The 111528-nt window shown below is 66.9% G+C and carries 110 protein-coding genes and 1 tRNA gene (1 of these 111 only partly in view); 54 read left to right on the forward strand and 57 right to left on the reverse strand.

Translation table 11 applies throughout. The annotated features are described in order from the left end of the window. Window positions 1–591 (forward strand): putative PEP-binding protein (locus BIU82_RS03760; RefSeq protein ID WP_363968076.1); only part of this gene is annotated, 591 nt, incomplete at its 5' end. A 61-nt stretch (window positions 592–652) separates the two neighbouring features. Continuing rightward, window positions 653–931 (forward strand): HPr family phosphocarrier protein, encoded by a 279-nt coding sequence (locus tag BIU82_RS03765; protein ID WP_070348139.1) that lies wholly within the window; start codon window positions 653–655, stop codon window positions 929–931. 91 nt (window positions 932–1022) lie between these two features. On the opposite strand, the gene BIU82_RS03770 is transcribed toward BIU82_RS03765, so the two are convergent. After that, the gene (locus BIU82_RS03770) at window positions 1023–1502 is read right to left on the reverse strand and encodes a DNA starvation/stationary phase protection protein (RefSeq protein WP_070348140.1); all 480 of its coding nucleotides are present in this window, start codon (window positions 1500–1502) and stop codon (window positions 1023–1025) included. A gap of 208 nt (window positions 1503–1710) precedes the next feature. Here BIU82_RS03770 and BIU82_RS03775 point away from each other — a divergent pair, with 208 nt between their 5' ends. The 3 genes from BIU82_RS03775 (at window position 1711) to BIU82_RS03790 (ending at window position 3926) form a co-directional block, all read left to right on the forward strand. Continuing rightward, window positions 1711–2151 carry a hypothetical protein gene (locus tag BIU82_RS03775; protein ID WP_070348141.1) on the forward strand — a complete coding sequence of 147 codons (441 nt, stop codon included), beginning with the start codon at window positions 1711–1713 and terminating at the stop codon, window positions 2149–2151. A gap of 596 nt (window positions 2152–2747) precedes the next feature. Further along, window positions 2748–3254, forward strand: a complete 507-nt coding sequence (locus BIU82_RS03785; protein WP_070348143.1) for a DUF6328 family protein — start codon at window positions 2748–2750, stop codon at window positions 3252–3254. 9 nt (window positions 3255–3263) lie between these two features. Further along, complete coding sequence (locus tag BIU82_RS03790; RefSeq protein ID WP_070348144.1) at window positions 3264–3926, forward strand: DUF6766 family protein; 663 nt, start codon at window positions 3264–3266, stop codon at window positions 3924–3926. A 57-nt stretch (window positions 3927–3983) separates the two neighbouring features. On the opposite strand, the gene BIU82_RS03795 is transcribed toward BIU82_RS03790, so the two are convergent. Beyond that, window positions 3984–4928, reverse strand: a complete 945-nt coding sequence (locus tag BIU82_RS03795; protein WP_070348145.1) for a Ku protein — start codon at window positions 4926–4928, stop codon at window positions 3984–3986. Window positions 4929–4966: 38 nt separating this feature from the next. Between BIU82_RS03795 and BIU82_RS03800 the strand changes: the two genes are divergently transcribed. Next, window positions 4967–7537 (forward strand): ATP-dependent DNA ligase, encoded by a 2571-nt coding sequence (locus BIU82_RS03800; protein WP_070348146.1) that lies wholly within the window; start codon window positions 4967–4969, stop codon window positions 7535–7537. A 117-nt stretch (window positions 7538–7654) separates the two neighbouring features. On the opposite strand, the gene BIU82_RS03805 is transcribed toward BIU82_RS03800, so the two are convergent. Continuing rightward, entirely contained in the window at window positions 7655–7918 is a 264-nt protein-coding gene (locus BIU82_RS03805; protein WP_070348147.1) for a hypothetical protein, read from the reverse strand. 431 nt (window positions 7919–8349) lie between these two features. Here BIU82_RS03805 and BIU82_RS03810 point away from each other — a divergent pair, with 431 nt between their 5' ends. The 3 genes from BIU82_RS03810 to BIU82_RS03820 all read left to right on the forward strand — a co-directional run bounded on the left by BIU82_RS03810 (window position 8350) and on the right by BIU82_RS03820 (window position 11410). Continuing rightward, window positions 8350–9159 carry a putative protein N(5)-glutamine methyltransferase gene (locus tag BIU82_RS03810; protein WP_070348148.1) on the forward strand — a complete coding sequence of 270 codons (810 nt, stop codon included), beginning with the start codon at window positions 8350–8352 and terminating at the stop codon, window positions 9157–9159. Between the two features lie 226 nt (window positions 9160–9385). Continuing rightward, window positions 9386–10999 carry an MFS transporter gene (locus BIU82_RS03815; RefSeq protein WP_070348149.1) on the forward strand — a complete coding sequence of 538 codons (1614 nt, stop codon included), beginning with the start codon at window positions 9386–9388 and terminating at the stop codon, window positions 10997–10999. A 9-nt stretch (window positions 11000–11008) separates the two neighbouring features. Continuing rightward, the gene (locus BIU82_RS03820; RefSeq protein WP_070348150.1) at window positions 11009–11410 is read left to right on the forward strand and encodes a VOC family protein; all 402 of its coding nucleotides are present in this window, start codon (window positions 11009–11011) and stop codon (window positions 11408–11410) included. A gap of 103 nt (window positions 11411–11513) precedes the next feature. Here BIU82_RS03820 and BIU82_RS03825 read toward each other — a convergent pair whose 3' ends face one another. The 3 genes from BIU82_RS03825 to BIU82_RS03835 form a co-directional block, all read right to left on the reverse strand. After that, complete coding sequence (locus tag BIU82_RS03825; RefSeq protein WP_070348151.1) at window positions 11514–13325, reverse strand: alpha/beta fold hydrolase; 1812 nt, start codon at window positions 13323–13325, stop codon at window positions 11514–11516. After that, the gene (locus tag BIU82_RS03830; protein ID WP_070348152.1) at window positions 13322–13921 is read right to left on the reverse strand and encodes a TetR/AcrR family transcriptional regulator; all 600 of its coding nucleotides are present in this window, start codon (window positions 13919–13921) and stop codon (window positions 13322–13324) included. The genes BIU82_RS03825 and BIU82_RS03830 overlap by 4 nt, the downstream gene beginning before the upstream one ends. A 130-nt stretch (window positions 13922–14051) precedes the next feature. Next, window positions 14052–14543, reverse strand: a complete 492-nt coding sequence (locus BIU82_RS03835; RefSeq protein WP_070348153.1) for an SRPBCC family protein — start codon at window positions 14541–14543, stop codon at window positions 14052–14054. A gap of 49 nt (window positions 14544–14592) precedes the next feature. On the opposite strand from BIU82_RS03835, the gene BIU82_RS03840 reads away from it, so the two are divergent. Then, window positions 14593–15681, forward strand: a complete 1089-nt coding sequence (locus BIU82_RS03840) for an FUSC family protein (RefSeq protein ID WP_070348241.1) — start codon at window positions 14593–14595, stop codon at window positions 15679–15681. Here BIU82_RS03840 and BIU82_RS03845 read toward each other — a convergent pair. The 4 genes from BIU82_RS03845 to BIU82_RS03860 all read right to left on the reverse strand — a co-directional run bounded on the left by BIU82_RS03845 (window position 15611) and on the right by BIU82_RS03860 (window position 20135). Beyond that, window positions 15611–16423 (reverse strand): SDR family oxidoreductase, encoded by an 813-nt coding sequence (locus tag BIU82_RS03845; RefSeq protein ID WP_070348154.1) that lies wholly within the window; start codon window positions 16421–16423, stop codon window positions 15611–15613. The two genes, BIU82_RS03840 and BIU82_RS03845, sit on opposite strands and share 71 nt — an antisense overlap. Further along, the gene (locus BIU82_RS03850) at window positions 16420–17961 is read right to left on the reverse strand and encodes an APC family permease (protein ID WP_070348155.1); all 1542 of its coding nucleotides are present in this window, start codon (window positions 17959–17961) and stop codon (window positions 16420–16422) included. The genes BIU82_RS03845 and BIU82_RS03850 overlap by 4 nt, the downstream gene beginning before the upstream one ends. 135 nt (window positions 17962–18096) lie before the next feature. Then, entirely contained in the window at window positions 18097–19587 is a 1491-nt protein-coding gene (locus tag BIU82_RS03855; RefSeq protein ID WP_070348156.1) for an aldehyde dehydrogenase family protein, read from the reverse strand. A gap of 41 nt (window positions 19588–19628) precedes the next feature. Further along, window positions 19629–20135, reverse strand: coding sequence for a hypothetical protein (locus tag BIU82_RS03860; RefSeq protein WP_253182676.1), 507 nt, complete (start codon window positions 20133–20135; stop codon window positions 19629–19631). 120 nt (window positions 20136–20255) lie between these two features. On the opposite strand from BIU82_RS03860, the gene BIU82_RS03865 reads away from it, so the two are divergent. Both BIU82_RS03865 and BIU82_RS03870 read left to right on the forward strand, forming a co-directional pair. Continuing rightward, complete coding sequence (locus BIU82_RS03865; protein WP_070348157.1) at window positions 20256–22220, forward strand: primary-amine oxidase; 1965 nt, start codon at window positions 20256–20258, stop codon at window positions 22218–22220. A 12-nt stretch (window positions 22221–22232) separates the two neighbouring features. Further along, window positions 22233–22841 carry a TetR/AcrR family transcriptional regulator gene (locus tag BIU82_RS03870; protein WP_070348158.1) on the forward strand — a complete coding sequence of 203 codons (609 nt, stop codon included), beginning with the start codon at window positions 22233–22235 and terminating at the stop codon, window positions 22839–22841. Here BIU82_RS03870 and BIU82_RS03875 read toward each other — a convergent pair. Continuing rightward, window positions 22838–23752 (reverse strand): LysR substrate-binding domain-containing protein, encoded by a 915-nt coding sequence (locus tag BIU82_RS03875; RefSeq protein WP_070348159.1) that lies wholly within the window; start codon window positions 23750–23752, stop codon window positions 22838–22840. The two genes, BIU82_RS03870 and BIU82_RS03875, sit on opposite strands and share 4 nt — an antisense overlap. Window positions 23753–23884: 132 nt before the next feature. Between BIU82_RS03875 and BIU82_RS03880 the strand changes: the two genes are divergently transcribed. Genes BIU82_RS03880 through BIU82_RS03890 form a run of 3 tightly spaced genes read left to right on the forward strand, consistent with a single transcriptional unit; the run spans window position 23885 to window position 26128 of the window. Continuing rightward, entirely contained in the window at window positions 23885–24322 is a 438-nt protein-coding gene (locus BIU82_RS03880; protein WP_070348160.1) for a RidA family protein, read from the forward strand. Next, window positions 24319–24990 (forward strand): DUF1028 domain-containing protein, encoded by a 672-nt coding sequence (locus tag BIU82_RS03885; protein ID WP_070348161.1) that lies wholly within the window; start codon window positions 24319–24321, stop codon window positions 24988–24990. Before BIU82_RS03880 ends, BIU82_RS03885 begins: the two co-directional genes overlap by 4 nt. Then, window positions 24980–26128, forward strand: coding sequence for a M20 family metallopeptidase (locus tag BIU82_RS03890; protein ID WP_070348162.1), 1149 nt, complete (start codon window positions 24980–24982; stop codon window positions 26126–26128). Before BIU82_RS03885 ends, BIU82_RS03890 begins: the two co-directional genes overlap by 11 nt. A 77-nt stretch (window positions 26129–26205) precedes the next feature. Here the strand turns inward: BIU82_RS03890 and BIU82_RS03895 are convergent, their stop codons facing one another. Beyond that, entirely contained in the window at window positions 26206–27477 is a 1272-nt protein-coding gene (locus BIU82_RS03895) for an NAD(P)/FAD-dependent oxidoreductase (protein WP_070348163.1), read from the reverse strand. Window positions 27478–27629: 152 nt separating this feature from the next. On the opposite strand from BIU82_RS03895, the gene BIU82_RS03900 reads away from it, so the two are divergent. Further along, window positions 27630–28139, forward strand: coding sequence for a tetratricopeptide repeat protein (locus tag BIU82_RS03900; RefSeq protein WP_070348164.1), 510 nt, complete (start codon window positions 27630–27632; stop codon window positions 28137–28139). Between the two features lie 3 nt (window positions 28140–28142). Here BIU82_RS03900 and BIU82_RS03905 read toward each other — a convergent pair whose 3' ends face one another. Together BIU82_RS03905 and BIU82_RS03910 are read right to left on the reverse strand one after the other, a co-directional pair. After that, the gene (locus BIU82_RS03905; RefSeq protein WP_070348165.1) at window positions 28143–28430 is read right to left on the reverse strand and encodes a hypothetical protein; all 288 of its coding nucleotides are present in this window, start codon (window positions 28428–28430) and stop codon (window positions 28143–28145) included. Between the two features lie 76 nt (window positions 28431–28506). Then, window positions 28507–29274 (reverse strand): IclR family transcriptional regulator, encoded by a 768-nt coding sequence (locus BIU82_RS03910; protein WP_070348243.1) that lies wholly within the window; start codon window positions 29272–29274, stop codon window positions 28507–28509. A gap of 137 nt (window positions 29275–29411) precedes the next feature. On the opposite strand from BIU82_RS03910, the gene BIU82_RS03915 reads away from it, so the two are divergent. The 3 genes from BIU82_RS03915 to BIU82_RS03925 are packed head-to-tail and all read left to right on the forward strand — an operon-like array spanning window position 29412 to window position 31956. Further along, a complete protein-coding gene (locus tag BIU82_RS03915) occupies window positions 29412–30119 on the forward strand; it encodes a CoA transferase subunit A (RefSeq protein ID WP_070348166.1) in 708 nt (235 codons plus the stop codon). 2 nt (window positions 30120–30121) lie between these two features. After that, entirely contained in the window at window positions 30122–30790 is a 669-nt protein-coding gene (locus BIU82_RS03920; RefSeq protein ID WP_070348167.1) for a CoA transferase subunit B, read from the forward strand. After that, window positions 30787–31956: an acetyl-CoA C-acyltransferase gene (locus BIU82_RS03925; protein ID WP_070348168.1), complete on the forward strand. Its 1170-nt coding sequence runs from the start codon at window positions 30787–30789 to the stop codon at window positions 31954–31956. Before BIU82_RS03920 ends, BIU82_RS03925 begins: the two co-directional genes overlap by 4 nt. Before the next feature lie 26 nt (window positions 31957–31982). Here the strand turns inward: BIU82_RS03925 and BIU82_RS03930 are convergent, their stop codons facing one another. Next, entirely contained in the window at window positions 31983–32972 is a 990-nt protein-coding gene (locus BIU82_RS03930; RefSeq protein WP_139146498.1) for an alpha/beta fold hydrolase, read from the reverse strand. A 108-nt stretch (window positions 32973–33080) separates the two neighbouring features. Between BIU82_RS03930 and BIU82_RS03935 the strand changes: the two genes are divergently transcribed. The 8 genes from BIU82_RS03935 (at window position 33081) to BIU82_RS03970 (ending at window position 41435) form a co-directional block, all read left to right on the forward strand. Next, window positions 33081–33959 carry a TetR/AcrR family transcriptional regulator gene (locus BIU82_RS03935; protein WP_070348170.1) on the forward strand — a complete coding sequence of 293 codons (879 nt, stop codon included), beginning with the start codon at window positions 33081–33083 and terminating at the stop codon, window positions 33957–33959. Then, the gene (locus tag BIU82_RS03940) at window positions 33956–34843 is read left to right on the forward strand and encodes a 3-keto-5-aminohexanoate cleavage protein (protein ID WP_070348171.1); all 888 of its coding nucleotides are present in this window, start codon (window positions 33956–33958) and stop codon (window positions 34841–34843) included. The genes BIU82_RS03935 and BIU82_RS03940 overlap by 4 nt, the downstream gene beginning before the upstream one ends. Window positions 34844–34846: 3 nt before the next feature. Next, the gene (locus BIU82_RS03945; protein WP_070348172.1) at window positions 34847–35815 is read left to right on the forward strand and encodes a 3-hydroxyacyl-CoA dehydrogenase NAD-binding domain-containing protein; all 969 of its coding nucleotides are present in this window, start codon (window positions 34847–34849) and stop codon (window positions 35813–35815) included. Continuing rightward, complete coding sequence (locus tag BIU82_RS03950) at window positions 35812–36276, forward strand: thioesterase family protein (RefSeq protein ID WP_070348173.1); 465 nt, start codon at window positions 35812–35814, stop codon at window positions 36274–36276. The genes BIU82_RS03945 and BIU82_RS03950 overlap by 4 nt, the downstream gene beginning before the upstream one ends. A gap of 212 nt (window positions 36277–36488) precedes the next feature. Continuing rightward, window positions 36489–37907: an ABC transporter substrate-binding protein gene (locus BIU82_RS03955; protein WP_363968079.1), complete on the forward strand. Its 1419-nt coding sequence runs from the start codon at window positions 36489–36491 to the stop codon at window positions 37905–37907. Further along, window positions 37904–38860 (forward strand): ABC transporter permease, encoded by a 957-nt coding sequence (locus BIU82_RS03960; protein ID WP_070348175.1) that lies wholly within the window; start codon window positions 37904–37906, stop codon window positions 38858–38860. Before BIU82_RS03955 ends, BIU82_RS03960 begins: the two co-directional genes overlap by 4 nt. Beyond that, complete coding sequence (locus BIU82_RS03965) at window positions 38857–39744, forward strand: ABC transporter permease (RefSeq protein WP_070348176.1); 888 nt, start codon at window positions 38857–38859, stop codon at window positions 39742–39744. The genes BIU82_RS03960 and BIU82_RS03965 overlap by 4 nt, the downstream gene beginning before the upstream one ends. Next, window positions 39741–41435: an ABC transporter ATP-binding protein gene (locus BIU82_RS03970; RefSeq protein WP_070348177.1), complete on the forward strand. Its 1695-nt coding sequence runs from the start codon at window positions 39741–39743 to the stop codon at window positions 41433–41435. The genes BIU82_RS03965 and BIU82_RS03970 overlap by 4 nt, the downstream gene beginning before the upstream one ends. 168 nt (window positions 41436–41603) lie before the next feature. On the opposite strand, the gene BIU82_RS03975 is transcribed toward BIU82_RS03970, so the two are convergent. Genes BIU82_RS03975 through BIU82_RS03990 form a run of 4 tightly spaced genes read right to left on the reverse strand, consistent with a single transcriptional unit; the run spans window position 41604 to window position 47003 of the window. Further along, window positions 41604–43478: an IucA/IucC family siderophore biosynthesis protein gene (locus tag BIU82_RS03975; RefSeq protein ID WP_070348178.1), complete on the reverse strand. Its 1875-nt coding sequence runs from the start codon at window positions 43476–43478 to the stop codon at window positions 41604–41606. Further along, a complete protein-coding gene (locus BIU82_RS03980; protein ID WP_070348179.1) occupies window positions 43475–44077 on the reverse strand; it encodes a GNAT family N-acetyltransferase in 603 nt (200 codons plus the stop codon). Before BIU82_RS03980 ends, BIU82_RS03975 begins: the two co-directional genes overlap by 4 nt. Beyond that, a complete protein-coding gene (locus BIU82_RS03985; protein WP_070348180.1) occupies window positions 44074–45468 on the reverse strand; it encodes a lysine N(6)-hydroxylase/L-ornithine N(5)-oxygenase family protein in 1395 nt (464 codons plus the stop codon). The genes BIU82_RS03980 and BIU82_RS03985 overlap by 4 nt, the downstream gene beginning before the upstream one ends. Continuing rightward, complete coding sequence (locus BIU82_RS03990; protein ID WP_253182678.1) at window positions 45465–47003, reverse strand: aspartate aminotransferase family protein; 1539 nt, start codon at window positions 47001–47003, stop codon at window positions 45465–45467. The genes BIU82_RS03985 and BIU82_RS03990 overlap by 4 nt, the downstream gene beginning before the upstream one ends. 773 nt (window positions 47004–47776) lie before the next feature. Between BIU82_RS03990 and BIU82_RS03995 the strand changes: the two genes are divergently transcribed. Together BIU82_RS03995 and BIU82_RS04000 are read left to right on the forward strand one after the other, a co-directional pair. After that, window positions 47777–48124, forward strand: a complete 348-nt coding sequence (locus tag BIU82_RS03995; RefSeq protein ID WP_070348181.1) for a hypothetical protein — start codon at window positions 47777–47779, stop codon at window positions 48122–48124. A gap of 5 nt (window positions 48125–48129) precedes the next feature. Beyond that, complete coding sequence (locus tag BIU82_RS04000; RefSeq protein ID WP_070348245.1) at window positions 48130–48804, forward strand: AAA family ATPase; 675 nt, start codon at window positions 48130–48132, stop codon at window positions 48802–48804. A gap of 18 nt (window positions 48805–48822) precedes the next feature. On the opposite strand, the gene BIU82_RS04005 is transcribed toward BIU82_RS04000, so the two are convergent. From BIU82_RS04005 to BIU82_RS04025, 5 genes are all read right to left on the reverse strand, one after another. Continuing rightward, on the reverse strand, window positions 48823–49179 hold the full coding sequence (locus BIU82_RS04005) for a GNAT family N-acetyltransferase (protein WP_070348182.1): 357 nt from the start codon (window positions 49177–49179) through the stop codon (window positions 48823–48825). Further along, a complete protein-coding gene (locus tag BIU82_RS04010; RefSeq protein ID WP_083292181.1) occupies window positions 49176–50519 on the reverse strand; it encodes an acyltransferase in 1344 nt (447 codons plus the stop codon). Before BIU82_RS04010 ends, BIU82_RS04005 begins: the two co-directional genes overlap by 4 nt. 119 nt (window positions 50520–50638) lie before the next feature. Next, complete coding sequence (locus BIU82_RS04015) at window positions 50639–51031, reverse strand: DUF1304 domain-containing protein (protein ID WP_070348183.1); 393 nt, start codon at window positions 51029–51031, stop codon at window positions 50639–50641. A 52-nt stretch (window positions 51032–51083) separates the two neighbouring features. Further along, window positions 51084–52247 carry an amidohydrolase gene (locus tag BIU82_RS04020; RefSeq protein ID WP_070348184.1) on the reverse strand — a complete coding sequence of 388 codons (1164 nt, stop codon included), beginning with the start codon at window positions 52245–52247 and terminating at the stop codon, window positions 51084–51086. Next, window positions 52244–53692 (reverse strand): MFS transporter, encoded by a 1449-nt coding sequence (locus BIU82_RS04025; protein WP_070348185.1) that lies wholly within the window; start codon window positions 53690–53692, stop codon window positions 52244–52246. Before BIU82_RS04025 ends, BIU82_RS04020 begins: the two co-directional genes overlap by 4 nt. Window positions 53693–53815: 123 nt before the next feature. On the opposite strand from BIU82_RS04025, the gene BIU82_RS04030 reads away from it, so the two are divergent. Together BIU82_RS04030 and BIU82_RS04035 are read left to right on the forward strand one after the other, a co-directional pair. Then, complete coding sequence (locus BIU82_RS04030) at window positions 53816–54820, forward strand: Lrp/AsnC family transcriptional regulator (protein ID WP_070348186.1); 1005 nt, start codon at window positions 53816–53818, stop codon at window positions 54818–54820. A gap of 131 nt (window positions 54821–54951) precedes the next feature. Continuing rightward, complete coding sequence (locus BIU82_RS04035; RefSeq protein ID WP_083292183.1) at window positions 54952–57744, forward strand: beta-eliminating lyase-related protein; 2793 nt, start codon at window positions 54952–54954, stop codon at window positions 57742–57744. Window positions 57745–57772: 28 nt separating this feature from the next. Here BIU82_RS04035 and BIU82_RS04040 read toward each other — a convergent pair whose 3' ends face one another. The 4 genes from BIU82_RS04040 to BIU82_RS04055 all read right to left on the reverse strand — a co-directional run bounded on the left by BIU82_RS04040 (window position 57773) and on the right by BIU82_RS04055 (window position 62769). Beyond that, entirely contained in the window at window positions 57773–58666 is an 894-nt protein-coding gene (locus BIU82_RS04040) for a class II fructose-bisphosphate aldolase (RefSeq protein ID WP_070348187.1), read from the reverse strand. Next, entirely contained in the window at window positions 58666–60168 is a 1503-nt protein-coding gene (locus BIU82_RS04045; protein ID WP_070348188.1) for a GntP family transporter, read from the reverse strand. The genes BIU82_RS04040 and BIU82_RS04045 overlap by 1 nt, the downstream gene beginning before the upstream one ends. Window positions 60169–60212: 44 nt before the next feature. Then, window positions 60213–61112 (reverse strand): NAD(P)-dependent oxidoreductase, encoded by a 900-nt coding sequence (locus BIU82_RS04050; protein WP_070348189.1) that lies wholly within the window; start codon window positions 61110–61112, stop codon window positions 60213–60215. A gap of 169 nt (window positions 61113–61281) precedes the next feature. Continuing rightward, window positions 61282–62769, reverse strand: coding sequence for a four-carbon acid sugar kinase family protein (locus BIU82_RS04055; RefSeq protein WP_070348190.1), 1488 nt, complete (start codon window positions 62767–62769; stop codon window positions 61282–61284). A 143-nt stretch (window positions 62770–62912) separates the two neighbouring features. Here BIU82_RS04055 and BIU82_RS04060 point away from each other — a divergent pair, with 143 nt between their 5' ends. From BIU82_RS04060 to BIU82_RS04070, 3 genes are all read left to right on the forward strand, one after another. After that, window positions 62913–63938 (forward strand): beta-propeller fold lactonase family protein, encoded by a 1026-nt coding sequence (locus BIU82_RS04060; RefSeq protein ID WP_171906489.1) that lies wholly within the window; start codon window positions 62913–62915, stop codon window positions 63936–63938. Window positions 63939–64081: 143 nt separating this feature from the next. Beyond that, window positions 64082–66886 carry an alpha-amylase family glycosyl hydrolase gene (locus BIU82_RS04065; protein WP_070348191.1) on the forward strand — a complete coding sequence of 935 codons (2805 nt, stop codon included), beginning with the start codon at window positions 64082–64084 and terminating at the stop codon, window positions 66884–66886. A gap of 153 nt (window positions 66887–67039) precedes the next feature. After that, complete coding sequence (locus tag BIU82_RS04070) at window positions 67040–67741, forward strand: FadR/GntR family transcriptional regulator (RefSeq protein ID WP_070348192.1); 702 nt, start codon at window positions 67040–67042, stop codon at window positions 67739–67741. Between the two features lie 52 nt (window positions 67742–67793). Here BIU82_RS04070 and BIU82_RS04075 read toward each other — a convergent pair whose 3' ends face one another. Next, window positions 67794–68834, reverse strand: a complete 1041-nt coding sequence (locus BIU82_RS04075) for a DUF4073 domain-containing protein (protein WP_070348193.1) — start codon at window positions 68832–68834, stop codon at window positions 67794–67796. 256 nt (window positions 68835–69090) lie between these two features. Between BIU82_RS04075 and BIU82_RS04080 the strand changes: the two genes are divergently transcribed. Continuing rightward, window positions 69091–69300 carry a dodecin gene (locus BIU82_RS04080; RefSeq protein ID WP_070348194.1) on the forward strand — a complete coding sequence of 70 codons (210 nt, stop codon included), beginning with the start codon at window positions 69091–69093 and terminating at the stop codon, window positions 69298–69300. Between the two features lie 100 nt (window positions 69301–69400). Here the strand turns inward: BIU82_RS04080 and BIU82_RS04085 are convergent, their stop codons facing one another. From BIU82_RS04085 to BIU82_RS04140, 12 genes are all read right to left on the reverse strand, one after another. Continuing rightward, window positions 69401–69628: a hypothetical protein gene (locus tag BIU82_RS04085; protein WP_083292184.1), complete on the reverse strand. Its 228-nt coding sequence runs from the start codon at window positions 69626–69628 to the stop codon at window positions 69401–69403. 8 nt (window positions 69629–69636) lie between these two features. Beyond that, the gene (locus BIU82_RS04090; protein ID WP_070348195.1) at window positions 69637–69834 is read right to left on the reverse strand and encodes a hypothetical protein; all 198 of its coding nucleotides are present in this window, start codon (window positions 69832–69834) and stop codon (window positions 69637–69639) included. Window positions 69835–69944: 110 nt separating this feature from the next. After that, the gene (locus tag BIU82_RS04095) at window positions 69945–70505 is read right to left on the reverse strand and encodes a DUF308 domain-containing protein (RefSeq protein WP_070348196.1); all 561 of its coding nucleotides are present in this window, start codon (window positions 70503–70505) and stop codon (window positions 69945–69947) included. A gap of 63 nt (window positions 70506–70568) precedes the next feature. Then, the gene (locus tag BIU82_RS04100; RefSeq protein WP_070348197.1) at window positions 70569–71162 is read right to left on the reverse strand and encodes an HhH-GPD-type base excision DNA repair protein; all 594 of its coding nucleotides are present in this window, start codon (window positions 71160–71162) and stop codon (window positions 70569–70571) included. A gap of 134 nt (window positions 71163–71296) precedes the next feature. After that, window positions 71297–72331 (reverse strand): nickel transporter, encoded by a 1035-nt coding sequence (locus tag BIU82_RS04105; RefSeq protein ID WP_070348198.1) that lies wholly within the window; start codon window positions 72329–72331, stop codon window positions 71297–71299. Next, window positions 72331–73107, reverse strand: a complete 777-nt coding sequence (locus BIU82_RS04110; RefSeq protein WP_253182679.1) for an urease accessory protein UreD — start codon at window positions 73105–73107, stop codon at window positions 72331–72333. Before BIU82_RS04110 ends, BIU82_RS04105 begins: the two co-directional genes overlap by 1 nt. 155 nt (window positions 73108–73262) lie before the next feature. After that, the gene (gene ureG, locus BIU82_RS04115; protein ID WP_070348199.1) at window positions 73263–73880 is read right to left on the reverse strand and encodes an urease accessory protein UreG; all 618 of its coding nucleotides are present in this window, start codon (window positions 73878–73880) and stop codon (window positions 73263–73265) included. An 11-nt stretch (window positions 73881–73891) separates the two neighbouring features. Continuing rightward, window positions 73892–74611: an urease accessory protein UreF gene (locus BIU82_RS04120; protein WP_253182677.1), complete on the reverse strand. Its 720-nt coding sequence runs from the start codon at window positions 74609–74611 to the stop codon at window positions 73892–73894. Between the two features lie 94 nt (window positions 74612–74705). Beyond that, a complete protein-coding gene (gene ureE / locus BIU82_RS04125) occupies window positions 74706–75185 on the reverse strand; it encodes an urease accessory protein UreE (protein WP_070348200.1) in 480 nt (159 codons plus the stop codon). An 8-nt stretch (window positions 75186–75193) separates the two neighbouring features. Continuing rightward, window positions 75194–76924 carry an urease subunit alpha gene (gene ureC / locus BIU82_RS04130; protein ID WP_070348201.1) on the reverse strand — a complete coding sequence of 577 codons (1731 nt, stop codon included), beginning with the start codon at window positions 76922–76924 and terminating at the stop codon, window positions 75194–75196. Then, window positions 76921–77277 carry an urease subunit beta gene (locus tag BIU82_RS04135; protein ID WP_070348202.1) on the reverse strand — a complete coding sequence of 119 codons (357 nt, stop codon included), beginning with the start codon at window positions 77275–77277 and terminating at the stop codon, window positions 76921–76923. The genes ureC and BIU82_RS04135 overlap by 4 nt, the downstream gene beginning before the upstream one ends. Window positions 77278–77285: 8 nt before the next feature. After that, entirely contained in the window at window positions 77286–77588 is a 303-nt protein-coding gene (locus tag BIU82_RS04140) for an urease subunit gamma (protein ID WP_070348203.1), read from the reverse strand. 190 nt (window positions 77589–77778) lie between these two features. Between BIU82_RS04140 and BIU82_RS04145 the strand changes: the two genes are divergently transcribed. Beyond that, window positions 77779–78153, forward strand: coding sequence for a VOC family protein (locus tag BIU82_RS04145; protein WP_070348204.1), 375 nt, complete (start codon window positions 77779–77781; stop codon window positions 78151–78153). A 43-nt stretch (window positions 78154–78196) separates the two neighbouring features. Here BIU82_RS04145 and BIU82_RS04150 read toward each other — a convergent pair whose 3' ends face one another. Further along, window positions 78197–78637 (reverse strand): SRPBCC family protein, encoded by a 441-nt coding sequence (locus BIU82_RS04150; protein ID WP_070348205.1) that lies wholly within the window; start codon window positions 78635–78637, stop codon window positions 78197–78199. A gap of 140 nt (window positions 78638–78777) precedes the next feature. On the opposite strand from BIU82_RS04150, the gene BIU82_RS04155 reads away from it, so the two are divergent. Next, entirely contained in the window at window positions 78778–79452 is a 675-nt protein-coding gene (locus tag BIU82_RS04155) for a DNA alkylation repair protein (RefSeq protein ID WP_074466406.1), read from the forward strand. A 126-nt stretch (window positions 79453–79578) separates the two neighbouring features. Continuing rightward, window positions 79579–80835, forward strand: a complete 1257-nt coding sequence (locus BIU82_RS04160; protein ID WP_070348206.1) for an MFS transporter — start codon at window positions 79579–79581, stop codon at window positions 80833–80835. A 26-nt stretch (window positions 80836–80861) separates the two neighbouring features. Here BIU82_RS04160 and BIU82_RS04165 read toward each other — a convergent pair whose 3' ends face one another. From BIU82_RS04165 to BIU82_RS04175, 3 genes are all read right to left on the reverse strand, one after another. After that, window positions 80862–81752 (reverse strand): helix-turn-helix transcriptional regulator, encoded by an 891-nt coding sequence (locus tag BIU82_RS04165; RefSeq protein ID WP_070348207.1) that lies wholly within the window; start codon window positions 81750–81752, stop codon window positions 80862–80864. A 171-nt stretch (window positions 81753–81923) separates the two neighbouring features. Then, window positions 81924–84017 carry a carbohydrate binding domain-containing protein gene (locus tag BIU82_RS04170; protein WP_139146500.1) on the reverse strand — a complete coding sequence of 698 codons (2094 nt, stop codon included), beginning with the start codon at window positions 84015–84017 and terminating at the stop codon, window positions 81924–81926. 273 nt (window positions 84018–84290) lie between these two features. Then, window positions 84291–84363: transfer RNA gene (locus BIU82_RS04175), tRNA-Lys, on the reverse strand. A 202-nt stretch (window positions 84364–84565) separates the two neighbouring features. Here BIU82_RS04175 and BIU82_RS04180 point away from each other — a divergent pair. Next, the gene (locus BIU82_RS04180; protein ID WP_070348209.1) at window positions 84566–85225 is read left to right on the forward strand and encodes a hypothetical protein; all 660 of its coding nucleotides are present in this window, start codon (window positions 84566–84568) and stop codon (window positions 85223–85225) included. 205 nt (window positions 85226–85430) lie between these two features. Here the strand turns inward: BIU82_RS04180 and BIU82_RS04185 are convergent, their stop codons facing one another. Continuing rightward, window positions 85431–85652: a hypothetical protein gene (locus tag BIU82_RS04185; protein WP_070348210.1), complete on the reverse strand. Its 222-nt coding sequence runs from the start codon at window positions 85650–85652 to the stop codon at window positions 85431–85433. Between the two features lie 232 nt (window positions 85653–85884). Between BIU82_RS04185 and BIU82_RS19485 the strand changes: the two genes are divergently transcribed. The 3 genes from BIU82_RS19485 to BIU82_RS04200 all read left to right on the forward strand — a co-directional run bounded on the left by BIU82_RS19485 (window position 85885) and on the right by BIU82_RS04200 (window position 89363). Next, window positions 85885–87609 carry a sigma-70 family RNA polymerase sigma factor gene (locus tag BIU82_RS19485; protein ID WP_070348211.1) on the forward strand — a complete coding sequence of 575 codons (1725 nt, stop codon included), beginning with the start codon at window positions 85885–85887 and terminating at the stop codon, window positions 87607–87609. Between the two features lie 118 nt (window positions 87610–87727). Beyond that, window positions 87728–88345, forward strand: coding sequence for a nuclease PIN (locus BIU82_RS04195; protein ID WP_070348212.1), 618 nt, complete (start codon window positions 87728–87730; stop codon window positions 88343–88345). A gap of 1 nt (window position 88346) precedes the next feature. Then, window positions 88347–89363 carry an inorganic phosphate transporter gene (locus BIU82_RS04200; RefSeq protein ID WP_070348213.1) on the forward strand — a complete coding sequence of 339 codons (1017 nt, stop codon included), beginning with the start codon at window positions 88347–88349 and terminating at the stop codon, window positions 89361–89363. Here the strand turns inward: BIU82_RS04200 and BIU82_RS04205 are convergent. The 4 genes from BIU82_RS04205 to BIU82_RS04220 form a co-directional block, all read right to left on the reverse strand. Beyond that, complete coding sequence (locus BIU82_RS04205; RefSeq protein WP_070348253.1) at window positions 89360–90259, reverse strand: RNA polymerase sigma-70 factor; 900 nt, start codon at window positions 90257–90259, stop codon at window positions 89360–89362. The genes BIU82_RS04200 and BIU82_RS04205 overlap by 4 nt on opposite strands. A 10-nt stretch (window positions 90260–90269) precedes the next feature. Then, window positions 90270–90842 carry a carboxymuconolactone decarboxylase family protein gene (locus BIU82_RS04210; protein WP_070348214.1) on the reverse strand — a complete coding sequence of 191 codons (573 nt, stop codon included), beginning with the start codon at window positions 90840–90842 and terminating at the stop codon, window positions 90270–90272. Between the two features lie 106 nt (window positions 90843–90948). Beyond that, complete coding sequence (locus BIU82_RS04215) at window positions 90949–91638, reverse strand: response regulator (protein ID WP_070348215.1); 690 nt, start codon at window positions 91636–91638, stop codon at window positions 90949–90951. Continuing rightward, window positions 91635–93251: a sensor histidine kinase gene (locus BIU82_RS04220; protein WP_070348254.1), complete on the reverse strand. Its 1617-nt coding sequence runs from the start codon at window positions 93249–93251 to the stop codon at window positions 91635–91637. Before BIU82_RS04220 ends, BIU82_RS04215 begins: the two co-directional genes overlap by 4 nt. Before the next feature lie 236 nt (window positions 93252–93487). Between BIU82_RS04220 and BIU82_RS04225 the strand changes: the two genes are divergently transcribed. Genes BIU82_RS04225 through BIU82_RS04235 form a run of 3 tightly spaced genes read left to right on the forward strand, consistent with a single transcriptional unit; the run spans window position 93488 to window position 96544 of the window. Continuing rightward, the gene (locus tag BIU82_RS04225) at window positions 93488–94501 is read left to right on the forward strand and encodes a tripartite tricarboxylate transporter substrate binding protein (RefSeq protein ID WP_070348216.1); all 1014 of its coding nucleotides are present in this window, start codon (window positions 93488–93490) and stop codon (window positions 94499–94501) included. Further along, the gene (locus tag BIU82_RS04230) at window positions 94498–95013 is read left to right on the forward strand and encodes a tripartite tricarboxylate transporter TctB family protein (RefSeq protein WP_070348217.1); all 516 of its coding nucleotides are present in this window, start codon (window positions 94498–94500) and stop codon (window positions 95011–95013) included. The genes BIU82_RS04225 and BIU82_RS04230 overlap by 4 nt, the downstream gene beginning before the upstream one ends. Window position 95014: 1 nt before the next feature. Beyond that, window positions 95015–96544 carry a tripartite tricarboxylate transporter permease gene (locus tag BIU82_RS04235; protein WP_083292187.1) on the forward strand — a complete coding sequence of 510 codons (1530 nt, stop codon included), beginning with the start codon at window positions 95015–95017 and terminating at the stop codon, window positions 96542–96544. 191 nt (window positions 96545–96735) lie between these two features. On the opposite strand, the gene pstB is transcribed toward BIU82_RS04235, so the two are convergent. From pstB to pstS, 4 genes are all read right to left on the reverse strand, one after another. Then, complete coding sequence (gene pstB / locus BIU82_RS04240; protein ID WP_070348218.1) at window positions 96736–97515, reverse strand: phosphate ABC transporter ATP-binding protein PstB; 780 nt, start codon at window positions 97513–97515, stop codon at window positions 96736–96738. A 45-nt stretch (window positions 97516–97560) separates the two neighbouring features. Continuing rightward, on the reverse strand, window positions 97561–98670 hold the full coding sequence (gene pstA / locus BIU82_RS04245; RefSeq protein WP_070348219.1) for a phosphate ABC transporter permease PstA: 1110 nt from the start codon (window positions 98668–98670) through the stop codon (window positions 97561–97563). Further along, a complete protein-coding gene (gene pstC, locus BIU82_RS04250) occupies window positions 98671–99603 on the reverse strand; it encodes a phosphate ABC transporter permease subunit PstC (protein WP_070348255.1) in 933 nt (310 codons plus the stop codon). A gap of 138 nt (window positions 99604–99741) precedes the next feature. Continuing rightward, window positions 99742–100860: a phosphate ABC transporter substrate-binding protein PstS gene (pstS, locus tag BIU82_RS04255; RefSeq protein WP_070348220.1), complete on the reverse strand. Its 1119-nt coding sequence runs from the start codon at window positions 100858–100860 to the stop codon at window positions 99742–99744. A 212-nt stretch (window positions 100861–101072) separates the two neighbouring features. Here pstS and BIU82_RS04260 point away from each other — a divergent pair, with 212 nt between their 5' ends. From BIU82_RS04260 to disA, 4 genes are all read left to right on the forward strand, one after another. Continuing rightward, on the forward strand, window positions 101073–102200 hold the full coding sequence (locus tag BIU82_RS04260) for an FUSC family protein (protein ID WP_070348221.1): 1128 nt from the start codon (window positions 101073–101075) through the stop codon (window positions 102198–102200). Window positions 102201–102238: 38 nt separating this feature from the next. Then, on the forward strand, window positions 102239–103612 hold the full coding sequence (gene radA, locus BIU82_RS04265) for a DNA repair protein RadA (protein WP_070348222.1): 1374 nt from the start codon (window positions 102239–102241) through the stop codon (window positions 103610–103612). 66 nt (window positions 103613–103678) lie between these two features. Next, the gene (locus BIU82_RS04270; RefSeq protein WP_070348223.1) at window positions 103679–104302 is read left to right on the forward strand and encodes a Pr6Pr family membrane protein; all 624 of its coding nucleotides are present in this window, start codon (window positions 103679–103681) and stop codon (window positions 104300–104302) included. 245 nt (window positions 104303–104547) lie between these two features. Beyond that, window positions 104548–105624, forward strand: a complete 1077-nt coding sequence (gene disA / locus BIU82_RS04275; protein WP_070348224.1) for a DNA integrity scanning diadenylate cyclase DisA — start codon at window positions 104548–104550, stop codon at window positions 105622–105624. Window positions 105625–105648: 24 nt separating this feature from the next. On the opposite strand, the gene BIU82_RS04280 is transcribed toward disA, so the two are convergent. Continuing rightward, window positions 105649–106416 (reverse strand): hypothetical protein, encoded by a 768-nt coding sequence (locus BIU82_RS04280; RefSeq protein ID WP_074466407.1) that lies wholly within the window; start codon window positions 106414–106416, stop codon window positions 105649–105651. A 244-nt stretch (window positions 106417–106660) separates the two neighbouring features. Between BIU82_RS04280 and BIU82_RS19490 the strand changes: the two genes are divergently transcribed. The 4 genes from BIU82_RS19490 to BIU82_RS04300 all read left to right on the forward strand — a co-directional run bounded on the left by BIU82_RS19490 (window position 106661) and on the right by BIU82_RS04300 (window position 109889). After that, window positions 106661–107602: a hypothetical protein gene (locus BIU82_RS19490; protein ID WP_070348225.1), complete on the forward strand. Its 942-nt coding sequence runs from the start codon at window positions 106661–106663 to the stop codon at window positions 107600–107602. A gap of 150 nt (window positions 107603–107752) precedes the next feature. Beyond that, on the forward strand, window positions 107753–108796 hold the full coding sequence (locus BIU82_RS04290) for an A/G-specific adenine glycosylase (protein WP_083292188.1): 1044 nt from the start codon (window positions 107753–107755) through the stop codon (window positions 108794–108796). 59 nt (window positions 108797–108855) lie between these two features. Further along, complete coding sequence (locus BIU82_RS04295; RefSeq protein ID WP_070348226.1) at window positions 108856–109284, forward strand: DUF3592 domain-containing protein; 429 nt, start codon at window positions 108856–108858, stop codon at window positions 109282–109284. Between the two features lie 134 nt (window positions 109285–109418). Further along, complete coding sequence (locus BIU82_RS04300) at window positions 109419–109889, forward strand: hypothetical protein (protein WP_363968082.1); 471 nt, start codon at window positions 109419–109421, stop codon at window positions 109887–109889. Window positions 109890–109937: 48 nt separating this feature from the next. On the opposite strand, the gene BIU82_RS04305 is transcribed toward BIU82_RS04300, so the two are convergent. Next, window positions 109938–110720, reverse strand: coding sequence for a helix-turn-helix domain-containing protein (locus BIU82_RS04305; RefSeq protein WP_070348228.1), 783 nt, complete (start codon window positions 110718–110720; stop codon window positions 109938–109940). A gap of 103 nt (window positions 110721–110823) precedes the next feature. Here BIU82_RS04305 and BIU82_RS04310 point away from each other — a divergent pair, with 103 nt between their 5' ends. Next, window positions 110824–111336 carry a VOC family protein gene (locus tag BIU82_RS04310; RefSeq protein ID WP_070348229.1) on the forward strand — a complete coding sequence of 171 codons (513 nt, stop codon included), beginning with the start codon at window positions 110824–110826 and terminating at the stop codon, window positions 111334–111336. A gap of 1 nt (window position 111337) precedes the next feature. On the opposite strand, the gene dhaM is transcribed toward BIU82_RS04310, so the two are convergent. Continuing rightward, on the reverse strand, window positions 111338–111528 hold the 3' portion of the coding sequence (dhaM, locus tag BIU82_RS04315; RefSeq protein ID WP_070348230.1) for a dihydroxyacetone kinase phosphoryl donor subunit DhaM. It continues 508 nt past the right edge of the window; the window shows 191 of its 699 coding nt (coding positions 509–699); its start codon lies beyond the right edge, outside the window; it ends in the stop codon at window positions 111338–111340.

Genomic DNA, 111528 nt, shown 5'->3' on the forward strand with positions numbered 1-111528 from the left:
GCAGCGGCCGAAGCCCAGCATGAGGCCGAGGTATGGGTCATGGCCCCCATGATCTCCACCCCGGACGAAGCGGCCCGCTTCGCCGGACTCGCCACTGCCGCGGGACTGAAGACCCCCGGCGTGATGATCGAGGTGCCCTCCGCCGCGCTTACCGCAGGCACCGTGCTGCAGGAAGTCTCCTTCGCCTCCCTCGGCACGAACGACCTCACCCAGTACGCCATGGCCGCCGACCGGCAGCTCGGGCCCCTGGCCACCCTGAACGACCCTTGGCAGCCGGCCGTGCTGCAGCTCGTGAAACTCACCGCCGACGGCGCCGCCACCGCGGCCGCGGCCAGCGGCTACGCCAAGCCCGTGGGTGTCTGCGGAGAAGCCGCGGCAGATCCCGCCCTGGCAGCCGTGCTCATTGGCCTCGGCGTCACCACCCTGTCCATGAGCCCCCGTGCACTGCCGGCTGTGGCCGCCGTGCTGAAAACCATCACCCTGGCCCAGGCACAGCAGCTCGCAGCCACCGCACTGGCCGCACCCAGCGCCGCAGCCGCACGCGCAGCCACCCGCGAACAACTGCCCATCCTGGACGAACTCGGCCTGTAGTTCCCCAAAGCCACCAAACAACCCACCCCCGAAACCCAAGAACCCACCCAAGGAGAACCCCGTGACTGAACGCACCGCCACCATCGCCAGCCGCGTCGGACTGCACGCCCGCCCCGCCGCGATCTTCGCCGAAGCCGCCGCCGAACTGGACCTCGAGGTTACCATCGCCCGCCAGGGCGAACCCGCCGACGAGGCCATGGACGCAGCCTCCATCCTCTCCCTCATGAGCCTCGGCGCTGCCCAGGGCGACGTCGTGGTCCTCCGCGCCGAAGGCACCGGCGCCGACGAAGCCCTCGACAAGCTCGTCAAGATCCTCGAAACCGACCACGACGCCGAATAAGCGCCGGTCTCCCGGAACAACCGGTCTCCCGGAACAAGAAGAGCGTGCCCTCCCCTCGGGGAAGGCACGCTCTTTCGCTTTAATTGGCGCTTCAGTCCTGCGTCGGCTCCGACACCGAGGCGCCGGCCGTCATCGTCTCCGCATTGATCATCCAGGCCAGTTGCTCAAGCCGCGCGATGAACTCGTGCAGCAGATCCGCCGTCGTCGGATCTTCCTTGTCGACCTCGTCGTGGACATCCCGCATGGTCTGGACGGCCCTTTCCAGGCGCTTGGTGACCAGCTTGACGGCGTCCTTGGTGGAGGTGAGCCCTTCCGGGAATGGTTCCAGCCTGGTGCCGGCGGCAATAGTGGCGCTTCGGCCGTCCGGCAGGGCATGCAGGGCGCGCATCCGCTCCGCCGTTTCATCCGCGAAGGCCCGGGTGGCCGCCACGAGTTCGTCCAATTGCAGGTGCAGGTCCCTGAAATTGGGCCCCACGATATTCCAGTGTGCCTGCTTTCCCTGAAGCTGGAGTTCGATCAGATCCGTCAAGACCATCTGCAGGTTGGTGGCCAAGGTTTGTGATGCCTTCATGTCTTCCTCTCACGATGCCGATCAGGTAACAGGCAGCCCTGAGGACGGGTTCGCCGTCGGGGCTCCATGGATCAGCTTACGTCGAAATCACTGGATTGATAAGCATGCTTACTAGTAAGATGAGGTATCTCAGTCAACGCCTTCGCAGGGGGAGCCCTTCCCTGAGCGGGGGCGTTGAGGGGTTCGGATCACCGAAAGGAACCGGTCAATGTCGACAATTTCCCAGCCTGCGTCATCGAATGAGGCCCCGCACCCACATGCGGAACCCATCTGGTGCGGAAACTGCAACACCACCGATCACCTCATTCTGGACAGCATCGAACCACTCAAGTCCCCCGTCGACGGACTCGTCGATATTTCGTACACCTGCGTCGAGTGCGACACCTTCTACGCCCACACTGCGGTGTTCCTGGATGCAGCCGCCATCCTGAACGACCGCGGCGACACCACAGGGGTGCTGCAGTTCGGTGGCGAGTACGTGCACTGCGGCCAACCCATGGAGCTGGCAGGCTCCGAGCACCGGAGCCTGCACGCACCCATCCTTACCGAGGGCCCCCAAGGGGATCCGCAGGCCGAGCTCCTGGACGTCTACCTGAAGACGAAGGTGCTCCAATGCCGTTGCGGCTTCCGGATGGAGCTGCCGGCATAAGCCGTGGAACCGGCGGGCGCCACCGCCAGGGCGCCCGCCGGTTTCACTCATCCGGACAAACACTGCTAACGGCCAGGCCCGTCCGGCTGCGGTTCCGGTTCCGGCGGCGCGGCGTCCGGATCGCCCGGCACCGGGAAGGTATCCGGCCCGGGAGGTACTGGGAACGGACCGGGATCCGGCGGCAAGGGCGGTTCCGCAGGCGAAGGTTCCGTGGGCGGCGGCAGCGGCGGCTCGAAGGGCGGTGGTTGCTTCCCCGGGTCCGGCGGCAGCGGCTCCGGGGGCAAGGGCGACGGCGGCCCGAACGGCGACGGCGGATCGCCCGGGTCGGGCGGTACCACAGGCTGCGTATCCGCCGCCGGCATGACCGCCTCAGCCAGCCGGCCGTCGTCGGGAGGTGAGTCGGGAGTTGATGTGAAGGTGCTGTTCATCGCTTCCTCCAATTGAGTTGGCGTTCTTCTCCAGCACTCCCGACGCTAACCGCCACCCGGCGCGGAGTCCAGAGCCCGCGCCCAATTGCTCAGCACGCTTGCTTTCCGATTGAATTCCACGCTCCCAGCCCATAGCGTGAGTCCCAAGACACCGCGGAGGTTTGCCACATGGACGAATCAGATCTGCCGGAAGATGACGAACGCGGAGAGTCGCCGAACCAAAAACTCGACCGCAACTGGATGGAACTCCTCCAGGAACTCAGGGTGCTGCAAACGGGCGTCCAGATCCTGGGCGGCTTCCTCCTGACCCTGCCGTTCCAAGCCAAATTCGACTCCCTGGATTCATTCCAAACGGGCCTTTACCTTTTCAACGTCATGACCGCCGCCCTCACCACCACGGTGATCCTGCTTCCGGTCAGCATCCACCGGCGGCTCTTCCGCAAGCAGCTCAAGGCTGTCTTGGTGTCCGCGGCAGACAGCATGACCAAGATGGCCCTGGCCGGCGTCGCGTTGTTGATCGTCGGCACCGCGGTGCTGGTCTACGACGTGGTTGCCGGCCGCAACGCCGCCTTCATTGCCGGCGGAGCGATCGTCCTGGTGCTCCTCTTCCTGCTGTTGGTGGTGCCCTGGCGGCTGAGCTACCGCTCACGCCGGCCGCGCGGCACCGGACTCTAAGGAGAAAAAATGCCCCGATGGGTGAAGAACAATGGACTGCTCATAGCCAACGCCGGGCTGTTCCTGGCATTTCTTATCGGAATGGTTTTTTCCGGTGTGGCCACCTACAACGAGGAACAATCAAGCCACGGCCAGCAGAGCGTGGACCTTCTTGCGTACATCCAAAGCGGGCATTTCATTGAGGCCGTCTTCGAAAACTGGGAATCCGAATTCCTGCAGATGGCCATGTACGTGGTGTTGACCATTTTCCTTTTCCAAAAGGGCTCCTCCGAGTCCAAGCCGATCGGGAAGGAAGCCGCCCAGGACGAAGACCCCCGCAAAGCCAAAATCACCGCGGACACCCCGTGGCCGGTCCGGAAGGGCGGCTGGGTGCTGGTCGTCTACGAACACTCCCTGTCCGGGCTGCTGCTGCTCCTCTTCCTGGGATCCATCCTGCTGCACGCCATCGGCGGCGCCGAGGCCTACAGCGAAGAGCAGATGGCGCACGGCCTGCCCGCCGTCTCCACCTGGGAATTCATGGCCACCAGCCAGTTCTGGTTCGAGTCATTCCAGAACTGGCAAAGCGAGTTCCTGGCGGTTGCCGTGCTGGTGGGTGCGTCCGTTTTCCTCCGCGAGCGCGGCTCACCGGAATCCAAGCCCGTTGCCGAGCCGCACCATGAAACCGGGGCGTGAGGACACCCGCTGATGGCGGATCCGCGGCGTGACATGCCCGACGACGGCGGCCCGGCGTCAGGCCTTCTTCTTCGCCCGGGTGCGGGGCTTGGCCGGAGCTTCCTCGCCTTCCGCGTCATCCTTCGCCTTGGAGCGCGCCTTGCCGCCCTTGGCACCGGACGAACTGCTGCCGGACGAACTGCCACCGCCCTTGGCGCCGTCCGAAGCGCCGGAGCCGCTGCGTTTCTTATCGAGGCTCCGCTTCAGCGCTTCCATGAGGTCGATGACTTCGCCGCCTTCGCCTTCACCGGCCTGCGCTCCGAAGGTCTCTTCGGTGTCCAGCGCGTCCCCGCGTTCAAGCTTCGCCTGGATGAGCTGGCGCAGCTGTACCTGGTAGTCGTCCGTGTAGGCCTCGGGATCGAAGTCCCGGGCCATGGAGTCGACCAGTGCCGAGGACATCTCGAGTTCCTTGTCCGAGATCCTGATGTCCGTGTCCAGCGCAGGGAAATCGGCTTCGCGGACCTCGTCGTCCCACAGCAGCGACTGCAGCATCAGCACGTCGCCACGCACGCGCAGCGCCCCCAGCCGGGTCTTCTGGCGGAGGGCGTACTGGACAATCGCCACGCGCTCGGTGTCCTGCAGGGTGCGCAGGAGGAGCATGTAGGCCTTGGGCGACTTGGAATCAGGCTCCAGGTAATACGGCCGTTCGTACATGATGGGGTCCAGCTGCTCGGCCGGGACGAACTCCACCACCTCGATCTCGCGGCTGTTCTCCTCCGGCAGGGACTTCAGCTCCGCCGTCGTGAGGACCACGGTGCGGCCTTCCTCTTCGTAGGCCTTGTCGATATCCTCGTAAGCCACAACTTCGCCGCAGACTTCGCATTTGCGTTGGTAGCGGATGCGGCCGCCGTCCTTGTTGTGGACCTGGTGGAGACTCACATCGTGGTCTTCCGTGGCGCTGTACAGTTTGACCGGCACGTTGACCAGCCCGAACGCGATAGAACCCTTCCATATGGCCCTCATGCACTAAGTGAACATCACATCAAGGCGGAGGTGAAGAGATGGCTACCCGCCAGAAGGAGCGCGTGAACGTCGAAGGACGGGAACTCACGCTGACCAACCTGGGCAAGATCATCTACCCGGAAACCGGCACAACGAAGGCCGAAGTGCTCGACTACTACGCCGCCGTCGCGCCTTTCCTGATCCCGGCGGCAGCCGACAGGCCGGCCACCCGCAAGCGCTGGGTGAACGGCGTGGGGACCACGGACAACCCGGGCCAGATGTTCTTCCAGAAGAACCTGGACGAGTCCACGCCGTCGTGGGTTCCGCGGGTGACCATCCAGCACAAGGACCATTCCAACGACTACCCGCTGGTGAACAACCTGGCCACGCTCACCTGGCTGGCGCAGATCGCGGCGCTGGAGATCCACGTGCCGCAGTGGCGGGTGGACGCCGAAGGGAACGTCCTGAACCCGGACCGTCTGGTCCTGGATCTCGATCCCGGACCCGGCGCCGGGCTGCCCGAATGCGTGGAGGTGGCCAAGCTGGCGCGGGCCATCCTGAAGGACATGGGCATGGATCCCGTTCCGGTCACCAGCGGCAGCAAGGGCATCCACCTGTACGCCGGGCTGGACGGCTCGCAGAAATGGGAACAGATTTCGGCGTTCGCCCATGAGCTGGCGCGCTCCCTCGAAGCGGACCATCCGGACCTCGTGGTCAGCGACATGAAGAAGTCCCTGCGCGGCGGCAAGGTGCTGGTGGACTGGAGCCAGAACAGCGGAAACAAGACAACGATCGTGCCCTACTCGCTGCGCGGCCGGCCGCATCCCATGGTGGCCGCGCCCCGCACCTGGCGCGAGCTCTCCTCCCCCAAGTTCCAGCACCTCGACTTCACCGCGGTGCTGAAGCGGGTCAAGGAAGGCAAGGACCCCTTTGCGGCGGTGGCGTCCGGACATCCCGGCCATCCGCCCGCGCATGCCGGCGGGGATGAGGACGACGACGGCGGCGCGGCTGCCGGCGACGGTATCCACCCGCGCCTCAAGGACTACGTCCGCAAGCGCGATCCGGGCAAGACGCCCGAGCCGTTTCCCGCCGTCGGGCAGGCCATCGTCGGGCAGGCTACCGGGGGTCATTCGGCGCGCGCGCCGCAGGCGGACGCGGAGGAGAATCCGGCGGGCGGGATCTTCGTGATCCAGGAGCACCACGCACGCGCATTCCACCTCGATTTCCGGCTGGAGCACCACGGCGTGCTGGTGTCCTGGGCGCTGCCGCGCGGCGTGCCGGAGACACCGAAGAAGAACCACCTGGCCGTGCACACGGAGGACCATCCGCTCGAGTACGCGAAGTTCCAGGGCATCATCCCCAAGGGCGAATACGGCGCCGGGACTGTGAGCATCTGGGACAGCGGCACGTACGAATGCGAAAAGTGGCGTGACGGCAAGGAGGTCATCGCCACGCTCATAGGGCAACCCGGCGGCGGCCTGCACGGCACCAAGCGCTTTGCCCTCATCCGCACCGGGGAGTCGGACAAGCAATGGCTCATCCACCTGATGAAGGAGCAGCCCAGCCACCAGCCGGTTCCGCGGGCTGGAGCATCGGGCGCCGGAGCATCGGGCGCCGGAGCATCCACCGGCCCGGAACCCCGCCGCCTCACCACCGTCCCGGACTACTCCCCCATGCTCGCCACCGCGGGCACGGCCGGTGAGCTGGGCGGCAGCCGCTGGCTGTTCGAGCTCAAATGGGACGGCTTCCGGGTGCTTGTCTTCCGGCGGGGCGGGAAGATCCGGCTGGGCAGCCGCACCGGCAAGGACATGACAGCCACATACCCGGAGCTGAGCGATCCCGCCCTCTGGCCGGAGCGGGACTTCGTGGCGGACGGGGAGATCGTGGCCTTCGGCAAGGACGGCCGGCCCAGCTTCGAGCAGATGCAGAAGCGCATGAACCTCACCAAACCGGGCGACGTGCAACGCGCCCGCGCCATCGCCCCGGTGCAGCTGATGCTGTTCGACATGCTGTTCGACGACGGCGCCGAGCTGGTTTCGCTGCCCCTTGAGGAACGCCGCGGGCACCTGGAGCAGTTCATGAAGGACGTGCGCAAGGGCAGCCCGGTGCACCTGTCCGAGATGCTGGACCACGACCACCAGGACATCCTGGCCAGCGCAGCCGAACTGGGGCTCGAGGGCATCATGGCCAAGCGCGCGGACAGCCGCTACCTGCCCGGCCGTCGCAGCCATTCCTGGCTCAAGCTCAAGCTGGAACAAAGCCAGGAAGTGGTGCTGGGCGGCTGGCGTCCAGGTGCCGGGGCGCGGCGCGGAACCATCGGTTCGCTCCTGGTGGGAATTCCCGACGGCGGCACGCTCCGGTTCGCGGGACGGGTGGGCACCGGCTTCAAGGACTGGCAGTTGCGGGACATCCTGAAACGGGTGAAGGAGCTGGAGCAGCCGGAGTCGCCGTTCGCCGAGATTCCGGCCGAAGACGCCAATACGGCGCACTGGGTGTCCCCGGAGCTCGTGGGCGAGGTGACGTTCAGCGACTGGACCCGGGACTGGACGGTGGGCGGCCGGATGCGGCACCCGGTGTGGCGGGGCTGGCGGCCGGACAAGTCGCCGTCGGACGTGCAGCCGCCCGGCTAGGGAGCGTTCCCCGGACGCGCTGATCCGCCTGCGACACGCGTCATGCCCGGCGACCCGGAAATTCCGGTGTCGTCGGGCATGACGCGTAGCGGATATGAAGAAGCGGTTCGGACAGGATCAGGAGGAGTGTGGCATCTGCGGACGGCTGGTCCGGTGTACTGCCGTCACTGCTGCGCCCTGGCCCATCCGGCCGTGGCTGATGTTGCGTTCCTTGGGGTGCCGGCGCTTGCCGTTTCCATCCGGCCAGTGGGCTTTCCCGTTGGCCGAGGCGAGGCCGGAGGTGACTGCGGCCGGTTCCGGCATGGGGGCCTTGCCCATGGCTTCGGCCAGATGGCCGGCGATTTCCGGATCGATCTTTGCTGAGACGTTCTTGGCGGCCATTGTTTCTTCCTTTCGACGGTGAAATGAAAGTCTTCACATGCCTTAAGGGGTGCCGGAAGCGCGGCGTTCCGGAGTGGTGCGATCACCCGCGGAACGGGCTGTTCCGGGCAGGGGAAAAGGGAACGGCGCTGACGGCAGGACCTCATCAGGCATGGATTTTTGTTCGGCTAAGCCGGCCATTACTCAAAAATCAGTGTTCCCATGCCCCATACCCTAAGCTCGCAGCCGCCGCTTGTGAACCCCCATTCTTAGCCGTTGTGTGGCCCGCGGAGCGTGGACTAGCATTGCAGCTCAGACGGCCCGCACGGGCCCCGGACCCAGGAGGTGAGACCCATCAACGCAATGGCAGCACGGGTGCTCCCTCCGCATTCACACACCAGCCTGGTTTAGCGGGCCGGAGAGCACTCCTCGGCATCCCGAAAGGCTCTCCCATGACCACTACCCCCGCCCAGCCCACCCATTCTTCCCTCACCGCACAGCTCCGCTCCGCCGGCTGCGTTTTCGCCGAAGAAGAGGCCTCGCTGCTCCTTGAAGCAGCCGCAAGCCCCGCCGAATTGGAACACATGGCCGCACAACGCATCGCCGGCCTTCCCCTCGAACAGATCCTCGGCTGGGCCGCCTTCCGGGGCCTGCGCATCGCGGTCGATCCCGGCGTCTTCGTCCCGCGGCGCCGCACGGAGTACCTCGTGGAGCTCGGCGCGCGGTACGCCCGGGCGGGGTCCGCCGTCGTCGATCTCTGCTGCGGTTCCGGCGCCGTGGGTTCCGCGCTCGCGGCGGCGGTTCCCGGAATCGAGCTGCATGCGGCGGACGTCGAGCCGGCCGCGGTCCGCTGTGCCCGGCGCAACGTGGAAGCGGCCGGCGGGCAGGTCCACGAAGGCGACCTCTACGCGGCACTGCCGCCAGGACTGCGCGGACGTGTGGAGCTGCTGCTGGTGAATGCGCCGTACGTGCCGTCGGCGGAGATCGGGACCATGCCGCCTGAGGCCCGCCTCCACGAGCCCCTAGTAGCGCTCGACGGCGGCGCGGACGGTTTGGCGGTGCAGCGGCGGACGGTCGCGGAAGCTCCGTTGTGGCTGGCGCCGGGCGGCCGTCTGCTGATCGAAACAAGCGTCCGGCAGGCGCCTTTGACGGCGGCACTTTTCGAGGCGGCCGGGATGGAGGCGAAGGTGCTCCATTCGGAGGAACTGGACGCCACGGTGGTGCTCGGAATGTCCCAGAATCCGGGGCCGAATCGGCCATAAAAGGTCACAATTAGATAACGACCTGCGTGGAGGGCCGTAAATCCGCAGGATCCCGCGGGTATCCGGCCCGTGGGAGCGCCGTCGAAAGGCACAGATTACGGCAGATCCTGGTGCCTCAGCAAGGGATTCACCCCCGCAGGGCCGGCACGCCGCGTAAAATTGATGGCCTGCCCGGAGCGGGGCAGCTGTACGTCGCAAGCAAATGACCTCCTTAGGAGGGGCCCAAATGCCCACAGACCAAAGCATCACCGACTCTCCGGATGGCGCCAGGAACGCCACCGGATCCACATCCGGTACCCCCAAAAAGGGCACCACAAAACTGAAGTTCCCCGGCCGCCGCCGGCTCAAGGTTTCCGACGTCAACGTCGTGGACCAGCCGATGCTGAAGAAGGCCCTCGGCGGGACGATCGTCGGCAACACCATGGAATGGTACGACGTCGGTGTCTTTGGCTACCTGATCACCACCATGGGCCCGGTCTTCCTTCCCGAAGCCGACCCCTCGGTACAGACCCTGTTCCTCCTCGGAACCTTTGCCGCCACCTTCATCGCCCGCCCGCTGGGCGGCGTGGTGTTCGGCTGGCTGGGTGACAAAGTGGGCCGCCAGAAAGTGCTCGCCGCAACGCTGTTGCTGATGGCGGCAAGCACCTTCGCCGTCGGCCTCCTGCCCGGCTACGCGCAGATCGGCATCTGGGCCGCCGCGCTGCTGGTCCTGCTCAAGCTCATCCAGGGTTTCTCCACCGGCGGCGAATACGCCGGCGCCACCACCTTCGTCAGCGAATACGCCCCGGACAAGCGCCGCGGCTACTTCGCGAGCTTCCTGGACATGGGTTCCTACATCGGCTTCGCGCTCGGTGCCGCCCTGGTGTCCCTGCTGCAGCTCACCCTGGGCCAGGCCGCCATGGAGGAATGGGGCTGGCGGCTGCCGTTCCTGATCGCCGGCCCGCTGGGCGCAGTTGCGGTGTACTTCCGGAACAAGATCGAAGAATCCCCCCAGTTCCAGGCCGCACTGGACGCCCAGGAAGCCCACGCCGCCGAGGCCGCTGCCGGCGACGCCGCCGTGGCCAAGGGACCGATCGGTATCGTGAAGGCCTACTGGCGCCAGATCCTGCTCGCCATGATCCTGGCCGCGGCCGCCAACACCGTGGGCTACGCGCTGACCTCCTACATGCCCACCTACCTCACCACGTCCAAGGGCTACGACCCTATCCACGGCACCCTGCTGACCATTCCGGTGCTGGTGGTCATGGCCGTGTGCATCCCGCTCACCGGCAAGCTGTCCGACCGGATCGGCCGCCGCCCCGTGCTGTGGATCGGCGCGCTGAGCACCATCCTGTTCGCCGTTCCGGCCTTCATGCTGATCGGTATCGGTGAGATCTGGTCCACCCTGGCCGGACTCTCCCTGATCGCCTTCCCGGTGACGTTCTACATCGCGAACCTGGCCTCGGCGCTCCCGGCCCTGTTCCCGACGTCGAGCCGTTACGGCGGCATGGGCATCGCCTACAACTTCTCCGTGGCGATCTTCGGCGGCACCACCCCGTTCATCGTGGATGCCCTCATCCAGGGCACCGGGGACGACATGATGCCCGCGTACTACCTCATGGCCACCTCCGTGGTGGGCGCTGTCGCCATCTACTTCCTCAAGGAATCCGCCCGGCGGCCGCTGCCCGGCTCCATGCCGAGCGTGGACACCCCGGCCGAGGCCCGCGAACTGGTGGCTACCCAGGACGAGAACCCGCTGATCGACTTGGATGAGATGCCTTTCGAGGACGTGCCCGCGGCCGGCTCCACCGGCGGCGATGGCCCCAAGGATCCCGGCTCCAAGCTGGTGGGCGCGGCGTAGACTCGATTCATGGCCAACGCTCCGGTGGGATCCCTGCACCATCTGGAAATCTGGGTTCCGCACCTGGAGCGGGCCGTGGCCGAATGGGGCTGGCTCCTGGCCGAACTCGGTTACCTGCCGTTCCAGCGCTGGGCCAAGGGATGCAGCTGGAAGCTCGGGTCCACCTACATCGTGGTGGAGCAGTCCCCGGACCTCACCAGTACCCTGCACCGGCGGACTGATGCCGGCATGAACCATGTAGCCTTCCACGCCGGAAGCCGGGAGAACGTGGACCGCTTACGGGAACTGGCCGTGGAGGCGGATTGGTTCGAACTCTACGCCGACCAGTACCCGCACGCCGGCGGCCCGGAGCACTACGCGGCGTTCCTGATCAACTCGGACGGCTACGAGGTGGAGCTGGTGGCGGAGTAGCGCCAGGCCCGCCCAACTTTCCCCGGCAAACGGACTTTTCACCGTGTAACGCGGTAGGGAAAAGCCCACAAGCCGGGGAAAGTCCCAGACGGTCACACGGACGTCACACGACCGCGCCCTGGAGGAGCCCGGCGAGGGCATCGCCATGGGTCAGCTGCGGATGATGCCCGGCGCCCGGCACCGGGATCAACTCAACGTTCGGAAGCGACTCGAACCGTTCGACCATGCCCGGGGCGAGCGGATCGTCGCTTCCCGTGATGATGCGGACCGGGCCGCTGAACCGGGCCAGCGCTTCCCGCAGTTCGGCACGCCAGCGCTTCGATCCTGCGAGGGCGAGCTGCCCTGCCACGCTCTTGGCGCTGCTTCGCCTGAGGTCGCTGACGCTGGATTTGAGAGCCGCCGCACTTGCTTCCGATCCGGTCAGTTGGCGTGACAGCCGCACCGGGTCCGTGTGCCGCAAGTAGGTGCTGACGAGCGGCTTCAGCGCAGCCGGGAAGCCGCTCGGCGCCTGGAGGAAGAACGGGGCAACCAGCGTCAGGGAGCGGACCCGCTCCGGGAACCGGTCGGCTGCGAGCACTGCCGCAGCCGCGCCAATGGAATGGCCGATGAGGTCGGCGGGTTCCTCACCCAGCACAGCGGGCAGCCATTGCTGCCAATCCTGGACGCCGGTTCCGCCGCTGAGGCCGAGTCCGGGAAGGTCGACGGCGCGCGCACCGATGCCCGAGGCCACGTCGGCCCAGGTGTCCGCGTTGACCGGCAGGCCGGGAAGGATTACCCGGCTGGAGCCCGCGGCACCGAGCTCGAAGGTCCGCACTCCGCCGGCGTCGATGAACCGGCGTCCGCCGGCAGCGGCCGCCGTCGCGCCGGACGCGGCGCCGAAGCGATGCGCGGCCAGATAGTCAACCCACCGGTCGATGGACACCAGCACGTCGGGTGTCCGGATCCCGTGCCGCTCGGCCAGCTCGACGGCGGGCGCCGTCGGATAGCGGTCGGAGGACAGGAAGCCGAGGGTCTCGGGATCCGCCTTGCTGACCCACTGCGGCAGACGCTTGATGACGCCCACCGGAATCTTCAGCCGCGGAACCTTCGCCCCAAGGTGCCGGCCGGCATGCGTGAGCAGATCCGCCAGCGGCGGCGTGGCGTCATCCAGGAGCCAGTACGCCTTGCCCACAGCATCCGGATCGACCGCGGACGCCGCCATGAAGGCCGCCATGTAGTCAACCGTCAACACGGGGACGAACGTGGACTTGTCGGCGGGCAGCGCGGCCGCGGTGCCATCCCAGATCTGTTCGATGGTGCTGGCCAGACCGACGATCTGCTCCGTCTCACCGGTCACGCTGTCACCGATCACGGTGGCCGGATTCACGATCGTCCAAGGGACCCCGCGTTCCAAGGCCCGGGCCTGGAAGATCGCGTCGGATTCAACCTTCGAGGCTTCGTAGCCGCCCAGTTCCTTGTAGACCGCCGCACGGTATTCCTCCGGCCATGGAACCAGGCTCGGGTCCTGTCCCCCGACGCGGTAGCCGGAGATGTGGACCACGCGCTGCAGCTTCGGAAGGTCTGCGGCGAAGTCGATGACCTTTTCGACGATGCCGACGTTCGCGCTGCGCGCTTCCTCGGCGGGCATCCCGAAGCGGAAAGACCCGGCGCAGCTGTGGATCTCGGTCACGTCCGCGAGAGCCGCCGCGCCGCCCTCGACGATTTCCTCGGCGTCGAAGTCGACGATCACCGTGCTGAGCTGCTGCGTCAGGCCATGCTCCCGGAGCCACTGGCGGACCCGCTCTCCCGACGCGGCGTTCCTGACTGCCGCCGTGACGTGCGCGCCGGCTTTCGCGAGGGTGAGGACCAGGTGCCGGCCGATCAGTCCCGAGGCCCCGAACACCAGGGCGTGGCGGGCATCTCCGTGCTGGGTCATCGGGTTCCTCCTGCGGTCTGGCAGCGCTGGTTAATGAGTTCGGCCACGACGTCGGCGGCAGACTCCAGGGGTTGGGTGCTCTTCAGGGCACGGGAGACGATGACCGCCCCCTCGATCGTCGAGACGACCACGGTCGCCAGGGACCGGGCCTCCTCAGCGTCAAGACCGTTGGCCTCGAGGAGCGCGGCCGTCGTGGCGATCCAGGATTCGAAGGCGGCGGCGCATGCCTGCCGCAGTCGTTCGCTCTCCGCCCCCATCTCCAGGGTGACGACGGAGACCGGGCAACCCAGCCGGAAGTCGCTCCCGCCCACGATGCCCGCCAGTGCCTCAATCGCGGCGCGGGCCGCCCCGGCCGCGCCGCCCGCAGAAGCTGCAGCCTCCGCGATCAGCGCCTCGAACTGCTTCGTGGCGAGTTCGACGGCGGCCACGCCCAGGCCTTCCTTCCCGTCAGGGAAGTGGAAATAGACCGAACCCTTGGGCGCCGCGGCGTGTTCAATGACGGCGTTCAGGCCAGTGCCGCTGTAGCCGCTGGTCTGGATGAGTTCGAGCATGGACTCTGCGAGCCGCGCTTTGGTGAGGGTTCCTTTGGATGGCATAAGAAAAAAGTAGACCAGTCTATATATTTTTGCAAACACGGCGCCCGCCCACGTTTCCCCGGCCAACGGACTTTTCCCCATGTAACCCGGCCGGGAAAAGACCGCAAGGCGGGGAAAACCCGCCGCTCCCCTACGCGAGCCCCTGCAGGTACCTGTTCCGTTCCTCGATGAGGTACTGCATGTACCGCCCCAGGAAGGCCTTCTCCACCAAGCGGCCAAGCACGCCGAACGGGGCAGTGAACTCAACGTGGTCGATCATGAGGGTCCCGCCTCCGTCGGGCCCTGAACCGTCTTGCCCTGAACCGTCTTGCCCTGAATCGTCAGGCAGGAACTCATGCACGTGCCGGAAGGCACGGAACGGGCCGCGTTGCTGCTCGTCGGTGAAGGAGTCCGGGTAGCTGAACTGCGTGATGCGGCTGGTCATCAGGATGGGCAGTCCGAAGTGCTTGGCCCGCCAGGTGACGGTTTCGCCCAGGCCGATGAGCCCGGAGGTCACGCCGGCCACGGCGCGTTCCCCGGATTTGGCCATCGAGCCGACATGCGCGTCCACGCTGCGCGAGAGGTCGAAGGCCTGGCCGGGAGGCATCGGCAAGAACGTTCGGCAGGTGAAGGAGACGGTCATGCGAGGATTCTTGCACGGCGCCCGCCGCGGGCCTGCGAAAATTGTGGTGATGCGCAAGATCCTCTCCTACGCCCGGGAACTGCACGCGATGGGCCCCGCCAACAACGACCGGCTCTCCGCGGTCCGCGTGGGGCTCAGTGTCGCGGCGCCCTTGCTGTTCCTGCTGGCCATCGGCCGGCCCGAGCTCAGCCTCTACGCAGTGTTCGGCGGCCTCACCGCGATGTACGGACGGAACGAAAGCCACCAGCTGCGGCTCCGGCACCAGCTCCAGGCCGCGGTGGTGCTGGTGGGCGGAGTGAGCGTGGGGGTCTTCCTTGCCGTGAACCACATCCATTCCTGGGGACTGGTAGCGGTCGAAGCGCTGCTGGCCGGCGTGGGCTCGCTGTACGCGGACCGGGTGCGGCTCAAGCCCAACGGCCCGTTCTTCGGCATCCTCGCACTCGGCGCCTGCGCCTCGGTTCCGGTAACAGCGCCGTTCGCTGTGGCCGTGCTGATCGCCGCGGCCTCGGCGGCGTTCTCACTGTTGGTCGGTTTCGCGGGCTGGCTGCGGGTGCGGGCTTGGAAGTCCGGCGCAATGCGGGAAGCACCGAAGCGCACCCCGGAAACCCGGCAGGCCGCCGTCGTACATGCCGCCCGCTACATCACGGCGGTAGGGGTGGCGGGAAGCATCGGCGTACTGAGCGGCAGCGGCTATCCGCATTGGGCGATGGCCGCCGCGGCGGTCCCGCTCGCGGGCGCGGACATGCCCAGCGCAGTGCACCGCGGCATCCACCGCATTGTGGGGACGTTCCTCGGCCTGGGGATTGTCGCCGTCGTACTGTTTCCGGGGCCGCTGTCCCCGCTGCAGTACTTCCCGGCGACGGTGGTGCTGGTGCTGCTGGTGATCCTCTGCCAGTTCTTCACGGAGTTGTTCATGACCCGGCACTACGGCTGGGCGATGGTGTTCTTCACGCCCGTGATCCTGCTGATGACCGAGCTGGCGGCGGTCACGGATCCTGCGCGGCTCATCACCGAACGCGCCGCCGAAACGCTGATCGGCGCCCTGACCGGCATTGCCGTGGTGGTGCTTATCCGGCGGCGTCCCCGTTCGGCCGGGAGCCCGACGCCGGCAGCGGCTTCTTCGGGGGACCTGCCGTAAGGCTGGCGGGCAGGATGCGCGCGACGGCGGACACCAGCTTGTAGCGCTTGCTCGGGATGGAAACGGCCTTGCCGCGGTTGTTGTCGGCGAGCGCCTCCCTCACCACCCGTCCGGCGTCGAGCCACATCCAGCCCGGGGCAACCCCCTTGTCCATGCCCATGCGGTCGTGGAACTCGGTGTGGGTGAAGCCCGGGCAGAGCGCCGTCACCTTCACCCCGCGCGGCGCGAAGGCGAGATTCGCCCAGCGACTGAAGCTCACCTGCCAGGCCTTGGCCGCCGAGTAGCTGCCGCGGGTGGCAAACGCCGCAACGCTGGCCACATTGATGATCCGGCCCGATCCCCGCCGCAGCATGCCCTGCAGCGCCGCATGGCACAGCTCCATGGGCGTCTGGACGTGCAGCTTCAGGTGGCGTTTTTCATCCTCCACGCCGTTCTTCTCGAAGGAGTGCAGCAGGCCGATTCCTGCGTTGTTGACCAGCACGTCCACCGGCCGTGCCGCGTCCAGCAAGCGTTCGACGACGGCCGCCACCCCGGCGTCGTCGGCCAGGTCCGCGGGAAGCACCTCTGCCGTGATGCTGTAGTCGCGTTCCAGGACGTCCGCCGTGGCACGGAGCCGTCCGGCATCCCGTGCGACGAGGACCAGGTGGTGGCCTTCTTCGGCGAGCTGCCGGGCGAACTCCGCGCCCAATCCGGCGGTGGCCCCGGTGACGAGTGCGGTGAGGGCGTTCGCTATGGCGGTCATACGCCCAGCGTAGTCCTGCCCTCCACGCTCGCCCCGGTGTTCCGGCCGACCTCTTCACGGACCTTCCTGCCGCGGATGTAGCCCACCACGCCCAGTACCAGGATGCAGCCGAGCGTTCCCAGGGCGAAGGCCTCGAAGGTCAGCTGGGAGACGCCCCAGGTTCCTTCGAAGTCATAGGACAGCCCGAAGAGAGCGTCCAGCGTGCCCGGGAAAACCGCCACCCATGAGCCCACCAGGATCCAGAGGAAGCAGAGGGCGCCCATGAGCCGGAAGACGGCGTCGGAGACGGGCACCCTGAAGGGCCGTTCGACGTGCGGATACTTGCTGCGCAGCCGGACCGCGGCGGGAATCGCCAGCAGGTAGCTGAGCAGGAAGGTGGAGATGGCGATGGCCAGGACCACGCCGAACAGCGAGCTGCTGGTGCCGCTGAGCTGCATGGCTGCGAGCATGAACACGGTGGCCACCACTCCGGAGAGTGTGTTGACTCGGATCGGCGTGCCCAGCTTCGGGTGGAAGCGGCCGAAGAATCCGCCGAAGAACGAACCGTCCGCGGCGGCCATGGCCTGCATGCGGTCGCTGATGATCATCCAGGCGGCGCCCTGGGACACCAGGACGAAGCAGAAGATGATGGCAGAGACGGCCAACATGGCTTCCGCAGCCGGGCCGAACACCGTGTAGACCGTGGCCACGGCGCCGAAGAGCCCGCCGATGCCCGTGATCTGGTCCAGCGGCACCACCAGCAGGATGGCCAGGATGGGCAGCAGGTAGCTGGCCGCGGCGATCATGGAGGACCGCGCCACGGAGATCGGTACGTCCTTGGCCGGGTTCTTCATCTCCCCCGCGGCGCTGTTGCCGGACTCGAACCCGAGGAAGGAGAACAGCAGCAGCGGGGTGACGCCCAGGAAGCCGGCGAGCGTGGGCGAGAAGAAGCCGAGGTCCAGGCCATTGAAGCCGTGCTGCAGGCCGTAGACCAAGGTGACGATGATGAAGAAGCTCAGGAAAACCACCTTGAGGATGGCGCCGAGGGAGGGCAGCCACTTGCCGTGCTTCAGGCTGATGATGGCCGAGGTGACCGTGATCCAAATGAACACGAGCTTGAAGAGGTAGTCCCCCGCGCTGCCGGCTTCCACGTGGCCCACGTATTCGGACCAGGTTTCCACGGCCACGAACGCCATGGCGCCGCCCACCCACACCGGCTGGGTGACCCAGGTGAAGAGGGAGGTAATGGCCGCGGCCACGCGGCCGAAGGCCATCTTGGTCCAGACGTACACACCGCCTTCCTCGGTGAACGCACCACCGGTCTCCGCGAAGATCAGCCCGTACGGGACCATGAAGGTCACCGCCAGGATGAGGGTCCAGGTGAAGGTTTCGCCGCCGAAGCCGGACACCTGGCCCAGGACTTCCACGGAGATGACGGCGGCGACCACCAGCAGGAGGATGTCGAAGCGGCCGAGGGATTTCTGCAGGTGCTTGCTTTGCTCCCGGGCGAGGGCGGTTTGCCCGGAGCCGGGGCTTGGTGGGGCTGTTGGCTGGTCCATGGGGGGTCCTTTGCTACTGCTTAAGTGTGCTGCTGCGCAGGCGGTGTGGGGAGGGATGGTGCCAGCGTAGAAGCGTGAGCTGCATCACGTAAACCATTGAAAGTCGATGCCACTCATCGCCAATTCAGATGCAACTCAGCCGAACTGGATCCACGTGGTTTTCGGCGCCGTGTAGTTATCGAAGGCGTGCAGCGACAGGTCCCGGCCAAAGCCCGACTGCTTGAAGCCGCCGAAGGGTGTGGTGTTGCCCAGGGCGTCCACGGTGTTCACGGAGACCGTCCCGGCCAGCAGCTCCCCCGCCACCCGGTGGGCGCGCGACAGATTCGAAGTCCACACCGAGGCGGCCAGGCCGTAGTCGGTGGCGTTGGCCAGCCGCACCGCTTCCTCTTCGGTGTCGAAGGCCTGCAGTACCGCCACGGGCCCGAAGATCTCCTCGCGGTGCACCTCGTGGTCCGCGGCCAGTCCGCCCAGCAGCGTGGGCTCCAGGTACGCATCCGAGCCGCGGACCTCCCGGCGTCCGCCGCCGAAAAGCACCTCGCCTTCGGTGCGGCCGCGCACAATCCAGCGTTCGACGTCGTCGGCGTGCGCGCTGCTGATCAGCGCACCGTTTCCTTCCAGCCCGGCGAGCGGATCCGCCGGCGCGTAGCCGGCCGCGGCGCCGGCCAGCAGGGCGGCGAACTCGCCATGGACCTCGCGCTGCACGAGGATGCGCGAGTTGGCCGAGCACACCTGCCCCTGGTTGTAGAACGCCCCGAAGGCGGCCTTGGCAGCTGCCAGGGAGAGGTCCGCGGTGTCCGCGAAGATGATGTTGGAGCTCTTGCCTCCGGCTTCGAGGCTCAGCCGCTTGAGGTTGCTGCGGCCGGAGGCTTCGAGGAGCGTCCGGGAGACGGCGGTGGAGCCGGTGAAGGCGAGCGCGTCCACGTCCATGTGGTGCGCCAGCGCGACGCCCACCTCCCGCCCGGAGCCGGTGACGACGTTGAGCACGCCGTCCGGCAGCCCGGCTTCCGCAGCGAGTTCCGCCAGCCGCAGGACATTGAGCGAGGTCTGCTCGGCGGGCTTGAGCACCATGGTGTTTCCGGCGGCCAATGCCGGAGCGAGCTTCCAGACCGCGATCTCCAGCGGGAAGTTCCAGGGCACGATCGCGGCCACGACGCCAAGCGGCTCGCGGGTGACCAGCGCCGTGGCACCCGGCGGAACGGCCGGCAGTTCACCACTCTGCTTGTCCGCGGCCTCGGCGTACCAGCGCAGCGTCGAGATAGCACCGGGAACGTCCACGGTGGTGGTCTGCAGGATCGGCTTGCCGCTGTCCAGGGTTTCCAGCAGGGCCAGCTCTTCGGCATGGCGTTCCATGAGGGCGGCAAGCGCCAGCAGCAGGCCCTTCCGCGCCTCCGCGCCCATGCGGGACCACGCAGGGAAGGCGCGGCGTGCGGCCGCGACCGCGCGGTCGACGTCGTCCGCTCCGCAGGCGCCAAGCTCCGCCAGGGTGCGGCCGTCCACGGGGCTGATCGTGGGGCGCGTCCGGGCAGACGCGGTGCGGCGGCCGTCGATGAAGGCGCGTCCGTCGATCGCGAGCGCCTCGGCGCGGGCGTGCCAGTCGAGGGCGAGGTCGGCTGAAGTGCTGGTCATGGGTACTCCTTGTCAGGGTTTGCTTGGGGTCGTTTGGGGTGTCAGGGCCGGGCTTGGAGGACTGCCCGACGGCGGCCGTGCAGCCGGAGCGCGGCGGATGCGGCCATGAGGCACGCGAGTTGGACGGCGATCACGGCGAGCATGGAGTCCGCGTGGGCGCCTGCGTGAGGCAGGGCCGCCATCGCCGCTCCGTGATGGCCCCCTCCGCCGGATGACGTCAGGAGCACAACGTGGATGAGGATCATCGCGGCGCTCATGACGAGAAGGTGGCCAGCGGCGCGGCCCACGCAATGTTTCCGGCGCGGCATGGGAGCGGCACAGGCAAGGCAGGCGGCGCCCATGGCAGCCATCCACCAGGCCATCGCTCCGGCGGTTCCGGACACGAAGGCGGGCACGGCCGCTGCCGCGTGCGCACTCACGCCGGACACCACTGAAAGTCCCACGAGGCCCGCGGGAATCCGGGCACGCATCGCGCGCACAGGGCTCAGCAACGAACCACCGGAGCGCGGCAACGAAGCCGCAGGGCGCGGAATGACGGCGCGGTCCATGGTCCTCCTGCCTGGCCCGGAATCTGCGCGGACCGGGACTTTACGCACGGGCTGTGAGATGAGTAACATCAAGCGTTGGTTGAACAGTTGTACCATCAAAAACAGACTTCAGGAAGTGCCATGACCCTTCAGACAACTCCCTTGGCCACCGTGGCGCAGCACCCGCTGGACCAGCTTTCAGGCGCCGAAATCCAGGAAGCCCGCCGCATCCTCGACGCCGCCGGGCTCCTGGCCGACACCACCCGCTTCGCCTACCTCGGCCTGGTCGAACCGCCGAAAGCGGCCCTGTACGGAGACGGCGCCGACACCGCCGCGCCGGAGCGCCGGGTCCGCGCCATGCTCTGGGATGCCGCGCTGTCCCGCTCACTCGACGTCAGGCTGTCCCTGGCCACCGGAGAAGTCCTCGCACAGCGCGAACTGGACCCCGCCGTCGACGGCCAACTGCCCATCCTGTTCGAAGAATTCGAGATCATCGAGGAAATCCTGGCCGCGGATCCGCAGTGGAACGCCGCCCTTGCCTCCCGCGGGCTGACGCCCGCGCAGGTCCGCGTATCTCCGCTCTCGGCCGGCGTTTTTGAGTACGAGAACGAGGAAGGCAAGCGCCTGCTCCGCGGGCTCGGCTTCCGCCAGGACCACCCGGGCGACCACGCCTGGGCGCACCCGATCGACGGCTTGGTGGCGTTTGTAGACGTGGAGAACCGCCGCGTGAACCACCTGATCGACGACGGCCCGGTTCCGGTCCCCGAGGTCAACGGCAACTACACCGACCCGGCAATCCACGGCGAACTGCGCACGGACCTGAAACTGATCGAGATCACCCAGCCCGAAGGCCCCAGCTTCACGCTGGACGGAAACCACCTGAGCTGGGCCGGCTGGGACCTCCGTGTCGGCTTCGATGCCCGCGAAGGCCTGGTACTGCACCAGATCCACCACACCCAGGAGGGCCGTCGTCGTCCACTGATCCACCGGGCGGCGATCTCCGAAATGGTGGTCCCCTACGGCGACCCCGCGCCGTACCGCAGCTGGCAGAACTACTTCGACTCCGGCGAGTACCTCGTGGGCCGGGACGCGAACTCCCTCAAGCTCGGCTGCGACTGCCTGGGCGAAATCACCTACATGTCCCCCGTGGTGGCGGATGACTTCGGCAACCCGCGCGCCATCGAAAACGGCATCTGCATCCACGAAGAGGACGCAGGCATCCTCTGGAAGCACACGGACGAATGGGCCGGCTCCAACGAGGTGCGCCGCAACCGCCGCCTGGTGGTTTCCTTCTTCACCACGGTGGGCAACTACGACTACGGCTTCTACTGGTACCTCTACCTGGACGGCACCATCGAGTTCGAGGCCAAGGCCACGGGCATCGTGTTCACCGCCGCGCTGCCGGAAAAGGGGTACGCCTACGCCTCCGAAATCGCCCCGGGCCTGGGCGCGCCGTACCACCAGCACCTCTTCAACGCCCGCCTGGACATGATGATCGACGGCGGCACGAACCGTGTGGAGGAACTGGACCTGGTCCGCCTGCCCAAGGGGCCGGGCAACCCGCATGGCAACGCCTTCACCCAGAAGCGCACGGTGCTGGCCCGCGAATCCGAAGCCATCCGCGACGCCGACGGCAGCAAGGGCCGCACCTGGCATATCAGCAACCCGGAATCGCTGAACCAGCTGGGGCACCCCGTGGGCTACACCCTCTACCCCGAGGGCCAGCCCACCCTGGCCATGGCCGACGATTCCTCGATCGCCTCGCGCGCTGCCTTCGCCCGCCACCACCTGTGGGTCACCCGGCACGCCGAGGACGAGCTCTACGCTGCCGGCGACTTCGTCAACCAACATCCCGGCGGCGCGGGACTGCCGGCCTACGTGGCGCAGGACCGGGACATCGACGGCAAGGACATCGTGGTGTGGCATTCCTTCGGGCTGACGCACTTCCCGCGCCCGGAGGACTGGCCCATCATGCCGGTGGACACCACGGGCTTCACCCTGAAGCCGCACGGTTTCTTCGACAGCAACCCGACGCTCGACGTGCCGCCGTCGGCGTCCGGGCACTGTGCGGCACCGGGTGCAAGTACGGCCGCCTCCTGCCACTGATAAGTTGGCAGCATGCCCCGCTTGGTCGACCATCAGGAGCGCCGCCGCGCCATCATCGAGACCACGTGGCGGCTGATCGCCGGCCAGGGCATCGAGAATGCCAGCATGCGGGACATCGCCCGGGAATGCGGATACGCCGCCCCGGGGGTGTTGGCCCACTACTTCCCCAACAAGGATGCCCTGCTGCTGGCGTCCTATGAGCTGATCTGCGAGCGCACCAACGAACGGATCGCGGCCGGCACCAAGGGCCGCCGCGGACTGGCTGCCCTGCGCAGCATGTGCCTGGAGATCATCCCGGCGGACCCGCTGACCGTGGTGGAGGCGCGCGTGGCCGTGTCCTTCTGGCAGCGGGCCCAGACCGAAGACGCGCTGCGGGCGGTGGGCCGGGACGCCCTGCTGCACTGGCGCGGCCTGATGATGGAGTTCCTCACCCAAGCCGAGCACGACGGCGAGTGCGCACCTTTGGGCGATCCGGATGCGGTGGCCGATGAGCTGCTGAACATCATGATGGGCCTGCACGTGACGTCGATGCTGGACCCGGACACCGTCACCGGGTCCAGGCAGCGGCACCTGGTGGAGCGGGCGCTGGGGCGGCTTGCCTTGGAGGCGGCGCAGGCCTAGGCCCGTGCCGCCTTGGCCACGGCGATCTGGTGGCGTACCGCCTGCGCCACCGCGCGCAGGCGGGCCGTAGGCCGCTGCGTCCGCAGGTGGGCGAGCACCGTTTTCAGCTCCGGCACATTGTCCTCGATTTCCACGGTGGCCAGCTTGCCGCCGTCGTACGTTAAACCGTGCTGCGGGCGCTGGTGCAGGATCGAATAGCCAAGCCCCCGGGACACGAAGGTGCGGACCGTCTCATAGCTGGCGGAACGGAACCTGACGTCCGGCTCGCGGCCGCTGCGGCGGGCGATCGACAGCATGAGCTCCCGGCTGTGCGGCAGGTCCAGCAGCACGAACGGCTCGTCCTTCAGTGCCGACATCTTCACGCTCCCGACGCCGGCCAACGCGTGCGCCGGCGGCATGGCCAGGTAGGGCCTGGCGGTGTCGACGACGGAGCTCGCGACGGCGTCCGGAAGGTCCAGGTCGTAGCACAGGGCCAGGTCCGCCTGGCCGCTGAGGAGGGCGGAGACGCAGCCGGACATATCGGCCTCCGTGACGTCCAACTCCAGGGCCGGGTGGTCCTCCCGCAGTTTGCTCAGCACACCGGGAAGCAGAAAGGGCGCCAGGGTGCTGAAACATGCCAGGCGCAGGCGGCCTGCAACGCTTTGGTTCTCCCCGCGGGCGTGGTCCAGGCTCTCCTCCACATGGGCGAGGATCGACTGCGCATCGCGGAGGAAGAGCTCCCCGGCGGGCGTGAGGACCAGGCCCTTGGAGCGCTGGCGGATGAAGAACTGGGTGCCCACGTGGCGCTCCAGCTGGGCGATCGCGGCCGAGACCGCGGACTGCGCCACGTTCAGCCGCACGGAGGCGCCAGTCATGGACAGCTGGGCGGCGGCCTCAACGAAATAGCGGAGCTGGGTCAGCGTGACATCCATGCGATGAGCATAGCCAATTCATCGAAATTTTCGATACAACGCTTCTAAAACGACTGTTGGACAGATTTCAACTCCGGGCGCGAAGCTGATTCCCGACGACACCCTTCCTCCGAGACGAAAAGGCACACGCCCGTGAAGCACCAGCGCATCCGCACCTTCAACACCAAGGACACCTACCCCGAACAGAACCTGGACAACGATCTTTGCCAGGCCGTGGTGGCCAATGGCGTGGTGTACCTGCGGGGGCAGATCGGCCAGGACCTGGAGACCCGCGAGTCGGTGGGCATCGGAGACGTGGAAGCCCAGGCGGAAAAGGCCATGGCCAACATCGACATGCTGCTCAAGGAAGCCGGCAGCAGCCTCGAGGACATCGTGAAGGTGACCGTCTACATCATCGATCCGCGCTACCGCGAACCCGTGTACCGCACCATGGGCCGCTGGCTGAAGGGCGTGTTCCCGGTGTCCACCGGCATCGTGGTCTCCGCGCTGGCCCGCCCCGAGTGGCTCGTGGAAATCGACGCCACCGCCGTGATCTCCACCTCCGGCACTTCCGCGGAGGCAACGGCATGACGTTCAGCATCGCCGCCACCGACGGCAACGGCCGCTTCGGACTGGCTGTGTCTTCGTCCTCCCCCGCGGTCGCCGCGCGCTGCGCACACCTGCGCGACGGCGTCGGGGCCGTCAGCTCGCAGAACATCACCGATCCCCGGCTCGGTGGACTCCTGCTTGACCGGCTCCAGGCCGGCTACTCGGCTCAGGAGGCGGTTGACGCCGTCGTGCAGGAATCCCCCGCGGCCAACTACCGGCAGCTGGTGGTCCTGGACGCGCGCGGCGGTTCCGCCGTATTCAGCGGCGAGCACGCGCTGGGCGTGACCGGCGAGGGCCGCGGCGCCAACTGTGTAAGTGCCGGCAACATGCTGGCCGATGCGCGCGTGCCCCAGGCAATCTGCGACGCCTTCGAGGCCGCCACCGGTGAGCTCGAGGAGCGCCTGATGGCTGCCCTCCGCGCTGCCGAAGCTGCCGGCGGAGAAGCCGGGCCGGTGCGTTCGGCGGGAATGTCCGTGGTGTCCGGGCACGGCTGGCGGGACACCGACCTGCGGGTGGACTGGCACGAGGAGCCTATTGCGGAACTCGGCAGGCTGCTGGAGGTCTGGCTTCCGCAGCGCAATGACTACGTGGTGCGCGGCCTCGACCCCGCTGCATCCGTCGGCTACGGGGTTCCGGGCGATGACCGCTAAGGCGGCCCCTGTGGAAGCCGGGACGCGGGACCGGGTGCTTGCCGCCGTCGGGAGCCTGCAACCGGACCTTGTCCGACTCTCCGAAACCATCCACGCGAACCCCGAGCTCGGCTGGCAGGAACACCAGGCGGCGGCCTGGACCGCCGCATATCTGGAAGGCCACGGCTTCACGGTGGAGCGCGGGTACCTGGGCTTCCCGACGGCGATCCGCGCCGTGTTCGGGAACGGCAGCCGGCGCGTGGGGCTGATGGCGGAGTACGACGCCCTTCCCGGGCTGGGCCACGCCTGCGGCCACAACATCATCACCGCGGTGTCCTGCGGAGCCGCGGCCGTCCTGGCGGAGTTTGCCGCCGAGCGTGACCTCAGCGTGGAGGTCTACGGCACCCCGGCGGAGGAGGGCGGCGGCGGGAAGATTGAGCTCCTTAAGAAGGGCGCGTTCCACGGCCTGGACCTGGCCATGATGGCCCACCCCAGCCCGGTGGATTCCGCGGAAGCCAGGCCCTACGCGGTGGCTCACAACCACATTGAGTACCGGGGCAAGTCGGCCCATGCCGCCGCGTACCCGGACCAGGGCGTCAACGCCAACGATGCGTTCATCGTGGCCCAGGTGGCGCTCGGCCTGCTGCGGCAGCAGCTGCCTCCGGGCACGCGGGTGCACGGCATACAGACCCGCGGCGGCGAGGCCCCCAATGCCATCCCGGAAAAGACCGAGGGGCGCTGGTACGTCCGTGCCGAATCCTTGGCGCAGCTGGGCGAGTTGGAAAAGCGGGTCCACCGCTGCTTCGAGGCCGGGGCCGTGGCATCCGGCTGCGAGCTGTCGGTCACACCGGAATCCGAGCCATACTCCGAGTTCCGCACGGAGCAGCGGGCGCTGGAGCTGTACATCCGGCATGCGGAGTCGCTCGGCCGGAACTTCAACGCGCCGCCCGAACAGGCCACCATGAACCGGGCCTCCACCGACATGGGCAATGTGTCCCAGGTGGTCCCGGCCATCCACCCGTATATTGGCTTGGGCTGTTTCCCGGCGGCCAACCACCAGCCGGAGTTCGCCGCGCATTGCGTGGGCGGGGCGGCAAACCAGGCAATCCACGACGGCGCCGCGGCCCTCGCGCTGACGGCGCTGGACTTCCTGGCCTGAACCCCTGCAACGCGGGGTCACTTACGGCCCATGTTCTGGTAGAACATGGGCCGTAAGTGACCCCGCGTTGCTTGGTGTTAGACGGCTCCCACCAGGGCGTGCTGTTCGTTGTGGGCCAGGTAGCTTCGCTGGATCGCGATCTGGTCGGCCACGTACTTGGCGTCGTGCCACACACCCCAGATGAAGCTCGATCCGCGGCGCGACTGCCAGGGCAGGCCCAGGAAGTAGATCCCGGGCTCGGAGGAAACACCGCGCTGCTGCACGGGCTTGCCCTTCTCGTCGAAGGCATCGACCTGCAGCCAGCTGTAGTCCACCGCGAAGCCGGTGGCCCAGATGATCGAGCGGATGCCGGCACCGGCCAGCTCGAGTTCGAGGATCGGATCGCTGACGCACGCCGGGTCCGGGCGCATCAGGCGCGCTTCCGGTTCCTCGGGCAGGTCCAGGCCGTTGCGTTCAACGTAGGCGTCGGCGGCGTCGAGGAGGCTGAGGTAATGTGCGTCGCCGGCGGCAATGTTGTTGCGCAGGTCCGGGGCGAAGCTCATGGTGCCGTCGGTGTACGCGAGCGTCCTGCCGGTCAGCTGGATGCCGCTTTCGGCGAGGAGGCGGAAATCGACGGTATGGCCGCCGTCGGCTCCGCTCACCGCGATGGTCACGTGCTCCGCGCCGGCGCGCGGCGTGGCGGCGTCCCACATACCCAGCACGCCGAGCCACCAGCAGAAGTCGCGGCCGCGGTAGCTCCGCGGCGGCCGGTCGTGCGGGCCCACCGAAAGGTGCACCTGGCGGCCGGAGCGCTGGATCTCCGCGGCGATCTGGACGCCGGAGGACCCGGCACCGACCACCAGCACGCCGCCGTCGGGAAGCTGTTCAGGGTTGCGGTAATCGCTTGAGTGGAGCTGCACCAGCCCCGCGGATTCGGGCACGACGGCGGGAATCACCGGGGTCTGGAAGGGACCGGTGGCGGCCACGAGGTAGCGGACGTCGAAGTCGCCGTCGGTGGTTTCCACGTGGAAGCCGGGAGCGCCGGTCTTCCGGCGGACGGAGGTGACCTCGACACCGCAACGCACCGGAGCGTCAATCTTCTTCGCGTAGGCCTCGAAGTAGTCGGCCACCTGGTCCTTGGATGGGAAGTCGCCGGGTTCCATCCCGCTGAATTCGAGGCCAGGGAAGCGGTCATGCCAGGCCGGTCCGTTGGCGACCAGCGAATCCCAGCGCATGGTGCGCCAGCGTTCGGCGATGCGGCTGCGTTCGAGCACGAGGTGCTGGATTCCGCGCTCGCCCAGATGCTCGCTCATCGCAATGCCGGCCTGACCTGCGCCTACAACGAGGACTTCAACCTCTTGGCTCGCCATGTAAATCTCCTATGCAACGTGACGGTTTCACCCATCATCACGTGGCCTGCTGCATCTGCATAGTGAATAAATGCGAGCAAGAAAATCGAAAATTATGATGCAGTGGCACTGCGCCCGGCGAGGGCACGCGACCGGCGGATACCCTTGTCAGCATGCAGAGTCCTGAGTGGGAAGAACGGGTGGCGGCGCTGTGGGCCGAACTGGATAACTACGCCCGCGACGATTTCCACGCCGCCATGCAGAAGCTCTGCGCGGAACCGCCCGAGGGGACCGCGGACGCGGACTTCGAACTGGGCGCCGCCTACGATTCCACCGGCTACCCGCAGCGCGCCGTCCCGCTGTACAGCAAGGCACTGGAAACGGGACTGGAAGGCGAGCGCCGCCGTCGGGCAGTCATCCAATTGGCGAGTTCATTGCGAAACCTGGGCCGCCCGGACATCAGCGTCGCCATGCTCACGGACGAGCGCGGACGCGGCGAGGACCACCTGTCTGACGCGGTCGACGCCGTGCTGGCGCTGGCTTTGGCGGACACCGGCCGGGAGCGCGAAGGACTGTCCTTGGTGCTGGCCGCGCTGGCACCGCACCTTCCGCGGTACCAGCGTTCCATGAAGAACTACGCGCGGGCGCTGTTGGAGAAGCCTGCGACAAGCGACGAAGGCTAGCGCTTACTTGCCGGAGCGCCAGTGGTGCCGCCGCGGCGTATGCCGGACGGGCTTGGGCGCATGGTGCATGGCGCTGTGGATCAGCACCACGGCGAGGGCCGTGACCCAGGCCGGGAGCATCAGGAAGCCCAGCACCCCGCCGGCCCCGCTGGCGAATCCGCCGGCGTTGACGTAGCCGGTAATCCCGATCCACCAACTGAGGAGCGCCACGAATGCGGCAGTGCCCGCGAGGGACCCTCGCAACTGCTCACGCCCGATCAGGAGCCAATGGTCATCATCCCGTCCAGCCATGCCAACCTCCGGATGCCGTCCCGATACCACTCAGGAAAGCACTCCGCGGCCCGATTGGCCAGACCCTTGGCCTGGGTCAATTCCTGATTTTCTCGGAGAGGGCATGGGCGTGCTTCAGCAGCAGTTGCCCCAGGGCTGGCCGGCGTTCCGCGCCGAACCGCGACTCGATGCCGGTGATGCTGAGCGCCCAGGCCGGCTGCCCGGCGCCGTCAAATACGGCGGCCCCCATCCCCCAGCTCCCCGGTACGACCAGGCCCGGGTTCGTCGCATAGCCCGCGCTTCGTGTGGCTTCTATGGCCTGCCTGATGCGCTCCGGGCTGTGTTCGGGGCCGTAGTGTTCCTCAAGTTCCGCGTGCAGGAGATAACGGTCGACGGCGTCGGGCGGCATGAAGGAGAGGATGGCAAGGCCGGCAGACGCGATCCCAAGCGGGAAGCGCTTGCCCTCATAAAGGACAAACGAGCGGATCGGGAAGCTGCCCTCCTGGCGCAGCACGCAGACAGTTTCAGCGCCCCGGCGGGCGGAGAGGAACGCACTCTCTCCGGTTTCCTCTGCGATCGCCTGAACATGCTCACGCGCCAGATGGGTGATGTCATACCGTTCGGCGGCCACCGAGCCCATGAGGTAAAGCTCGGGCCCAAGATGCCACCGGCCGGACCTTGGATCATGGTCAAGGAAGCCTTCGGCGGCGAGGGACGAAAGCAAGCGATGGGCGGTGGGGCGCGCCAAACCGGTGGCGCGGGCGACATCACTCGTGCCGATGCCACGGGGCATAGCGCCACTGACGCTCCGGAGGACTTGGCCGATCCGGCCGACGACCTGGGCGCCAGGAAAGGTTCCGCTCATGTCTACATTATGGACGGTTACCTGCCTTCCGACCATATTCCGAGCAATCTTCGCGTCATACTGCCGTTCCATTGACCTTGGTTTTGGGCCGCATCTAGCCTCATGGAGACTCGACCACATAATGGACGGAGAAACCAATGGCATCAAAAATCTGGGATAGTGCCGCGGAAGCACTCGCCGGAACCATCGAGGACGGGATGACTCTGGCAGTCGGCGGCTTCGGCCTGAGTGGAATTCCACGGAACCTCATCGAAGCGGTCCGGGACAGCGGCGCCCGCAACCTGACTGTGGTGTCCAACAATATGGGCGTCGACGGCAAGGGGCTGGGCCTGCTGCTCGAGAACCATCAGGTCAGCAAGGTCCTCGCCTCCTACGTCGGGGAGAACAAGCTCTTCGCCGAGCAGTACTTGGCGGGCACACTCAACGTCGAGTTCGTGCCGCAGGGCACGCTCGCGGAACGGCTCCGGGCCGGGGGTGCCGGAGTCCCCGCGTTCTACACCCCCACGGGAGTGGGAACGCCGATCGCCGAAGGCAAACCGGAGGCTACCTTCGACGGCCGCCGGTGCATCCTGGAGCGCGGCATCGTTGCGGACATCGCCTTGGTGCGCGCCTACCAAGCCGACAGCGAAGGCAACCTGCGGTACCGGATGACCGCACGCAACTTCAATCCCCTCGTCGCATCAGCCGGCCGGCTCACCATTGCCGAAGCGGAGGAGATCGTGGACGGCTACCTCGATCCCGACGACGTAGTGACGCCCGGCGTCTTCGTCCAGCGGGTAGTCCGGACAGCAAACAACAGCAAAGACATCGAACAGCGGACTGTGCGCGTCCGCGTGGAGGCATGAACATGTGGACCCGTGATGAAATGGCCGCAATTGCGGCTGCCGAACTCGAAGACGGACAGTACGTGAACCTCGGCATCGGAATTCCGACCCTGGTGGCGAACCACCTGCCCGACGGCGTCCGGGTCACCCTCCAGAGCGAGAACGGCCTGCTCGGCATGGGCCCCTTCCCTTACGAAGGTGAGGAAGATGCCGACCTCATCAATGCGGGAAAGCAGACGGTGACGGTGCTGCCAGGCGGGAGCTTTTTCGATTCTGCGGTGTCCTTCGGAATGATCCGCGGCGGGCATGTGCAGACCGCGATCCTCGGCGCGCTGCAGGTTTCGGCCGCAGGAGACCTGGCCAACTGGACCATTCCGGGCAAGCTCGTCAAAGGCATGGGCGGCGCGATGGACCTGGTTGCCGGCACCCCGCGCGTCATTGTGATCACCGACCACGTGGCAAAGGACGGCACACCCAAGATCGTCGCGGAATGCGATCTTCCCTTGACCGGAGTCGGCGTGGTGAACCGCATCATCAGCGACCGCGCGGTCTTCGACGTCGTCGACGGCGCGTTGATCCTGCGCCAACTCGCCCCGGGACAGAGCATTGACGAACTCCGCGAACTAACCGGCGCGGCTTTCACTGTGGGCCAGGAACTCCAGGCCCTGGCGACGGCGGGAGCGGGCGCATGAGCGCACTGATCGCGGGGTACGCGCGGACGCCGTTTTCCAGGTTCAACGGACGCTTTGCCTCCATACCGGCCGTGGAGCTTGGTGCGCACGCAATCGCCGCGGCCTTGGACCGCGCCGGCATCAAACCCGGGGATGTCCAACGGGTTGTCGCCGGGCACGTCCTGCAGGGCGGCGCAGGCCAGAACCCCGCACGCCAGGCAGCCGTAGCTGCGGGCATCCCCTTGACGGTTCCCGCACTGACGCTCAACGCCGTCTGCCTGTCCGGCATGGAGGCGGTGGCGGCTGCCGCACGGCTCATCGAGCACGGCGAGGCGGACATCGTGGTGGCCTTGGGCCAGGAGTCGATGTCGCTCGCACCCCACGTCTTCAACGCGCGCACAGGCTGGAAGTACGGCTCCATCCAGGCCGTGGACACCCTTGAAAGCGACGGGTTGACCGACGCCTTCGAACAGCGGTCCATGGGCGCCTCCACCGAAGACGGCAATTCCCACTACAAGCTGGACCGCGCCACCCAGGACGCATGGGCGGCCTCCTCCCACCAGCGCGCTGCTGCACATGCGGCCTTCCACGCAGCCGAAATCGCAGCCTATACGGTCTCATCCCGGGGCGGTGGCACAGTGATTTCTGATGACGACGGCGTCAGGGCCGGAACAAGCCAGGAGCTCCTTGCGGGGCTGCGCCCGGCCTTCAGCAAGGACGGCACCATCACGGCAGGCAACTCCTCGCAGATCAGCGACGGGGCCGCCGCGCTGGTTTTGATCAGCCGCGCAGCCGCCGACAGGCTGGGCTTGTCACCCATCGCATCCGTGGAGTCCCACGCCCTCGTGGCCGGACCCGATGTCCGCCTCCACGATCAACCCGCCAACGCCATACTGGCCGCCCTCGGCAAGATCAACGCGGACGTCAAGGATCTTGCCGCCGTCGAGATCAACGAGGCTTTCGCCGCAGTGGCGGTCCGTTCCGCGCAGGTACTCGGCATTGACCAGGGCCTCATCAATGTCCGGGGCGGCGCAATAGCCTTGGGCCATCCCATCGGGGCCTCAGGGGCACGTATCGTCGGCACCCTGGCCCGGCAGCTTGCCGAAGCCGGACCGGGAAAGCTGGGAGCGGCCGGAATCTGCGGCGGGGGCGGGCAAGGTTCGGCGATCGTCCTGAGGTCCCTCTAGGCAGGAGCGCTGCCGGCCTGCCGCGTTCAGTCCTGCCACGCGGCGAGGCCCAAGCGGGCGCCGGATGCGAGGAGCGCGGCTGCGCTCCCCGCATCAACCATGAAGGTTTTGCCGTCCTTGCTGAGCAGGATCATGGAGCCGAGGTGCACGACGTCGGTCAGTATCTGATCCCAGTGACGGTACTGGACGTCGTGCCCTTCTCCGCTGTAAATGCGTTCCACGATGTCGCGCCCTGCTTTGCCGGAGTGAAGCGCCTTGCGCCACCGCCCGATATGTTCCACCGGGACGAGGGCGTCTTCACTGCCCCAGTACATGAACACTGGCGACTCCAGGCGTGAAAGGTCCGGCAGCGGCGATTCCGCGTACAACTCGAAGGCCTGCCGCAATCCCTCCGGCGGGGTATCCCTGCCCCGGGCAAAGACCGCACGGACCGCCTCTTCCACCGCGGAGTCCACGAAGCCGGAAATCCGATGGACGGCGCTGCCGGCCGGGAACATCCACCAGGACACCGGGTCTGCGGCTACGTCCCCGAGATCGAAAGTGATGCCCTTTGCGCCGATGGATTCGGCATACGCACACGCCAAGTGGAGCGAGCGCACGCGTTCCGGGCAAGCGACGGCGAGGTGTGCCGCATAAGGTCCCCCGCCGGATATAGCCACTATTGACGCGCTGCCGATTCCCAGGACATCGAGCAGGGACCATACGTCGGCGGTGTATTCCTTGAAGCCTACGGCCGGGTTGAAGGCGGTCTGGCCCAGCCCGTTACGTTCGACCGAGATCACCCGCACGCCCAGCTCTTCCCTGAACGAACGGGCGAACTCCATCAGCCGGAACGCGCGCACAGTGGTTCCGGCTCCACCCAGGAAAATGAGCGGAACAGCCGTGCGGGGGCCTTCATCAATGAAGTGGATTCTCCGCCCGGACACAAGCTCGGCGCTACGCACCTCAGGCCCTAATGAATCGAAGCCGGCCTGTCCGACGTCGATACGAACACGCGGCCCGATCCCAGCTTTCATGGAGCTTCCTCCTCCTCAGCAAAGTATTGCGCGTCACATTATCGCAAGATTGACTGAATCGAAATTAAACTCTTGCCATAATCGCAAGTCGGCCCCTAAGGTCGAGCCATGGCAACAACCACCCCGGAGAACGCGCAGCTCGCTGAACGCGCCCGCCTGTCGATCCAGAATTCAGGCTTGGTCCAGCGGGAAGTGGCCAGGCACATCGGCCTCGATGAAACCAAGCTGTCCAAGTCGCTGGCCGGCACGCGCCGCTTCCGCCCCACGGAACTGATCGATCTGGCCGATGTCACAGGAGTGACCGTGAACTGGCTGATGTCGGGTTCGGACCATACCCGGGGCGTGTCCGTACCTCCGCCTTCGAAGATCCTGCCAACCCGGCATGTCGAAAACAGGGACCACGCACAAAAAAGGCGGTCCATCATCGAAAAGGCCTGGTGGTTGCTGGCCCGGCGAGGGTATTCCTCGGTCCGGATCGCAGACATCGCGGCTGCTTGCGGCGTGAGCACCGCAAGCGTGCACTACTACTTCCCCACCAAAAGGGAAGTCTTCGCCGAAGCTCTCCGCTATTCCGTGAAGCTGGCCTTTGACCGCCAGATCGCTGAGCTCCACGCCATCACGGAGCCGGTAAGCCGCCTCAAGCGGCTCGTCGAGCTCCAGTTGCCGGCCGGAGACCGGGGCCGGGCCGAATGGTCCATCTGGCTGCAGACCTGGTCCTACGTGGCAGTGGACGAATCCGGCAAGGAAAACCACGCCCAAGGCTACCGGCGCTGGATCCAGACCGTGGAAGACGCCATCGCCTTTGGCCAGCAGGCCGGCGTTTTCGTCGACGTGCCCTCCGCCGACCTGGCGTTGGAGCTGACCAGCCTCATGGACGGCCTCGGCATCAAGGTGCTGACCGGAATGCTGACTTCGGATCAGATGCACCAACAAATCGAAAGCTTTATCGACCGCAATATCGTCAAACCCAAAGGGAGTAACCAATGAATCGCAAGGTCGTTGTCACCTGCGCCCTCACCGGCGCAGGTGACACCACGGGCAAAAGCGAGCACGTTCCCGTCACCCCCGAAGAAATCGCGCAGGACGCCATCGCAGCCGCCCGCGCGGGAGCTTCGGTTGTCCATATCCACGTCCGCGATATCGAAACCAAGCAAGGCTCGCGGGACGTGGCCCTTTACCGCGAGGTCGTGCGCCTGGTCCGGGAAAGTGACGTCGACCCTGTCATCAACCTGACCGCCGGAATGGGCGGAGACCTGTTCCTCGATCCCGGAGAGCCGACCAAGCAACTTCCCGGCACTGACCTGGTGAACGCGCTGGAACGCCTGGCCCACGTAGAAGAACTCCGACCGGAAATCTGCACCATTGATTGCGGCTCGCTGAACTTCGGGGAAGGCAGCCAGCTCTACGTCAGCACCCCGGACATGCTGCGTGAGGGCGCAGCACGCATCAAGGACCTCGGCGTCAAGCCGGAAATGGAAATCTTCGATACCGGGAACCTGTGGTTCGCCAACATCATGGTTGAAGAGGGCCTCATCGCCCCTCCGCCGCTCTACCAGCTCTGCATGGGCATTCCGTACGGGGCTCCCGTCAACGCCGGGCTCCTCCAGGCAATGGTGAACATGCTCCCGCAAGGAGCGCAGTGGACGTCCTTTGCCATTGGACGCGACCAGTTGCCGTGGGTTGCGCAATCCGTGCTTCTGGGCGGCCACGTACGGGTTGGCCTTGAAGACAACCTCTACCTCAGCAAAGGCGTCAAAGCGACGAATGCGCAACTGACCGAGCGCGCCATCCAGATCGTGAACGACCTTGGCTCTTCCGTGGCCACCCCGGATGAAGCCCGCGAAATCCTCCAGCTCGAAAAGAAGGCCTGACCTATGTCGACACTCGATTTCACTCCCCTGTCCATGCACGACGTCGACACCGTTGCCTGTGTGGGCATCGGCACCATCGGCGGCGGCTGGGCCGCATACTTCCTGGCCCAGGGCTACCGGGTCAAGGCGTGGGACCCCGCCCCGGACGCCGAAGCCAAGCTTCGCCGCCTCATTGATGCGGCTTGGCCCGCCCTGACCAAGCTCGGACTCGCCCCGAACGCTTCGAAGGACAACTTCACCGTCCACTCCGACCTCGCCGAGGCGGTCGCCGGTGCCGGCTTCGTCCAGGAAAGCGCCCCCGAAATCCTTGACCTCAAGCGCTCCCTGCTGGCACAGATCGATGCCGTCACCCCCGAAAACGTCGTCATCGCTTCGTCCACGTCCGGGTACGGCATGACGGAGATGGCGACCGAAGCCGCCAACCCGTCCCGGCTCGTCGTCGGCCATCCCTTCAACCCGCCGTACCTCATTCCCCTGGTTGAGGTCGTCGGAGGCGAAGCAACTTCCTCGGAGGCAGTGAAGTGGGCCTCTGCTTGGTACGAGCACATCGGCAAGTCCGTGATCACCATGGACCGCGAGGTGCCGGGGTTCATCGCGAACCGCCTGCAGGAAGCACTGTGGCGGGAAGCGCTGCACATGGTGGACAACGGCGAAGCCACCGTCGAACAGATCGACCTGGCGATCACAGACGGGCCGGGCCTCCGTTGGCCCCTGCAGGGCCCCATGCTCACCTTCCACCTGGCGGGCGGCGAAGGCGGCATGGCACACATGCTTGACCACTTCGGTCCTTCGCTGAAATCGCCGTGGACCCGCCTGGACGCCCCGGAACTGACCCCGAAGCTGCGGGACGCGGTGATTGCCGGTTGCGACGAAGAAATCGGAGACAAGTCGTTCCTGGAACTCGTTGCCGAGCGGGACGAAGCGATCATTGCCATCCGGAACGCGATCGCTGCGCTGAAAGCAGCCCAGTGACCGGCACAGCGACGGAGGTTCTTCCTGCGTACCGGTGCACCGTGCTGCCGGAGTGGATTGACTACAACGGCCATATGTCCGAAGCCTTCTACGTCCTGGTGTTTGGTTTCGCCACCGACCAGGTCATGGACGAGTTGGGCATGGACGAGGACTACCGCGGGGAAACCCGGAGTTCGCTCTACACCGTCGAAGCCCACATCAGGTACCTCCAGGAAACCGGGCTCGGCGCCGAGCTGACAGTCACGACGGTCGTCGTCGGCTCCGGGCCGAAAAAACTGCACCTCGCGCACGAACTGCGCTGCGGCGATCAACTGCTTGCGACCGAGGAAATCCTGGCACTCCACGTCAACACCCTCACGGGGCGCAGCGAACCATTTCCGCAAGCCGTCAGCGCCAACATCGCCACCCACATCAGCGGAAGGCCCACGCCGGAGTGGGTCGGCCGGAAAGTGACGGCGTAGGAGTTTTACGTCTTCAGAAAGAAGGATCAGTGAAACCAGCATCACCACCACACGGGCTGTCTGGGGGAACACCCGCACAATTGAGCCGGAGGCTCCTGCTCGGGACCGGTATGGCGCTCGGGCTTGGCGGCCTTCTGACGGCCTGCCGCGGCAGCCAGCCCAACGTCCTTGCGAACGTCGCAGGTCCACCCCGGACCGGAGGCAGGCTGCGCGTGGGACTGTCGGGAGGTGGCGCGGCAGACAGCCTGGATGCGCATTCTCCCGTCAGCACCACCGACATTGCCCGGGTACTCAACCTCTATGAAGGCCTGCTCTACCGGGACGAAAACTACAAACTCCAGCCCTTGCTGGCGACCCGGGCAACCCCCTCGCCCGATGCCAAGGTCTGGACCGTTGACCTCCGCACTGACGTAAAGTTCCACGACGGCAGGCGCATGACGGGCCGCGATGTGGCTGCCACGTTCAAGCGCATTACCGACCCCAAGAGTCCCAAAACCGGGGCGTCATCCCTGGCAATTCTTGACAAGGTGGTGGTGCTGGACGATTTCAAGGTCGAATTCCGCCTCAACACCCCCACCGCTACCTTCGATGATTCCCTCGGCCAGTACTCGCTTGGCATCGTCCCGGAAGACTACGATCCGGCCCGCCCGATCGGCACAGGTCCCTTCAAATACTCGTCGTTCTCCCCCGGCCGGAGCAGCCTCTTTGTCCGGAACCACAAGTACTGGCGAAACAATGAGCCGTATCTGGACGAACTCGAAATCCTCAACTTCAACGACAACGACGCACTCATCAATGCACTCCTCTCCACCCAGGTGGACGCAATCGGCCAGATTCCCCTGGCACTGCTGGAAGTCATCGACGCCGACCCGCGGATCAGCATCCTCAACTCCGAGACGGGCATGTGGATGCCGTTCAGCATGCGTGTGGACAGGCCGCCCTTCAATGACAACCGCGTGCGCCAGGCTTTCCGCCTGGTAGTGGACAGGGAGCAGATGATCGAACAGGTACTCAGTGGAAACGGGCGGGTCGGCAACGATCTTTACTCTCCATTCGATCCGGGCTTCGCCTCCCACCTGCCTCAGCGGGTCCAGAACATCCAGAAGGCAAAGGAGCTGCTGGCCCAGGCCGGATATCCCAACGGCCTCAGCGTCGAACTTGTCACTGCTCCCATTCAGGCGGGAGCGGTGGAAGCTGCCCAGGTGTTTGCCGAACAGGCAGCAGCAGCCGGCATCAAGGTCAAGCTGCGCAAGGTGGACACGACGACATTCTTCGGCGACGGATACCTCACCTGGGACTTCGCGCAGTCGTTCTGGTACTCCCGGAATTTCCTGCCGCAGGTCAATAACAGTTCCCTGACCACTTCCCCGTTCAACGAGACCCATTGGAACCACCCCGAATTCGCCCGGCTGGTCGCCAAGGCCAATGTCACCGTGGACGCGAAAGAACGCAACAAGCTGATTTCGCAGGCACAGGAAATCGAATACAACGAGGGCGGTTACATCATCTGGGGCCACCCGAACCAGGCAGATGCGTATCAGCAATACGTGGCCGGACTCGTGCCCAGCCGCACCGGCCTTGCCCTCTCGGGCTTTGAGTTCCGCCGCGTCTGGTTGGGAGAAACCAAATGACACAGCTGATTCTTCGCCGGCTGGCAACCAGCGTGCTGATCCTGCTGGCCGTGTCCCTTCTCGTCTTCATCGCAACGCTCCTGCTGCCCGGGGACCCTGCCCAGGCGATCCTCGGACAACAGGCAACGCCCGAACGGCTGGCCGCGCTCCGCGAGCAGATGCACCTCAATGACCCCGTCTGGCAGCGCTACCTGTCATGGCTCGGCGGACTCGCCGTCGGGAACTTCGGAATGTCCGCCGCCTCAGGTGGCGCTGTCACCGCGCTGCTCGGCGAGCGGATCGGCGCGTCCCTGGTACTGCTGCTCGCCGCAGCGGTGATCAGCATTCCCTTGGGCCTGCTGCTGGGAAGCTACAGTGCACTGCGCAAAGGCCGCGCGGGCGACCACATCACCACTGGCGCGAGCCTGGTGCTCGCCGCGCTTCCCGAGTTCGTGATCGGCATTTCGCTCATCACGGTCTTCTCAACAACCATCTTCCCCATCCTGCCGTCCGTGACCATGGCCCCGCCCGGCGAAGCGGTGTGGAATTATCCGAGCCAGTTGGTCCTTCCGACATTCACCCTCGTCCTCATGGTCACTCCCTATATCGCCCGGATGATGAGGGCCACCATGCTGGAGGTCCTGGATTCGGGCTATGTGGAGATGGCCCGGCTGAAGGGCGTGCCCGAAGGCCAAGTCATCCTGCGCCACGCCTTGCCGCATGCACTCTCGCCGGTGGCCCAGGTAATTGCCATCCAGCTGGCATGGATGGCCGGCGGAGTGGTCGTGGTCGAATTCCTCTTCCGCTACCCCGGAATCGGCCAGGCGCTCGTGGATGCCGTCGCCAACCGGGACGTCCAGGTGGTGCAGACGCTGTCGATCCTGATCGCGGCGGTGTACATCGTGGTCAACCTCCTCGCCGACGTCGTCGGTATCCTCACCAATCCCAAACTACGCACGGGAGGCGCCCGATGAGCGTCATCGATGCACCACGGCTCGTCGAGCCGGAAGCGAAGGTCCGGAAGGGCACGTTCCACCGTTTCATCCGCCAGCGCCAGGCGAAAATCGGCATCGCCCTGACCGCCGCCGTCGTCCTGCTTGCACTGCTGGGCCCGCTTCTGCTCCCCTGGGCAACCGGATACACCAGTACGGAATTCGCGGGCCGGCCGTTCAAGCCGGAGGGACTGCTGGGAACGGACAACCTGGGGCGTGACGTCCTCACCCGGTTCCTCGACGGCGGCCTGCGGCTGCTCCTGTTTGCCGGGCTTGCCACGCTGTTGGGCATGGTGATCGGAGGCTTGTGCGGCATGGTCGCGGCCTATCGGGGCGGCTGGGTGGACAGCGCCATCATGCGCACCAACGACATCCTCCTGGCCCTGCCCCAACTGGTCTTCGCGCTGCTGGCCATCACGGTCCTTGGCCCGCAGCCCTGGGTGCTGGTTGCCGTGATCGGCATTACCCACGCGCCGAGGATCGCGCGGGTCACCCGCGCCGCCACCTTGGCCGTGGTGACGGAGGACTTCATTCGGGCATCGGAGATGTATGCCGTTCCCAAATGGAAGATCGTGGTCCAGGACGTGCTGCCCAACATCACCGGCCCCCTCATGGTGGAACTGGGCCTGCGCATGACCTATTCAATCGGGGCCTTGGCCTCTCTGTCGTTCCTGGGCCTCGGCATGCAGCCACCCACCGCCGACTGGGGCCTGATGATCAACGAAAACCGGATCGCACTGGCGGTCCAGCCGTGGGGCGTCATCCTGCCTGTGCTGGCGATCGCCGTCCTGACCGTCGGAACCAACCTGATTACCGATTCACTGGCCAGGGCATCGGCCAGCCTGAACGTGGGAGAGAGCAAATGAGCACTTCCGTCGTGGAACCCCCGACCACCACCAAACCTGTCCTGAGTGCCCAGGACCTCCGGATTTCCACTACCTCGGGCCAGGAAATCCTGCACGGAGTATCCTTCACCCTGCAGCCCGGCAAGATCCTGGCCCTCGTGGGCGAGTCCGGTTCGGGCAAGACGACGGCGGGCCTGGCCTGCCTGGGCCATTTCCGGCAGGGCTTGAAGCACACCGGCGGCGAAATCCATCTCGCCGGAACGGGCAACACCGGCAGCATCCTGGATTTGCCGGAACAGGAACGCCGCAAGCTCCGGGGCGGTTCGATCTCCTACGTGCCGCAGGACCCTGCCCTGTCCTTGAACCCCGCGATGCCGATCGGCCGGCAGATCGCAGAGGTCCTGCAGGTCCAGCACTATGGCCGCTCCGAGGAAGAGCGGAGCGCGCGGGTCGCGGAGGTGCTGGCCGAAGTCGGCCTGAACAATTCTCCGGCCTATCAGCGCCGCTATCCGCACCAGCTTTCCGGCGGCCAGCAACAGCGGGTAGGCATCGCCATGGCATTCGCCTGCAGGCCCTCGGTGCTGGTCCTCGATGAACCGACCACAGGCCTGGATGTGACCACGCAGGCCCTGGTGCTGCAGACCATTGCGGAATTGACCGAACGCCATGGAGTCGCAGGGCTCTACATCACTCATGACCTGGCCGTCGTGGCGAAAATCGCCGACGAAGTGGTCGTCATGCTTTCAGGCGAAGTGGTCGAAAAAGGCCCCGCGGCCGAGGTGCTCTATCAGCCGCAGCATGACTACACGCGGAAACTGCTCAGCGCCGTTCCCGACCTGGCCGGAAAGCGGCAGGTGGGCCGGGTTGCGGTCATCACCGGGGAGCATCCCGTCGTCGGCCGTGAATCCACCGCGGCGGCGGCCGCCCGGCAGCAGCTTTCCACCCCGCCAACCACGGACGGCGGCAAACTGCTGGAGGTCACAGGACTGAAGCTTTCCTACGGGAAAACCCAGGTGCTGGACGGGATCGATTTCAGCTTGGCCAAGGGCGAGTCGATGATGCTCCTCGGCGAGTCCGGGTCGGGCAAGACCACCCTTTCCCGCTGCATTGCAGGGCTCAATGACGACTACAAGGGAACGGTGCGCCTCAACGGGGAGGAACTCCGCCCCGGCACCCGGGCACGGACACCCGAGCAGCGCCAGCAGGTCCAGTACGTCTTCCAGAGCCCCTTCTCGTCATTGAATCCCCGACGGACCATCTGCGAATCAGTCGAAGTCCCTCTGCAGATGTCCGGCACTTTGAACCGGAAGCAGCGGCGGATCCGCGTCCGTGAAGCGCTCGATCAGGTCCGCCTGGGCGAAAGCTACCTGGACCGCCGGCCGGGAGACCTCAGCGGAGGCCAGCGCCAACGCGTGGCCATTGCCCGGGCCCTCGTCAACGCGCCGCAACTCCTGGTCTGCGATGAAATCACCTCGGCACTTGATGTTTCGGTGCAGGCGTCCATCATTGACCTGCTGCGCACGCTGCAGGCCGAAACCGGTATGTCCATGCTGTTTGTCACGCACAACATCTGCCTGGCCCGCCATATCTCCCAGCGGATGGCGGTCCTGCAGCAAGGTCGGATCGTCGATCTCGGCAGCACGGACGAGGTGTTGCAGCGCCCCCGGCATGAGTACACCAGGGAACTGCTCGCCAACGTCCCCACGCTCTAGGCCCGTTGGGCTTGTACCCGGGCCGTCAGTCCTGACGCCCTGGAACAAAGCCTTGCGTCGGATTCCGCGGGATCATCCGGTCTGCACCTTTTGTCCCATGCCTGCACACCGAGGGTACGCACCCACGCCCCTGGAATGATGCCGCGGAATCCGACAGTCTTGTGCCCCTTACGCGAAGCGCGCCAGGGGGTTCTTCAGGCGCCCGGCCATCTGGAGCCCGCCCGAAGGATCGGTGAGGTCCAGCATCTGCTGGTTGTTGCGCAGCTGAAGGCGGTTCAGGCAGGACAGTTCGAAGTCCGGCGCGAACAGGTCATGCATGGCGAACTGCTCCGCCAGTTCCGGGTGCCGCTTCTGGTAGTCGCGTACGACGTCGGCCGTCACCTTCCAGAATTCGTCCTCGCCGAGCGTTCCGTCCTCCGCGAGGATTGCGGACAGGAAGCGGAAGATGCAGTCGAAGACGTCCGTGAAGATGGCGAGCACCATCTCCTCAGCGGGGATGTCCGCCTTGATGCGGGAGACTTCCTCCGGGAGTTCGAGCCGCTCCCCCATCACCACAATTTCTTCGGCGATATCCTTCATGATGGCCCGCACCGGCACGCCGTTTTCGAGCACCAGGATGACGTTTTCGCCGTGCGGCATGAAGGCCAGTTCGTACTCGAAGAGGCAGTGGACCAGCGGGACGAGGTAAGCCTCAAAGTAGCGGCGCAGCCACTCGGCCGGTTCCAGGCCGGACCGTGCGATCAGCGCGGACACCATGGAGTTCCCCTCGGCATCCACGTGCAGGAGGGCAGCCATGGTGGTGAGCTGCTGGCCTTCCTTGAGCAGCGGCAGCGGACTTTCCCTCCACAGGGCCGAGAGCATTTTGCGGTACGCGGAGCCCTTGGCGGACGCGGCCTCGTAGTAGTGGTTGTGGTAGCCGATCGCCGCGGTTTCGCGAATCATGGCCAGGCCCCGTTCCTGCAGTTCGGCGTCGCCGGCGATCAGTTCCTGCAGCCAGTCGTTGATGGCCGGGGTTGCCTTCATGTACTGCGGGGACAGCCCGCGCATGAAGCCCATGTTCAGCACGGACATGGCCGTTTTGACGTAGCACTTATTTGGCGCAGACGTGTTAAAAAATGTCCGGATGGACTGCTGCGCCTGGTAGGCGTCCGCGCCTGTACCCAGGTGCACGATGTGCCGCTGGGCGATCTCCGCCGCGAACGTCACGGTGAGCTTGTTCTCCCACTGCCACGGGTGCACCGGCATAAGCAGGTAGTCCTGCGGATCCAGGCCACGGGCGGAGAGTTCGGCGTCGAAGCAGGCCAAAATGCCGGCCCCGAGCTCGGCCTCGAAGTGGGCCCGGTAGCCCAGGCCGGCGCTGGAGGTGAACACGGCCTTGCTGCGGTGGACGGCAATCCACTGCAGCTGCACCGCGGCACCGGATTCCGGGGCGAAGGCGTGGTAATCCGTGATGCCGAAGCCCAGCCGGCCGTTGTTGGCCACGAAGCAGGGGTGGCCCTCGCTCATGGTGCGCTCAATCGCCTGGAAATCAGCCGCAACATCCTCGCCGCCGGTGATTCCGGCTGCGAGCTCCGCCGAGCCCAGCGGGTTGCCCTGCTTGTAGGCGTGGCCGGCCAGGGTGCTGCTGATTTCCTCCAGGTACACCGGCAGCTGTTCCTCGCGGATGGCCAGGGTGTCGCGGAATTCGGCGATGAAATCCAAGGCGTCCAGCGGCAGTTCGCTTGGTCCGGCCCCTTCCGTTGCCTCCGCCGGCTCCAACAGAGTCCGCACGATCGATTCCGCCGGAATGCTCCAGTGCTCAAGTTCCAGCACGCTCGCCTGGAAGCGGTACTCCACGGCGGCGTCGTCGCTCACCACCCGGTACGTCCCGACGCCGGCGCCCTCCTCCCGTACCAGTTCCGGCACCAGGATGCGCTCGTGCGAAAACTCGGCAATCGCCTTGCGGACCAGGTGCCGGTTGGCGGCGGCCCAGCGTTCCGGGGTGAGGTGTTCCACCGACGCGGCGTCCTGCCCGGCGACGGTCTCTTCGAGAATGGCGGTCATCGGCTTTCTCCTGCGGTGTCGTAAGCGGGGTCCGCTGCCGCGGCAGCGAGCACGGGGGTCAGGGTCGCGAGGAAATCGGCCCGGGTGCAAAAGCTCAGGAGCGCTTCCTTATGCTTCTCAGAAGGGTCGACGGCGGGAAGCGTCACCACCCGCTCGGGGCGGAAGCCCACCCGTTCGTTCAGGACGTGGATCTTGTGGTTCCTGGCGTCAGGTTCCACCACCACCCGTTCGGTCTGCGGGTCTTCGAAGAGCTGCGCCATGACGGACTGCATCACGGCGGTGGTGTACCCGGGCTGCGGTTCGCCGGCGGGTGGCGCGACCAGCAGGTGCATGCCGATATCGCCCGGCTGCACCTCATAAACGGCGGCCAAAGGCGATTCGCGCGGCTGGTACCGCTCCATCAGGAAGGCGGGTTCGCCGTCGTCGAGTCCCAGGAACGCCTGGTGGTGGCCGCTGGCGGCAATGCCCGCGTACTCGTCCTCAACATCCTGGACTGTGGAGGACAGCATGCCCCAGAAGCGGGCGTAGGGCTGGCTCACCCAGCTGTGGAGGAGCGGCGCGTCGGCCGCCGGGTCCACGGGGCGGAACGTGAAGCTCATGCGTTCACCGCCACAGGCTCGCCTGCAGCGGCGGGCGCCCCGGCAGCGGCTACGGCTGCCGGCGGCGCGCCGAACTGCTGGAAGGCGATGCTGCGTTCGATCGGGTAGACCTCGCGGCCGGTGACTTCGCGCAGGATCCAGGAGTTGCGGTAGGCGGCCATGCCGAGATCCGGGGTGACGAAGCCGTGCGTGTGCAGCTCCGCGTTCTGGACGAAGATTTCGCCGGGTTCGACGCCGGCGCTGTAGTTGCGTGCCACGTCGAAGCGGCCGCGGTAGTCACGGCGGATGCGGTCCTCGATTCCGGCCAGGAAGCCCGGCTCCTGGTACTTGTAGCCGGTGGCGAACACGACAGCCTCGGACTCCAGGGTGTAGTCCCGGCCGTGCTCTTCGTGGCGCAGCTCCAGGGTGTGGGCGCCCTTGGCGGCGTCCCAGGAAGCGGCGTTGAGCGAGGAGTGCGTGAACAGCTGCGTATCCACCATGCCGGAGAGGCTCTTGGTGTAGAGGAGATCGTAGATATCGTCGATCAGATCCGAGTTGATGCCCTTGTACAGGTTCTTCTGGCTGTCGATGAGCGAATCACGCTGTTCCGCCGGGAGGGAATGGAAGTAGTCCACGTACTCAGGGGACGTCATTTCGAGGGTGAGCTTGGTGTACTCCAGCGGGAAGAAACGTCCGGAACGGGTCACCCAGTTGAGCTGGTAGCCGTGGACGTCGATTTCGCTGAGCAGCTCGTAGTAGATCTCCGCCGCGCTCTGGCCGCTGCCGACGATCGTGATGCTGCGCTTGGACTGCAGCTCGGCCTTCTTCTGCAGGTATTCGGCGTTGTGGAGGACCAGTCCGCCGGCGTTCGGGCCGGAGACGATTCCTGCACAGGCTGCCGGAATGTAGGGGGTGGTGCCGGTGCCCAGCACCAGCCGCCGCGCCCTGAGCACCCCGGCGCCTTCCGGGCCCTGCACGGAAAGCGTGTACACGCCGTCGTCGTAGCTCACATCCAGCACATCCGTGCTAAAACGCACGGAATCCAGCTGGCCGGCCACCCACTGGCAGTACTGGTTGAACTCGGCGCGCAGCGGGTAGAAGTTTTCCCGGATGTAGAAGCGGTAGAGGCGGCCGGTCTGCTTGAGGAAGTTCAGGAAGGAGAACTTGGACGTCGGATCGGCCAGGGTGACCAGGTCCGCCATGAACGGAACCTGCAGATGCGCCGGTTCCAGCATCATGCCGGGGTGCCAGTCGAAGGATTCGCGGCGCTCCAGGAACACGGCGTCCAGGCCGTCGACCGGCTCGCTCAGGGCAGCCAGGCCCAGGTTGAACGGACCCAGGCCGATGCCGGCGAGGTCGTAGATGCGGCCTTCGGCAGAGGCCGGCGATTCCTTGGGGGCGGTGGTGCTCATGCTGCGTTGTCCTTGCTGTGTGCTTCCTTGGCGAGCAGGCCGGCGCCGGTGCGGCGCAGGAGCTCGATGATTTCGCGGATGTCGTTCCGGCTTGCCTCGGCGTTGAGGAGCGTGAACTTCAGGTAGTGGTGGCCATCCACCTTGGTACCGGCCACCACGGCTTCACCGGAGGCGAAGACGGCGGCGCGGATGGCGGGGTTGAGGCGGTCGGCGGAATCTTCGTCGAGGCGGACGCCGTCCACCCCGGCACCGTCCACAACGGGCCGGTACCGGAACACGAGGGTGCTCAGCTGCGGTTCGGCGGCGAGCTCGAAGTCCGGATCGTCGGCCAGGAGCGTGCCGACGCGGCCTGCGAGGTCGATGGCTTCGTCAAATAGGGCACCGATCGCCTCGGCGCCCATGGTGCGCAGGGTGAGCCACAGCTTGAGGGCGTCGAAGCGGCGCGTGGTCTGGATGCTCTTGTCCACCTGGTTGGGGACCTGGGCCTTGGCGGCGCTTTCCGGGTTGAGGTAGTCCGCGTAGTACGTGACGTGGCGCAGCATGGCGCCGTTGCGAACGATCAGGGCGCTCGAGCTGACGGGCTGGAAGTAGGTCTTGTGGTAGTCCACTGTGACGGAATCGGCCAGCTGCGTGCCGTCGATCAGGTGGCGGTAACGGTTGGAGACCAGCAGGCCGCCACCGTACGCGGCGTCCACGTGCAGCCAGGAGTCGTAGGCGCGGGCCAGGGCGGCGAGCTCCGCGAGCGGGTCCACTGAACCGAAGTCCGTGGTCCCGGCGGTGGCCACCACAGCCATCGGCACCAGGCCGGCGTCGTGCGTTTCGGCAAGGGCGGCCGCCAGCGCGGCGGGATCCATGCGGTGGTCCGCGGCGGTGGGGACCGCGATGACGGCGTCGAAACCGAGGCCGAGCATGGACGCGGACTTCTGGATGCTGAAGTGGCTGTCCTGCGAGGTGAAGATGCGCAGGCGGTCCAGCAGGTGCGGGAGGCGGGCCTCGGCGGCTTCGGCGCTGCCGGCGCGGAGCTTGGCGACGGCGTGGTTGCGGGCGATCAGGAGGGCCTGGAAGTTGGACTGGCTGCCGCCGGAGGTGAACACGCCGTCGGCGTCATTGCCGAATCCGAGGCGTTCAGCTGTCCAGTCGATGAGGCGGCGTTCGATCATGGTGGCGCCCGCGCTCTGGTCCCAGGTGTCCATGGAGGAGTTCACTGCCGAGAGCACGGCTTCTCCCACCAGCGCCGGGATGACCACGGGGCAGTTCAGGTGCGCGGCGTAGCGGGAATCGTGGAAGTAGATGGCGTCCTTGAGGTAGAGCTCGTCGAGTTCCTCGAGGGCGGCTGCGGTGTCCTGGAGCGGGCGGCTGAGGTCGACGGCGTCGACCTTCGCCTTAAGCCCTTCATGCCCGACGCCGGTGAACGGCCGGGCGGTCCGCTGGACTTTGGTGGCCACGGCGTTGACGCCCTGCAGCACCTGCGCCACATAGCTGGGCGAGTTCCGCGCATTGAAGAGCTGGTTGGTGGCGGCGAGGGCGAGCTCCACGCTGGAGCCGAAGTCCTGTTCCGCGGCAATCCCGCTCGCGCCGATCACCTCACCGGCATCTGCGCCAGTCTCTGCGCCGGCTTCTACACCGATTTCTACACCGGGGCGCATTTCCATGCTGGGCGACGTCACGTCGGCCTCCTTCCGTTGGGTTTGGAACACGTGCCCAACGGATGCTGCGCACACTGTTAGGCAAGGCAAGCCTTACTTAGCCTTACCTTTTAGTCAAACTTTTGTGCCCTAATTCACGAGGTATGACGGGGCGGGTACCGTTGACTGGCCTCGACCGGCCGGGGTGCTGTAATTTGCCCGGTTTCGGATGGCGGGTTCGGTGCCTGCGTTGCCGGGGCACTGCCCCGTTCTTCGCGCTACCGTCGGCAAGGTGCGGCAGCTCGAAGCTCCGGCGCCAGCGCGTGCGCTCCCTCCCGGTTGCTTCTCTGTCTCCGTCTCGGGATGCCCGGGATTCCGCGGATTTCCGGGGCCGTGTCGGAGAGGGTGGCTGGGCAAGCGGGACGGAAGGTTATAACAGCGCTTTCCCCTGCTCCAACTGCCTGGCCTGCGTCGCTGAGAGGTGGCGCTCCGCTTCTTTCTTTTCGCCGCGCTTCGTTCCTGGTGCTGCGGGAGTCCGCGCGTCGCCAAGGACGACGCGCGTCGAAAAGCACCGGCCGCAGCGCTCGATGCCGAGCCGTCGATGATGCCGTTCGGTGTAGAGTCCACAGCAACGTCTGCCCGTGGTGCCGCCCCGGGCATGGAACAGCATCCAAGGGGGGACGATGCAGGATACGAACAACGCCGGCGCAAGCTTCCGGGAAATCGACGAGCACGGAAACGCGGTCCCGCATGAGCCCCTTGCAGCTCCGGAAGAAACCCGGAAGTTCCAGATCAACCCGTTCATCGTGGCGCTCTGGGTCCTCGACGCGGCGCTCATGCTCCTCGTCGGGTGGGCCTTGGGCGAAAATTTCGGACCCGCCGGTTACGGCATTGAATCCTACTCCGGGCCTACCCCACTGTTCTTGATTCTGATGGGCTCCATCCCGCAGATCCTGCCCGTTCCCTTGGTAATGACCACCGCGTTGCTCTTCTGGCACGCCTGGCAGTGGCAGAAGCGCCGGGCCTCCTGAGTCTAATGGACTCTCCGAAACGGACAGTTCGGGATGGTCTTCTGCAATTCCTGGCAGACGAGATTCCCCATAACGGTGACCATTTCACCTTGGTCGCCGTCGATGGCGTGGACGGAAGCGGAAAGTCCACCTTTGCACGCGCATTGGCAGCCCGAATGAGCGGACCCGTCGTCGTTATCGAAGCGGATAATTTCCATCATCTGAGCTCTGTGCGCTACAGGCTCGGCCGAAGTTCACCCGAGGGTTTCTGGCAGGACAGCTACGACTACGAAGCGCTGCTGCGGGACGCAATCCTCCCCTTCGGGCCGGGAGGCAACGGACGGTTCAAGACCGCGGCAACCGACCTTGAGCGGGACGTTTACGTGGATCAGCCTGTCCAACAGGCTCCGCCCGGAAGCATCGCAATCATCGAAGGCATGTTCCTTCACCGCGACGAACTGCGCTGCTACTGGGACTACTCGATTTTCCTGGACGTGCCCTTCGACGAGACGGCAGCCCGCATGGCACGGAGAGACGGAAGCCCCGCCGATCCTGCGCACCCTAAAATGCGGCGCTACGTGGAGGGCCAGCGGATCTACTTCCGCACGTGTGCCCCGTGGTTACGCGCAAACCGGATCGTGGACAACAGGGACTGGAACCACCCGGCGATAGTCAGCCCTGAATCACGAGGTCTCAGCTAAGCCAGCCCGCCGCCCCCGCTACTCGTTCCCGGGCTCTCCCACAGGTCGCTCCGCCGGCCAGTCGACGTCGAGTTCGTAACCTTCGTGCTTGCGCAGGTAGGCGGCGATGAAGGGGCAGTGCGGAATGATGCGTTTCCCGGAGGCCACCACGTCGTCCAGGGCGAAGCGGGCCAGGACGTTCGCCAGGCCGCGGCCCTTGAATTGCGGCTTGGTCTCGGTGTGCGTGAAGTCGATATGGCCGGGCCGGTCCATGAACTGCGAGATCACCGCCAGTTCGCCGTTCACCAGAAGTTCGTAGCGGTGGAATTTGTCGTTCCGGACGGTGGTCACGTCGCCGTGGAACGACTCTGCCTGGGAATCCTTGGACTCGGTCATGGTTCGACCTTGGCACGTATTCCACGTTGGTGCAACGGCGCGGAACGGTCCGTCGGGGCCGGCTCCACCACCCGCCCGAGCAGCAGCACGGCGAGCATGAAGCACGCCGCTCCGCCGCCGAGCAAGCCCAGCGTCAGCCCGTTCAGCGCGGCGTCCACCATCGGGATGAAGACCACGACGCCGGCCGTCACCACGGCGGCCGGCGCGCGGCCCCGGGCGTGGACGGCCGCCGTCGGGCGTTCCTCGAGCCTGCCGAACAACAGCAGTACCGGCAGGAGCAGCACGACGACGGCGAGCAGCACCAGCGGCCGCGCCCACCACCAGGCGGCGGAGCCGGCAGCCGGTTGGGGGAAGTCGCTGAGCAGCAGCAGGCCGGACATCGCGACGAGCAGCGGAAGGTGCCAAAGGTAGACCGTCATGGAGCGGCGTCCGGCCACGGCAACCGCCCCGATCACCCAGCGCACCCGGCCCAGCCACGCCAGTGCGGGCCGGAGCAACTGCAGGGTGGCGGCCTGTGAGAGGCCAAGCAGCAGCATGCACAGGTTCGGCGGGTTCAGGTTCACGATCATGTTGCCGGAGTACACCCCGGCCCCGGTGACCAAGCCGAGCAACAGGTTGCTTCCGACCACCAGGCCCAGCAGCCATCCGCTGCTGCGGCCGGCCAGGAAGCCGTCGGCGATGAAGAAGCCGAATTGCTGCACCGCGCACCACACGAACACCATGTTGAGTGCCGCGATCAAAGGCAGCGCTCCCCGCAGGCTGTCCACCGCAATCACCGCGGCCACCAGGCCGCCCAGCGTCAGCCACGGAGCACGTGAATGCAGCCGGGCCAGCAACGGGACGCTCAGCTGCGCCGCGAGGTAAGCGGCCAGGAACCACAACGGCATCCCGGCGCCGGTGGCCATGAGCTGGATGACCTGCGGATGCACGCCCAGCAGTTGTGCCGCGAAGAGCCCTGCGAACATCACGGCCAGCAGTGCCGTGGCCGGCCGGACCAGGCGCAGCAGCCGTAGTTGGGCGTAGTCCACACCGGTTCCGCCACGGGCCCGTAGCCGCCGCCAGGATTCAAGCCCGGTAATCCCGCCGAGCACGAAGAACAGCGGCATGACCTGGAAAACCCAGAGCACGGGCTCGAACCAACGCTGCTCCATGAGGGTGTTTTCCGTGGTCACGGTGCCGTCGGCGTGAAGGACCGGGCTGACCATCATGCAGTGCGAGAGCACCACCAGCGTGAGGCAAAAGAAACGGGCGATATCGATGACCGGGTCCCGCCGAACCCCTCCGGCGGCCTGCCCGGATCCCGCCTTGGCCGGCTCGGCCCTGTTCCCCCAGAATCCCATCGCGCCCCCTGCGGCTGATGTTTCCCTGCTGGGTCCATTCTCCGCCGAGTTGGCGTTTCACGGCAGTGTTGCCGCAGCGGACTCCCGAGAAGTGCCATCTCGGCGAGCGGGAGCGCCCGTCAGCCCAGCGTGACCGCCAGGATTCCGAGCACGACGGCGAGCAGCGGCGTCGTGCCCTGGATCGCCGCCGGGCGGAGGTACTTGCTGCCGCCGCTCACCAGGACGAGCGAGGCAAGCAGCATCGAACCGCAGGAACTGAAGACCAGCGTCCAGCCGATCTGGGACTGGCCGGCCCCCACGAAAGCGATGCCGGCGAGCGCGCCGATGGCGAGGAACAGGTTGTAGAAGCCCTGGTTGAAGGCCATGGACTTGTTGGTGTCGGCGTCGGACTGGGATGCGACTCCGAAGCGCTTCCATGTTTCCGGACGGCTCCAAGTGATGGATTCCATGGTGAAGATGAAGATGTGCAGGAGGCCCGCGAGCAGCGCGAACACCAAGGAAGCGATAGTCATGTACCGATCCTAGCCGCGCCGCCCGCAGCGCCCCCCCACACACACTCAACATTCACCTCAGCAGCCGCTCCCGTTCCCGGGGATCCACGGCGGCGGCCGCCGCTGCCATCGCCAGGCCAAACGCGCCGTCGAGCACTGCGCGGTCAGCCGAGGCGGTGGCACCGTGCGCGGCGAACTCTGCGGTGTGGTGCGCAGCGCCGCCCACCTCGTAGCCCAGCAGCGGGTGGATGCTCGGCACCAGCAGCGAAACATTGCCCATGTCCGTGGACGCCACGGGCGCGGGATCGAACGCCACCTCACGCCCCCGGAGCACCATGGCTTTCCGGTAGGCCTCTGACAAATAGGGGTCCTGCCGCAGCTCGGCGTAGGGGTTCCCGGAAGGCGTCACCGTCAGCGAGGCACGGCTCGCCAGCGCCCCGGCCTCAAGGCAACGGCGCACCCGGTCTTCGATGATCCGCAGCGAAGCGATGTCCGGTGCGCGCATCTCCACGCTGGCCCGCGCGCGGTCCGGGATCACGTTGACGGCGCTGCCGCCTTCGGTGACGATCACGGACAGAATGGATCCGGCGGGCAGTTGCTGCCGGGCCAGGGCCAGCGCGGTCTGGGCCACCACCAGTGCATCCAGAGCGTTGATGCCTTCGTCCGGCGCGGCCGCGGCGTGGGCGGGCCGGCCCTCGTACAGGACCTCCCACATACACATGGCCAGGGACGTCCCGCCCACCACGTCTGCGGCGGCCGCGTGCGCCATCATGGCCAGGGAGACGTCGTCGAAGAAGCCTTCCTTGATCATCACCACCTTGCCGCCCAGGCTTTCTTCGGCCGGCGTGCCGAGCACCTTGACGGTGATGCCGAGGTCATCCGCAACGGCGGCGAGCGCCAGGGCGGCCCCCACGGCGCTGGCCGCGTTCACGTTGTGCCCGCAGGCGTGGCCAATGTCCGGCAGGGCGTCGTACTCCACGCACAGCCCCACCACCAGGCTGCCGCTTCCGCACTTTGCGCTGAGCGCGGTGGGCAGGGACGGTTGGACGGCGTCAAAGGCGAAGCCCGCTGCGGCGAGCAGCGCCCGCACGCGCTTGGCGGCCCGGAACTCCTCCCCGCTGAGCTCGGGGTCGGCGTGGATCGCGTGGCTCAGGCCCAGGACCTCCGGCTCCCAACGTTCCAGCGCGGATTCCAGCTGTTTTTGGACGACGGCCGGCGCCGTCACGGCCGTGCTCATGCCTGCATCTCCGCCTTGGCCTTGGGGTACCGGGCGGAAGCCGCCGAGGCGAGCAGCGCCGCAGCTGCCAGCGCGCCCCAGATCGTGAACAGGCCGCCTTCGCTGATCCGTCCGCCTTCCGCGGCAGTCGAGGAAAGCAACTTCACGACGGCGGCGCCCACCGCGATCCCGACGGACAGTGCCAGCTCATTCAGGCCGGCCGCCGTCGAGGTCTCCTCCATCGGCACCCCTTCGACGGAGAGGGCACGGGTACCCGCCTGATACATGCCCAGGCTCACGTTGAACAGGGCGAAGCCGATGCAGTACCCGGACAGGGAACCGTGGGCGAGAGCCATCACGGCGAAGCCGGCGGCCAGCAGCACGCCCGCGGAAACCAGGGTTGCGCGTTCGCCGAAGCTGCGCAGCACACGGGCGGTCAGCAGGGAGGACACAAGGGACAGCACCGAGCCGAGGGCCAGGATGACGGCGATGGCAAAGGAACTCATGGCGAAGCCGTACCCGGTCTTCTGCGGATCGGCGTGCAGGAAGATGCCGTTGGTGCCGAAGTAACTGATGGACGCGAAGCCGAAGAAGAACGTAGCTAGCGAGACGGTGCGGATCCGGGGGTTGGCGAGCATGCGCAGGTCCATGAAGCGCCGGGACTGCGGTGACGCTCCCTTAGCGGCGGGGCGCGAATCGATCCGGACCCACGCGGCGAGCAGGCCAAGCCCCAAGAGACCGGCAAGCAGGGTGCGGGGGTCCAGCCAGCCCCACTCCGGCCCCATGGACAACGCCACAACAAAGCCGATCAGGCCGAGCGAACAGGCCATCAGCGGGACCACGGCGAGGCCTTCGCGGGTGGGGGTTCCGGCGTCGGGCAGGATGAAGGAGGCCACCAGGCCGGCCACCGCGAACGGCACCGCCACCCAGAAACCGAGGGTCGGCTGGGAGGCGCCGACAATGCCGGCCAGCAGCCCGCCCGCGCCGAAGGTGATCATGAGGATGCCGATCATCACGCTGACGCCGGTGCGGGTGTGCGCGGGGCTGCTCACGCGGAGAATGCCCATCATCAGAGGGATGAAGCCCACCACGCAGGTGAGCAGGACGACGCCGACTGTCACCGTCCAGAGCGAGGGCCAGAACGCCATCATAAACGCGCCCAAGGCCACCACCGCGGTGGACCAGCGCAGCACCAGGCGGTAGCCGTAGCTGTCGCCCAGGCGGGAAATGATGGGTGTGAGGACGGCGAAGCTGACGTTGGAAATGAGGAAGATGCCGTTGATCGCGGGATCGTCGATAGCGAACACCGGTCCCAGCGCGGGCAGGATCGGGTTCAGGTAGCCCTGGGTGACGCCGCTGAGGGATTCCACCAGTGCCATTGCGAGAATCATGCCGATGATTGCCTTGCGGGTGAGGTCCGCCGTGGCCGACGTCGTTGTCGTGACCGACGTTGTCTTGCTTGCCATATGCTTCCTTGGAAGTTCGGGGCGCCCGGGGTGGCGCGTGTCACAACGTTAATGACGCCGTTCGGAAGCGGCGGATAATTGATGAAAACCACCGAGCAAGACAGATATTTGAAAGAATCGTCCATGATCTCCGAGTTAGATCTCGAAATCGTCAATGCCCTCCAGATCAATCCGCGGGCCGACTGGTCCCGGGTGGCGGACGTGCTTGAGCTCTCCGGGCCAACCGTGGCCCGCCGTTGGAGTGCCCTCACCGGACAGGGGCTCGCTTGGATCACGCCCTCGCCGGGGCCGCGGTACCTCAGCGCGGGCTGGTCCGCGTTCATCAACCTCTCCTCCGTGCCCGGACAGCACGAGGCATTGATCGACAAGCTGTGTGCGGAACCGGCGTTCGGCACGGTGTCCCTGGTATCCGGGCCGCACGACATCTTCGTGGACTGCTTTGCTTCCAGCCACGAAGAGCTGATGGCGATCGTCACCGGTTCCTTCGCCGACCTCCCCGGAGTGACCCGTCGGGAGGTGGTGTTCGTGACCCAGCTGTACCGGCAGGCCTCCGACTGGCGCAGCGGCACGCTGGAACCGGCCCGGGCCAGGCTCATGGCCCGGGAGTCCACTCCGGCGCCACCGGCGTACTCCCCCGACCGGCTGGACGCAGAACTCCTGGAGGCCCTCGCCGGGAACGGCCGGGCGAGCTGGACGGAGCTGGGCGCCGCCTGCGGGGTATCCGCACAAACTGCCCGCCGCCGGGTGGAACGTTTCCTCGCCGCCGGGTACATCACCATGCGCTGCGATACCGCCGCCGTAGTGCAGCAGAGCCTGCGCGAAGTGAGCCTGGTCCTCAACGTTCCGGCCACCCATGTGGACGAGGTGGGCCGCTACTTCGCTGCCCTGCCCAGCTGCCGGCTCAGTGCCCAGGTTCTGGGAGCCCAGAACCTGGTGGTTACCCTCTGGGTGCGCGATTACCTGGAAGTCCAGGCCCACGAACGCGAACTCGCGGCCCGGGCTCCGGGCAGCACCGTGATCTCCCGGCAGGCGGTGGTCCGCACCTACAAGCGCCTGGGGCACGTCCTGGACGAGCAGGGGCGCAGCACCCGGGTGGTTCCGCTGCCCCTGTGGCGCGAAGCTCCCTAGCCGGCCCATTCCGGAGTTCCAGACAGAAGCGCAGGTAATGCGGCCCGCGCCACAGGGCTTTCGTCGTTTAGTGGGAATCAGCCGGCGGCAACGACGCCACCGGCACCAGAAGATCGAGAACCAGGATTCCCATGCTTCCCGCAGCGCCTCCCCGCCAGCCCCGTGCCGCAGCCGTTCCGCCGGGCGGACCGGCCCCTTCAGCCACAGTGCCCGACGCCGGCACCCGCCTTCCGGGCCATCTCACCGAAGCCGGGACGCCCGGCAGCGAGGTTCCCGCCAGCGTTTGGCGCCTCCGGGTGGATGCGTGGGAGTACCTGGGTTACGCCGTCAAGCAGGCCGCCGCCGTCGGGCCCGGCAACGCGAAGCTGCCCGCCGAAGCCGCCCGGCTGCTGCCGCTGCTGGAGGCCGTGGAAATGTACTGGGCGTTCCCGGGCCAGGGCTACATCGCCGGCCTCCGGAAGTGCTTGGAAGACGGTGACTACTCCGCGGCGCTGGCACTGATCGAACCCGTGGCCCGCCGGCTCGCCCGGCATGTGCACGCGGCACCGGAAACCCCGGCGGACCATGAACGCGACGCCGAACAGCCTGAGGTGCCTGCGGATACGCGGCGCCGCTTCGAGGTGCTGGTGATCGACGACATGAGCGAGGCCGAGCGGGACATCATGCGCGCGGACCTTCTGGCGCAACGCCGTCCGGCCGACGAGTTCGTCTACGAACCGGTCTTCGTGCCCAGCTTCGAGGACGCGCTGGTGGCCGTGCTGCTCAACCCGGATATCCAGGCCTGCGTGCTGCGCCCCGGTTTCGTGGCCCGCAGCCGGCAGCGCCTGAGCCGGGACCTGCGCACCTTCCTGGCCGGATTCATCGGTGGCGAGGTTCCGGCCAGGCCGATGGACAGGATCCTCATGCTGGCAGAGAAGCTCGGCGAACTGCGGCCTGAGCTGGACCTTTACCTGGTGGCCGGGGTGTCCATCGAGGAGCTGGCAAGCTCCCTGACCCGCCGTTTCCGCCGCCTGTTCCGCCGCCAGGACAGCCTGGAACTGCACTTGTCCCTGCTGGGCGGGGCCGCCGCGCGCTACGAGGCGCCGTTCTTCCACGCAGTGCAGCAGTACAGCCGCAAGCCCGCCGGAGTGTTCCACGCCCTGCCGGTTTCGCGGGGCGGCTCGGTGGTGAATTCCAAGTGGATCGATGACCTGGGCGAGTTCTACGGCTTGAACCTGCTGCTGGCCGAAACCTCGGCCACGTCCGGCGGTCTGGACTCGCTGCTGGACCCGCACGGTTCCCTGAAGAAGGCGCAGCAGCTGGCGGCCCGGGCCTACGGGGCGCAGAAATCGCTCTTCGTCACGAACGGCACCTCCACGGCCAACAAGATCGTGCACCAGTCCATCGTGGCGCCGGGCGACGTGGTGCTGGTGGACCGGAACTGCCACAAGTCCCACCACTACGCCCTCATGCTGGCCGGTGCGCAAGTGGCCTACCTGGACGCCTACCCGCTGGACGAGTTCGCCTTCTACGGCGCCGTGCCGCTGGAGAGCATCAAGCGCATGCTCCTGGACTACCGGAAGGCCGGGCGCCTGCACGAGGTCAAGATGCTGGCACTGACCAACTGCACCTTCGACGGGATCGTCTACGACGTGGAACGCGTCATGGAGGAATGCCTGGCCATCAAGCCGGACCTGGTGTTCCTGTGGGACGAAGCCTGGTTCGCGTTCGCCGGCTTCCACCACATCTACCGCCGCCGCACCGCGATGGCGGCGGCGCAGAAACTCGAAAAGCAGTTCCGGGACCCGGCGTACGCGCGGCGGTACGCCGAACAGCAGCGGCGGCTTGGCGCCGTCGTCGGGAGCTTGGACTCAGTCAGCGACGAGCAATTGCTGCAGACCCGGCTCATCCCGGATCCGGCGCAGGCGCGGCTGCGCGTTTACGCCACCCAGTCCACCCACAAGACCCTCACGTCCCTGCGGCAGGGCTCGATGATCCACATCCACGACCAGGACTTCGGGCAGCTGAACGCGGAGAGCTTCCACGAGGCGTACATGACGCACACCTCCACCTCTCCGAATTACCAGATCCTGGCTTCGCTGGACGCGGGACGCCGGCAGGTGGAGTTCGAAGGCTACGAGCTGGTGCAGCGGCAGGCGGACCTGGCGGTGAGCATCGCGCAGGCCGTGGCGCGGCATCCCCTGCTGAAGAAGTACTTCCGGATCCTGGGCACCCGGGACCTCATTCCCGCGAAGTACCGCGAAACGGAACGGCAGATGCCGCTGCGCGACGGGCTGGCCGCGATGGCGGAGTCCTGGCAGCGGGACGAGTTCGTGGTGGACCCGAGCCGGCTGACGCTGCACATCGGCCTTACGGGCGTGGACGGCGATACCTTCAAGCACGAATACCTGATGGACAAGTACGGCATCCAGGTCAACAAGACCAGCCGGAACAGCGTGCTGTTCATGACCAACATCGGCACCTCGCGGAGTTCCGTGGCGTACCTGGTGGAGGTGCTGGTGAAGCTTGCCGAGTCCTTCGAGGACGAGCAGGCGGCCATGAGCGGCCTGGGCCGACGGGCACACGAGGCCCGGGTGGCGGCGCTGACCAGTTCACCGCCGCCGCTGCCGGACTTCAGCCGCTTCGCCGACCGCTACCGGGTGGATTCGCAGACGCCGGACGGCAACATGCGGGAGGCGTACTTCGCCACGTACAAACCGGGAGCCACGGAGTACGTGCCCGCGGCCGAGCTCGCCCGCCGGGTCGCCGACGGGGAAGAGCCCGTTTCGGCGTCGTTCGTCACCCCGTACCCGCCCGGTTTCCCGGTGCTGGTTCCGGGCCAGGTGATCACGGCGGAGATCCTGGCCTTCATGTCGGTCCTGGACACCCGGGAAATCCATGGCTTCAACCCGGAGCTGGGATTCCGGGTACTGACGGAGGCCTGACGGCTCGCCGGGGCGCTACTCCCCGGCGCTACTCCCCCAGCGTGCGCAGCGTGGCCGCGGCGAACTCCCTGGCCGAACCGCTCCAGCGGCCCAGCAGGCCTTGGAGGTTTTCGCCGTCGGCCCGGTGCGCGGCGGTTTCCGCCTCGAGTGTGGCGAGGATGCCGGTGCGCAGCTCGGTGTTGAAGTTGACCTTGCCCACGCCGAGGGCGCGGGCCTTCAGCAGCTCGTCCGCCGGGATGCCGGAGGCGCCGTGCAGCACCAGCGGCACGTCCGTGGCCGCGGAAATCCGCTCCAGGACGTCCCAGCGGATCTGCGGGGCGCCCTTGTACTTGCCGTGCACGTTGCCGATGGCCACCGCCAGCAATTGCGCGCCGGAGGCCTCCACAAAGGCGGGCACCTGCCCGGGGTCCGTGAGGCCGGTGGCCTCCTGTCCGGCGGCACCAGCGTCCACGCCGAAGGCCTTGTCCTCGTCGCCGGCCAGCCCGCCAAGTTCCGCTTCGAGCACGACGGCGGCACCGCCGTCGTGCTCGAAGGAACCGGCGCCGTCGGCGGCCAGGGCCGCACGCACCTCGCGCACCAACGCGACGTTCTCCTCGAAGGCGAGGGAGGAGCCGTCCGCGAGGACGCAGTCGGCGCCGGAGCGGACCGACTCGACAATGATGGCGACATCCGAAGCATGGTCCAGCTGGACGCACACGGGGACGGAGGCGCCGTCGGCCAGTCCGCGGAGGGCCGCAATGAGACGCTGCCCGGCGCGCGTCGCTGCCGTCTTCGGCGCCACGTTGAGGATGACGGGCAGGCCGGTGTCCTCGGCGGCTTCCACCACGGCGGTAGCGGTGGTGAAGTCATAACAGGTGAAGGCCGGGACGGCCGCCCCGCGCTGCAGGGCGGCCGTCACCAGTTCATCGAGTCTGGCTCGCATCAGACGGCCAAGCCTCCCACCAGGATCCAGGCCACGAAGGTCAGCAGGAAGCCTGCCACGCCCAGGATGGTGGTGAGGACGGTCCAGGTCTTCAGGCCGTCAGCCACCGTGATGCCGTAGTAGCGGACCACCACCCAGAAGCCGGCGTCGGTGACGTGGCTGAGGCCGAGCGAACCGAAGCCGATCGCGATCACGATGAGCGCGATCTGGGCCGGGCTGTAGTTGCCGTTCTGCACGGCGGCGGTGAGGAGACCGGTGGTGGTGACGATTGCCACGGTGGCCGAACCCTGGGCCGCACGCAGGGCCAGCGAGATGATGAAGCCGAGCAGGATGATCGGCAGGCCCATGCCGGAGAGCGTGGCGGAGAGGGCCGCGCCGATGCCGCTGACCTTGAGGACTTCACCGAACACACCGCCGGCGGCGACGATCATGAGGATCGAGGCGATCGGGGGCAGGGACTGTTCGAAGATCTCGCCGGTTTCGGACAGCGACCATCCGCGGCGCACCGCGAGGAAGAAGAACGCGAGGATCACGGCGACCAGCAGCGCGAACGCCGGGGTGCCGATGAAGGCGAACAGGCCGTAGAGCTCGTGGGTCTTCGGCAGCATGAGCGTGCCGACGGTGCCGACCATGATCTGCACGATCGGGGCCGCAATGAGGGCCATGATGAGGCCGGCCGACGGCGGTGCCATGACGGCGGAGTTCAGCGCGGCGGCGCCGGGGCCGGGCTTCGGGGCGTGCTGGCGCTTGTGGCCTTCGTGGACAGTTTCGCTGCTGCCGTATTCCTCAAGCTGGGCCTTCACGGAGGGCAGGAGTTCCATCTCGCGGCGGTTCATCAGCGCGCCCACAAAGTAGGAGAGGAAGCCGAGCGGCACGCAGATGGCCAGGGACAGCATGGTGATGAGTCCGACGTCGGCGCCCAGCACACCGGCGCCCGCAACGATGCCGGGGTGCGGCGGAACGGCCACGTGGATGGCGAGCATGATGCCGGCCATGGGCAGACCGAACTTGATGGGGTGCAGGTTCAGCAGCTTGGAGAAGGCGTAGACGATCGGGACAAGCACGATCACGCCGACTTCGAAGAACACCGGGATGGCCACCAGGAAGCCCACGGTGGTCAGGGCGATGCCCACGCGGGTGCGGCCGAAGCGGGCCACGAAATGGTCGGCGAGGGACTGCACGCCGCCGGACACCTCGATCATGCGTCCGAGAATGGCGCCGAGTGAGATGAGCAGCGCCACCTTGCCCATGGTGTTGCCGACGCCGGTGGCCACCACCGTGAAGACGTCCTTCAGCGGGATCTGGGCGGCGAGGGCGACGCCGATGCTCACCGTCAGGAGTGCCACGAAGGCCTGGACCTTGAAGCGGATGATCATGACGAGCAGCACGGCAACGCCGAGTGCCGCGATGGTCAGCAGCATCGGGGTGCCGAGTTCCACAGCGGGCTTAATGGGCGGCGCGTCGGCGGCACTGACCGTCAAAGATGCGATGAGGGGACTCATTGGGGAATGTCTCCTTTGACAAACAGGGTAGTGCGAACGGGGAGTTAGTTGCTGCGCTTTACGGGGGCGACCACCTTGATGACGGCGGAGTCGTCGGCGGCGGCGAGGCCCTGGGCCTGGCCCAGGAGGTAGAGCTGTTCGGCGGCGGCTGCGACCGGGGCGGCGAGGCCGGCGGCGCGGGTGGCCTTGCCCACGATGCCCATGTCCTTGACGAAGATGTCCAGGCGGGAGAGCACCTCGGCGCCGTCTTCGCTGTAGGCCTCGAGGATGCGGGGGCCGCGGTTGGAGAGCATGAAGGAGCCTGCAGCGCCGGCTTCGAGGGCGGCGAGGGTCTTCTCCTGATCCAGGCCGAGGGCGTCGGCGAGGGCCAGTGCTTCGGCTGCGGCGGCGATGTGCACGCCGCAGAGCAGCTGGTTGACGGTCTTGAGGGCCTGGCCATCGCCGGGCTTGTCGCCGACAATGCTCAGGGTGGAGGCCAGCAGTTCCAGCGCGGGGCGGGCCTTCTCCAGGGCGGCCGGTTCTGCGCCGACCACGATCAGCAGGTCGCCTTCGCCTGCGCGCTTAGGTCCGCCGGAGAGCGGCGCGTCAACGAGTTCGACGCCGAATTCCGCCAGCCGCTCGACAGTCGCCGGAATCGCTTCGGTGCCGACGGTGCTGCCGAGGATGACGACGGCGCCCGGCTTCAGCACCGGGGCCACGCCGTTCTCGCCGAAGAGGACATCGTTGAGCTGTTCGCCGTTGCGCACGGCAAGCAGCAAGGCGTCTGCGTCCTGGGACGCTTCGCGGGCAGAGGCGAAGGTCTTGATACCGGCTTCGGCGGCGAGTTCCAGGCGGGGTTCGGCGATGTCGAAGCCGTGGACGGTCAGCTGGCTGGCCATGCGGGTGGCCATCGGCAGGCCCATGGCGCCGAGGCCCAGGACGGTGACGGTGTAGTTGCTGGTCATGGTGTTCTCCGTTGAATTTGGCGGTGTAAGTCTGCTGGTGATCGAGCCTGTCGAGATCCCGGTTTCGACAAGCTCAACCACCGGTGATCGAGCCTGTCGGCCGGTGATCGAACCTGTCGAACGGTGATCGAGCCTGTCGAGATCCGGTTTCGACAAGCTCAACCACCGCTTAGAAAGAGGTGCTGAGCTTGCGGGTGACCTGGGCGAGCGATTCGTCGTTGCCCACGTTCCCGGCGAAGACGATGTACGGGATGCCCTTCGCGGGCCCGTCCACCGGCTCCCACAGCGAGACGATGCCCGGCAGCATGGGGCCCCGGACAATGGCATGGCGGATTTCCAGGCCGTGCGCCGCCACGTCCGAGGAGGTGATGCCGCCCTTGGCGATGACAAACCGCGGCGGGAAGGTTTTCAGCGTCCGGTTCACCACGCTCACGACGGCGGCAGAAACGGTGCGCGCGATCTGCAGGCTCGCGGCGGCGTCGTCGCTCTTGATGAGCAGGCGGCTGGTGTGGACGATCACGTCGCCTTCATGCAGGGCGTCGACGACGGCGGCCACCACGGATCCGATGTACGCGTCGCCTTCCGCTTCGTCCGCGAGGAGCTTCTCCACGTCGATCTCGACGATCCGGGCGGAGCCGTGCTCCGCGGTGAGGACGTTGAGCTGGCGGGTGGTCAGGCCCACGTGCGAGCCGACCACGATCAGGCCGCCGGCGGTGGAGGGTGTGTTGCCTTCGAAGGCTTCCTCGCCGCTAAGGGCCGGGCGGATTTCCTGGCCGATGCGGCCGCGAACGAACGGCGGCCCCACGCGGTAGAGCAGCTTCTTGCCGCGGCGTTCGGCTTCTTCCAGGCCCAGGGCGAGCAGGCGGAGATCGTTTTCGGTGACGATGTCGGCCACGACCGGGGTGGAGTCCGTGGCGGCGTCGATGGCGTCCGCAATGGCCTTGGCAGAGATCGCGGGGTCCCCGGCGGCGGCACCGGCACGGATAATGTTGAGGTCCAGGACGATCACATCGCTTGCGGCGAAGCGGCCTTCCGACTTCTCCTCCACATACTTGGCCATCTCGGAATTGGCGAAGCCGAAGGTAGCGTCCTTGGCGAATTCGGTATCGGATACCGGGGTGAGGCTGCCGGCGTCGCCGCGCATGTAGTGCACGCCGCCGATGGTGACGCGGCCGGCGTCGGGGAAGGCCGGAACGATCACCACGCCGTCGGTCGCCTCGCCGCTTTCAGCCGCGACGGTGGCGGCGATGACGTCGGTTTCCAGCGGGTAGTGGCCGCGCAGGGTGGAGTCGGAGCGGCTCACGAAGCCTACGCGGACGCCGGCTGCCGGCGCCGCGGCGAGCGCGTTGCGGACGATTTCCTCGTTGCGGGCGGCGGCCTCGGCGGGGTCCAGGCTGCGGGTGTTGGTGAGGACGTAGACGGCCGGTTCCAGGCCGTTCTCCACCACGCGACCGAAGGCCCAATCGAAGTCGGCCACGTCCCAGCGGGTCAGGACAGGCAGTCGGGCGACGGACTGGGTTCCGGTGGGGTCGTCATCCAGCACCACGAGGATGCGGGGCGAGGCCGCAGCGGACGCGGCGACGGCGTCGGCCACCAGCTGGGCGGGAACCTGGACTTCGGCCGGGAAGGCGGCCAGGACGTCGGCTTCAAGGGCCACGGGGCACTCCATTGTGTGGGAAGGCTGGTCTTGGAATCAGGAATGTAAGATGTCAGACATCTAGCATTTGCAATAGTGTGACATGAGCCTTGGCCGCCGCGCAAGGTGAGCTGCGTCCCATAGGCCGTCGCTAGGATGGCGGCATGGCTGACACCCTCATCTGGACCGGCTCCTACACCTCCGACGCCGGCGGCGCGGGCCGTGGAATCGGCGCCCTGCGGGCCCGGCCAGACGGATCGCTGGAGTCCCTTGGGCTCGCCGCGGCGGGCGATTCGCCGTCGTTCCTCGCAACCCATCCCGCGCTTCCGCTGGTCTACGCGGTCCACGAACACGCTCAGACGGTGCGCACATACCGCCGCAGCGGATCCGGCGTCACCCTTGAGCCGCTCGGCGAGGCCTGGCCCGCCGGTTCCGCCGCCTGCCATGTCGCCGTCGATCCCCGCGGCCGATTCCGGGTGGTTGCGTGCTGGGGCGACGGCCAGGTGCTGCTTTTCGAACTGGACGACGACGGCGCCATCGCCTCCCGCCACGCGGCGGAACCTTCGCGGGATCCTTACGACGCCGGACGCCCCAGCCGCGCGCACGCCACCCTGATGCTGGCTGACGGGCGGGTCATGACCACCGACCTGGGCCACGACCTGCTTCGGGCCTGGGATTACGCGCCCGGCGAGGGCCTGCGCCTCGTCCAGGAGATCACGCTGCCGAAGGATTCCGGCCCGCGCCACCTGGTGCAGCACCCGGACGGAACGGTTTTCGTCGTCACCGAATATTCGATCGAAGTCGCGGTGGTGGAGGCCGGCGCGGACGGCCGTTTCACGCTGGCGGCCATGGTTCCGGCGAGCGCCGTGGGAGCCCGCGACGGCGACGCCGCGGCCGAGATCGCCCTCTCCCCCGACGGCCGCCACGCCTATGTTGGCGTGCGCGGATCAAACCGGGTCTGCGCCCTGGCGGTGGCCAACGGCGGCGCCGCCGCACTTGGCGAGGTTCCCAGTGGGGGCGATTGGCCGCGCCACCACCTGGTGCACGACGGCTGGCTCCACGTGGCGCACGAGCGCTCCAACGACGTCGTGACGTTCAGGCTGGATCCGGAGACCGGCCTGCCGACCGGCCCGGTGGCGCGACTGGAAACCGGATCGCCCACCGCGCTGGTTGTTGGCGGAACGGCGTAGATCAGCACTGGAAACGCTTCCAGCTTTGGCGGCGCAGCGCCTCGAATGGCCCAATAGTTCCCAACTGCACCATGGATTAACTTCTCGCAAACGCTTACAGTTGTGACTTGCCACACAGCCCTCCTTTCGCGAAAGGCTCAGTCATGTCATCCCCCAGAACGTCCCCGGGCAGCGCCGCCCGCCGGAACGGCCGCCGTCGCCCGCTTAGCCGGGCCGCCGCCGTCGTCCTCGCCGCCGCGCTGACGTGTTCCGCCACAGCACTCCCGGCACCTGCGGCCGAAGCCGCCCGCAAGCCCGCTCCCGACGCCGGCCACTCACTGCGCCAGGGCAGCCTCAGCAAGCAGAACTTCTACTTCGTCATGGCCGACCGCTTCAGCAACGGCACCACCGCCAACGACACCGGCGGCCTCGGCACCGATCCTCTCGTGTCCGGCTTCGACCCCACCCGCAAGGGCTACTACAACGGCGGCGACCTCAAGGGCCTGCAGGACCGCCTGGACTACATCAAGGGCCTGGGCACCAACGCCGTCTGGCTGACCCCGAGCTTCAAGAACAAGGCCGTGCAGGGCGGCGGGCAACTGGACAACAGCTCCGCCGGCTACCACGGCTACTGGGTCACGGACTTCACCCAGATCGATCCGCACCTGGGCACCAACGCCGAGCTCAAGTCACTGATCGACGCCGCCCACGCCCGCGGCATGAAGGTCTACTTCGACATCATCACCAACCACACCGCGGACGTGATCCAGTACAAGGAATCCAGCTCCGCGCCGTACATTTCCAAGGCCACCGAGCCGTACCGCTCGGCCGCCGGCGAGCCGTTCGACGACCACGACTACGCGGGAACCCAGGCCTTCCCGGAGCTCGACGCCGCCACCTCCTTCCCGTACACCCCGTTCGTTCCGGAGGCGGAAAAGGACGTCAAGGTTCCGGCCTGGCTGAACGACGCCACGCTCTACCACAACCGCGGCAACACCACCTTCTCCGGCGAGGACGCCCTGTACGGGGACTTCTTCGGGCTGGATGACCTCTTCACCGAACACCCGCGCGTGGTCAACGGCATGGTGGACATCTACAAGGGCTGGATCCGGGACTTCGGAATCGACGGCTTCCGGATCGACACCATGAAGCACGTCAACGACGAGTTCTGGCAGCAGTTCGGCCCGCAGGTCCTCAGCTACGCCAAGCAGCAGGGCAAGGACGAGTTCTTCATGTTCGGCGAGGTCTTCGATACCTCCAAGACCTTCACCTCGAAGTACACCACCCGCAACCGCATGCAGGCCGTGCTGGACTTCGGCTTCCAGGGCGCGGCCCGCAGCTTCGCCTCCCAGAGCGGCAAGGCCACCGGCCTGAAGGACTTCTTCGGCGGGGACGACTGGTACACCGACGCCGATTCCAACGTGTACCAGCTGCCCACGTTCCTGGGTAACCACGACATGGGCCGGATCGGCACGTTCATCTCCCAGGACAACGCCGGCGCCGCCGACGCCGAACTGCTCAAGCGCGACAACCTTGCGCATGAGCTCATGTACTTCTCCCGTGGCAACCCCGTGGTGTACTACGGCGACGAACAGGGCTTCACCGGCGCCGGCGGGGACCAGGATTCCCGCCAGCCGATGTTCGCCAGCCAGGTCAGCGAATACCTGGACGACGACCTCCTGGGCACCGACGCCACGCACGCCACGGACAACTTCAACACCGCGCACCCGCTGTACCGCAAGATCGCAGAACTGGCCGCTCTCACCAAGGAGCACACCGCTTTGCGCGACGGCGCCCAGCAGCACCGCTACGCCTCCGACGGCCCGGGCATCTACGCCTTCTCCCGCACCGACGCCAAGGAACAGCGCGAATACGTGGTGGCGTTGAACAACAGCGAAACCACACAGACCGCCGCCATCCCCACGTACCGCGCCAACGCGGGATTCAAGCGGATCTACGGCGACGCCGCGAAGCAGCTCACTACCGCTGCGGACTCCACCCTGACCGTGACGGTCCCGCCGCTTTCGGCTGTGGTGTACCGCGCGGTGGACAAGCTTCCGGTCTCGACGGCGGCACCCGCCGTCGCGCTCGGCAAGCCCGCCACCTCGGCGGCGGACAGCGGCCGGATCAAGGTGGGCGCCGCCGTCGAGAGTTCCGCGTTCAATGAGGTCAGCTTCGAAGCGCGCGTTCCGGGCGGCGACTGGCAGCGCATCGGCGTGGACGACAACGCCCCGTACCAGGTGTTCCACGATGTGTCGGCACTGGCCGCCGGGACGGCCGTGGAATACCGCGCGGTGGTCCTGGACAATGCCGGGCACACCGCCGTCAGCGATGTCCGCAGCGGCGTGGTGGGTGAGGCCGTGCAGCCGGACTCGGTCACCGTGGCGGGCAGCCTCAACAGTGAGCTCGGCTGCGATTCCGACTGGCAGCCAGGCTGCGCCGAAGCCGGCATGAGCTACGACGCCACCCACCGGCTTTGGGTGCTCCGTGTTCCGGACCTCGCCGCGGGGCACTACGAATTCAAGGCAGCGCTCAACGGGAGCTGGGACGAAAACTACGGCGCCGGCGGCGAACCCAACGGAGCCAACATCGCACTCGACCACCCGGGCGGCGCCGTCACGTTCCTCTACGACCACAACACCAACGTGATCCGCGCGGCTCTCCCCGGGCCGCAGCCGGGAGCCGTGTCCGCCCCGGGCAGCCTGAACTCCGAACTCGGCTGCGCCGGGGACTGGATGCCGGACTGCGCCCAGGCGCAGCTCACCTTTGATCCCGCCGACGGCCTGTGGAAGCTGACCGCAGAGCTCCCCGCCGGAAGCTACGAATTCAAGGCAGCACTGAACGGCAGTTGGGCCGAGAACTACGGCCTGGGCGGCGCGGCCAACGGCAACAACATCGTGCTCAACCACCCCGGCGGTCCGGTGACGTTCAGCTACGACCATGCCAGCCACCTGATCACGGCGGGCTGAGTTTCCCTTCCCGCGAATGCGGGGCCCGCTCTGCGTCTTTTGCCTCGGCGAAAGCACGCAGAGCGGGCCCCGCATTTTTCTTTTCGCGTAAGATGTCAGACATCTAGCGCGCGGTCCCCGGGGGACACAGCTGCACACAAGGAACGGAGCACCATGGCACGGAAGTCGCTGGTCGGCGTCGTCGCGGACGAACTGCTGGACCGCATCGTGGCAGGTGAGTTCCCGCCCGGAACGGTTGTCCCCGGAGAGCTCGAGCTCAGCGCCAAGCACGAAGTCAGCCGCATGACCGTACGCGAGGCTATGAAAACCCTTCAGGCCCAGCAGATCCTCAGCGTGGAACGCGGCCGCGGCACCTTCGTGAACCCGCTCAACCGGTGGGCCTCGCTGGAAGCAGTGCTGCGCGCCGCCTCCGAAGGAAAGAACGACGCCGATGCCGCCGTTCAGCTCATCGAGCTGCGGCGGATGCTCGAATCGGGAGCTTGCGAACTGGCAGCCGGTAAAGTCACGCCGAAGGATCTCGCGCAGCTCGGCAAGCACGTGGACGCGATGCAGGCGGCCCACGAGAAGAACGATGTTGCCGCGTTCGTCGAGGCGGACCTGGCCTTCCATGACCTGATCCTGCACGCCTCGGGGAACGTGTTCGTGGCTGTTCTGTTCGAGCCCCTGCACCGCGTCCTCGAGACCCGGCGTACCCAGACGTCCAAGGTGCCCGAGATCCAGGAGCACGCCATCGGGCACCACCGCAGCATCCTCGACGCCTTGGCCGCCGGCAGCCCGGAACAGGCCCGGCAGGCCATGGACGCCCACATGCAGCAGACCCTGGACGACCTGAAGAGCTACGTGCTGGGCCGCTGATCCGTCACGCCCGGGAGGCCGTTCCGTCCGGAACCCCTCCCGTCCGGAAGGCTCAGAAAAGCGGGATCCGCGTTTCCTTGATCCATTCGCCGCGGCGGTAGTCGCGGGCCTTCACCACCACGCAGTCTTCGAAGACTTCCACCTGCAGGCCGCTGGCTTCGCGGCCGTCAAGGGCCCGCTCGCCTCCGGTGCCGTTGTCCTCCCAGAGGGTCTGGATGGCGCCGGTGTTGATCACCTGGAAGCCCTGCAGGTTGTCCGTGCCGGGAACGGTGCGGCGCACTTCCCAGTCGGCCAGCTGCAGCGCCCAGTGGGTGTGCGAGGTGAAGACGAAGGCGTTGGGGTACTTGCCCAGGATGCCCAGGAGCTGGTCCGCCTGCAGGTAATCGTTGAGGTACAGCTTGTTGCGGGTGCCGGAGACGGTGTCCGGGAAGGGGTGGTGGGTGAAGACCATGACCGGCTTGCGGCGCGCGGCCCAGTCGGCCAGGCGGGTTTCGAACCAGGTGATCTGTTCTTCGCTGAGCCAGACCTCGTCCCACAGCGTGCTGTCGTGGTAGTGCATGTACTTCTCGGTGCCCAGGATCAGGCCAGGCACACCGCCCAGGTCGATCTCCGTGTAGACCTTGTTCCGGCCGGTGAACTTGTAGAAGCTTTCAAAGAGGGACGCTTCGGTGGTGCCGTTGGGCCAGCTGGCCTGGGCCAGGGTGGTGGGGCTGGAGTATTTGGGGACGTAGAACTCGTGGTTGCCGATAGCCCAGTGCACGTTGGCGGCGTGGGGGTTGGCGTCCAGGACGGTCCGAACGGCTTCGTATTCGAAGTCGTAGCCGCGCGGGGTGATGTCGCCGTTGACCACCAAGCCGGCGCTTTGGGCAGCGGGGTTGGTCTTTTCGATGTCCTTCAGTGCCAGGGCGAAGTCGCCCAGGTCGCCTTGGACGTCACTGATCACGGTGAAGACCGTGGGGCGGCCGGAGGGGCGGGTGCTGCCGAAGCCGGCGGTGGTAGCAGTTGCGGGGCCTGCGGTCAGGGCGGAGGTCCCGACGGCGGCCAGGCCGGCCAGGGAGGCAGCGATCGCCGTGCGGCGGCTTGTGTTGGTCATGGGAAGGGATGCCTTTCAGCTTGCGGGAGGATGAAGTAACCCCGCCACGCTAAATACATCGGATGAATACGCGGCAAATTGACCGTTACGGTTCCGAATTTCCGGGCAAAATCGCGCCGGAAGAAAGGCAAACAACAGATGAAACCAGCCTGGCGTGGGGCCTAGTCCCGAGCCGCGTACTCGGCTAGTCTGCTCTCACCGCTTGCGGTGGATCGCCGTCCGGCGCAGGCATCAGACGATCGCAAGGAGTACTGCCATGGCCGACCACACCTACAGCATTTCCGAAATTGTTGGAACTTCCTCCGAGAGCATCGATACCGCCATCAAGAACGGCATCGCCACCGCAAAACAGACCGTGAGGAACCTGGACTGGTTCGAGGTGAAGGAAATCCGCGGCCACCTCAGCGACGGCGAAGTGGCCGACTGGCAGGTCACCATGAAGCTGGGCTTCCGCCTGGAGCGCTGATCGCGCGGCAGCGCCAGCACTGACAGCAGACATGGAAAAAGCGGGGCCGCACCCAGGCAGTGCGGCCCCGCTTGGCTTTTCATGGCCTTCAAGCGGAAGGCTAGACGGCCCAGACCTCGAGCGGATCGTTGCCGCAGATCAGGCGACGGCCGCCCTGCTCCAGGATGATCCACAACATCCGGTGGTCGCCGGAGACCTCGTCGACAACTCCGTTGTCATAGCCCCAGCCGTCCTCGTGGACCCAGACGGCGTCGCCGCGGTTGAGCGTGGACCAGTCCTCGGCGGGGATGAACGTTGCCCCGGGCGCGGGCTTGCTGGGGGCGACCATGTCAGGCATCATGCCGAGGCCGCCATTGCGGGCCGCGGGCGCCAGATGGTCGGGGTGCCGTTGTGGGCCGGGAAAACGTGGCCCTCAGTGAAGGTCTGCACGGCCTGCGGCTCGGCGTCGGGGCTCCACGGCCCGGAAGCGGGAACGTGGGAACCGGTGGGGCTGACAGGGGCGACGCGGTTGCCCAGGAGTGCGATGCGCTTCATCGTTGAACCTCATGCTTGGCCGTTGGATCGGAGAACTGCCTCCAGCCTAGAAAGTCGCGCAGCTCACACCAATGGGCATATGGCCAGAGATCGCCAAGAGCAATGTGCAATCAGACAGTTCGCGGACGGGCGCCTCTCCGCCGCCATTCGACACCGGAGAAAATCAGCAGCAAGCCGAAGAGTGCCGCAAACGCCGCAAGCAGACCTGCAAGGGCGAGAATCCCGGCGCCAGGGTTTGCGATCAGGAAGATACCAAGGACCGCGAGCACGGCGCCGGTCAGCGCGGGAATCCGCCACGGTTCGATTCCGGCACGGCCGTCAAGTGCCAGCAGGAGTTGCGAGACGCCTACGGTCAGCGCCCAGATTCCCGTGAGGACCGTCAGCGCGCCGTCGGTGATGCCCGGCCAGGAAACGGCGATCAGCCCGGCAACGATCGAGGCCATGCCACCCACCATGCTCCAGCGCGAATGCCTTGCAGGGTCGTAAAAGAAGTGCGCCACGTTCGCCAGCCCGTCAGCCATGGCATAGATTCCAAAGACGTACGCGAGCGCGAACACCGTGGAAACCGGTAGCGCGGCCACCGTCAGGGCCAGCAGCAGAGCCAAAGCACCGCGGAATAAGAGCGCGGTACCGGAGTGATTGAACAGCCTGCGTCCTGCTGCGCCGGACATACCCACAGTTTAAGCCGCGGCGCCTGCCCTGTCAGCGGCCGCCGTCGAGGTCACAGCACCCTGTCAGCTGCCCGTGGCCTTTGACGCTCTCGAAGCTTTGGCGGCAGCCTTGGCCGCCTGCTTGGAAGCCCGCACCTTCTGCAACGATTCCGGATCCACGATGTCCGCAACGGACAGGAAAGAACCTTCCTCTCCGTAGCTTCCGGCGGCTTCGCGCCAGCCCTCGGCCTGAAGACCGCGCTGCTTGCCGAGCAAGGCCAGGAAGATCTTCGCCTTCTGTTCGCCGAAGCCGGGAAGGGCCTTGAGTCGCTTCAGTACTTCCTTGCCATCCGGGTCGCCCTGTGTCCAGATCGCGGTGGCGTCCCCGTCCCAGTCGTGCTCCACCGCCTCGGCCAAGGCCTGGACCCGCCCGGCCATCGATCCCGGGAAGCGGTGCACGGCGGGCCGTTCCTTGAACATCTCCACGAAGGCCTCGGGGTCGTAGCCGGCCACTGTGGCGGGTGAAATCGAGCCGATCCGGGTGCGGATCTTCTCCGGGCCGGCGAACGCGGATTCCATGGTCACCTGCTGGTCCAGCAGCATGCCGGTGAGCAGGGCAAACGCGTCGTCGCTGAGCAGCTTGTCCGCAGCAGGGTCTCCTGTGATGTGCAGTTCCATGCGGCCTATCCTGCCACCCGGCCCGGCGCCCCGCCACGGCCCCACCCCCTGCAACGCGGGGTCAGTTACGGCCCATGTCGCGCCCCGGGATGGGCCGTAACTGACCCCGCGTTGCTGGGCGAGGGCGTTGCTGTTCAGGGGCGTCGGCCGCGCACTGCCGCGATTCCCCAGACCGCCAGCAGCACGGCCACCAGCAACAAACCGGCCTCGCCCAGGTCCACCGATGCCAGCCACGCTGTCACGGGATCCCCCAAATCGAACGCCGCATTAGCGAAACCACCCAGGGTAATGACGGAAATGAACAGCGCGGAGACCGCAGAAATGCCCGTAATCAAAGCGTTGAAGCCCAGCTTCCGCTGTGGATCCGCCAGTGCGGAGCGGTACATCCGCATCATCGCCACCCCGTTCACGGAATCGCAGAGAGTCATGGCGGCCGTGAACGCCAGCGGCAAGGCAAGCAGGGCGAGCGGCGGCACCCCGGCCAGCGAGGCCGCCGTCGTCATCACCAGAAGCCCGATGGTGGTGGCGGTATCGAAGCCCAGCCCGAACAGGAAGCCGATCACATAGATGTTCCGCGGCCGCCGCACGCGGGCAAGCGGCCGGGCCAGCAGCCGCGCAACGACACCCCGCGCTTCCAGGTCCTCCGCCGAAACCGCGCCGCCGGCCTTCGCGTGCCGGTACACCCGCGCCGCGCGGAGGAACGCGGAGCCGTTGAAGAGGCCCATCGCCAGCAGAAACAGGCCGGAGACACCGCTGCCGATCAAGCCCAGCACCAGGTTGCCGGTAGTGCCGTCCTCCATGAACTGCCCCACCATGCCGGCGCCGGCCACCAGCAGCACGCCCGCCAGGACCACCACGGAACTGTGCCCCAGGCTGAAGGCGAAGCCCACGCTCACGGGTTCGCGGCCCTGCGCCACGAATTTGCGGGTGGAGTTGTCGATCGCGGCGAGGTGGTCCCAGTCGTAGCTGTGCTTGACGCCGGCCAGGTAGGCCGTGAGCACCAGGCCGAGGGCCAAGGGCTGCCCGCCGGCGGTTGCGGCCGAACCACCCAAGAGGAGGAGCCCGACGGCGGCCGCGTGGAGGGCGGCGACCGCAGCAAAGGTGAACATCAGACGGGTCCGCAGCGGCAACCGTTCACGGTGCCGGTACATCGTGGCGAGTGCCGTCATTAGTACTTCCTCAGGTCGAGCGGTTCCTGGCCGTACCAGCGTTTGCGGAGGTGGGCCGTGCACGCGTTCAGCAAGCGGCTCAATTCCCCTGTGCTATTGGAGAGCGAGCGCAGCACGAGCCCCGCGGTTCCGGCCACCGACGCGGTCAGCGAGACGCCGGTGAGTGCGTCATGCGCGGCGGCAAGGGCGTGCAGTTCGTCAGCAAGCGCCTGGTCCGCGCGCGGATCGACCACCAGCAACGAGCCCAGATGGCTGAAACCCTCCATGAATCCGAGTCCATTGACGTCTCCGCCAGGCGGTTTGATGAGGACATTGTCGAGTGCCAACAGCCCGGCGTCCTCCACCCGGATCTCGCTCCGCAGCCGCAGTTCCTCGTACGAGAATGCGGTGCCTTCGGGCGACCAGCCGGGCGTGACGATTTCGCTCATGATCAGGCTCGACGACGGGTGGACGGTAATGCGCGTGCCTTGCCGGTAGCTGGCCTCGCGGTAGGCGATGAGCTGGTCCGGCGCCAGTTCCAAGCGCGCGCCCTCCCCCAGCCGGATGGACATGCGCTGCTCGGCAAAGGATCCGGGCGTGCGGTAGATCTTGGTGGCCGACTGGGTTGTCAGCAACAAGGCCGCCCCGTCTTCCACCTCCACATCAACCACATAGAGGTCCGCACCAAGGTAGGCCCCGCCGGGATTGACCATCACGTAGCCCACCTGCCCGGAACCATCCAGATAGTGCGGCCGCAGTACCCGCAAGGCACCCTGATGGAACTGGTGGACGGCCACGGAACGGTCGCCGCGTTCGCCGATCACCAACTTGAGTACGCCGCGAGCCTCCGGTGATTGAGCCTGCCCGCCCGGTGATTGAGCCTGTCGAAATCCCCCGGTCTCGACAAGCTCGACCACCGGTGACCCGGTCTCGACAAGCTCGACCACCGCGGTCATCGCGCCAGGTCGAGCATCAGGACGTCGTGCCGGATCCAGTGGATGACGGCGTCCAGGCCTTCGTCCGTCTTGAGGTTGGTGAAGCAGAAGGGCTTGTCGCCGCGGAACTCCTTGGAGTCGCGTTCCATGATGGCCAGGTCCGCGCCCACGTGGGGTGCGAGGTCGGTTTTGTTGATGATGAAGAGATCGGACTTGATCATGCCCTGGCCGGCCTTGCGCGGGATCTTCTCGCCCTGCGCGACGTCGATGATGTAGATCGAGAAGTCCACCAGCTCGGGGCTGAAGGTGGCGGAGAGGTTGTCGCCGCCGGATTCGACGAAGATCACCTGGAGGTCCGGGTGCCGCTTCTTGAGTTCCTCGATGGCGGCGGTGTTCATGGAGGTGTCTTCGCGGATGGCGGTGTGCGGGCAGCCGCCGGTTTCGACGCCGATGATCCGGTCCTCGGGCAGGATGCCGTTGGCGGCCAGGATTTTGGCGTCCTCGATCGTGTAGATGTCGTTGGTGATCGCGGCCATGGAGATTTCGCCGCTCATGTGCCGGGTGAGGCGTTCCACCAGCTGGGTCTTGCCGGCGCCCACCGGTCCGCCGATGCCGATCTTGATGGGTTCTGACATGTGTCCTCCTACTAACTCATGAACATGCGGGCGCGTTGTTTCTCGTGCCGCATCTGCGAAATTTCCAGTCCGGGGCTCACTGCCCCGAAGTCGTCCGGCGTGAGGCTCCGGACCCGCTCGACGGCGGCAGCAACGCCGTCGTGCGCGTTCCGCAGCACCCGCTGCCCGGCGTTCTGGCCGAGCGGGATGGCGCGGACCGCGTTCTGCGTGAGCGAGGTCGCCGCGGCGAAAAGGTACGCGGCGAGCGCTTCCTCGAGCGGAACCTCCAGCGAGCGCGCGACGACGGCGAACGCCAGCGGCTGATGGCCGGCGGCGCGGCCTGTGGTCACCGCATCCCGGTAGGCTTCCAACTCCGGCGACGGGAACACTTCGCTGCCGATCTCGAGCAGGCGGAGGCCCATCTTCACGCTGGCCTCGCGCACTTGGCGCGGCAGGAGCTGTGCGCTGAGTTGCTCGTCGAGTTCCTGCACCGGCACGCCTTCGTAAAGGAAGCGGATGGCCAACGCGTCCGAGTACGTCAACTGCTGCCCCAGGAACGCCGCGAGCCACGCCCCGAAGGACGCTTCGTCCCGCACCAGGCCGCGCTCCATGTACGTTTCGAAGCCGAAGGAGTGCGCAAAAGCCCCAATAGGCAGCGCGGAGTCCGTGAGCTGCTGCAGGGGGAGACGGTAGGTCGGCCCGGGGTCTCGACAGGCTCGACCACCGAGGTCGGTGATTGAGCTTGCCGGCACGGTGATTGAGCTTGTCGAAATCTCCGGGTCTCGACAGGCTCGACCACCGGCTTCAGCTCGACCACCGGCTTCAGCTCGGCCACCGGAACCGGCGTCAGTGGCTGTGTTCTGCATGGCGGAAGGGAACTGGCATCACGCGTTCCTGGCGGTCGTAGGGCACGCCGACGTGCTTCAGGTAGTCCTCCACAGTGTGGTCGTACTGGCAGACCATCACCTCGGCGGCGTACTCCGATTCGGCGTCGAAGAACTGTGCCTGCAGGTGCCGGTTGCCCAGGGAGTGCGCCACGACGCCCATCTCGTGAATGCTCCGCGGGGCGATCACCAGAACGTCAGTGGGCAGCACCGAGACCACGATCAGGTTCCTCTCCTCCACAGCCAGGATGTCGCCGTCGCGCAGGTCCGGGGAGCCGGACGGCAGCCGGATGCCCAGCTCCTTGCCGTGGTCCGTGGTGACCCGCTGGATGCGCTTGACCAGCAGCGCGCTGGGCAGCACCACTTTCTCCTTGTGGTGGCCGGCGTAGAGACCCGGCTCCGGCAGTTCGTGCAGATTGCCCTGGATTTTCTCAATGATCACAAGAGCTCCTAGAAGAGGAAGTAGCGCTGCGCCATGGGCAGTTCGGTAACCGGTTCGCAGGTAACGTCCTCGCCGTCCACCGTCACCTTGTAGGTCTCGGGGTCGACGGCGATGTCCGGCGTCGCGTTGTTGAACTTGAGGTCCACTTTGCCCAGGTTCCGGATGCCGGAAACCGGGCGGATCACCTTCTCCAGCCCGAGTTCCTCCGGTACGCCGGCCTCGATGGCCGCCTTGGACAGGAAGGTGATGGAGGACTTCTGCATGGCCTTGCCGAAGGTGGCGAACATGGGGCGCATAGTGCGCGGCTGCGGGGTGGGGATGGAGGCGTTGGCGTCGCCCATGATGGCGTAGGCGATCTGCCCGCCCTTGAGCACCAGCTCCGGCTTCACGCCGAAGAACGCCGGGTCCCACAGCACCAGGTCCGCGAACTTCCCCTCCTCCACAGAGCCAATCGAGTCCGCCATGCCCTGCGCGAGCGCCGCATTGATGGTGTACTTCGCCACGTAGCGCTTGAGGCGGAAGTTGTCGCTTTCCGCGCTGCCGTGAGTGCCGCCGTCGGGATCCACAAGCGCGCCGCGCTGCTTCTTCATCTTGTCCGCCAGCTGCCAGGTGCGGGTGATGACCTCGCCCACGCGGCCCATGGCCTGCGAGTCGGAGGAGGTGATCGAGAAGATCCCCATGTCCTGCAGCACGTCCTCCGCCGCGATGGTTTCGGCGCGGATGCGCGAATCCGCGAAGGCCACGTCCTCCGGGATGTCCGGGTTGAGGTGGTGGCACACCATGAGCATGTCCAGGTGCTCTTCGATGGTGTTGCGCGTGTACGGCAGCGTGGGATTGGTCGACGCCGGGAGCACGTTGGGCATGCCGGCGATCTTGATGATGTCCGGGGCGTGCCCGCCGCCGGCGCCTTCGGTGTGGAAGGTGTGGATCACGCGGCCGTCGATCGCCTTGATGGTGTCTTCCACGAAACCGCACTCGTTGAGGGTGTCCGTGTGGATGGCCACCTGCACGTCGTATTCGTCCGCGGCCTTGAGCGAGTTGTCGATCGCGGCCGTGGTGGAACCCCAGTCCTCGTGGACCTTGAGCCCGACCGCACCCGCGCGGATCTGCTCGGCAAGGGGCTCGACGGCGGAGGCGTGGCCCTTGCCGAAGACGCCGATGTTCACGGGCAGGCCCTCAGCCGCCTGCAGCATCCGCTTGATGTGCCAGGCGCCCGGAGTGACCGTGGTGGCCTTGGTTCCTTCTGCCGGGCCGGTGCCGCCGCCCACCATGGTGGTGATGCCGCTGCTAATCGCCGCGGGCACCTGGTCCGGGGAGATGAAGTGGATATGGGTATCGATGCCGCCGGCGGTGACGATTTTCCGTTCACCGGCAATGATTTCAGTGCTCGCGCCGATCACGATATCCACGCCGCTGCTGATGTCCGGGTTTCCGGCCTTGCCGATCTTGAAAATGTGGCCGTCCCGGAGCGCGACGTCCGCCTTGTAGATTCCGGTGTAGTCCAGCACGATCACGTTGGTGATGACGGTGTCCGGGACGCCTTCATCACGGGTGGCTTGGCCGTTCTGGCCCATGCCGTCGCGGATCACCTTGCCGCCGCCGAACACGGCTTCCTCTCCGTAGACCGTGTAGTCCTTCTCGATCTCGAGGAACAGATCCGTATCGGCCAGGCGGATGGCGTCGCCCGTCGTCGGGCCGTACAGCTCGGCGTACTGCCGGCGCGGGAGGTCGAAGCTCACTGGGCGTCCCCCTCTGCGGCGGCGTTCACGGAAGGCGCGGCGCCGCCGTCGAGCGTTCCGTTAACGGCGTTGCTGAGCCCGTACACCTCACGGTTCCCGGCAAGCTCGATGAGCTGCACCGTGCGCCGGTCCCCCGGCTCGAAACGCGCGGCGGTGCCGGCCGGGATGTCGAGGCGGCGGCCGAAGGCGGCCTCCCGATCGAATTCAAGCGCCCGGTTCGCCTCGGCAAAGTGGTAGTGCGAGCCGACCTGGACGGGCCGGTCGCCCCTGTTGACGACGTCGACGGCGATCGCCTCGCGCCCGCTGTTGCAGTGGACTGGGTCGGGCCGGAGCCGGTATTCGCCCGGAATCATGCGTCCTCCTAGCGGATGGGGTTGTGGACGGTGACGAGCTTGGTGCCGTCGGGGAAAGTGGCCTCGATCTGCACGTCGTGGATCATTTCGGGGACGCCTTCCATGACGTCCTCGCGGCTGAGGATGGTGGTTCCCCAGCTCATGAGTTCAGCAACGGTGCGGCCGTCCCGGGCGCCTTCGATAAGCTCGTAGCTGATGATCGCCACGGCTTCCGGGTAGTTCAGCTTGAGGCCGCGGGCCTGCCTGCGCCGGGCCAGGTCCGCCGCCACCACGATCATGAGCTTTTCCTGCTCACGGGGCATTAGGTGCATGGCTTCTCCTCATCGCCGGGCGCCGCTGAAGCGGAATGTGTGACAAGGCTAGGCTCGGGGTGTTTCGGGGAGATTTCCGGATTGCTACAGCTCCCGCACAAGGATGTGGCTTGTATTAGGCTGTGGAAAGCGTCGCGTGCCGATGGCGGACTGCGCCAGGCATGGAGGCGCCGTATCAAAGGGGTCTTACATGACCGTTTCTTTCAACCACACCATCATCGCTGCCAAGGACCGGAACGAGTCCGCGCGGTTTTTCCGGGAGATCTTCGAACTTCCCGAGGCACCCTCCTGGGGGCCGTTCACCAACGTCCAACTGGAAGACGGCGTGCTGCTGCAGTTCGCCGAGCCGCCCGTGGACATCCAGATGCAGCACTACGCCTTCCTGGTGGACGACGAACTTTTCGACCGCGCCTACGCACGGTTGCAGACGAAGGGCATCGAGCACTGGGCCGATCCGCAAATGCAGTTGGCCGGCCAGACCAACACCGAGCACGGCGGACGGGGCGTCTATTTCAAGGATCCGGCCGGCCACGGCCTGGAAATGATCACGCGGCCGTACCTGTAGGGACTTCCTGGCCCAGGGCTCCCTGAGCCTAGGCGCCGTGGGCCTAGGCGCCTTGGGCATCCAGCACTTCCTTCAGCCGCTTCAGGTCCTTGGTCATGGCGCTCTTCATCATCGGCGCCATGACCAAGGCCGCCAGCTTGGAGAAACCGGACGGCTTGCCTGTGTTGCGCAAGGTCATCCGGGTGCCGGCGCCGTGGTCTTCCCAGCGGTACGTGGTCTGCATGGGGAACGGGCCCTGGGATGTCCGCATCACCAGGACCTCGCCGGGCACGAATTCCACGAACTCGTAGGTGTACTCCAATGTCCGGCCAAGGAATTCCGCCGAGAACGCCAGCCGGGACCCCCGCCTCAGCGGCGGCTCGGTCTCCCAGCTCACCCGTTTGATGTTGGCGTACCACTCCGGGGCGTTCTCCGGATTTCCGGCGTAATCCGCGACGACGGCGCGGGACCTGTTGATGACTGCCTCCACCTGGACATCGACCATGGTCCGCCCCTGTTCCTTTCGCGGGCACCTCGCCTCGCGCTTCGACTGAGCCAAGTCTAGGCTCCGGGACGCCGTGGTCGCGGCCCACACACTAGGCTGGTGCCCACCCGACGGAACAGGAGGCTGACGTGGCCGGGACAATGCTGAGCGGAACAACCGTTGCCGAGGTGATGGCCGAGCTGGCCGCCCTTGAGGACCCCAAGGCCCGTGCGGTCAACGAACGCCACGGCGACGACCACGGCGTCAACCTGGGCAAGCTGCGCGCCGTAGCGAAACGCTTGAAGACCCAGCAGGACGTGGCGCTGGAACTGTGGGCCACGGACGACACCGCGGCCAAGCTCCTGTCCCTGCTCATCTGCCGCCCGAAAGCCTTCAGCCACGATGAGCTGGACACCATGCTCCGCCAGGCCCGCACTCCCAAGGTCCACGACTGGCTGGTGGGCTACGTCGTGAAAAAGAGCCCGCATGCCGAGGACCTGCGCCAGGCCTGGTTCGCCGATCCGGACCCCGTGGTGGCCAGCGCCGGCTGGGCCTTGACGAGCGACCGCGTGGTCAAGAACCCGGAGGGACTGGATCTCCCCGGGCTGCTGGACATCATCGAGGCCCGGATGAAGGACGCCCCGGAACGCCTCCAGTGGGCCATGAACACCTGCCTCGCCCAGATCGGAATCGAACATCCGGAACACCGCGCCCGCGCACTCAGCATCGGCGAACGCCTCGAGGTCCTCAAGGACTACCCCACCCCGCCAAATTGCACGTCTCCTTTCGCGCCGATCTGGATCAACGAAATGGTGCGGCGCAAGGAAGCCAAGTAGCGCAGGGAACAGTCCGGAAGGAGGCCCTCCCGGTACCCGTCTTAACCGAGACTCCCTCATCCGCGCGGGCGGTGATGACATGGATTGTCGGGGCATTCCCCGCACATCAACCGACGAAGGACCTCCATGTCACACGGCACTTCCCTTGGGCCTGACCGCATTGATTCAGGCCACGCCGAGCCCGCGAGCAATACCTCCGAAGAGCATCCCGCCCATTGGCAGGGCGTCTTCGCGATGTCGCTCTGCGCCTTTGCCCTGATCGCCTCGGAGTTCATGCCCGTCAGCCTCCTGACCCCGATGGCCGCGGACCTGCGCGTATCCGAAGGAATGGTGGGGCAGGGCATCGCGATTTCGGGGCTGTTCGCGGTGCTGACCAGCCTGTCGATCTCGACGTTGGCCGGCGGAATAAACCGTAAGACACTGCTTCTCGGTATGACGGCACTGATGGGCGTCTCCGGCGCGGTCGTCGCCGTCGCCCCGGACTTTTCCGTGTACATGGCGGGCCGGGCACTGATCGGCGTGGTGGTGGGCGGCTTCTGGTCGATGTCCGCAGCCACCGCGATGCGCCTTGTCCCGGCGTCCCGACTGCCGCGTGCGCTGGCCATCTTCAACGGCGGCGGCGCCCTGGCCACCGTGCTCGGCGCGCCGCTGGGAAGTTACCTTGGCGGCGTAATCGGCTGGCGCGGAGCCTTCTTCTGCCTTGTCCCCATCTCGCTGCTGTGCCTCGCGTGGCAATGGTTCAGCCTGCCGTCGTTGGAGGCCGCGAAACCCAGGGTCCGGGCGCGGCAGGTCTTCGGCATCTTCGCCGCCCTCAAGAGCCGGCCGGTGGCGCTGGGCATGGCCGCCTGCGGCGCCTTCTTCATGGGCCAGTTCATCTTGTTCACCTATGTGCGCCCGTTCCTGGAAACGGTCACCCGGGCGGACGCCACCACGGTGTCGCTCGCGTTGCTCATCGTCGGCGTGGCGGGCTTGGCTGGCACGCTCCTGATCGGCCGCTTCCTCGGCCCGGGCCTGTACCGCACTCTTGCGGTCATCCCGGCGCTGCTCGCCGTCGTCGCGCTGGCCCTGGTTCCCTTCGGCCCGTCACTGATCGCCGTCCTGGCGCTCCTGGGCGTATGGGGGCTGCTCGCCACCTCGGCACCGGTCGGCTGGTGGAGCTGGGTGGCCACGGCCATGCCCCACAACGCCGAGGCCGGCGGCGGGCTCATGGTGGCCACCGTCCAGACGTGCATTGCCTTCGGTTCCACGCTGGGCGGTGTACTGTTCGACGGCGGCGGGTACAGCAGCACCTTCATCGTGAGTGCCGCAGTGCTCGGGGCCGCTGCTCTGCTGGCGGTGCTGACCGCCCGGGCCGCGGGTCGGGACGCCTCAGTGGCCACCTGAATCGGGCACCCGAGCGCCGCCGCGCTCTAAGTGCCGGGCTGCAGGGGCCGATTCGCCGGGTGCCCGCCATATTCACTGACCGCCCAGGACGCGAGCAACTGCATGCGCTCGGCGGACGGCGTTCCCGGCTCCGCGGCGTAGATGGTCAGGGTCAGCCCAGGGTCGGAGGCCATTTCCATGCCTTCGAACGCCAGGGTCATCTCGCCGACCACCGGATGGCGGAACACCTTGAAGCCCGCGCCCGGGCGCCACACACTGTGGGCGGCCCACCGGCGGCGGAACTCCGGACTGTGCATGGAGAGCTCCCCGATCAGTTCGTAGTGTTCCTTGTCGTGCGGATTGCGGGCACCTTCCATGCGCAGGATCTGCACCGTGGTGTCCGCGGCACGTTCCCAGTCGGGATGGAAGTCGATGCCACGCTGGTCCAGGTAGATGAAGCGGGCGAAGTTGGGGGTGCGGCCACCGGCGTCGTACATGTCCTTGTAGAACGCCCGGCCCAGGAGGTTGGCGGCCAGTAGGTCCATCCGGCCGTTGCGGACGAAGGCGGGGCCTTCGGTGACGGCGTCGAGGATCCATTGAAGGCTGTCATGCGGGCGCCAGTCCGCATGGTTCCGCTTCCGGGGACGCCGACCCACCGGGCTGGCCGCCTGGGCGAGGTCGAAAAGGTAGGCCCGTTCGTCGTCGTCGAGCATCAGGGCGCGGGCGAGGCTGTCCAGGACTTCCGGCGAGGCCCCGCTGATGGCCCCGCGTTCCAGCTTGGTGTAATACTCAACGCTCATTCCGGCGAGCGCCGCCACCTCGATGCGGCGCAAACCCGCCACCCGGCGCTTGGACCCTTCGGGAAGGCCCACCTGCCTGGGCTGCACTTTGGCTCGGCGGCTCGTGAGGAACTCACGGACTTCTGCACGGTTATCCATGGAAGCAACCGTAGGCAGTCCGGACGCCGTGTGGGAGTCTCCGGCAGTACCTGCCTGGGCAGGATTCACCGGCACCCCGGCACCGGATAGAAAGCGGGGCGGCACCGGTCCGTCCGGTGCCGCCCCTTCCCGGCTCACGGCGCCGAAAGCCTCGGCAGCCGTGAGGTCTTGTCAGCTACACGGGTTGCCGGCGGAGACGGTGCCGTTCTGCACCTTCATCGCGCCTGCGCCGATCGTGTAGTTGTTGCCGCCGTTGTTATCCCAGCTGCCGGAGCCGTTGTTGAACGCGGCGGTGATGCCCGTGGCAGTGCCCAGGTCCACGGTTTTCTGGAACCAGCCGGGGCAGGCTGCGGTCATTCCGACGCCGGGTACCGCGGTCCATGCGCCGTCGCCCACCTTGTAGTGGATGTTGGGGCTGGTCCAGCCTGTGGCGTAGTAGACGGAGGTGGTGTTCGACGCCGGTGCGGCGCAGGGATTGCCCGTGCCGACCACGCCGTCCTTGACGGTGACCGTGCTTCCGCTGAGCAGGTAGTCCTGCCCGCCGTTGTTGTCCCAGGTGCCGGCGCCGTTGTTGAAGGCGGCGGTGCTGGTGGTGGCGGTGCCGAGGTCGATGGTCTTCGACACCCAGCCCGTGCAGGCCGCGCTCATCGCGACGCCGGGTGCGGTGGTCCAGCTGCCGGTACCTGCTTTGTAGTGCATGTTGTAGTTCGTCCAGCCCTTGGTAGTGGCGTAGTAGACGGTTTGGGAGTTGCCCGGAACAGGCGTGGTGCCGCCTGCCTTGGCGCCCACGTGGAGGGCGAGCGCGGCGTTCTGGCCGACGGTCGCAGTGAAGGTCCCCGCGGCATCCACGGTGATGACGCCACCGGCGGAGCAGCCTCCCGCGGTGGGCAGCCCGACGATCACGTTGCAGTAGTTGCCTGCGGGCAGGGAGCTCTGGAAGGTGCGGGTCAGGGCGGTGCCGCGGTTGATCGCCAGGTAGCCCTTGTCGCCGCGGCCGAAGGCGATGGCGTTGGAGCCGTTGTCCCATTTGTTCACGACGGCGGTGCCGTACGTCTGTGTGCGGAAGCCCACCATGTTCTCGATGGCCGTTTCCGAGTGTTCGCAGGTCCAGCCGTTCTGTCCGCAGACGGCGTCGTTCACGCGGCCGTTGGCCGCCAGGGACGGTCCTGCGTCCTTGTCGGTGAAGGCGTACCCGGAATGGATCGACGGCGAACCGTAGTTCCAGCCGAGCGTGAAGATCTGCGCGAGGTCGTAGACAGCGCCATCTTTGTAGCTGAGGGTTTCGCCGTTGCGTTCGGTGTCGTGGTTGTCGACGAAGACGGCGGCGTTGCTGTTAGCGAGGAAGCCGGACCAGCTAGGGCCGATGCCGTTGCCGGTGATGAGCCAGTTGATGGTGCCGCCGCCGAAAGCTTCCTTGAGCTTGCGGGCGAAGGCGAACTCGTGGATGTCGCCGTAGTCGAGGTATTCCTCGGGCTGGATCGGTTCGTTGGCGCGGATGACTTCCTGGACCACGTAGAGCCGGGTGCGGTCATTGACCTTGGAGAGGATGCCCTGCATATCGGCCGCGGCGATGTGCTTCACCGCGTCGATGCGGAGCCCGTCCACGCCAAGCGAAACGAGGTCATTCAGGTAGGCGGCAATCTTTCCCTGCACATACGGCGAAGAAGTGTTGAGGTCAGCCAGGTTCACGAGGTTGCATTCCTGCACCTCCCAGCGGTCCTGGTAATTGACGATGTTCCGCTTGCAGGAGTGGAAGTCCTGGCTCTGGTAGATGCCCGGGTAGTCGTAGTGCTGGAACGTTGAGCCCGCCCAGCCGGTTCCCCCGGCGGACTGGCCGCTCATGTGGTTGATGACGGCGTCGGCAATGATCTTGACGCCGGCGGCGTGGCAGGTGTCCACCATCGCCTTGAACTCGGCCCTGGTGCCAAGCCGGGACTCCACTTTGTAACTCACCGGCTGGTAATGGACCCACCAGGCCTGGCCCTGGACGTGTTCCTGCGGCGGCGAGGTCTGGACGTAGCCATACCCGGCCGGGCCGAGGTTCTCGGTGCATTCGCGGGCGATTGCGTTCCAGGTGTATTCGAAGAGGACGGCGGTGGCGTCCTTGGGGCCGGGCGCGGCCGCCTGGGCGGTGTCCACGCCGACGGGCGTGAACGTCGGAGCGGCAAGGGCCATCAGCCCCGCGAGGGCCGCTCCGGCAAAAAACTGCAAACGTTTCCTGAACGGTGCGCGGCGGGCGGCGGTGCCCGCTTCGAGTTGTGGCATGGAAAGGGAAATCCTCTGCATGTGAGTGGAATCAGGCCGGGAATCCTGATATCCACTGCCACCACCGCGTCGGTGCGGCGGTCGCGTCACGATGACGACTGCCCACAAGAGTAAAGCGCGAACTGAGAGCCCGCAAGCCCTTTTCGCGAAAAACTGGAAACGTTTACAGAAGCTGCGCTTCGGCCGTAACTCCCACCAAAGCTCCCACCAATCCGGGCGGCAGACGTTGCCCGGACACGAGAAAACCCCCGGGATTCCCGGGGGTTTAGAGGGTGGGCCCTGTGGGGCTCGAACCCACGACCCACGGATTAAAAGTCCGATGCTCTACCAACTGAGCTAAAGGCCCCTGCCGGCACCAAAACGCCGGCCCAGTCCATTTCTGGACGTTAAATACTTTACCCCACGCCACAGGACGCCATGACACCGCGGCCGGCGCACCGTCGTCGGGATCCGGGCGCACCGCCGTCGGGAACAAAACCCGGGCGCACGCCCCGAAAACCGGCCATCGCATGAGTGCACGAGCGAAAGCACAGGAGTAGCGTTGGGGCATGAGCGATCCAGCAGCCTCCAACGGTTCCAACGGAGCACCCCGGCACCACAAGCCCAAGCCCTTTGCGCCCATCGATTTCGAACCGTTCGCGGGCGGCGCGGACCCCGCACGGGTTTCCGAGGCGGCGCACCTGGCGGCGCAGGCACTGGTGCGGCACGGCCGGGACAGTGACGACCCCAAGGTCACCAAGCGCCTGGTCAAGCTCGCGGACGAACAAGGCCTGGACGCCATCGCCGAAATGTGGGCCGAGAGCCCAGCCCGCTCCCTTCCCGGGGCCCTGTGGCGGCTCTATGCGTTGCGGGCCGCCACCATCCAGAATCCCGAACGGATCTCCGTGTACTTCAAGGCCGGCCGGGACACCGCGCAGGTCTCGCACGTGGTTGCCGGGGCAGCGGAGCCGCCCGGGGCCGAAGAGATGAAACAGATGGCGGACGCCATCCTGTCCGGAGCGTTCGACGGCGATTTCGACGTCGCGCTGGAGCGTTCCGCCGCGTTCTGCCGGGTGGTGGCGCTCGGCCAGGCGACCATCGCGGACAGCGCGGAGCACTCCAACGAAGGCCACGCCAGCAAGCTCACCAAGAGCTCGCATCAGTTGGTGAAGACCGCCGAAGACCTTGAGCACGCGGCCAACGCGTGGCGCCTGGGCGAACTGGACTGACCGTTCCGGACCCCCGCCCCGCAAGGCATCCCGACACGTATCTGTCAATGTTGACTTAGTCAGGGCGAGGTATAAAACTAAAACTGGTGCCGAACCGCGAAACCCCCGGGCTTCAACTTATAGCCGCTTCGAGCGGCCTACCGCCGAGAGGCGTATCCGGTTCGGCACCATTTTTATGCCCTCTTCGCGGGCGGCGCCGCCGGCCCTACGCAGGAACCTTCGCACCCTCGGCGTAGTCAAAGACCTCTTCGGCCGCCGGCGCGGCCACAACCGCCACGTGGCAATCGCAGCGGCAGGTGAAGCAGGCCCCGTGCACGCCGTCCCGGCAGTCGAGCGTCATGTAGCGCGGCACGGCTACAGCAACAGGAGTTACGGCGGAAAGGCCCGAACGGCGGGCACGCCTGTAGGCACGGTACTTCTGGATCACGGCAAATTCCCTTCGCCCGGAGGCATCAGTTCTGGACTGAGTTCCCCACCGGGCAGGCTGCCCACTCACGTCTGTACACGTATCCAGTACCGGCGATTCCGGAATCGTGTCGCGGATTTCGGAGACTTTCTGCACACATTTTTGATTGACGCAAGTCACATTGGGCAACGATCCGGAAATTCAGTCATGAAGCAGTGCGTCACGAACCGGATTGCTGCGACACTGTACACATATGGGGCAGCTTAACTTCCGGCCGCGGCACAACCGCGGCCTCTCAGAACAGGACCTCGAATCAGCGGGGGATCCACAACTTATCCAGGCAGTACGCGCCGGCAACAGCGGCGCGTTTGCCGCACTCTACCGCCGTCACCAGGACGCGGCGTTTTTCGCTGCCCGGAACCACGCGGACAACCCCGGAGATGCCGAAGACATCGTGTCGGAAGCCTTCGCCTCTGTCTTCGCTTCCCTTGCCGACGGCAAGGGTCCGGAAGAGTTCTTCCGTGCTTACCTGCTGACAGTAGTCCGGCGGACGGCCTTCGCCCGCAATAAACTCGCCTCCCGCGCGCTGCCCACGGAGAACAACGAGCACCTGGACACCCCGGTCACCGACGTGGATCCGGTGCTGGCAGCCTTCGAGTCCGGGACCATGGCCCGCGCCTTCCGTTCGCTGCCCGAACGCTGGCAGGCCGTGCTGTGGTACATGGATGTGGAGCAGCTCAAGCCCGCCGCCGCCGCTCCGTACGTGGGCCTCAGCGCGAACGGCGCGTCCTCCCTGCTGATCCGCGCACGCGAAGGGCTCCGCCAGGCCTACCTGCAGCACCACTTCGACCTCGTCGCCGACGATCCCTGCGCCGAGTACCAAAGCCAGCTCGGCAAGCACGCACGCGGCAAGCTCAGCCCGGTCCAAGCCAGGAAGCTGGACCAGCACCTGGAAGACTGCGTCAAGTGCACCGCCCTGCTGCTCGAACTCCGCGACGTCCAGGCGAGCATGCGCGTTGCCCTCATTCCGCTCCTCGGCCTCGCCGCCGGCACCAAATGGGCCGCTGCCCTCATCCCCGGGGCGGCCGGAACAGCGGCGGTGGGAGGGGCCGCCGCCAGTTCCGCCCCCGCGCCGGGATTCCCGACGGCGGTGGCGGAGTTCTGGAAGCCTGTCGCCGCAACGGTGGTCGTCGCGGCCGGGGTTGCGGCCGCCATTGCCGCCAGCCAGGGCGTGTTCAATCCCGCCGCGTCTGTTCTTCCCAGCGCGGCCGCCGCGCAGCAAGCCCCCCAAGCACCGGCCGCCGAAGGACCCGAAGCGGCCCCGCCGGCGTCGACCTCTCCGAAGATCCCCTCGCCAAAGGCGCCCGCGGCGCCCAAGCCCAAGGCTCCCGCCGCACCGGTCGATCTCGCCGTACCTGCACCGGTGCCTGTGCCTGTGCCGGTGGTCCTGCCGCAACCGGCGCCCGCCCCGACGCCCACCACGGCGCCGCCCACACCAACTCCGACTCCCACACCCACACCCACACCCACACCCACACCCACACCCACGGAGACCCTCCCACCGGTAACCCCAACGCCGACGCCCACGCCAACCCCCACCCCTACGCCCACCCCTACGCCCACGCCGACCCCCACACCGCAGCCGGCCACGGCTTCAGCGTCCCTGGCCATGAACGGCCAGAGCGGCCAGGGGCAGCTCACGGTCACGTTCACCATTCCGGAGGGGACCACACCGGGGCCTGCCGCGGCCACTTTTGAGTTGGCCGGCCTTGTGGTGGACCCGGGGAGTTTCGTGGGGCCGGCGGGCTGGATGTGCCTGGAACCGGTGCCCGGCACCATCATCGTTACGTGCACGGGAACAGCAGGCCCAGGCTCCCTCACCTTCACCTCGGGCGTGCTGGAGATGCCAGGCGACAACGCGGCAAGCTACAGCTTGTCCGGGCCGGGAGCCGGACTCACCGCCGGCACCGTCTACTGATGGCGCGGCGTACCCCAGGGGCAACTGCCGTAAAGTTGGTGTCTGTGAACGATCCCGCGGTACGTCATGCGATCCTTTCCCCCCAACATCCCATCGACTCCGCAGAGCGGACCACCCCGTGAAACTGCGGCTCTTCCCCCAGGAGTCCGCAGGACTGAAGCTTCTTTCCCAGATGGCCCGCCAGATCCTTGAGGCCACCGGCACCCTGTCGGAGATCCTCGGCGCCCCGGTCACGGAGCATGAGCGGTTGGTCGACGAACTGCACGGCCACGAATCCAAGTCCACGGACCTGCACTTCGCTCTGCTGACCCACATGCGCACCAGCTTCATCAACCCGCTCCCCCGCGAGGATATGTACGCGCTCTCCCGCTTCCTCAACGAGGCCATGGAGAAGCTGGACGCCGCGGGTGAACTCGTGGCCTTGTACAAGCTGGACCGGCTGCCCAAACGCGCGGCGGACCAGCTGGAAATCATCAGCCGCCAGGCCGAGCTCACGGTCGAAGCCATGGTCCGCCTGGACGACCTGGATGAGCTCGAGGACTATTGGATCGAAATCCTGCGCCTGGCCAAGCGTGCCGAGCGCAGCCACAGGATCTGGGTTGCCGAGATGCACCGCGACATGAAGTCGGCGCAGTACGCGCGCAACCGGGACATCGCCAACCAGCTGGTGGATGTCACCAAGGACATGCGCAGGGTGGCCACCCAGGTAGGCAGCATCATCGTCAAGGAAGCCTGACGTGGCGCTCGGCCTCTATGCCCTCGTCGTCGCCCTCGCCTGCGGTTTCGCCTTCCTGAACGGTTTCCGCGATGTCTCCACCGCCGTCGCGCTTTCGGTACGGACACGCGCGCTGACCGCATCAGTGGCGGTGCTGCTGGCGGCGGTCTTCAACTTCGCCGGAGCCATGCTGAGCGGCGGCTTCGCGCTGGCGTCCAGCCAGGCGCTGTTTTCCCTGCCCGACGGCGTCAGCGGGCTGACGCTGCTGGCCTCCGCCCTCGCGGCGGCCATGCTCTGGGGCATCTATGCGTGGTGGCGCGGCATCCCGCTGTCTTCCACGCACGCCCTGGTGGGCGGCCTTGCCGGAGCGGGCGCGGCGGGCGTGGTGGTGGGCGGCCACGCCGTGGGTGGCGTGGACAACGCGCTGCTGTTCCAGGTGGTGCTGCCGCTGGTGGTCTCCCCCGTAATCGCCTTCGCTGCCGCGTACCTGCTGGTGTGGCCGGTCACCTGGGCGGCGCGCTTCACGCAGCCGGACGTGGTGCACAGCCGCTTCCGCCGGGCCGAGGCCGTGTCCGCGGCGGCCGTCGCGTTCGGCCACGGCCTGCAGGACGGCCAGCGCACCATTTCGGTCCTGCTGCTGGCCGGCGTTGCCGCGGGATTGTCCGACGGCGGCGACTTGCCCTTGTGGCCGGTCCTCCTGACCGCGGTGCTGCTGACGGCCGGCACCCTGTTCGGCGGCTGGCGGATCTCCCATACCCTGGGCCACAAGCTGATCCGCGTGGACCCGTTGCGCGGTTTCGTGGCGCAGAGCCTTAGTTCGCTGATGCTGTTCATCGGCGCCCTCGGCCTGCACCTGCCGCTGTCCACCACGCATACCTTGAGCTCTGCCGTGCTCGGCGCCGGCACCAACCAGAACTTCTCGGTCACCAACCGGCCCATGGTGCTGCGCATGCTGGGCTTCTGGCTGCTGACCCCGGCGGTGACGGCCGCCGTCGCGTTCGTCCTGGAACTGGCATTCTCGCCGCTGGCGAAGCTTTAGCGCGCCAGTTCGGTCTCCGCAGCCACGCCGCCCAGCTTGTGCGGGTTCCGCATGGCGAAGATCCGGGCGATCCGGCCGTCTTCCACCACCACGCTGATGAGCGAGGGCCCGCCCAGTTCGTCGTCGATCCGGATGCCGGGGGCGCCGTTGAGCCAGAGCAGTTCGATCTTCGGGTTGAGGGCCACTTTCGGGAACGGGCGGAGCAGGTTGATGACCTTCTTCGCGCCGTACACGGGCACCCGCACCGCATTCGCGATGCCGCCCCCGTCCGCCACGAGGACGACGTCGGGAGCCAGGACGTCCATGAGTCCCTGCACATCCCCGGTGGTCACCGCTGCCAGGAAGCGTTCGACGACGGCCTGCGCCTCGCTGCGGTCCACCTGCATGCGGGGGCGCCGGGCAGCCACATGCGAGCGGGCGCGGCTGCTGATCTGCCGCACGGCCGCCGTCGACTTGTCCACGGCCTGGGCGATCTCCTGATAGGGCGCGTCGAAGACCTCGCGCAGGACGAAGACCGCCCGCTCCACCGGCGTCAGCGATTCGAGCACGGTGAGCATGGCGATCGAGACGCTTTCGGCCAGCTCGACGTCCTCGGCGACGTCCGGCACGGTGAGCAGCGGTTCGGGCAGCCATTCACCCACATACTCCTCACGGCGCCGGCTCAGCGTCCGCAGGCGGTTGAGGGCCTGGCGGGTGACGATGCGGACGAAGTATGCCCGCGGATCGCGGACCTCCGCCCGGGCCCCGGCTTCCAGTCCGGACCACCGCAGCCAGGCCTCCTGCACCACGTCCTCGGCATCGGCCGCGGAGCCGAGCATCTCGTAGGCCACGGTGAAGAGGAGGCTGCGGTGGGTGACGAAGAGGTCCAGGCTGTCGGTGGTGCCGGGGCTGCTCATGGAGGCCACGCTACCTGCGGCCCGCCGGCTCCGCGAGTGGCTTCAGCCCGCAGGAGTCCGAGAAGCCTTCGGATTCGATCCCGAGCGCCACGTTGCCGCGGGTGGTGAGGTTGGCGTAGCCGATCACGCTGGTGAGTTCCACCATCGCCGCGGGGCCCAGCTGCTCCAGCAGGCGGGCGGCGAGTTCATCGGTGACGGTCACGGGCGTGGTGCTCATGGCCTCGGCGTACTCGAGGACGTCGCGCTCCAGCGGCGTGAAGACCCCGGAGTCCCGCCAGCGCGGAATCTGCTGTGCCTTGTCCAGGTCGAGGCCCCGGTTGTGCGCCATGAAGTAGTTGAAGTCCAGGCACCAGGTGCAGCCGATCAGGGACGCCACCGCCATGTGCGCGTACGACTTCAGGGACTCATCGCAACTGTCCCACTTCTGCAGCTTCTGGCCCATGCCCATGGACGCCTTTAGCACGGCCGGGTTGTGCCACATGACGCCAAGGGATTCCGGCACCTTGCCGAACATCTTCGCGCTGAACTTCTTGATGAGCGTGCCGTAGAGGCCGGTGATTTCTGCGGCGGGGATGCGGGTCATGATTCCTCCTGGGAGTCGGTTTCCTTGCCTTGCAGCATGGAGACACCGCCCGCGCCGGATCTGTGACAGGCTTCCGGAAAAAACCCGGAAAAGATTCGGGAAAAAGTCAGGCGAGGCCCTTGTACCGGCGCTCGGGCCGGCCGATCCCGCCGTAGCGCAGCTGCACCACGGCCCGCCCTTCCTCCACGAGGTATTCGAGGTACCGGCGTGCGCTGACCCGTGAGGTTCCCAGGGCGTCCGCGGCTTCGGTGGCGGACAGGTCCGCGCCCGCGGAATCCCTGGCGGTACGCCGCAGGAGCTCCTCCACCAGGCGCAGGGTTTCGGCGCTGAAACCCTTGGGCAGCGGTTTCGCCGTGCCGCCCAGGCCGAACACGCGGTTCACATCCGCCTGCTCCGCCGTCCCCTTCGCCGAACCCGGCGCCAACGCCCGGTAGCTCTGCCGGTAGTGCTCCAGCCGTTCGTGCAGGTCATCGGCCGAAAACGGCTTCATCAGGTAGTGCACGATTCCCCCGCGCAGCGCCCGGCGCACCGTCTCCACTTCGCGGGCGGCGCTGATCACTAGCACATCGAGTTCCGGCACCACCTCGCGCAGCTGCTGCAGCAGTTCCAGGCCGTTGATGTCCGGCAAATGGATGTCCAGGAGCACCAGGTCCGGCTGCAGGCGCCGCGCCTCGGCCACGGCCTGCGCGCCGGTGTGCGCCGCGCCCACCACTTCGAAACCCGGGAGCTGCCGGACGAAGCCCGAATGCACCTTGGCCACCATGAAGTCGTCGTCGACCACCAGGACCCTGATCATTCCGTTCGGCTCCCCTTCTGCTGATGCTGTTGCTGGACCTGTTGTGGCGCCTTCCCGAGCGTCGCGGTGAAGACCGCTCCGCCGTCGTTATGCACCTCCACGTCGCCGCCGCGCCGCAAGCACACCAACCGGGTGAGCGGCAGGCCGAAGCCGCGCCCGCCGTCGTTCCCGCCCGGCTTGGTGCTGTACCCGCGCCGGAAGATGTCCTCCCGTTGCGAGGGCTCGACGCCGGGACCGGAGTCCCGCACGGTGACCGTCACCTGATGCTCGTCCTCGCTGAGCTTGATGCCCACCGTGCCGCCCGGGGAACCACCGGCGGCGTCCATCGCGTTGTCGACCAGGTTGCCCACCACGGTAGTGAGGTCGCGGGAAAACTCCTCGTCCACCCGGCCCAGGCTGGAGGCGGGATCCAGCTGCAAGGCGACGTTCCGTTCGCCGGCCAGGCTGCTCTTGGCGATCAGCAGGGCCGCGAGGGCGGGGTCGTGGATGCGGGAGGTGATGCCATCGGAAAGCTTGTTGCGGCTCAGGCTGACTCCGTCCACAAAGCTCACCACCTCGTCGAACTCGCCCAGCTGGATGAGCCCGGAAATGGTGTGCAGCTGGTTGGCGAACTCGTGGGTCTGGGCGCGGAGGGTGTCCGTGGTGCTGCGGGTGCGGCCGAGTTCCTTCTCCAAGGAGGACAGCTCGGTGCGGTCTCGCAGGGTGGTCACGGAGCCGATTACCCTGCCGCGGGACATCATGGGCTTGCGGTTGAGCACCACCAGCCGTTCGCCCACCAGGAGCAGCCGGTCCGGCGTGGACTGTTCAGTGGTGAGCTCTTCCCGGAGCTGCCGCTGCACGCCAAGTTCGCCGAGGCTGCGGCCCACGCAGTCTTCCGGAAGGGCAAGGAAGTCCCGGGCGCTTTCATTGGCCAAGGTGATGCGTTCGTGCAGGTCAAGGGCGATCACTCCTTCCTTGACGCCGTGCAGGATCGCCTCGCGGTGCTCCACCAGCCCGGCAATCTCGCCGGGTTCCAGGCCGAAGGTCTGCCGCTTGACGCGGCGGGACAACAGCAGCGAACCCGCCGCGCCCAGCGCGAGGGACACCCCCAGGTACACCAGCAGGTCCGGTACCGTCTCGCCAAAGCGTTCCAGGACTGAGGGATATTCACGCCCGACGGCGACGATGCCCACCGTGGTGCCGGCGTCGTCGAGCACGGGAACGTGGGCCATGAGCGATTGCTTGCCGCCCATGTCCACCGGTCCGGTCCAGGCCCGTCCCTGCAGCACCGTGCTGTCGCCCAATGGAAGCGGCGTGCCGATCACTGCCGGGTCCGTCCCGGACGTGAGGATGGTGCCGTCCTTCTTGGCGAGTACCACAATGCTGGAACCGGATACCGTGCGCGCTGCCTCGGCAACTGAGGGGAGGGCCGCGCCCTGCCGGGGTTGCGCCGTCGGGATGTGGGAACGGACGGTGGGATTGGCCGCAAGCGACTCCGCGGCGGACAGGGCACGCCGGCCCTCCACGCGTTCAAAGGCCTCGGCCGACTGCACCAGGGAAATGGCGATCACGCCCAGCAGGACGGCCAGCACGATCAGCAGCTGCAGGCCAAGGTACTGCCCGGCCAGGGACATGCGGCGGCGCCGGGGCAGCGGCTTGACCGGCTGCGGTTTGCCTGGCTGTTTCAGCGGCACGTCTTCGGGCACGGGGTTCCTTCGGCTGGGATGTCCCCTTCATTATCCGGCCCCGCAACGCCAAGGCACCGTGACCACAATGAACAAAACAATCTTTGAGAACACAAGCGTGACCCGCATCACGTCAAGTCATACGGTGAATTCATTCCCACCCAATGATGAGAAGAGGAACAAAGATGCGTCGGATGAACGCACTGCGCGCCATTGCTGTCGCTGCAGGACTTGTCATCGCAGCCACCGGCTGTGGCGTCACCAGCGGCGGTGGCTCCACCGCCACCAACGGAAGCACCGCGGACGCCGGCCCGCTCACCGGCCTGCGGATCATGGTCCCCAACACTCCCGGCGGCGGCTACGACACCACGGCCCGCACCGCGGCCAAGGTCATGAACAGCACCAAGATCGCCACCAACGTGGAGGTCTTCAACCTTGCCGGCGCCGGCGGAACCGTGGGCCTGGCCCGCCTGGTCAACGAAAAGGGCAACAAGGACCTCATCATGCAGATGGGCCTTGGCGTGGTGGGCGCCAGCTACACCAACAAGTCCCAGGCAAAGCTCACGGGCACCACTCCCATCGCCCGCCTCATCCAGGAGCCGGGCGCCATCATGGTTCCCAAGGATTCGCCCTACAGGACCATCAACGAGCTCGTTGAGGCCTGGAAGAAGGATCCGTCCAAGCTGGCCGTCGGCGGCGGTTCCAGCCCGGGCGGCCCGGACCACCTGCTCCCGATGCAGCTGGCACAAGCGGTCGGCGTCGATCCCAAGAAGGTCAACTTCGTCTCCTTCGACGGCGGCGGCGACCTCCTGCCCGCCATCCTCGGCAACAAGATCGGCTTCGCAGCATCCGGTGCCGGCGAGTACATCCAGCAGATCAAGACCGGTTCTGTCCGCGTCCTCGCGGTAAGCGGCGCCGAGCGCCTCGAGGGCATCGACGCTCCTACTTTCAAGGAATCCGGAATCGACCTTGAGTTCACCAACTGGCGCGGCATCGTGGCCCCTCCGGGCATCAGCGACGCCGACCGCGACCGCCTGGTGGCAGCCCTCACCAAGATGCACGGCACCGATGAGTGGAAGGCCGAGCTGAAGCAGCGGGGCTGGACCGACGCCTTCATCACCGGCGAGGAGTTCGGCACCTTCCTGAAGGAACAGGACACCCGGGTTGCCGATGTCCTCACAAAGCTGGGGCTGGCGTGAGCCAAAAGACCGACGCCGGGACACCGGCAAGCAAAGGCCGCTCCGAGCTGGGCATCGCTGCCCTGCTCGGGGCGGCCGGCGCCGTCGTCCTCATTGACGCATCCCGCATTGCCGCACCGTACTCCCAGACCGACGTCGTCGGCCCCCGCACCATGCCGATCATCATCGGCTGCCTCCTCCTGGTCTCCGCTGCGGCCTTGGCCATCGCCGTTCTGCGCGGCAGCCGAGGCCAGGCCGAAGAAGGCGAGGACGTGGACCTGAGCCACCCCTCCGACTGGAAGACCGTTGTTCCCCTGGTGGGCGCCTTCGTGCTGAACATCCTGCTGATCGACGCCGCAGGCTGGGTGATTTCCGGAACCCTGCTTTTCTGGGGCAGCGTCTGGGCGCTGGGCAGCCGGCACTACATCCGGGACGGGCTGATCTCGCTGGCGCTGGCGCTCGGCACCTTCTACGGCTTCTACTTCGGCCTGGGCATCAAGCTCCCGGCCGGCATCTTGGCAGGAATTCTCTGACATGGACGTTTTCAATCTCCTCATGCAGGGCTTCAGCACCGCGCTGACCCCCATGAACCTGCTCTACGCCTGCCTCGGCGTGCTCCTGGGCACCGCCGTGGGTGTACTGCCCGGCATCGGCCCGGCCATGGCGATTGCCCTGCTGCTGCCGATCACCTCCAACCTGGAACCCACCAGCGCGCTCATCATGTTCGCCGGCATCTACTACGGCGGCATGTACGGCGGTTCCACCACTTCCATCCTGCTTAACACCCCGGGCGAATCCTCCACCGTCATCACGGCGATCGAGGGCCACAAGATGGCCAAGGCCGGCCGCGCCGCACAGGCACTGGCCACTGCCGCCATCGGCTCCTTCGTGGCGGGCACCATCGGCACCGCGCTGTTGGCTACGGTGGCGCCGTTCGTGGTGCAGTTTGCCGTGAGCCTCGGCCCGTCCAGCTACCTGGCCATCATGGTCCTTGGCCTGCTGACGGTTACCGCTGTGCTGGGCGCCTCCAAGATCCGCGGTTTCGCTTCGCTGGGCCTCGGCCTGGCGATCGGCCTGGTCGGAATGGACCCGGTCAGCGGCCAGCAACGGTTGACCTTCGGCATCCCGCTGTTGAGCGACGGCGTGGACATCGTGGTGGTGGCCGTGGCCATCTTTGCCGTGGGCGAGGCACTCTGGATCGCCGCGCACCTGCGCCGCCAGAAGCTGTCCATCATTCCCGTCGGCCAGCCCTGGATGGGCAAGGAAGACTGGAAGCGTTCCTGGAAGCCGTGGCTGCGCGGCACCGCCTTCGGTTTCCCGTTCGGGGCCATGCCCGCAGGCGGCGCCGAGGTGCCCACCTTCCTGTCCTACGTGACGGAGAAGAAGCTCAGCCGGCACCCGGAGGAATTCGGACACGGCGCCATCGAAGGCGTCGCAGGCCCGGAAGCGGCAAACAACGCCTCCGCCGCCGGAACGCTGACCCCGCTGCTTGCCCTCGGCCTGCCCACCAACGCCACCGCCGGCGTGATGCTCGCGGCCCTGATGACCTTCGGCATCCAGCCCGGACCGCTGCTGTTCGAGAATGAACCCGTCCTGGTATGGGGCCTGATTGCCAGCCTGTTCATCGGCAACGCCCTGCTGCTGCTGATCAACCTGCCCATGGCTCCTGTCTGGGCGAAGCTGCTGCGGATCCCCCGGCCGTACCTCTACGCGGGAATCCTGTTCTTCGCCACCCTGGGCGCCTTCGCGGTGAACATGCAGGCTTTCGACCTGATCCTGCTGCTGGTCCTGGGCGCCTTGGGCTTCGCGATGCGCCGCTACGGCCTGCCGGTGCTGCCGCTCATCATCGGCCTCATCCTTGGTCCACGACTGGAAGGCCAGCTCCGCAAGTCCCTGCAGCTCAGCGGCGGCGACGTCTCCGGGCTCTTCAATGAACCCGTAGGCGTGGTGACCTACATCCTGGTGGCCGTGCTGCTGGCCCTGCCGCTCTTCATCCGCCTGTGGCGGAAGTTCGGTCCGCAGAAGCCCGGCGCCATGCACGTGGAGGACCAGATCAACGCCTGAGCGTCCGCATTAAATAACGACGGCGGGCGGCACCCCCAAGGTGCCGCCCGCCGTCGGGCCTTAAACACCGACTGCTGAGTAGGTGCCGTTATCAGGGACCAAAACGGCAGATGCTCAGCAGCCGATGAGACTAGGGCCCACGGCCGCAGGGGTCCCCGGGCGAGCTTGCGAGCCTGGGGTGCGGCTGGGGCTTACCCGAAGCGGCCGGAGACGTAGTCTTCGGTGGCCTTCTGGGACGGGTTGTTGAAGATGGTGCTGGTGTCCGCGAACTCGATCAGCTTGCCCGGCTTGCCGGTGCCGGCGATGTTGAAGAACGCCGTCTTGTCCGAAACCCGGGCGGCCTGCTGCATGTTGTGGGTCACGATCACCACGGTGTACTGGTCCTTGAGCTCGTTGATGAGGTCCTCAACGGCCAGGGTGGAGATGGGGTCCAGCGCGGAGCACGGCTCGTCCATGAGGATGACCTGCGGTTCCACGGCGATGGCGCGGGCGATGCAGAGGCGCTGCTGCTGGCCGCCGGACAGGCCGGAACCCGGCTTGTCGAGGCGGTCCTTCACCTCGTTCCAGAGGTTGGCGCCCTGCAGGGAGCGCTCCACGAGGGTGTCGGCCTCGCCCTTGGAGATCTTCTTGTTGTTCAGCTTCACGCCGGCCAGCACGTTGTCCCGGATGGACATGGTGGGGAACGGGTTGGGCCGCTGGAAGACCATGCCCACCTGGGTGCGCACGGTTACGGGGTCCACGCCGGGGCCGTAGAGGTTGTCGCCGTCGAGCAGCACTTCGCCTTCAACACGGGCGCCCGGGAGGACCTCGTGCATGCGGTTCAGGGTGCGCAGGAAGGTGGACTTGCCGCAACCGGACGGGCCGATGAAGGCGGTGACCGACTTGGCGTCGATGTTGATGTTGACGCCTTCGACGGCCAGGAAATTGCCGTAGTAGACGTTCAGGTCCTTGACGTCGATCCGCTTAGACATGGTATTCCTTCAATGCTGTGGTGGGAAGAATATGGGGGCGCGGCACTAGCGGCCGGCCTTGGGGGCGAAGATCCGTGCGATCAAACGGGCTGCGAGGTTCAGCAGCATCACCAGGATGATCAGCACCAGGGCCGCGCCCCAGGCCCGCTGGTCCGAGGGGGCGGGGTTGGACGGCGAGGTCGGGTTGAGGATCTGGGTGTAGATGAACGTGGGCAGCGAGGCCATCCAGCCGCCGAAGACGTTGTTATTGATGGTGGTGGCGAAGCCGGCGGTGACCAGGATCGGCGCGGTCTCGCCGATCACGCGGGCGATCGCCAGGGTGACGCCGGACGCGATGCCGGAGATCGCCGTCGGGATGACCACCTTCAGGATGGTCCGCCACTTCCGCACGCCCAGCGCGTAGGAGGCCTCGCGCAGTTCGTTCGGGACGATCTTGAGCATTTCCTCGCTGGAGCGGACCACCACCGGGATCATCAGCACGGAAAGCGCGACGGCGGCCACCGCACCGGTCTTGGTGCCCGGGCCGACGACAGCGAAGAAGAACGCCGCGGCGAAGAGGCCGGCCACGATCGACGGGATGCCGGTCATGACGTCCACGAAGAAGGTGATGGCGCGGGCCAGCGGGCGGTCCTCGCCGTATTCCACCAGGTAGATCGCGGTGAGCAGGCCCACCGGCACGGAGATCACGGTGGCCAGCAGGGTGATCTGGACGGTACCGATCAAGGCGTGGTAGACGCCGCCTAGCACGCGGGTGCCTTCTTCGACGCTCTTGTTGTCGAAGGTGCCGGTGACACCGTTCATCGAGGTGCCCAGGAAGCCGGGGGTGATGATGCCGGGGATGCCGTTGACCAGCACGGTCCAGATCACGGAGACCAGCGGCAGCAGTGCCACGAGGAAGGCTCCGACCACCAGGCAGGTGGCCAGCTTGTCCTTGGCCTTGCGGGCGCCTTCAACCATGCCGCTCCAGGCCACCAGGCCCACGGTGAAGAGCAGCGCGGAGACGACGCCCCAGCCGAAGACGTTGAAGCCGACGAGGGCAAGGATGGCGGCGCCGAGAACCAGGGCGACAGCGAGCACCACCCACGGCGCGTACGACGGCAGCTGGCCCTTGGTGAGGGCGGAGCGCTTGCGGGTTACGGGGGCTGTGACAGTCATTTAGTTCGCTCCCGAGAATTCTTTGTGCTTGGTGATGATCCAGCGCGCCACCATGTTCACGGCCAGGGTGATGACGAACAGCACCAGGCCCGCAGCGATCAGGGTGTTGACCTTGAGGCCGCTGGCTTCGGGGAAGTTCAGCGCGATCTCGGCGGCGATGGTCTGGTTGCCGCTCTGGATGAGGCTGGCGGTCAGTACGCCGGAGGAGAGCACCAGGGCCACGGCCATGGTCTCGCCGAGCGCGCGGCCCAGGCCCAGCATGACGGCGCTGATGATGCCGGGGCGGCCGAAGGGCAGCACGGCCATCTTGATCATTTCCCAGCGCGTGGCTCCCAGGGCAAGCGCGGCTTCCTCATGCAGCTTGGGGGTCTGCAGGAAGATTTCGCGGCTCAGGGAGGTGATGATGGGCAGCACCATGACGGACAGCACGATGCCGGCGGTCAGGATGGTCTTGCCGGTGGCGGAGGCGGGGCCCTGGAAGATCGGCAGCCAGCCCATGTTGTCCGCCAGCCAGTCGTAGGCCGGGGCGATTTCCTTTGCCAGGAACGCCGCGCCCCAGGCGCCGTACACCACGGAAGGGATGGCGGCGAGGAGGTCGATCACGTAGCCCAGGCCGGAGGCGAGCCGGCGCGGAGCGTAGTGCGAGATGAACAGGGCCACGCCAATGGCCACGGGGGTGGCGATCACGAGGGCGATCAGGGCAGCGATCAGGGTGCCCAGGACGATCGGCCAGATGTAGGCGAAGAAGCCCTGGCCGCCCTGGATGTCGGCGGCCGGGGCCACGAAGGCCGGGATGGCCTGGACAACCAGGAAGAGTGCGACGCCGAACAGGACGGCGAGGATGAGGCATCCCGCGGTCAGTGCGGCTCCGGAGAAGACCTTGTCCCCGGCGCGCCCGGCGCCTTGGGAAGTGGTCAGGGAGTTGGTGGTCACGTCTACCTTCAACATCGGTACGGAAAATGGCCAAGTTCCCTGCCCCGCCCCGGGCTTGTGGCCCTTTCAAACGGCGGGACAGGGAACTTCGGTGTTCCCTGGCTGCCGGCGCCGTGGCGCCGGCAGCCCCAGGGGTCCTTAGGACTTGGCCTTGATGGACTCGATGGCAGCCTTGGCCTTGTCCTGCAGCGCCTTGGAGAGCGGGGCGGACTTGGCGGCGTCGGCAGCGGTCTTCTGGCCCTCTTCGGACACGACGTAGTTCTCGAAGGCCTTGACGAGGTCGGCGGTTTCCTTCTTGTCGTAGGTGGTGCAGACGACGTGGTAGGAAACGAGGACCACCGGGTAAGCGCCGGCTTCAGTGGTCTTGCGGTCCAGCTTGAGTGCGAAGTCGTTGGCAGCGCGGCCTTCGACCGGCTTGCTGACCTCGACGGCCTTGGCAGCGGCCTCCGGGGAAATCTTCACGAACTCGTTGCCGACCTTGACCTGGGCAACGCCGAGCTTGCCGGAAACGGCGGAGTCGTCAGCGTAGGTCACGGCGCCGGGGGTGTCGGTGACGGTCTTGACGACGCCGGAAGTGCCCTTGGCGTTTTCGCCCTTCAGGGATGCCGGCCACACGCCGTCGGCCTCGTCGGTCCAGACGTCGGCAGCGGTGGCGGCCAGGTACTCAGTGAAGTTCTTGGTGGTACCGGAGTCATCGGAGCGGTTGACCGGGGTGACCTTGAGGTCCGGGAGCTTGACGTCCGGGTTCAGGGCGGCGATTGCGGGGTCGTTCCACTTGGCGATCTGGCCGCGGAAGATCTTGGCGATCGTGGCGGAATCCAGCTTCAGCTCGGTGATGTCGGGCAGGTTGAAGGCCACGGCGATCGGGGAGATGTAGACCGGGATGTTGATGGCGCCGTCAGGACCGCACACCTTCTTGGAGTCGGCGAGCTCCGCGTCCTTCAGGTAGGCGTCGGAGCCGGCGAACTGGGCCGAGCCGTCGATGATGGCCTTGCGGCCCGCGCCGGAGCCGTCCGGGGAGTACTGCACGGTGGCGCCGCTGTTGGCGGCGGCGAAGCCGGACTTCCAGGCGTCCATGGCCGCGCCCTGCGCGGAGGAGCCGATGCCGGTAAGGGTGCCGGTGACCTTGGCGCCGCCGGCGGACGGGGCGGCGGTGTTGGTGCCGGCCGGGTTGTCAGAACCGCAAGCGGTGAGCGCCAGGGCGCCGGCTGCGATGACCGCGAGTGCCGCGTTGCGGCCGAAGCGAGTTGCCTTCACTTTGATGTACCCCTTCCAGGGATTCTCAGATGCGTGCCGAGGAGATTTTCGGCCGTTGGGAGATTCGTACTCGTTTTGTACCTTGATCGACGGTAAGAGCCTCAAGTAAAGGGATCGGCCGTTAAAGGTGAACGGAAGGTGAACGGAAGCAGGCCATTCGTTGACAAATCCAGCGCCGCCCTTGCGCCCGGATGCCTGCATAGACTTGAGGCATGGATGCCCGGCCCGGACTCTCAGCCACCTCGAAATTCCTTCGGGGCAGGCTGCGCACCGGAATGGCCCGCACCCGGAAATCGGTGGTCCCGGCCGTCCAGATGACCATCTGCGCCGTGGGCGCCTACGCCTTCGCCGAGCACATCCTCGGCCACACCGGCCCGCTTTTCGCCGCCACGTCGTCGCTGATCGCGCTGGGTTTCTCCCGCGACCCGCGGCTTCGCCGGGTCATGGAGGTGGGCCTCGGCTGCACCCTGGGCATCGTGGTGGGCGATCTGCTGGTGCACTGGCTCGGCTCCGGGGTGTGGCAGGCCGCCGTCGTCCTCCTCTTCTCGATCCTGCTGGCCCGCTTCCTGGACAGCGGCACTATCTTCACCACCCAGCTGGGCCTGCAGTCGCTGCTGGTGGTCCTGCTCCCGGCCCCGCCGGGAGGGCCGTTCACCCGCAGCCTGGATGCCGTCGTCGGGGGCGTCTTCGCGCTGCTGGTCACCGTGCTGATGCCGAAGGATCCGCGGCTTGAGCCGCGGCAGGACGTGCGGAAACTGCTCCATGAGCTGGCGGAGGTGTTGCGCGAATGCGCGGACGCCATGATCGACAGCGATTCCACGCTCGCCTGGCACGCGCTGGTCCGCGGCCGCAACTGCCAACCGCTGGTGGACCGGATGCGCCAGTCGCTGCTGGCCGCGGGCGAGGTGGCCACCCTGGCCCCCGCCTACCGCAAGCACCGCGACGAGTTGAACGCGATGGAGACCTCGCTGGATTCCATCGACCTCGCCTTGCGCAACAGCCGCGTTTTCGCGCGCCGGCTCACCAGTGCCATCAACCACGCCGCGCTTTCGGACGAGGCGATCGACAGCATTTCGGAGGTGCTCCGGGACACCGCGTCCGCGGTCGACGAACTCTCGCTGGGCCTTGCGGAAGTGCACGACGGCGCCCGCCGCACCCACCTGCGCGTCGCCCGGCAGGACCTTTCCGACGTGGCCGCCCGCCTGCACCCGAAGATGCTCAATGTGCAGAAGCTTGAGGGCGAAACGGTGGTGATGCTGTTCCGGCCGCTCATGGTGGACCTCCTGGAGGCCGCCGGCATGGAACCCGGAGAAGCCCGGGACGCCCTGCCGCCCTTGTAACGGCTTTACTGTCATGGCCCTCAACTAGCCTTGTACGCATGGCTACCAAGACTTCCCGCGCCTCCAAGGCTCCCGCGTTCAAATGCGCCGAATGCGGCTGGACCACCGTCAAGTGGGTGGGCCGCTGCGGCGAGTGCCAGGCGTGGGGAACCGTTGAGGAGGCCGGCGCCACCGTAGCGCGTACGACGGCGGCCGCCACCGTTCTGGAGCCGGCGCGCCGGATTGCCGAGGTGGACGGGACGACGGCGGCGTTCCTGCCTACCGGCGTCGACGAACTGGACCGGGTGCTCGGCGGAGGCCTGGTTCCCGGTGCGGTGATCCTCCTGGCCGGGGAGCCCGGCGTCGGGAAATCCACCCTGCTGCTGGATGTCGCGGCGAAATTCGCGCGCACGGGGCAGGACGTCCTGTACGTCACGGGCGAGGAATCCGCCGCCCAGGTGAAGCTGCGTGCCGAACGGATCAGCGCCATCGCGGACACGTTGTACCTGTCGGCCGAAACGGACCTCGGCCAGGCCCTGGGGCAGGTGGAAAAGCTCGAACCCAAACTGCTGATCGTGGACTCCGTGCAGACGCTCAGCAGCGCCGAGGTGGAAGGCAGCGCCGGGGGTGTCTCGCAGGTCCGCGAGGTCGCCGCGTCCATCATCGCCGCCGCCAAGCGCCGCAACATGACCACGCTCCTCGTGGGCCACGTAACCAAGGACGGTTCCATCGCGGGCCCGCGGCTGTTGGAACACCTGGTGGATGTGGTGTGCCAGTTCGAAGGCGAGCGCCATTCCCGCCTGCGCCTGCTGCGTGCCGTCAAGAACCGCTACGGCGCCACGGATGACGTCGGCTGCTTCGACCTCAACGAGGCCGGCATCGAAGGCCTTGCCGATCCCAGCGGGCTCTTCGTCTCCCGCACCCGCGAGCCCGTCTCGGGAACGTGCATCACCGTCACCATGGAGGGCCGGCGGCCGTTGCTGGCCGAGGTGCAGTCGCTCCTGGCCGAAAGCGCCAATTCCCAGCCGCGGCGTGCCACCAGCGGCCTGGACAGCTCCCGGGTTTCGATGCTCCTGGCTGTGCTGCAGCAGCGGGCGGGTTGCATCCTGCACAAGGACGATTCCTACGTGGCCACCGTGGGCGGCGTGAAGCTCAGCGAACCGGCCACGGACCTCGCCGTCGCACTGGCCGTGGCCTCGGCCAAGTCCCGGAAGGCCCTGCCACAGCGGCTCATCGCCTTCGGCGAGGTGGGCCTGGCCGGCGAAGTGCGCCCCGTTCCCGGCATCAACCAGCGCATCCACGAAGCCCAGCGCCTTGGCTTCACGCACGCCGTGGTCCCGGCCAGCCCCAACGGGCCCGGACCGGTCCCGGAAGGCTTCTCCGTGCGGGAGGTGGCCCATGTGGCCGAGGCCTTGGAGCTGCTGATCGGCTGAGACCGGTGCGAGAGGGCGCCGGGGTGTCGCCCGGCGGCGGCAAGCCCGGTAGGCGAGAGTAAGGGCATGACCAAAAGAACAGTGCTTATTGGGGGACGCTTCTTCTTCGGCCTGCTGACGCTGGTGGCTGTTGGAACGCAGCTGGGCGTGCACATCAGCTTGAGTTACGACGTCGGGAACTTCTTCAGCTACTTCACCAACCTGTCCAACCTCTTCGCCGCCGTCGTGCTGCTGGTCAGCGGCTACCGCCTGCTCATCCGCAAACAGCCCACCGAGCTGGATGAAACCGCCCGCGGAACGGCCACCATCGCCATGGCCATCGTGGGCATCGTCTTCGGTGCCCTGCTCACCGGCCAGGACCTCGGCTCGATGGTTCCGTGGGTGAACTTCGTGGTGCACTACCTGATCCCCGTGGTGATGGTGGCGGACTGGCTCTTCCAGCCCCCGCGCACCACCATGACCGTCCGGCACCTTTGGTACTGGCTGGTGTACCCGATCGCCTACCTCGCCTACAGCCTCATCCGCGGCGCGATCGTGGACTGGTACCCGTACTGGTTCATTGACCCCGCGCGTGCCGGAGGCTGGGGCGGCGTGGCGCTCTTCGCCGTCGGGATTGCCGCCGGCTTCCTGCTGGTCAGCTTCGCGATGCTCCGCCTCGGCAACAAACTCAAGCGCCAGGCGGACTACTAGGAACAGATCCCCCTGCACCACCAAAACGGCTCCCCGCGGCAGGTCCCGGGGAGCCGTTTGCGCACCCATCCGGGCCAAGGAGAAATGAGCCACTTTGAGGCTTGCCTGTGCGGTTAATGGTCCTGCGAGGATCTATCATGGTGCTTGCCACTGCCGGGGCACTTTGCTGAACACTTTCCTGAACACCGCCGGCATTGATGCCGGCCCGGTCGCGGGCCCTTTGCCCACCTTCGAAGGGAAGACGCATGGCCCGCAGTCCCGAGGAATCGCTCAAGGCGACCCTGGCGAGAGTTGCCCCCGGCACCGCATTGCGGGACGGCCTTGAGCGGATCCTGCGCGGACGCACCGGTGCCCTGATCGTCCTCGGCTCGGACCGCACCATCGATTCCATCTGTTCGGGCGGCTTCGAAATCGGCATCGAATTCTCCCCCACCCGGCTCCGCGAACTGGCCAAGATGGACGGCGCGATCGTCTGCGACAAGGACGCCAGCAACATCGTCCGCGCGGCCGTGCAACTGGTCCCCGATTCCAGCATCGAAACCCAGGAATCCGGCACCCGCCACCGCACCGCCGAGCGCGTCGCCATCCAGACCGGCGTTCCGGTCATCTCGGTCAGCCAGTCCATGCAGATCATCGCCCTCTATGTGAACGGCCTGCGGCATGTGCTCGAAGGCTCGGAAAAGGTGCTGGCCCGCGCCAACCAGGCCCTCGCCACGCTCGAGCGCTACAGCGCGCGCCTGGACCAGGTCACCAGCTCGCTTTCGGCACTGGAAATCGAGGCGATGGTCACCGTGCGGGACGTCGCCGTCACCCTGCAGCGCCAGGAAATGGTCCGCCGCATTGCCGAGGAAATCGCCCAGTACGTGCTCGAACTCGGTGAGGACGGCCGCCTGTTGTCGCTGCAGCTCGAAGAGCTCACCATGGGCCGCGGCCCCGGCAGCGACGTCATCATCCGCGACTACGCGGGCGCCAACGCCTCGCCCGAGGACATCGACGCCGCCGTCCAGGCGCTCATGGACCTCGGCCCCACTGAGCTGATCGATCTCAGCCGGATTGCGGGGATCATCGGCCATGCGGGCGGCATGGACGTGCTCGACGCCGGCGTGCAGCCGCGCGGTTACCGTCTGCTGGCGGGGCTCAAGTCAGTCCCCAAGGCCGTGGCGGACCGCTTGGTGGATCATTTCGACGGCTTGCAGAACCTGATGGCCGCCACCATCGAAGACCTCATGACGGTCGATGGCATCGGCGACCAGCGTGCCCGTGTTGTCCGCGAAGGCCTCAGCCGCATGGCCGAAGCCAGCCTCCTGGACCGCTTCCTGTAGAGCCAGTCCTGTCGCAGGATCCGCTCAGCGGAGCTGGAAGACCGCCTTCGGGCTGACCTTGTTGCCCAACGACGCCGTAAAGACGTACGTACCGTTGCCGGGTTTCGCGTTCACCACATTGCAGCCTTCCACGGTCCTGTTGCGCTGCCACACGAAGTTGGCGGTTTCGCTCTTGCCCGGCGCGATGGTCTTCACCAAATCCTCGCTCTTGGCCTGGCAGTCCCGCGAGGAGAAGATCCGGTCCGGGCCGCTCATCACCAGGAATTCCATCTGCGAAGTGCCCACGTTGACCTGGCACGGCGTGGTTCCGCCGTTGCTGACCTTCAAACCGAGGACGGGGTTCTGGCCGGCGGCGTAGGAGGGCTTGTCCGTGCTGGCGGTGACGGTCACCAGGTTCAGGTCGCACACGGGAGACGCCTTGGTCGAGGGGCTTGCTGTGCCCGAGGCCCCCGGCGCGGGGGTTTGGCCCCCCTGCGGTTGCTGGGTGTTGGCAGGCTGTGCCGCCGGTTCCGCCGCGCCGGAAAACGACGAGACGATCGCCACGACTCCGGCCGCCATGAGTCCCAGCACCAGCAGCAACGCGACAGAAACAACCAGCCGGCGACGGCGGTAGACGGCGGGGCTGGGCTTGCGGCGGCCAGTGCGTGTGGAGCTGGAGCGCGGGGTACTTGGGCGTGGGGCGGACGGGCGCGGCTTCGCACCACTCTTGGGGCGACCCGCGGCCGTGGTCCGGGCGCCCGTGCCTGACGTGCGCGTTCCGCGCGCGTTCGACTGACTGCCCTTGGTGACCATATGACTAGGCTAGGCAACACCCGCCCCGGATGCCGCCTCACCACGCCGCCTGGGCCACGCCCGCAGGTATGAGCTCGCTCATGCGCGACGCCGCCAACAGCCCGCACGGCCCCGGTCGTTCGTCCTGCAGATCAGGTGGCTTTGCGGGCCTCAAACCCGCGTGATCTGCAGGATCAATCGCGGACTGGCTGCTTGCCCTGTGGATAACCCCACAAGGCACGCGAGTTTCCGTGAAGCTTGTGATGTGAACAAGGCCAGACCGTTGCCGCCCCATCTTGCTGCGGTTTCTTTCACGCTCCAAGAGGGCCTCGCTGCAGGGCAGTCCCGTAGCAGGCTCAAGGCCAAAGACCTTCGGAGCCCGAGCCGCGGCATCAGGGTGCCGGTCGGCGTCGCGCAAACCCTGGCCGAACGGGTGCGCCCATACCTGCTCCCGGAGGCAGGACTGTTCGCCAGCGATACCACCGCGGCCAGGCTCTTGGGAGTGCCTCTGCCTGCGGACTTGGAAGACGAAGCACGGCTGCACCTGAGTTCCCGCTCGGCTACGGCGCCGAGGCGAAAGCACGTTGTGGGGCACAGCAGGGTCCTTCGGGCCGATGAGGTGACGTGGCTGAACGGGATTCCCCTGACATCCCCGGCCAAGACCTGGCTGGACCTGGCAGCGGTCTTCGGCCTGGAAGACCTTGTTGTCGCCGGCGATTTCCTGGTCTGCACCCATGCGGAGCGCGGCTTCGGCAAAGCGGGACCGCCACTGGTTTCCCTGGAGGAGTTGGCGGCCTATCTTTCCCGGGCGCGGCGCGTTCCCGGGCTTTCGATGGCGCGCAAGGCCCTTCCTTTGCTACGGGTAGGCGCTGACTCTCCGCAGGAAACCCGGCTCCGGCTTATGTTGCAGGCCGCACCGCAGTTGCCGCCGTTCCGGGTGGATTATCCCGTGTCTCAGGATGATCACAGCTTTCCACGATGGGTGGACCTCGCCTGCCCGGAATTCCGGACGTGCGTTGAATACGAGGGCGCCCACCACCTCACGCCTGCCCGGCAGGTGGCCGACAAAGGCCGGGACACTTTCATGCTCGACTGCGGCTGGAACCAGGTAAAGATCTACGCGCGGGACATGGAGCTGGGCGCCGAATGGGTGGTTCCCCAAGTCGAAGCCGCGCTGCGGCGGGGAGGCTGGCAGGCGCCGTCGTGATCAATCCTGCAGATCAGGCGGCTTTGCGGCCCTCAAACCCGCCTGATCTGCAGGACAAACACGGCCTCCAATCGTCTCAGCTACAGTGGAGGGCAGGAAACCGGCGGCCCGCGGCCCCGGGAGCAACGCAGCCGCAACAAGAGGGTCTCCATGTCATCGCCATCAGCCACGGCAGCCGCCGGCACCCGGCGAAGAGGCGCCCCACGAAACCCCGCCCCACAAAGCACAGCCCCGCACACCCCGCCCCACAAGCTGGACCCAGCTGAACTCCAGGCCCTGCACCACGAGCTGAACGACTGGTTCGCCGCGAACGCCCGGGACCTTCCTTGGCGCAAAGCGGATTGCAGTCCATGGGGCGTCCTGGTCAGCGAAGTGATGCTGCAGCAGACTCCGGTGGTGCGGGTCCTCCCGGTGTGGCAGGACTGGATGCAGCGCTGGCCGGAACCTGCGGACCTCGCCCGCGAAGCGTCCGGCGAAGCCGTGCGCCACTGGGGCCGGCTCGGTTACCCGCGGCGCGCGCTGCGCTTGCACGCGGCCGCAGTCGCGATTGTCGAAGAACACGGCGGCAAGGTGCCCGGCAGCTACGAGGGCCTCCTCGGCCTGCCCGGCGTCGGCGACTATACGGCGGCCGCCGTCGCGGCTTTTGCCTTCGGCGAGCGCGAAACGGTGGTGGACACCAATATCCGCCGGGTGCACGCGCGCCTGGTTTCGGGCACGGCCCTCCCGGCACCCTCGCTCACGGCGGCCGAGATGCGCCTGGCCGATTCCCTCCTGCCGGAAGACACCGCTCTGTCGGTGCGCTGGAACGCCTCCGTCATGGAGCTGGGCGCACTGGTGTGCACCGCCCGCTCCCCCAAGTGCTCCGACTGCCCGGTGCGCAGCAGCTGTGCCTGGCTCGCGGCCGGCGAGCCGCCGCCGTCGTACGTTCCCAAGGGCCAGGCGTGGCACGGCACGGACCGGCAGGTGCGCGGCGCCGTGATGGCCGTGCTCCGCATGGCCGAGGTGCCCGTGGCGCGCGAGCTGTTCGAGCGGGCCCCGGCAGACCTCGGCTTCGCGGCCGAAGGAACCGCAGTCCCGTTGGCTGCCTTGCACCGCCTCAATTCCGCACCGGAACAGCTTGAGCGGGCCTTGGACGGGCTGGTCCGCGACGGCCTGGCGGAGCTGCTGGACAGCGGCTACCGGCTGCCGGCCTGAACGAGCCTGAGCACCCCCGAACCCCTGAAAGCCCACCCGAACAACGAAACGGAGACCACATGAGGACAGTGCTCTACGTCGTCTGGGCCCTCTTCCAGCTCGCGGCAATTGCCGCCCTGGTGCACACCGTCCGGAAGGAGAAGAACCGGGACAAGCGCACCGTCGGCTGGCCCCGAGTCCAGGCCGTGGTCACCGGCAGCACTTCCGGCTGGGAAGGGAAGGTGGGCAGTGGCGATCCATCGCGGCGTTTCTACCCCACGTACCAGTTCACCGGTCCCGGCGGGCAGCTGTTCACCGGGAAATCCGACGTTCCCACGGTGGAAACCCCGACGCCCGGCTCGTACATCGAAGTTGCGGTCAACCCGGCCAACCCGCAGGAGTCCTACCACCAGTCCCCCAAGGAGAAGGTGGGCATCGGCTGCGCCATCGCCTTCTTCGTGGCCTTCTCCGCGGCTTCGTTCTGGTTCATCGGTATCTTTCCGCTCTGATTCCGCCCCGGTGTCAAAGCCCGGCGTTACCGCATTGCGCGGCACCATAACGATGTCGCCGCCACTTCCGGCGCTGCCGTTCCGGCCCGCGCCAGGCGGTCCTACCCTGAGGTATGCGCAAGTTATGGGCGGCCGTGGCATTAAGCACGACGGCGTTGCTCGGCTCAGGCTGCCAGCCTGAGTCCGCGCCGTGCCCGGCCATCGCGCCGGCACCTGTCGTGGGACTGACCGTCGCGGAAGACTACGTGCCCACGGTCCAGTCCGTGCACCTGCGTGCGTGCCAGGACGGCAAGTGCAAGGAAGCGGACCTCGAACTCCGTCCGGGCAGCAGGGCCGTACCGCAGGCCTGCAGCACCGGCCCGGACGGTACATGCTCTGCCACCATGTCCCCGGACGGCACCATCTACGGAATGCTGGACATGGGCGTGCTGACCGCATCACCCATCAGCGCCAAGGTCACCGGTACTGCCTCAAGCGGCCGGCCGCTGCCCGTCGGCACGCTCGAGTTCACGCCCAAGAGCCTCAAGCCCTTCAGCGAGAAATGCGGAACCATCATCGCCGCGAACCTCATCCTGGACGCCACGGGCCTCAGGCAGGCGCCCTGAGCCGCGCGCCGGACCGCCCGCACTCAGCCGTGCGCCCTAAGCCGCAAGTCAGTCAATCGAGCGCCGGTACATTCCCGGCGTGAACCCCAGGTATTTCCGGAAATCGTTGCTCAGGTGCGCCTGGTCCGCGTAGCCGAACTCAGCGGCAATCACCGCGAGGTCCACCGAGGGCTCCAGCCGGGCGCGCTCCACCGCGTCCTGCAGGCGCCGGCGGCGGATCAGCGCGGACGGACTGAGTCCCACGTACTTCTTCGCGAGCCTCTGCAGCGTCCGCGGCGACACCGCGAGCCGGGAGCTGACGTCCTCGATCCGGACCACGTCCGGATCGGAAGCGATGATGTCCATCATGGCGTTCGCGGTCAGCCCCTCTTCCGACGCAACGCCGCCGAAGGACGCCAGCCACGCCGCGAAGGCATCCACCGCTCCCTGCCGGCGGGCGCCGTCGTCGGGCACTGCCATCGCTGAAACCACAGCGCGGTGGAGTTCGTCCAGCGGAAGGGGCACTTCGGCGTCCTGCAGGCCGGCCGGATCATCGGTGAACAGGGGCACGGCGGCGGGGCGAAGGAGCGCGCCGACGGCCCAGCCGCGGCCCGTCAGATCGCGGAAGCCGGCCCGGGTGGTAGGCCCGGAGAACCCGACGCTGTGCGGCTCAACGGTGAGGTTCGAGGCAGGGTAGGCGATCACATGCTGCCGTGAGGAGCGTCCGGCGTCGATGTCCCATTCGGGGATCCAGAACCACTGCACCAGGTGTTCGACGGCGGCCGGTGCCGGAAGCCGATGAAATATCGGGAGCCGTGCCGGGTACAGGATGCCCTTGAATGACTCGTCCACGCGGCACCCCTTCCGCTGCGGCCCCCACGAAGACGGGCCGCTGCCGCCACCTTGTCGCAAATCTCCAAGCGCCGGCGGTCCTCCGGCGCCTAGCGTCGTATCCATGACAGATACTACAAGCACCCAGACAACCGCAGCCGCCCACGGCGAACACACCAGCCACGGCATTCCGCACGGCTGCACGAGCCTCACGCCGTTCCTCGCCATCGCCAACGCCAAGGAGGCCCTGGCGTTCTACCGGGACGTCTTCGGCGCACGGATCATCAGCGCCACGGAATTCGGCGGAATGGTGGTCCACGCTGAGCTCGACTTCGGTCAGGGGCACCTCCAGATCGGTGAACCGAATCCCGAATACCACCTGGTCCCGGCGCCGCAAGGCGGTGACGACTGCTACTCCCTGGGCCTGTACTGCTCCGATGCCGACGCCGTGGTCGCCCGCGCCGAGGAAGCCGGCGCCACTGTCCGCGAACCATTGGCGAACTTCGTCTCCGGTGACCGTTACGCCAGCATCCGGGACCCGTTCGGGGTCCGCTGGTCGATCATGACCCGGGTGGAAGACCTCTCGGAGGAGGAAAGCGGCCGGCGCGTCGAGGAATGGGCCGCCCGGCAGGGCTGATCTATTCCTCGCCGAAGCCTTCCGCCACCAGGCGCTGCACGTAGGCCACCGCTTTCGCGGCGTCGCTGCCGGTGGCCCGCACCGTGAGGGTGCCGCCCTTGCCCACTGCCAGGGTCATCAGTTCCATGACCGAGGTGCCGTCGACGCCGTTGACGGTCACCTCGGCATCCAGCCCGGCCAGGCCGCCCGCGA

The sequence above is a fragment of the Arthrobacter sp. SW1 genome (assembly GCF_001766675.1).
In the GTDB taxonomy this organism is placed as follows: domain Bacteria; phylum Actinomycetota; class Actinomycetes; order Actinomycetales; family Micrococcaceae; genus Arthrobacter.

Bases quoted from the DNA above. Each gene is read 5' to 3' on its own strand.
- BIU82_RS03770 (WP_070348140.1), bottom strand. From the start codon at position 1,502: ATGAAGGCATCACAAACCTTGGCCACCAACCTGCAGATGGTCTTGACG.
- BIU82_RS03775 (WP_070348141.1), top strand. From the start codon at position 1,711: ATGTCGACAATTTCCCAGCCTGCGTCATCGAATGAGGCCCCGCACCCA.
- BIU82_RS03785 (WP_070348143.1), top strand. From the start codon at position 2,748: ATGGACGAATCAGATCTGCCGGAAGATGACGAACGCGGAGAGTCGCCG.
- BIU82_RS03790 (WP_070348144.1), top strand. From the start codon at position 3,264: ATGCCCCGATGGGTGAAGAACAATGGACTGCTCATAGCCAACGCCGGG.
- BIU82_RS03795 (WP_070348145.1), bottom strand. From the start codon at position 4,928: ATGAGGGCCATATGGAAGGGTTCTATCGCGTTCGGGCTGGTCAACGTG.
- BIU82_RS03800 (WP_070348146.1), top strand. From the start codon at position 4,967: ATGGCTACCCGCCAGAAGGAGCGCGTGAACGTCGAAGGACGGGAACTC.
- BIU82_RS03805 (WP_070348147.1), bottom strand. From the start codon at position 7,918: ATGGCCGCCAAGAACGTCTCAGCAAAGATCGATCCGGAAATCGCCGGC.
- BIU82_RS03810 (WP_070348148.1), top strand. From the start codon at position 8,350: ATGACCACTACCCCCGCCCAGCCCACCCATTCTTCCCTCACCGCACAG.
- BIU82_RS03815 (WP_070348149.1), top strand. From the start codon at position 9,386: ATGCCCACAGACCAAAGCATCACCGACTCTCCGGATGGCGCCAGGAAC.
- BIU82_RS03820 (WP_070348150.1), top strand. From the start codon at position 11,009: ATGGCCAACGCTCCGGTGGGATCCCTGCACCATCTGGAAATCTGGGTT.
- BIU82_RS03825 (WP_070348151.1), bottom strand. From the start codon at position 13,325: ATGACCCAGCACGGAGATGCCCGCCACGCCCTGGTGTTCGGGGCCTCG.
- BIU82_RS03830 (WP_070348152.1), bottom strand. From the start codon at position 13,921: ATGCCATCCAAAGGAACCCTCACCAAAGCGCGGCTCGCAGAGTCCATG.
- BIU82_RS03835 (WP_070348153.1), bottom strand. From the start codon at position 14,543: ATGACCGTCTCCTTCACCTGCCGAACGTTCTTGCCGATGCCTCCCGGC.
- BIU82_RS03840 (WP_070348241.1), top strand. From the start codon at position 14,593: ATGCGCAAGATCCTCTCCTACGCCCGGGAACTGCACGCGATGGGCCCC.
- BIU82_RS03845 (WP_070348154.1), bottom strand. From the start codon at position 16,423: ATGACCGCCATAGCGAACGCCCTCACCGCACTCGTCACCGGGGCCACC.
- BIU82_RS03850 (WP_070348155.1), bottom strand. From the start codon at position 17,961: ATGGACCAGCCAACAGCCCCACCAAGCCCCGGCTCCGGGCAAACCGCC.
- BIU82_RS03855 (WP_070348156.1), bottom strand. From the start codon at position 19,587: ATGACCAGCACTTCAGCCGACCTCGCCCTCGACTGGCACGCCCGCGCC.
- BIU82_RS03860 (WP_253182676.1), bottom strand. From the start codon at position 20,135: ATGGACCGCGCCGTCATTCCGCGCCCTGCGGCTTCGTTGCCGCGCTCC.
- BIU82_RS03865 (WP_070348157.1), top strand. From the start codon at position 20,256: ATGACCCTTCAGACAACTCCCTTGGCCACCGTGGCGCAGCACCCGCTG.
- BIU82_RS03870 (WP_070348158.1), top strand. From the start codon at position 22,233: ATGCCCCGCTTGGTCGACCATCAGGAGCGCCGCCGCGCCATCATCGAG.
- BIU82_RS03875 (WP_070348159.1), bottom strand. From the start codon at position 23,752: ATGGATGTCACGCTGACCCAGCTCCGCTATTTCGTTGAGGCCGCCGCC.
- BIU82_RS03885 (WP_070348161.1), top strand. From the start codon at position 24,319: ATGACGTTCAGCATCGCCGCCACCGACGGCAACGGCCGCTTCGGACTG.
- BIU82_RS03890 (WP_070348162.1), top strand. From the start codon at position 24,980: ATGACCGCTAAGGCGGCCCCTGTGGAAGCCGGGACGCGGGACCGGGTG.
- BIU82_RS03895 (WP_070348163.1), bottom strand. From the start codon at position 27,477: ATGGCGAGCCAAGAGGTTGAAGTCCTCGTTGTAGGCGCAGGTCAGGCC.
- BIU82_RS03900 (WP_070348164.1), top strand. From the start codon at position 27,630: ATGCAGAGTCCTGAGTGGGAAGAACGGGTGGCGGCGCTGTGGGCCGAA.
- BIU82_RS03905 (WP_070348165.1), bottom strand. From the start codon at position 28,430: ATGGCTGGACGGGATGATGACCATTGGCTCCTGATCGGGCGTGAGCAG.
- BIU82_RS03910 (WP_070348243.1), bottom strand. From the start codon at position 29,274: ATGAGCGGAACCTTTCCTGGCGCCCAGGTCGTCGGCCGGATCGGCCAA.
- BIU82_RS03915 (WP_070348166.1), top strand. From the start codon at position 29,412: ATGGCATCAAAAATCTGGGATAGTGCCGCGGAAGCACTCGCCGGAACC.
- BIU82_RS03920 (WP_070348167.1), top strand. From the start codon at position 30,122: ATGTGGACCCGTGATGAAATGGCCGCAATTGCGGCTGCCGAACTCGAA.
- BIU82_RS03925 (WP_070348168.1), top strand. From the start codon at position 30,787: ATGAGCGCACTGATCGCGGGGTACGCGCGGACGCCGTTTTCCAGGTTC.
- BIU82_RS03930 (WP_139146498.1), bottom strand. From the start codon at position 32,972: ATGAAAGCTGGGATCGGGCCGCGTGTTCGTATCGACGTCGGACAGGCC.
- BIU82_RS03935 (WP_070348170.1), top strand. From the start codon at position 33,081: ATGGCAACAACCACCCCGGAGAACGCGCAGCTCGCTGAACGCGCCCGC.
- BIU82_RS03940 (WP_070348171.1), top strand. From the start codon at position 33,956: ATGAATCGCAAGGTCGTTGTCACCTGCGCCCTCACCGGCGCAGGTGAC.
- BIU82_RS03945 (WP_070348172.1), top strand. From the start codon at position 34,847: ATGTCGACACTCGATTTCACTCCCCTGTCCATGCACGACGTCGACACC.
- BIU82_RS03960 (WP_070348175.1), top strand. From the start codon at position 37,904: ATGACACAGCTGATTCTTCGCCGGCTGGCAACCAGCGTGCTGATCCTG.
- BIU82_RS03965 (WP_070348176.1), top strand. From the start codon at position 38,857: ATGAGCGTCATCGATGCACCACGGCTCGTCGAGCCGGAAGCGAAGGTC.
- BIU82_RS03970 (WP_070348177.1), top strand. From the start codon at position 39,741: ATGAGCACTTCCGTCGTGGAACCCCCGACCACCACCAAACCTGTCCTG.
- BIU82_RS03975 (WP_070348178.1), bottom strand. From the start codon at position 43,478: ATGACCGCCATTCTCGAAGAGACCGTCGCCGGGCAGGACGCCGCGTCG.
- BIU82_RS03980 (WP_070348179.1), bottom strand. From the start codon at position 44,077: ATGAGCTTCACGTTCCGCCCCGTGGACCCGGCGGCCGACGCGCCGCTC.
- BIU82_RS03985 (WP_070348180.1), bottom strand. From the start codon at position 45,468: ATGAGCACCACCGCCCCCAAGGAATCGCCGGCCTCTGCCGAAGGCCGC.
- BIU82_RS03995 (WP_070348181.1), top strand. From the start codon at position 47,777: ATGCAGGATACGAACAACGCCGGCGCAAGCTTCCGGGAAATCGACGAG.
- BIU82_RS04000 (WP_070348245.1), top strand. From the start codon at position 48,130: ATGGACTCTCCGAAACGGACAGTTCGGGATGGTCTTCTGCAATTCCTG.
- BIU82_RS04005 (WP_070348182.1), bottom strand. From the start codon at position 49,179: ATGACCGAGTCCAAGGATTCCCAGGCAGAGTCGTTCCACGGCGACGTG.
- BIU82_RS04010 (WP_083292181.1), bottom strand. From the start codon at position 50,519: ATGGGATTCTGGGGGAACAGGGCCGAGCCGGCCAAGGCGGGATCCGGG.
- BIU82_RS04015 (WP_070348183.1), bottom strand. From the start codon at position 51,031: ATGACTATCGCTTCCTTGGTGTTCGCGCTGCTCGCGGGCCTCCTGCAC.
- BIU82_RS04020 (WP_070348184.1), bottom strand. From the start codon at position 52,247: ATGAGCACGGCCGTGACGGCGCCGGCCGTCGTCCAAAAACAGCTGGAA.
- BIU82_RS04025 (WP_070348185.1), bottom strand. From the start codon at position 53,692: ATGGCAAGCAAGACAACGTCGGTCACGACAACGACGTCGGCCACGGCG.
- BIU82_RS04030 (WP_070348186.1), top strand. From the start codon at position 53,816: ATGATCTCCGAGTTAGATCTCGAAATCGTCAATGCCCTCCAGATCAAT.
- BIU82_RS04035 (WP_083292183.1), top strand. From the start codon at position 54,952: ATGCTTCCCGCAGCGCCTCCCCGCCAGCCCCGTGCCGCAGCCGTTCCG.
- BIU82_RS04040 (WP_070348187.1), bottom strand. From the start codon at position 58,666: ATGCGAGCCAGACTCGATGAACTGGTGACGGCCGCCCTGCAGCGCGGG.
- BIU82_RS04045 (WP_070348188.1), bottom strand. From the start codon at position 60,168: ATGAGTCCCCTCATCGCATCTTTGACGGTCAGTGCCGCCGACGCGCCG.
- BIU82_RS04050 (WP_070348189.1), bottom strand. From the start codon at position 61,112: ATGACCAGCAACTACACCGTCACCGTCCTGGGCCTCGGCGCCATGGGC.
- BIU82_RS04060 (WP_171906489.1), top strand. From the start codon at position 62,913: ATGGCTGACACCCTCATCTGGACCGGCTCCTACACCTCCGACGCCGGC.
- BIU82_RS04065 (WP_070348191.1), top strand. From the start codon at position 64,082: ATGTCATCCCCCAGAACGTCCCCGGGCAGCGCCGCCCGCCGGAACGGC.
- BIU82_RS04070 (WP_070348192.1), top strand. From the start codon at position 67,040: ATGGCACGGAAGTCGCTGGTCGGCGTCGTCGCGGACGAACTGCTGGAC.
- BIU82_RS04075 (WP_070348193.1), bottom strand. From the start codon at position 68,834: ATGACCAACACAAGCCGCCGCACGGCGATCGCTGCCTCCCTGGCCGGC.
- BIU82_RS04080 (WP_070348194.1), top strand. From the start codon at position 69,091: ATGGCCGACCACACCTACAGCATTTCCGAAATTGTTGGAACTTCCTCC.
- BIU82_RS04085 (WP_083292184.1), bottom strand. From the start codon at position 69,628: ATGGTCGCCCCCAGCAAGCCCGCGCCCGGGGCAACGTTCATCCCCGCC.
- BIU82_RS04090 (WP_070348195.1), bottom strand. From the start codon at position 69,834: ATGAAGCGCATCGCACTCCTGGGCAACCGCGTCGCCCCTGTCAGCCCC.
- BIU82_RS04095 (WP_070348196.1), bottom strand. From the start codon at position 70,505: ATGTCCGGCGCAGCAGGACGCAGGCTGTTCAATCACTCCGGTACCGCG.
- BIU82_RS04100 (WP_070348197.1), bottom strand. From the start codon at position 71,162: ATGGAACTGCACATCACAGGAGACCCTGCTGCGGACAAGCTGCTCAGC.
- BIU82_RS04105 (WP_070348198.1), bottom strand. From the start codon at position 72,331: ATGACGGCACTCGCCACGATGTACCGGCACCGTGAACGGTTGCCGCTG.
- ureG (WP_070348199.1), bottom strand. From the start codon at position 73,880: ATGTCAGAACCCATCAAGATCGGCATCGGCGGACCGGTGGGCGCCGGC.
- BIU82_RS04135 (WP_070348202.1), bottom strand. From the start codon at position 77,277: ATGATTCCGGGCGAATACCGGCTCCGGCCCGACCCAGTCCACTGCAAC.
- BIU82_RS04140 (WP_070348203.1), bottom strand. From the start codon at position 77,588: ATGCACCTAATGCCCCGTGAGCAGGAAAAGCTCATGATCGTGGTGGCG.
- BIU82_RS04145 (WP_070348204.1), top strand. From the start codon at position 77,779: ATGACCGTTTCTTTCAACCACACCATCATCGCTGCCAAGGACCGGAAC.
- BIU82_RS04150 (WP_070348205.1), bottom strand. From the start codon at position 78,637: ATGGTCGATGTCCAGGTGGAGGCAGTCATCAACAGGTCCCGCGCCGTC.
- BIU82_RS04155 (WP_074466406.1), top strand. From the start codon at position 78,778: ATGCTGAGCGGAACAACCGTTGCCGAGGTGATGGCCGAGCTGGCCGCC.
- BIU82_RS04160 (WP_070348206.1), top strand. From the start codon at position 79,579: ATGTCACACGGCACTTCCCTTGGGCCTGACCGCATTGATTCAGGCCAC.
- BIU82_RS04165 (WP_070348207.1), bottom strand. From the start codon at position 81,752: ATGGATAACCGTGCAGAAGTCCGTGAGTTCCTCACGAGCCGCCGAGCC.
- BIU82_RS04170 (WP_139146500.1), bottom strand. From the start codon at position 84,017: ATGCCACAACTCGAAGCGGGCACCGCCGCCCGCCGCGCACCGTTCAGG.
- BIU82_RS04180 (WP_070348209.1), top strand. From the start codon at position 84,566: ATGAGCGATCCAGCAGCCTCCAACGGTTCCAACGGAGCACCCCGGCAC.
- BIU82_RS19485 (WP_070348211.1), top strand. From the start codon at position 85,885: ATGGGGCAGCTTAACTTCCGGCCGCGGCACAACCGCGGCCTCTCAGAA.
- BIU82_RS04205 (WP_070348253.1), bottom strand. From the start codon at position 90,259: ATGAGCAGCCCCGGCACCACCGACAGCCTGGACCTCTTCGTCACCCAC.
- BIU82_RS04210 (WP_070348214.1), bottom strand. From the start codon at position 90,842: ATGACCCGCATCCCCGCCGCAGAAATCACCGGCCTCTACGGCACGCTC.
- BIU82_RS04215 (WP_070348215.1), bottom strand. From the start codon at position 91,638: ATGATCAGGGTCCTGGTGGTCGACGACGACTTCATGGTGGCCAAGGTG.
- BIU82_RS04220 (WP_070348254.1), bottom strand. From the start codon at position 93,251: ATGTCCCTGGCCGGGCAGTACCTTGGCCTGCAGCTGCTGATCGTGCTG.
- BIU82_RS04225 (WP_070348216.1), top strand. From the start codon at position 93,488: ATGCGTCGGATGAACGCACTGCGCGCCATTGCTGTCGCTGCAGGACTT.
- BIU82_RS04235 (WP_083292187.1), top strand. From the start codon at position 95,015: ATGGACGTTTTCAATCTCCTCATGCAGGGCTTCAGCACCGCGCTGACC.
- pstB (WP_070348218.1), bottom strand. From the start codon at position 97,515: ATGTCTAAGCGGATCGACGTCAAGGACCTGAACGTCTACTACGGCAAT.
- pstA (WP_070348219.1), bottom strand. From the start codon at position 98,670: ATGACTGTCACAGCCCCCGTAACCCGCAAGCGCTCCGCCCTCACCAAG.
- BIU82_RS04260 (WP_070348221.1), top strand. From the start codon at position 101,073: ATGGATGCCCGGCCCGGACTCTCAGCCACCTCGAAATTCCTTCGGGGC.
- radA (WP_070348222.1), top strand. From the start codon at position 102,239: ATGGCTACCAAGACTTCCCGCGCCTCCAAGGCTCCCGCGTTCAAATGC.
- BIU82_RS04270 (WP_070348223.1), top strand. From the start codon at position 103,679: ATGACCAAAAGAACAGTGCTTATTGGGGGACGCTTCTTCTTCGGCCTG.
- disA (WP_070348224.1), top strand. From the start codon at position 104,548: ATGGCCCGCAGTCCCGAGGAATCGCTCAAGGCGACCCTGGCGAGAGTT.
- BIU82_RS04280 (WP_074466407.1), bottom strand. From the start codon at position 106,416: ATGGTCACCAAGGGCAGTCAGTCGAACGCGCGCGGAACGCGCACGTCA.
- BIU82_RS04290 (WP_083292188.1), top strand. From the start codon at position 107,753: ATGTCATCGCCATCAGCCACGGCAGCCGCCGGCACCCGGCGAAGAGGC.
- BIU82_RS04295 (WP_070348226.1), top strand. From the start codon at position 108,856: ATGAGGACAGTGCTCTACGTCGTCTGGGCCCTCTTCCAGCTCGCGGCA.
- BIU82_RS04310 (WP_070348229.1), top strand. From the start codon at position 110,824: ATGACAGATACTACAAGCACCCAGACAACCGCAGCCGCCCACGGCGAA.